Below are 113,806 nucleotides of genomic sequence, written 5' to 3'. Positions count from 1 at the left end.
GTTGCGCACCGCGTCGCGCTCGGCCAGCTGGTCCAGCACCTGGACGCGCTGGCGCGTCGGACCGTCGACGTACACCTTGGCGGTGTGGTCTCCGGTCAGCAGCTCGAGGGCGCTCTGCTCGCTCGACGTCGCGGAGGACGACGATCCGGTCATCCCCGAGATGTCGGGCAGCCCCAGCTCGGAACTCTGCGCGACCGTCCCGGAGAAGGTCTCCGTGTCGCTCGCGGCGACGAGGCGCACCACGTCCTCCGGCGAGCGCACCGGGAGGTCCGCCGCGCCGGCGGCGAGGGGCACGGCGATCGCCCCGGCGGCGATCGCCGCGGGAACGGCGACCGCGGGAACCCAGCGGATCCATCGGCGACTCATACCCTCAGGATACGCTCCGCCTCACCCGGCCACCCTGCGAGCTGACCGGGAAAAGCACGGCGCTGACAACCACCGCGGACGCGAGGAGGCCCCGCGTCCGATCGACGCGGGGCCTCCTCCATCCGTGATATCGGGTCGGCTCAGAGCACGTCGCCGACGCGGTGCACGCGGATGTCGTTGGTGGTTCCCGGGATCCCGGGAGGGGAACCGGAGATGATGATGACCTTGTCGCCGTTCTGGGCGCGGCCGGTCGACTTGAGCGCCTCGTCCACCTGGGCGACCATCTGGTCGGTGTGGGTCACACGGTCGACGACAAAGGACTCCACACCCCAGTAGAGCGCCATCTTGCGACGGGTCGACTCCTCGGGCGTGAAGGCCAGGATCGGGATCCTGCTCCGCAGGCGGGCCATGCGGCGGGCGGACTCGCCCGACTCGGTGAACACACAGAGGTACTTCGCCTCGACGAAGTCCGCGACCTCCACGGCCGCCAGGGTGATGGCACCGGACTGCGTGCGCGGCCGCGTGCCGAGCGGCGCGATGCGGTCGAGACCGTGCTCCTCGGTGGAGGTCACGATGCGGGCCATGGTCTGGACCGTCACGGTCGGGTACTCGCCGACGCTGGTCTCGCCGGAGAGCATGACCGCGTCCGCACCGTCCAGGACGGCGTTCGCGACGTCGGAGGTCTCGGCGCGGGTCGGGACCGGGCTCGAGATCATCGACTCGAGCATCTGCGTCGCGACGATGACCGGCTTGGCGGCGCGGCGGGCGAGCTCGACCGCGCGCTTCTGCACGATCGGGACGGCCTCCAGCGGCAGCTCCACGCCGAGGTCGCCACGGGCGACCATGATGGCGTCGAACGCCTCGATGATCCCTTCGAGCGCCTCGACGGCCTGCGGCTTCTCGATCTTGGCGACGACCGGGACGCGACGCCCCTCCTCCGCCATGATCTCGTGCACGCGCTCGATGTCGGCGGCGTTGCGCACGAACGAGAGCGCGATCAGGTCGGCGCCGAGCTTGAGGCCCCAGCGCAGGTCGGCCTCGTCCTTCTCGGACAGCGCGGGCACGTTGACCGCAACGCCCGGGAGGTTGATGCCCTTGTTGTTCGAGACCGGACCGGCGACCACGACACGCGTGGTGACGACGGTGCCGTCGGTCTCGAGGACCTCGACGCGCACCTTTCCGTCGTCGATCAGCAGGAAGTCGCCCGGCTTGACGTCCTGGGGCAGCCCCTTGAACGTGGTCGAGGAGATCTCCCGGGTGCCGATGATGTCCTCGGTGGTGATCTTGAAGATGTCGCCCTCGGCGAGCTCGTAGGGGCCCGCCTCGAACTTGCCGAGGCGGATCTTCGGGCCCTGCAGGTCGACCAGGACCGCGACGGGCTTCCCGGCGTCCGCGGCGGCCTTGCGCACGTTCGCGTAGACCCCCTCGTGGACGTCGTAGCTGCCGTGGCTCAGATTCATCCTGGCCACGTCGACACCCGCGTCGATGATCGCGCGGATGTTGTCGTAGCTGGACGTCGCCGGCCCGAGGGTCGAGACGATTTTCGCCCTTCTCATGCTTTCGTTGCTCCGATGTTCGTGCGCCCCTGACGGCGCGCGGTTCGTGGTGATGCCCGAAGAGGGCATCGGGTCAGACGAGGATTCCCCGGTCGGTCGGGCGGACCGGAGCCGGCAGCTGCGTCTCCCCCTCAAGATACCGGTCGACGGCCGCCGCCGCCGCCCGGCCCTCGGCGATCGCCCACACGATGAGCGACTGGCCGCGGCCCGCGTCGCCCGCGACGAAGACGCCCGGCTCGCTGGTCTGGTACTGCCCGTCGCGCTGGAGGTTGCCGCGCTGGTCGAAGGGGAGGTTGAGCTGGGCCGACAGGTCGTCCTGCTCCGGGCCGGTGAAGCCCAGGGCGAGCAGCACGAGGTCCGCGGGGATCTCGCGCTCGGTGCCCGCCTTCGGCACGCGGCGGCCGTCGAGGTACTCGGTCTCGGCGACACGCAGTGCGCGCACCTCGCCGAACTCGTTGGCGAGGAACTCGACGGTGGACGCGAGGAACTCGCGCTGGCCGCCCTCCTCGTGCGCCGACTGCACCTCGAAGAGCGTCGGAGTGGTCGGCCACGGCTGGTGCGCGGGGCGCTCCGACGGCGGCTGGACGCCGATCGCGAGGTTGGTGACGCTCGCCGCGCCCTGGCGGTGGGCGGTGCCGATGCAGTCCGCGCCGGTGTCGCCGCCGCCCAGGACGACGACGTGCTTGCCGTCGGCCGTGATCTGGCCGGAGACATCGTCTCCGGCGCCCGCCTTGTTCTGCTGGACCAGGTACTCCATCGCGAAGTGCACGCCGGCCAGGTCGCGGCCGGGGATGGGCAGATCGCGCGGGACCATCGCACCGGTGGCGACCACGACCGCGTCGTAACGGGTCCGCAGCTCGTCCCAGGTGATGTCCGTGCCGATGTCGACGCCCGCGCGGAAGCGGGTGCCCTCGGCCATCATCTGGTTCAGACGCGCCTCGAGGTGCTTCTTCTCCATCTTGAAGTCCGGGATGCCGTAGCGCAGAAGGCCGCCGATGCGGTCGTCGCGCTCGTACACGGCGACGGTGTGGCCGGCGCGCGTGAGCTGCTGCGCGGCGGCGAGGCCGGCGGGACCCGAGCCGACGACGGCGACCGTCTTGCCGGTCAGGCGCTCCGGCGGATGCGGCTGCACCCAGCCGTTCTGCCAGGCCTGGTCGATGATCGACACCTCGACCTGCTTGATCGTCACGGCGGGCTGGTTGATGCCGAGCACGCACGAGGACTCGCACGGGGCCGGGCAGAGACGGCCCGTGAACTCCGGGAAGTTGTTGGTCGCGTGCAAGCGCTCGATGGCCTGGCGGCCCTCCCCGCGCCACATCAGGTCGTTCCACTCCGGGATGAGGTTGCCCAGAGGGCAGCCCTGATGGCAGAACGGCACGCCGCAGTCCATGCAGCGGCCGGCCTGCCGGCGCAGCTGGGCCGGGTCGCCCGCCTCGTAGACCTCTTTCCAGTCCATGAGGCGTACCGAGACCGGTCGCCGCGCGGGGAGCTCCCGCTCCGTGGTCTTCAGAAAGCCCTTCGGGTCAGCCACCAGTGACCTCCAAAATCCGGTTCCACACGATGTCGCCGTCGGGGTCCAGACCCTCGTCGACGGCTTCTTGACGCATCTGCAGCACGGCCGCGTAATCCCGCGGCAGCACCTTCACGAACTTCCCGACGGTCGCGTCGAAGTCCTCGAGCAGACGGTCGGCCAGCGCCGAGCCCGTCTCCGCACGGTGCTTCTCGAGCAGGTCGCGCACGATCTCGACGTCCGCGCTGCCGAGCGGCAGCAGTTCCAGCTCGCCGCTCGCGAGGGAGTCGCGGTTCACCCGGTCCTCCTTGAGCTCGTACACGTACGCGGTGCCGCCCGACATGCCGGCGCCCAGGTTGCGCCCGGTGCCGCCCAGGATCACGGCGAGGCCACCGGTCATGTACTCGAGCGCGTGGTCGCCCACACCCTCGACGACCGCGGTCGCTCCCGAGTTGCGCACCAGGAACCGCTCGCCCACGATGCCGCGGATGAACATGCTCCCCTGGGTCGCGCCGTAGCCGATGACGTTGCCGGCGATCACGTTGCGTTCGGCCGGGAACACGGCGTCCTTCGAGGGGCGCACGACGATCTGGCCGCCCGAGAGCCCCTTGCCGACGTAGTCGTTCGAGTCGCCCTCCAGGCGCAGCGTGATGCCCGCCGGGAGGAACGCGCCGAGCGACTGGCCGGCCGAACCGGTCAGTGTGATGTCGATCGACCCGCTGGGCAGGCCGTTCTCACCGCGTGCCTTGGTCACCTCGTGCCCGAGCATCGTGCCGACGGCACGCTCCGTGTTGCGGATCGGAAGCGTCAGCGAGAGCGTGCCGCCGTTCGCGAGCACGTCGCGGGAGGCGTCGATCAGCTGGTTGTCGAAGTGCTCGTCCAGCTCGTGGTCCTGCGCGCGGCCGTTCTTGCGCGGCGCATCGGCCGGGAACGCCGGGCCGTGCAGGATCGGCGACAGGTCCATGCCCGACGCCTTCCAGTGGTTCACGGCGCGGTCCACGTCGAGCAGCTCCGCGTGGCCGATCGCCTCGTCCAGCGTGCGGAAACCGAGCTCCGCGAGGTACTCTCGCACCTCCTGGGCGATGAACTCGAAGAAGTTCACCACGAACTCGGGCTTGCCCGAGAAGCGCGAACGCAGCTCCGGGTTCTGGGTCGCGACGCCGACGGGGCACGTGTCCAGGTGGCACACGCGCATCATGATGCAGCCAGAGACCACCAGCGGCGCCGTCGCGAAGCCGAACTCCTCGGCGCCGAGCAGGGCGCCGACGATCACGTCGCGGCCGGTCTTCAGCTGGCCGTCGACCTGCACGACGACGCGCTCCCGCATGCCGTTGAGCATGAGGGTCTGCTGCGTCTCGGCGAGGCCGAGCTCCCACGGCGTGCCCGCGTGCTTGAGCGAGTTGACCGGGGAGGCTCCCGTGCCGCCGTCGTGGCCCGAGACCAGGATGACGTCGGCCAGCGCCTTCGCCGTCCCCGCGGCGACCGCGCCGATGCCCGACTCCGAGACGAGCTTGACGTGGATGCGCGCACCCGGGTTCGCCCGCTTGAGGTCGAAGATCAGCTGCTTGAGGTCCTCGATGGAGTAGATGTCGTGGTGCGGCGGCGGGGAGATCAGGCCGACTCCGGCCGTCGCGTGCCGTGTGCGGGCCACCCAGGGGTACACCTTGGTCGGCGGCAGCTGACCGCCCTCGCCCGGCTTCGCGCCCTGAGCGAGCTTGATCTGGATGTCGTCGGCGTGCGTCAGGTACATGCTCGTGACGCCGAAGCGGCCCGAGGCGACCTGCTTGATCGCGCTGCGGCGCTCCGGGTCGAGCAGGCGCTCGAGGTCCTCGCCGCCCTCACCGGTGTTCGACTTGGCGCCGAGCCGGTTCATGGCGATCGCCAGGGTCTCGTGCGCCTCCTTCGAGATGGAGCCGTAGCTCATCGCGCCGGTGGAGAACCGCTTGACGATCGACTCGATCGGCTCGACCTCGTCCAGCGGCACCGGCGTGCGCTCTCCCGATTTCAGGGCGAACATCCCGCGCAGGGTCATGAGCGACTCGGCCTGGTCGTCGACGAGCTTCGTGTACTCGCGGAAGATGTCGTACCGGCGCGTGCGCGTCGAGTGCTGGAGCCGGAAGACCGTCTCCGGGTTGAAGAGGTGCGGCGCGCCGTCGCGGCGCCACTGGTACTCGCCGCCGGTCGCCAGCCGCTCGTGCGCGACGATCGCGCTCTCGGCCGGGTAGGCGCTCTCGTGACGCGACAGGTTCTCGGCCGCGATGACCTCGATGCCGACGCCGCCGAGCTTGCTCGTGGTGCCGGTGAAGTAGCGGTCGACGAACTCCTGGCTGAGGCCGACGGCCTCGAACGCCTGCGCCGCCGCGTACGACGACACGGTGGAGATGCCCATCTTGGACATGATCTTGAGGACGCCCTTGCCGAGCGCCTTGATGACGTTCTTCACGGCCTTCTCCGGCGAGACGCCCGGGATCAGACCAGAACGGACCAACTCCTCGCAGGTCTCCATCGCCAGATACGGGTTGATCGCCGAGGCGCCGTAGCCGATCAGGAGCGCGACGTGGTGCACCTCGCGCACGTCGCCCGCCTCCACGATGAGCCCGACCTTCATGCGGTTCTCGGCGCGGATCAGGTGGTGGTGGACGGCCGCGAGCATGAGCAGCGACGGGATGGGGGCGAGATCCTTGTTGGAGTCGCGGTCGCTCAGCACGATGAACTGGGCGCCGGCCTCGATGGCCTCGTCGACCTCGTCGCACATCTCGGCGAGACGGCGCTCCATGGCGTCCGTGCCCGCGTCGAAGCGGTAGAGGCCGCGGATCGTCGTGGTCAGGCGGCTGCCCGGGCGCGGGTCCATGTGCTGGATCTTCGCGAGCTCGTCGTTGTCGATCACCGGGAAGTCGAGGACGACCTGGCGTGCGTGCTCCGGTCCGGCGGAGAGCAGGTTGCGCTCCGGGCCCAGACCGAGCTTCAGCGAGGTGACGACCTCTTCGCGGATCGAGTCCAGCGGCGGGTTGGTCACCTGGGCGAACTGCTGCGTGAAGTAGTCGAAGAGCAGCCGCGGACGGTCGGAGAGCACCGCCACGGGCGTGTCGGAGCCCATGGCGCCGAGCGGCTCCGCGCCGGTGGTCGCCATCGGCTTGAGGAGGATGCGCACCTCCTCCTCCGTGTACCCGAACGTGCGCTGACGGCGGGTGATGGAGGCCGGAGTGTGCACGATGTGCTCGCGCTCCGGGAGGTCCTTGAGGTTGATGCGGCCCTCGTCGAGCCACTCGCCGTACGGCGCGCCGTTGGCGAGCTCGGATTTGATCTCGTCGTCCTCGATCAGCCGGCCGGCGACGGTGTCCACGAGGAACATGCGACCCGGGCGCAGTCGGCCCTTGCGCACGACCCGGCTCGGCTCGATGTCGAGCACGCCGATCTCGGAGGCCAGCACGACGAGGCCGTCGTTGGTGACGACGTAGCGGCCCGGGCGCAGTCCGTTGCGGTCCAGCGTCGCGCCGACGAGCGAGCCGTCGGTGAAGACGATCGCGGCCGGGCCGTCCCACGGCTCCATGAGCATCGAGTGGTACTCGTAGAAGTCGCGGCGGACCGGGTCGATCTCGGTCTGGTTCTCCCACGCCTCCGGCACCATCATCATCACCGCGTGCGGCAGCGAGCGACCGGTGAGCGAGATGAGCTCCACGACCTCGTCGAACGACGCGGAGTCGCTCGCACCCGGCGTCACGATCGGGAAGACGGGCGAGAGATCGCCCAGCAGCTCGCTCTCGAGCTGCGACTGCCGGGCGCGCATCCAGTTGCGGTTGCCCTGCACCGTGTTGATCTCGCCGTTGTGCGCGATCATCCGGAACGGCTGCGCGAGAGGCCACGACGGGAACGTGTTCGTCGAGTAGCGCGAGTGCACGAGCGCGAGCTTCGAGGCGAAGCGCTGGTCGGACAGATCGGGATAGAACGGCTCGAGCTGGAGCGTCGTGACCATGCCCTTGTAGACGATGGTGCGGCTCGACAGCGACGAGAAGTACAGGTCGAGCTCGCGCTCGGCGCGCTTGCGGAGGAAGAACGTCTGCCGGTCGAGCGCGATGCCCGCGACGAGGTCGCCCTTCTCGTCCGTGCGCGTGCTGGCGACGTAGAGCTGCTCGATGACCGGCATCGCGTCGCGCGCCAGCGTGCCGAGCTCGCCGGGGCGGACGGGAACCTCGCGCCAGCCGAGGACGGTGAGGTCCTGCTCGACGGCGATGGCCTCGACGGCGGACTTGATCGCCGCACGCTCCTCCGCCCCCGTGGGCAGGAACGCGTTGCCGACCGCGTACCGTCCGGCCGCCGGGAGCTCGAGGCCCGAGACGGCGCGCAGGAAGGCGTCGGGCACCTGCGTGACGATGCCCGCCCCGTCGCCGGTTCCGGCGTCGGAGCCGACAGCGCCGCGGTGCTCGAGGTTGCGCAGCGCCTGCAGCGCGGCGTCGATGATGTCGTGCCCGGCGGTGCCGCGCAGGGTCGCGACCATCGCGAGACCGCAGGCGTCCTTCTCCTCGGCGGGGTCGTAGAGACCCTGCTTCGCAGGAAGGGTGCTGAACCGGGTGTGGGGAGGCGTGAACGCCATCTTTCGACCGTCCTCACAGTGTCGTGGATGTGGGGATGCTATGTGCGGGGACGCCATCGGCCCTGAGGAGGTGGTGGATCCGCCGCGCTCACCCGGCTGTGTGCGGCCGGTGGCTCGGTGCGGTCGGTGATGCTTTCGGGATTGCCTCGACAGACGTTACGGGTGGTGCGAGCCGGCGGCGTTTCAGCCGTTCGTGGGGCTTGTGGCCTTGGCTCCTGAGGATCCGGCGGGCACCCCGTCGTCCTCGTCGGGGACCTCGTCATCCGAGTCCGTGTCGTCCGAGTCTACCTCAGCATCCGGGCGGACCCATTCACGACCCGGCCGGTACACGCCCGGCTCGAGGCCGGGGTGGCGACGGGTCTGGACGATGAGGATCACGATTCCGAGCACGACGGCGAGGAACGCGGCCCACACGTTGGAGGGGATGCCGAGGATGTTGAACTCGCTCGGGTCGATGCGGATCGACTCCAGGTACGACCGTCCGAGGCCGTACCAGATCAGGTACAGGGCGAACGTCCTGCCCCAGCGCAGCTGGAACTTCCGCTCCAGGAAGAGGATGACGACGATGCCGATGACGTTCCAGATGATCTCGTAGAGGAACAGCGGCTGGAACAGGGTGCCGTCCGGCAGCCCGACCGGGATCGCCTTGTTGCCCGCGTCGATCTGCAGGCCCCACGGGAGGTTGGTCGGCAGCCCGAAGAGCTCCTGGTTGACATAGTTGCCGAGGCGGCCGATCGACTGCGCGAGCAGCAGCGCGGGAGCGAGCGCGTCGGCGAACGACCAGAAGCGCACGCCCGAGATCCTCGAGGCGATCGCGACGCCGACGGCACCGCCGATGAGCGAGCCGAAGATGGCGTTGCCGCCTTCCCAGATGGCCCAGATGCTGCCCGGCTCGAATGGGTTCCAGGGGTTCGATCCCGGGCCGAAGTAGTCGCCCGGGTGCGTGAACACGTGGTAGAGCCGCGCCCCGATGATGCCCAGCACGACAGCCCACAGGGTGAAGTCCAGCACCACGCCCGGCTCTCCGCCGCGCTTGCTCAGCCGGCGCGAGGTCCACAGCACCGCGACGACGATCCCGATCAGGATCATGATCGCGTACGTCTGGATGCGCCAGTGCCAGCCGAACAGGTCGATCGGGATGTTCTGCCACTCGGGCCCCGGGCTCGGGATGCTGGCGTACCAGCTGCTCATCGTCGCAAACACCCGAAGACTCACCTTTCGTTCCGGTCAGACCGTCGCGGTTCGCCGCGCGGCCTCCATAGTCTAAGACGACGGCGCTACCGCGCCGTGCCACCCGCCAGCTCGGCAGCCGTGCGGGCGACTGCGTCGACCCCGCCGTCTGCGAGGGCTTTCACGAGAGCGGAGCCGACGATCGCGCCGTCGGCGTATTCGAGGACTTCGCGCACCTGGGCTCCCGTGGAGATCCCGACCCCGACGCACGCGCTCGTCGAGCCGGCCTCGCGGAGGCGGCCGACGAGGGTGCGCGCGGCGGCATCCACGTCGGCGCGCGCGCCGGTGATGCCCATGGTCGAGACCGCGTACACGAACCCGCGGCTCGCCTCGACCGTGCGGCGCAGCCGCTCGTCGGTGGAGGTCGGCGCGGCCAGGAACACCCGGTCCAGGCCCGCGCGATCCGACGCAGCGAGCCACTCGGCGCCCTCGTCGGGGATCAGGTCGGGCGTGATGAGCCCGGCTCCCCCGGCCGCGGCCAGCTCGTCGGCGAAACGGTCCACGCCGTACTGCAGCACCGGGTTCCAGTAGGTCATGACGAGCACGGGGACGTCGGCGCGCGCCGTGATCTCGCGCACCGCCGTCATCCCGTCGCGCAGCCGGAAGCCGTTCGCGAGGGCCTGCTGAGTCGCGGCCTGGATGACCGTGCCGTCCATGACCGGGTCGGAGTACGGCAGCCCGAGCTCGATGATGTCCACGCCGTTCTCGGCGAGGGCGACGGCGGCGTCGATGCTGGTCTGCAGGTCGGGGAACCCGGCGGGCAGGTAGCCGATCAGCGCGCCGCCGGCCTCCCGGTTGCGCTGGGCGATGGTGTCGGCGACGCGGCTCACGACTGAACGGCTCCTTCGTCGATCAGGCCGAAGTAGCGTCCGGCGGTCTCCATGTCCTTGTCGCCGCGACCGCTGAGGTTGACCAGCACGATGCCGTCCGGCCCCAGCTCACGGCCGAGCGCCAACGCGCCGGCGAGCGCGTGGGACGACTCGATGGCCGGGATGATGCCCTCGGTCAGACTCAGCAGGCGCAGCGCGTCCATGGCCTCGGCGTCCGACACCGGGCGGTACTCCGCGCGGCCGATGGAGGCGAGCCAGGAGTGCTCCGGTCCGACCCCCGGGTAGTCCAGCCCGGCGGAGATCGAGTGGGACTCGATGGTCTGGCCGTCCTCGTCCTGCAGCAGCATGCTGCGCGCGCCGTGCAGCACACCGGGACGGCCCTTGGTGATGGTGGCGGCGTGGCGCGGCGTCTCCGCGCCCTCTCCCCCGGCCTCGAAGCCGACGAGGCGGACATCCTCGTCGTCGAGGAAGGCGTGGAAGATGCCGATCGCGTTGGACCCGCCGCCGACGCAGGCGGCCACCGCGTCGGGAAGCCTGCCGGTCAGCGCGAGCACCTGCTCGCGGGCCTCCTCGCCGATGATCTTCTGCAGGTCGCGGACCATCGCCGGGAACGGGTGCGGGCCGGCGACCGTGCCGAAGATGTAGTTGGTGGTCTCGACGTTGGTGACCCAGTCGCGCATGGCGTCGTTGATCGCGTCCTTGAGGGTGCGCGAACCGGTCTTCACCGCGATGACCTCGGCGCCCAGCAGGCGCATCCGGGCGACGTTGAGCGCCTGACGCTCCGTGTCGACCTCGCCCATGTAGATCGTGCACTCGAGGCCGAAGAGGGCGGCCGCCGTCGCCGTCGCGACGCCGTGCTGGCCCGCGCCGGTCTCGGCGATCACGCGCTTCTTGCCGATGCGCTTGGTCAGGATGGCCTGGCCGAGCACGTTGTTGATCTTGTGCGACCCCGTGTGGTTGAGGTCCTCGCGCTTGAGGATGATACGCGCGCCCCCCGCGTGCTCCGCGAAACGGGGCACCTCGGTGATGATCGACGGGCGCCCCGTGTAGCTGCGCTGCAGCTCGTCGAGTTCCGCGTGGAATGCGGGATCGGCTTTGGCGGCCTCCCAGGCCGCGGAGAGCTCGTCCAGGGCGGCGACGAGCGACTCGGGCACGAAGCGGCCGCCGAAGTCGCCGAAGTAGGGACCGGTCTCGGAACGGAGGGACATCAGACTCCCAGGAATTCGCCGAGCGTGGCGACGGGATCGCTCGTCACGAGCGCTTCGCCGACGAGCACGACGTCCGCGCCCCCCGCCCGGTAATGCGCGACGTCGGCCGCCGAGAGAACGGCGGACTCCGCGACGCGGATGGTGCCGGACGGATACCGGTCGGCCAGGCGGCCGAACAGATCGCGGTCCAGCTCGAACGTGGAGAGGTTGCGGGCGTTGACGCCCACGAGCTTCGCGCCGGTGTCGAACGCCCGGCTCAGCTCGTCCTCGGTGTGCGCCTCGACCAGCGGGGTCATGCCCAGCTCGACGATCAGGTCGTGCAGCGAGACCAGGGTCTTCTGGTCGAGCGCGGCGACGATGAGGAGCACGAGGTCGGCACCGGCGGCGCGCGCCTCCAGGATCTGGTACGGCTCGGCGACGAACTCCTTGCGGAGCACCGGGATCGACACGGCAGCGCGGACCGACTCGAGATCGGCGAGCGAGCCGCGGAAACGACGCTCCTCGGTCAGGACGCTGATCGCGCTGGCGCCGCCGGTCTCGTACGCGGACGCGAGTGCGGCCGGATCCGGGATGTCGGCGAGGGCACCGCGCGAGGGGCTCGCCCGCTTGACCTCGGCGATGACCTTGATGCGGTCGGCCGGGGCGAGGGCGGCGAGGGCGTCCAGCGCGGGGGCGCGATCGAGGGCGGCCGCCTCGACGACGGCGAGCGGACGCTCGACGCGCCGCCGTTCAGCATCCTCGAGCGCGCCGGCGACGAGGTCGGCGAGCACGCGTCAGTGGCCCTTCGGGGTGTACTTGGAGCCGCCGACGCCGTACCCGGCGCGCTTCATGATCCAGCCGACGATGAGTCCGACGACGGCGAGGCCGGCTGCGGCCCAGACGACGACGGGAGCCTCGAAGAAGAAGGCGACCGCGCCGATGGCGAAGGCGACCAGCATGATGATCACGGCCGTCCACGCCGCCGGCGAATGACCGTGGCCTGGCTCGACTGACTCGGTGCTCATGGGACTCCTGCACGTCTGGTGCGCGCCGATGGGCGCGCACGGGGTTGGGAACGGATCAAGTCTAGTGGCTCAGCGCGTGGGATCGTCGCCGCGGCTCAGCTCGTCCCAGCTGTCGATCGCGGTGTCCCGGTCGAGGGCGGCGGGCCCGGACGAGGCCTCCCCCTCCGCCACGGCGCGTGCTTCGTCGTCGTCCGTCTCCTCGGTCGCGGACAGTCCCAGAGCGGCGGCGGAGTCGACCCCGTCCTCACCGGCGAAGCGTGTCTGGTACTTGCGCGACGGTCCCGGCCAGAGGCGGGAGAGCACCACGACGGCCGCACTCGCCAACACGATGAGCGCACCGCCGACGACGGCGAGCCACGGCCAGAACTGCACGTCGACCTGGTCGACCAGGCGGCGCACGGACGCGGTGCCCGCGACCCCGGTCGCCGTCGTGATGGCCGAGGACGACGCACGCAGCGCGTCTCCCAGGGCGGTCCCCGCCGAGATGAGCACCGAGACGCCCAACAGCACACCGAGCAGCGCGAGGACGATCCGGAAGACCGGGCCGGCGATCGCGAGCGCCGCGGTGAGGGCGAGACCCGCCAGCGCGAGGGCGGTGAGGGCCGGCGCCGCCGTCGACCCGGGAACGCTCAGGACACTGACGTGACGTGCGACGTCTGTGAGGTGCACGCCGAACCAGGTCTGCGTCGCGGCCAGCAGCGCGAGCCCGCTCCCGGCGACGAGCGCCAGCAGGGTGACGTACTTGGACCGGCGGCTCACGCGGCGCTCGACCTCCCGGTCGATGTCACCGCCGTCGCCCTCGGTGGGGTCCACAGTCATGGCGTCAGCGTCCGCTCTCGTCACCGGTGACCCGGTGCAGCGCATTCGCCACCGCGACGGCGCGCAGCGGGGCGGCGGCCTTGTTCTGCGACTCCTGGAACTCGCTGCGCGGCACGGAGTCGGCCACGAGGCCGCCCCCGGCCTGCACCCGCGCCACGCCGTCCATGATGGTCGCGGTGCGGATGGCGATGGCGAGATCCGCGTCGCCGGCGAAGTCGAAGTAGCCGATCACGCCGCCGTACACCCCGCGCTGAGCGGGCTCCAGCTCGTCGATGATCCGCAGCGCCATCGGCTTCGGCGCGCCCGAGAGCGTTCCGGCGGGGAAGGTGGCGCGGAACACGTCGATCGCCGACGACTCCGGCAGCAGGTCGCCCTCCACCGACGAGACGATGTGCATGATGTGGCTGAAGCGCTCGACGCGCATGAACTCGGTCACCTCGACGGTGCCTGCGGCACAGACCTTGAGAAGGTCGTTGCGGGCGAGGTCGACGAGCATGAGATGCTCGGCACGCTCCTTGTCGTCCGCCAACAGCGACGCCTCGAGGTCGAGGTCCTCCTCCGGCGTCGCCCCGCGGGGACGCGAGCCGGCGATGGGGTGGGTGAAGGCGCGCCCCTCCTGCACCTTGACGAGGGCCTCCGGGGACGAGCCGACGATCTGGTAGGCGCCGCCGTCCGGCCGCTCGAGCGACAGGAGGTACATGTACGGGCTCGGGTTGAGCGCGCGCAGCACCCGGTAGACGTCGATCGCCGAGGCGGTGCACGCCAGCTCGAACCGCTGGGAGATCACGACCTGGAAGATGTCGCCGGCGACGATGCGCTCCTTGGCCGTCTCCACCGACGCGAGGAAGTCCTCCTCGCGGGTGCGCGACACGGGTTCGGCCGGGGTGTCGAGGTCGACCTCCGCCAGCCACGCCTCCGACGGCTGGGCCAGCTCGCGCTGCATCCGGTCGAGGCGCGCCTGCGCGTCCGCCCACAGGGCCTCGGCCGGCTCCTCACCGTCCGCCAGCGCGTTCGCGATGAGCTTGACCGTGCCCGACCGGTGGTCGACGACGACCAGGTCCGAGGCGAACGCGAGCGCCTGCCCGGGGATGTCGTAGTCGGCCGGAGGCTGCGCGGGCAGCCGTTCGATCTGGCGGATCGCCTCCCAGCCGATGAATCCGACGAGGCCGCCGGTCAGGGGCGGCAGCCCGGGGATGCGCGGCGTCTGCCAGCGCTGGTGCAGGGCGGCCAGCGCCTCGAGCGGGCGGAGCGCAGCCTGCGGGCCCAGGGCCCGCTCGGCCGAGAGACCGTAGTCCAGCCAGCGCACCTCGTCGCCGTCCTGCGTGAGCACGCCGAACGAGGCTGCGCCGACGAACGAGAACCGGGACCAGATGCCGCCCTGCTCGGCGGACTCCAGGAGGAAGGTGCCCGGACGTCCGGCGGCCAGCTTGCGGTAGATGCCGACCGGGGTCTCGCCGTCCGCGAAGAGCTCGCGTACGACGGGGACCACGCGGTGGCTGCCGACGAGCGCGTCGAAGTCCGCGCGTCGGGTGGTGGCTGCGGTGGTCGCGATCACAGGTCGGACCTCATCTCCTCGGAGAAGGCGACGCCTGCCGCGTCCCCGACGGCGGGGGCGAGCTGGTCGGCGTCGAAACAGGTGCGGGTGCCGGTGTGGCAGGCGGCGCCGATCTGATCGACCGTCACCAGGAGCGTGTCGCCGTCGCAGTCGAGCGCGGCCGACTTGACGTATTGCACGTGGCCGGAAGTGTCGCCCTTGCGCCAGTACTCCTGCCGGGAGCGCGACCAGAAGGTCACCCGCCCCTCGGTCATCGTGCGCCGGAACGCCTCCGCGTCCATCCAGCCCAGCATGAGCACCTCGCGGGTGTCCCACTGCTGGATGATCGCCGGGACGAGCCCGGTCTCCGTGAAGCGGATGCGTTCGAGCACCGCCGCCTGGTCGTCGCTCATGTGCGGACCTCCCGTCCTGCCCGGGCCAGGGCCTCCTTGACATCGCCGATCGTCAACTCGCGCGAGTGGAACACGCTCGCGGCGAGCACCGCGTCCGCGCCCGCGTCGATGGCGGGCGCGAAGTCGGCGACCTTCCCGGCGCCGCCCGAGGCGATCACCGGCACGCTGCTGATCGCGCGCATCTCGCGGATGAGCTCCAGGTCGAAGCCCTCCTTGGTGCCGTCGGCGTCGATCGAATTGACGAGCAGTTCGCCCGCACCCAGTTCGATCGCCCGGCGGGCCCAGGCGAGCGCGTCGAGATCGGTCTCGGTGCGGCCGCCGTGCGTCGTCACGACGAAGCCGGAGGGCGTCGCCGCCGAGCGCTTCACGTCGAGCGAGAGCACCAGCACCTGCGCGCCGAACCGGTCGGCGATCTCGGCGACGAGCTCCGGACGCGCGATCGCGGCCGAGTTGACGCCGATCTTGTCCGCTCCGCTGCCGAGGAGCCGCGCGACGTCCTCCGGGCTGCGCACGCCGCCGCCCACCGTGAGCGGGATGAAGACCTGCTCGGCGGTCGCCCGCACGACGTCGTACGTCGTCGAGCGGTCGTCGACCGTCGCCGTCACGTCCAGGAAGGTCAACTCGTCGGCCCCCTGCTCGAAGTACATCCCGGCCAGTTCGACCGGGTCGCCCTGGTCGCGCAGATTCTGGAAGTTGACCCCTTTGACGACGCGGCCGGCGGCCACGTCGAGGCACGGGATGACGCGGACCGCGACGGACATCAGATGCGCGCCGCGTGGATGGAGGTGACCAGGATGGCCCGCGCGCCCAGCTCGTAGAGATCGTCCATGACGCGGTTCGTCTGGTCCTGCTTGATCATCACGCGCACGGCGACCCAGTCGGGCTCGCCGAGCGGGGACACCGTCGGCGACTCGACGCCCGGCGTCAGCGCGACGGCACGGTCGAGCAGCACGGCGGGGAGGTTGTAGTCGACGAGCACGTACTGCCGGGCGACCATGACGCCCTGGAGGCGGCGCACCAGCGTCTCCACGCCCTCGGCCGGGGACGGGGACGAGATGAGCACGGCCTCCGACTCGAGGATCACGGGACCGAAGATCTCCAGACCCTGCTTGCGCAGGGTGGAGCCGGTCTCGACCACGTCGGCGACGGCGTCGGCGACGCCCAATCGCACGGCGGACTCCACCGCGCCGTCGAGCTTGATCAGGCTCGCCTCCACCCCGTGCTCGGCGAGGAAGGCGCCGACCAGCCCCGGGTAGCTCGTCGCGACGCGCTTGCCCTGCAGGTCGGCGAGCTCACGGAACCCGTCGGCGGGCGCGGCGAACCGGAAGGTGGACGCCGCGAAGTCGAGCGACGCGATCTCGCCGGCGGACGAGCCGGAGTCGAGCAGCAGATCGCGGCCGGTGACGCCGACGTCGAGTGCGCCGGAGCCGACGTAGGTGGCGATGTCGCGCGGGCGCAGGTAGAAGAACTCCACCCCGTTGCGCACATCGGTGACGATGAGCTCCTTGGGGTCGCGGCGGCCGACGTAGCCCGCCTCGTGGAGCATCTGCGCCGCGGTCTCGGAGAGGGAGCCCTTGTTGGGGACGGCGATCTTCAGCATGTGTTCGAAGTCTTTCGTGACGTGACGGATCAGGGTGCGCCCGGCGGCGCCTGCGGGATCGGGGTCACAGATGTCGGTAGACGTCGGCCGGCGTCAGGCCCTTGGCGAGCAGGAGCACCTGGAGGTGGTAGAGCAGCTGCGAGATCTCCTCGGCCGTCTCCTCGTCGGACTGGTACTCCGCGGCCATCCAGACCTCGGCGGCCTCCTCCACGATCTTCTTTCCGATGGCGTGCACGCCCGCATCCAGCTCGCGCACCGTTCCGGAACCCTCCGGACGGGTGGCGGCCTTCTCGCTGAGCTCGGCGAAGAGGTCGTCGAAGGTTTTCACCATTACAGCGTAGCGGTCGCGGGAGGGCCCGCGTGCCGCGGTCAGTGGAGGTGGGAGGCGACGGCCGCACGCAGGCCGGCGATGTTCGAGGCGGGGTCGCCACGGAAGACGCTTGACCCCGCCACGAACGTGTCCGCACCGTTCTCGGCCGCGACCACGATCGTCTCGGCCGTCACTCCGCCGTCCACCTGCAGCCAGACGTCGAGGCCGCGCGTCTCGACGGCCTCGCGCAGCGCGCGCAGCTTGGGCATCGTCTCCGGCATGAACGACTGGCCGCCGAACCCGGGCTCGACCGTCATGACCAGCACCTGGTCGAACTCGGGGAGCACGTCGAGGAACGGCGCGACGTCGGTCCCGGGCTTGAGGGCGACGCCGGCCCGGGCGCCGATCCCGCGCAGCCGCCGCGCGAGCGCCACCGGATCGGCTGCGGCTTCGGCGTGGAAGGTGACCGAGTACGCGCCGAGCTCGGCATACCCGGGCGCCCAGCGTTCCGGGTCGTCGATCATCAGGTGCACGTCGAGAGGGATGGCGCTGACGGCCTGGATCCGCTCCACCATCTGCGGGCCGAAGGTGAGGTTCGGCACGAAGTGGTTGTCCATCACGTCGACGTGCACGAGGTCGGCCGTCGCGATCCGGGCGAGGTCGCGCTCCATGTTCACGAAGTCGGCGGCGAGGATGCTGGGGTTGATGCGGGCCATGGTTCCAGCCTATGGGGCGGGCGTGGTGAGCAGCGCGATGAACATGGCGTCGGTGAGGTGACGATGCGGCCACAGCTGCACGACGTCCGGGTCGCCCGCGAGATCGAGGCGCTCCTCGGCCAGGCCCTGCACGACCTCCGCCGTGGCGACCTTCTGCAGTGTGGGGTGCCGCTCGAGCGCCGCCGCGACGACGCTGCGCGTCTCGGCGATGTGCGGCGAGCAGGTGACGTACGCGAGCAGCCCGCCGGGCGCGAGCGCGGCGACGGCGGAGTCGAGCAGCCGTGCCTGGAGCGCGCTCAGCTCGGCGACGTCCTTCGGGTCTTTGCGCCAGCGCGCCTCCGGACGGCGGCGGAGGGCGCCCAGGCCCGTGCACGGCGCGTCGAGCAGGATGCGGTCGAACTCCCCCGGATGGTCGCGGCCGACGTCGACGCCGTCCTGCTCCCAGACCGGGACGTCGAGCGGCACGGCCGCGAGAGCCTTTCGGACGAGCTCCGCCCGCGCCGGGACGAGTTCGTTGGCCACCAGCGCGGCGCCGCCCGCCAGCGCCTCCGCCGCGAGCAGCGCGGCTTTGCCGCCCGGGCCGGCGCACAGGTCGAGCCAGCGCTCGCCCTCGCGGACCGGGCGTGCGCGGGTGAGCGCGAGCGCCGCGAGCTGCGAACCCTCGTCCTGGACGCGCAGGCGCCCGTTCGACGACTGGACGAGCCGGAGCGGGTCTCCCCCGTCTCCCGAGAAGCCGACCGGCGAGTACCGGTCGGACCGCGCACCGGCCGGTGCGTCGGCGAGTCCCGGCAGCGCGATCAGGTTCACTTTCGGCGCCGCGTTGTCGGCGGCGAGCAGCGCCTCCAGCTCCCCGCCGTGCCCCTCGGCCTCCAGCGACCGCCGGAACGCACGGATCACCCAGGTGGGATGCGACGTGACGGCCGCCAGCGCATCGTCCGTGCTCTTCGCGCCCGCGACGACGCGGTCGCGCCACTCCTCGGGGGTGTGCCGGCCGATCTCGCGGAGGACGCCGTTCACGAACCCCGTCGCGGAACGGCTGCCCACCGCGCGCGCGAGCGCGACGGACTCGTTGACGGCGGCGTGCGGGGGGATGCGGGTGGAGAGCAGCTGGTGCGCTCCGAGCCGCAGCACGTCGAGGATGGGCGGGTCGATGCGGTCGACCGGGCGCCCGGCTGCGCGGGAGATCACGCGGTCGTAGTAGCCCTGCATCCGGAGCGTGCCGTAGGTCAGCTCGGTGGCCAGCGCCGCGTCGGCGGGCGACAGGTCGGCGCGGGCGATCCTGCTCGGCAGCAGGAGGTTGGCGTAAGCGTCCGAGTCGCGCACCGCCGAGATGACGTCGTAGGCGACGGTGCGTGCGGAGGCGGCGAGTGGCCGAGGGTCGCGGGAGTCGCGGGCACGGCGATCGTTCACGCGAGCACCGCCGTCCCACCGGCGCCCCGCCACCAGTCGGCGGCCGCCATGGCGCGCTTGCCCGCCGGCTGCACGACGAGGAGCTCGAGCGGCGACGTCCCGGTCCCCAGGAGGACCCGCGTGCCGTCCAGGACGACGTGCCCGCTCGCCACGCGGTCGGCGTCGTCGGCGCGTCGCGCCTCCGCGATCTTGAACCGCTCGCCGTCGAGGAGCGCGTACGCGCCTGGCTCCGGTGTCACGCCGCGCAGACGGGCGTAGACCTCATCGGCGGGACGGGCCAGGTCGAGACGCGCATCCTCGATCGAGAGCTTCGGTGCGACGGTGGGCTCGCCCTCCTGGGGACGGGCCGTCGCGGTGCCGGCCGCGAGCGCGTCGACGGTGTCGGCGAGCAGAGAGGCTCCCGACTCCGCCAAGTCTTCGAGGAGCTCACCGGCGGTCTCGTCGGCGCCGACCGGGCGGCGCAGCTCCGCGAACACGTCACCCGCGTCGAGCGCGGGCACGAGCTGGAACACGGCGGCGCCGGTCTCGGCGTCGCCTGCGATCACGGCGCGCTGGACGGGCGCGGCTCCGCGCCAGCGCGGCAGAAGGGAGAAATGCAGGTTCACCCAGCCGAGCCGGGGCGAGGACAGCAGCGGCTCGCGGACCAGCCCTCCGTACGCGACGATGACACCGAGATCCGCTTCCAGGGCGGCCACCGCCTCCGTGACCTCGTCGCCGAGACGGTTCGCTTTGATCACCGGGAAACCCAGCCGCTCGGCTTCGGCGGCCACCGGCGATGGCGTGAGGACGCGCTTGCGGCCGATCGGGGCGTCCTCCCGGGTGATGACGGCGGCCACGTCGTGCCGCGCGGCGACCGCGCGGAGGGACGGGAGGGCGACGGCGGGGGTGCCGGCGAAGACGAGACGCATACGAAGGTTCTTCCGGAGGGTCGGGCGCGCGGGAGAGCCGCGCGAGGGACCCGACGAGTCTACCCGCGCCCGTCAGAGGATCTCGGGGTCGTCGAAGCGCACCCGGAGCGCGGGGGCAGGCCGGAAGCCTCCGCGGCCCGCCGGTGCCTTGCGCCGCTTGGTCGCGTTGCGCACGACCGCCGCGCGGACCGCCGCGGCGACCTCCGGCCCCCGCGAGTACTCGAACCGGAGGATGCCGCGCACGAGCTGATCGTCGACCGGGGCGGGGCCGAGCACGTCGATGAGAAGCGCGGCGTCGACGGCGTCGATCGCGGCACGCACCGCCTGGTCCGTCCCGGTGATCGACGCCAACCGGACGGCGGGAGGGAACCGCAGCTCGCGCCGGTCGGCGAGCTCGGCGCGGGCGAAGTCGACCAGCCGTCCGGTGGCGAACGTCCGCGCGAGCGGGCCGGACACGCCGACGAGCACGGTGGGCGCGCCCGGTGCGGCGAGGGTCGCCGCGCTGGACCACCAGCGCAGGCAGTCCTCGGCGACGTGCAGGGTCTCGCGCGCGAGCATGCGCTCGCCGTCCAGCAGCAGCACCGCCTGGTAGCCGCCCTCGGCGATCGGCTCCGCCCCCCGCGTCGCGACCACGAGAGCCGGTGCCGCACCGACGCGCTGCACGGGGTGATCTCCGTCGGCGACGACGACGCGGATGCCGGGGAACGCCCTGCCCAGCTCCTCCGCGGTGCGGCCGGAGCCCAGGCTCACCATCCGGAAGCGGTGACCGTCGCAGCGCTCGCACGTCCATTCGGTGGCGAGGGCGCCGCACCAGCCGCAGGAGGGCGTCGCGCCCGCACGGACCTGGCCGAGGGGCCCTTCGCACGTGTTGCAGCGGGCGGCCTGCCCGCAGCTCACGCACGCCAGCTGCGGCACGTAGCCGGGGCGCGCCACTTGCACGAGGACCGGGCCCTTCGGGCGTCCGCCGTCGCCGCTCAGGGCCTCGCGCGCGGCGCGCCACGCGAGCGAGGGGATGCGGGCGGCGCGCGCCGCGTCCTCGGTCGCTTGCTGGTTGGCCGTCAGCACGACCCGGGGCGACACCGCCCGCGCCGGGCCCACGTCCCGCAGCCAGCCGAGCTCGACGAGCCGCTGCGCCTCCACGCTGCGCACGAGGCCGGACAGCACGAGCGCGCAGCCCGTGAGCTCCTGGCGCACCAGAGCCGCATCGCGGGTGTGGACATACGGGCTCAACGGCTCGGCGTGCAAGGGGTCGCTGTCCTCCCAGACGACGATCAGCCCGAGCCGCTCGGCGGGCGCGTACACCACGGAGCGGTTGCCGATGACGATCCGCGGACCGCTCAGCGCGGCGAGGAACGAGCGGTAGCGGTCGGCGTTCGCCTGTGAGGCGTCGGCGCGCACCACCGCCTCGGCGGGGGCGATCGCGGCGAGGGCCGCTCCGAGCTGGTCGAGGTCACGATGATCGGGGACCGCGATGATCGCCGTGCGCCCCTCCGCCCAGCAGGCGGCCGCGAGCGCGGCCAGGGTGACGGCCCACTCCCCGACCCAGGTGCCGTCCGGGAGCGCGCTGAGGCGTGGGATCGCCTGGAGCGCCAGGCGCTCACCCCGGGCCACCGCCTGCTCGAGGAGCCCGTCCCCGTAGCCGCGCACGGAGATCGCCGGCGGGCGGGGCCGCGGTGAACGCTCCTCCTCCGTCGACGCCAGCCAGGCCTTCTCGGCGCGAACCATGCGCCCGGGCACGGCGAGGCGCAGGATGTCGCTCGCGGTGCCCGCGCTGCGGTCGGCCAGCTTGCGCGCGAGCGTCCACACGCCCGCGGTGAGCACGGGAACGGGCGAGACGACCTCCTCCAGCGGGCTCAGCGACCCGTCGAAGCCCTCGCCCGCGTCGGCGAGTTCCACCAGGTAGCCGTCGGCGATCCGGCCGGCCGTGCGCAGCGGCACCCGCACACGCACACCCGGCACCGCCTGCTCGGCGAGCTCGTCCGGGACCGCGTAGTCGAAGAGGTGATCGAGCTGTGGGAGCGGCGAGTCGAGGACGACGCGGGCGACCCGGGCGGCCGCCGCCACTCCTAGAGCCCCGCGGCCGACCGCAGGTCGTCGACGCGGTCGAGCCGCTCCCAGGTGAAGTCGGGGAGCTCGCGGCCGAAGTGGCCGTACGTGGCGGTGCGCGCGTAGATCGGCCGCAGGAGGTCGAGGTCGCGGATGATGGCAGCGGGACGCAGGTCGAAGACGTCACGGATGGCGGCGATGATGCGCTCGTCGGGAAGCGTGCCGGTGCCGAAGGTCTCGACGTACAGCCCGACGGGAGCCGCCTTGCCGATCGCGTAGGCGACCTGCAGCTCGAGGCGCTCGGCGAGACCCGCCGCGACCGCGTTCTTCGCGACCCAGCGCATCGCGTAGGCGGCCGAGCGATCCACCTTCGACGGGTCCTTGCCCGAGAACGCGCCGCCGCCGTGACGGCTCGCGCCGCCGTAGGTGTCGACGATGATCTTGCGTCCGGTCAGGCCGGCGTCGCCCTTCGGGCCGCCGATCTCGAACCGGCCGGTCGGGTTGATGAGCGTGCGGATGTGGGACGTCTCGAGCCCGGCCCCGTGCAGCACGGGGGCGATGACCTCCTCGACGACCTCGGCCTGCAGCTGCTCGTTCGTCACCGTCGGCGCATGCTGGGTCGAGAGGACCACGGTCTGCACCGACTTCGGGACGATGCCCTCGTAGCCCACCGTGACCTGGGTCTTCCCGTCCGGGCGCAGGTAGTCGAGCGTGCCGTCCTTGCGGACCTCGGCGAGGCGCTCCGAGAGGCGGTGCGCCAGCCAGATCGGCAACGGCATGTACTGCGGGGTCTCGGTCGTGGCGTACCCGAACATGATGCCCTGATCGCCCGCGCCCTGCCGGTCGAGATCGTCGCCGCTCTGCTCCGCGCGCGCCTCGAGCGCGTTGTCGACGCCCTGCGCGATGTCGGGCGACTGCGCACCGATCGAGACCGAGACGCCGCACTGGGTACCGTCGAAGCTCACGTCGGACGAGTCGTAGCCGATCTCGACGAGCTTCTCCCGGACGAGCGCCGGGATCTCGACGTAACCGCGCGTGGAGACCTCGCCCGCGACATGCACGAGGCCCGTCGTGACGAGCGTCTCGACCGCGACGCGGCTGTGCGGGTCGACGGCCAGCAGTGCGTCGAGGATGCTGTCGGAGATCTGGTCGCAGATCTTGTCCGGGTGTCCCTCGGTGACCGACTCGGACGTGAAAAGGCGCAGATCTGCCATTGTTCTCCTTGGGTCGAACGAGAGGTGCGGCGCCGCCGTCAGGCGATGACGTCGAGGATACGGTCGGCCACCGACAGCTTGGTGCCCGAGGCCTCCATCACTATATCGCCGCCCTTTCGCAGGACCACGACCTCATTGCTCTCCGTTGCGAAGCCCTGCGACCAGCCGACCTGGTTGAGCACCAGGAAGTCGCAGCCCTTCGCCGCGAGCTTGCTGCGGCCGAGCTCGATGAGGGCGGACGGGTCGGGCTCGGTCTCCGCGGCGAAGCCGACGAGCACCTGCCCGTCGCGCTTGCCGGTCGCGAGGCCGGCGAGGATGTCGGGATTGGCGACGAGCTCGAGGGTGAGGGTCTCCCCCGCCTCGGACTTCTTGATCTTGGCGTCGCGGGTCTGCGCCGGCCGGTAGTCGGCGACCGCCGCCGTCATCACGACGATGTCGGCGGACCGTGCGGCCTCCGTCACCGCCTCGCGCAGCTCGAGCGCCGTCTGCACCTCGACCAGCTCGACGCCCTCGGGCGGCTCGACCTCCAGGTGGGCGGCGATCAGCACGACCTCGGCGCCGCGCGCCAACGCGGCGCTCGCGAGCGCGACGCCCTGGCGGCCGCTCGACCGGTTGCCGAGGAAGCGCACCGGGTCGAGGGGCTCGCGAGTGCCGCCGGCGGTGACGACGACGCGCCGGCCGGCGAGGTCGACCCCGCCACGCGGGAGGCGCGCCGCCTCGTTCGCCCGACGGCGCTCCGAGAGGACGACCACGTCGGCGGCGGGCTCAGGAGCCGCGGCGGCGACCGGGCGCGGCGACACACCGGCGGCGCGGAGCGCGGCCCGCGCGATGACCTCCGGCTCCTCCATACGCCCCGGGCCGGAGTCGGCCCCGGTGAGCTGCCCGCTTGCCGGCCCGACGATCGTGACGCCCCGACCGCGCAGGGTCGCGACGTTGGCCACCGTCGCGGCGTTGCGCCACATCTCGGTGTGCATCGCCGGGGCGATGACGAGCGGGGCCGTCGAGGCGAGGACCGTGTTGCCGAGCAGGTCGTCGGCGATGCCCGCGGCCAGCTTGGCGATCGTGTTGGCCGTCGCGGGCGCGATCACGATCAGGTCGGCCGACTGGCCGATGGCGACGTGCCTGACCTCCGCGACGCCCTCGTAGAGGTCGGTCGCGACCGGGTTGCGGCTGATGGCCTCCAGCGTCGGGCGCCCGACGAAGCGCAACGCGGCCTCCGTCGCCACGACGTGGACGGAGTGCCCGTCCAGCACGAGCGCGCGGATGACCCCCACCGCCTTGTACGCGGCGATGCCGCCGGTCACTCCGACGACGATGGTCAAACGTGCGCTCACGGCGCCACCCCCTCAACGGCAGAGTACTGCTGCAGCCGGGCGTGCCCGGCGGTGCCCGATCCGGCGATCGGCTCTACTCGACGATCGGCTTCAGGACGAGCTTGTCCTCGTTGATCTCGTGCATCGCCACGGAAAGCGGCTTGTCGTCGACGGACGAGTCGACCAGCGGGCCGACGTTGTCGAACAGGCTGCCCTCGTGCAGGTCCGCGTAGTAGTCGTTGATCTGGCGCGCACGCTTGGAGGCGAAGATCACCAGGGCGTACTTCGACTCGACCTTGGCGAGCAGGTCGTCGATGGGCGGGTCGATGATGCCGTTGTTGCTGGTTGCCATGCGGAGGGACTCCTTCAGCTGATTTCTGTGGAAGGCCGTGGTCGGCCCTGGTCGTTCTGGGCGGTCGACGTGCGGCGACCGGCGCCGGTTCCGGCGCGACGAGAGCGGTCTACGGACGCGACGGCGCCGCGCGGACCTTCATCAAGTCTACGACCTCGCGGGCGGCCTCGGCGACGTCGTGGTTCACGACGCGGTGATCGAACTCGTCCTGGGCCGCCAACTCGACCTTCGCGGTCTCCAGCCGGCGGGCCTGCTCGGCGGAGTCCTCGGTGCCGCGGCCGATGAGGCGGCGGACCAGCTCCTCCCACGTCGGCGGCAGCAGGAAGATGAGCCGGGCCTCCGGCATGCTCTCCCGCACGCTGCGCGCACCCTGCAGGTCGATCTCGAGCAGAACGCTGCGCCCCGCGTCGAGCGCCTTCTCGATCGGCGCGCGCGGCGTGCCGTAGCGGTACGCGTTGTGCACGGTCGCGTGCTCGAGCAGCTCGCCCTCCGCGATCATGCGGTCGAACTCGGCATCGTCCACGAAGTAATAGTTGACACCGTCGACCTCGCCCGGGCGCGGAGCGCGCGTGGTCGCCGAGACCGAGAGCAGCACGTCCGGGTAGTTCTTACGGATGTACGTGGAGACCGTGCCCTTGCCGACGGCCGTCGGCCCGGCGAGCACGACAAGCTGATTGCGCTGGCGGCCGGCCTTGTTCTCCCGGTCGATGAGGAAGTCGCGCAGGCGCAGCCGCTGGTGGCGGCCCAGGCCGCCCAGCCGCTTCGCGGGCGAGATGCCCAGCGTCGTCAGCGCTTCCTGCATCTTGGTGGTCCCGATCGCTGGGATGCTCAGCAGGAACTCGGTGACGCGCAACCGCCCCTCCACGCCGTCCGGTTGGGCGGTGGCGTGGTCGAGCACGGTGAGCGGCGACACGTCGCGGGAGGCGATGGACTTCTTCACGGCGGCACGAGCCCGGCGCGCCGCGACAGCGGCCCGGGAGGCGGCGCGACGGTCGACCTCCGGCGGGGCGGGGCGGCGGGAGACGGGCTCAGCCATGGCTGGCGCGCACCTCCTCGGCGCGGCGCGCGATCGCGTCCGCGAGGCCGTCGCGGCCGGCACCGAGCAGGCCGCGGGACTCGCTCACGATCACGCCCGGCGCGAGGCTTCCGAACAGGCGCGGGGCGTCCTCGACGCGCGCGCCCTGGTGGCCGAAGCCGGGAGCGAGCACGGGGAAGGCCGGCGAGAACACCGGACCGCGGGTGTCGATGCCGTAGGCCGTCAGGTCGACGGTCGCGCCGAGCACCAGGCCGACGGTGCCGAACGGATGCGGGGCCTGCTCGAGGTTGAACGCGTGCACGCCTTCGATGATCGCACGGGCGACGGTGGCTCCGGCATGGGGACCGGACGCGACGACGGCCTGCTGGATCGCGGCGGCCTCCGGATTGGAGGTCGCGGCGAGCACGAACAGGCCCTTGCCGTGCTCCTCGGCGAGGCGCATCGGCTCGGCGATCGAGCCGACGCCCTGGAACGCCGACACGGTCAGCGCATCCGCTTCGAGCGACGCGCCCGGCGTCAGCCACGACTCGGCGTAGGCCGTCACGCTCGTCCCGATGTCGCCGCGCTTGGCGTCGGCGATCACCAGAAGGCCCGCGGCACGCGCCGCTCCGATCACCTCCTCCAGTGCGGCGTATCCCGCGGAGCCGTAGCGCTCGAAGAACGCCACCTGCGGCTTGACCAGGCCGGCCCGGCCCGCCGCCGCCGCGACGGCGTGCAGGCCGAACTCCCGGGCCCCCGCCGCCGAAGCGGGCAGGCCCCACTCCGCCAGCAGATGCTCGTGAGGGTCGATGCCGACGCACAGCCGGCCGCGTTCGGCGAACGCCTCCGCGAGACGGTCGCCGAACGCCGTGCCGACTGCCGTCATGCGCGCGCGGCGCGCTGCAGCGCGTACTCCTGGAGCGACGTGACGTCGAAGCCCTCGCGCACCGCGTCGAGCGAGGCGACGGCCGCACTCAACTCGGCGATGGTCGTGAAGAGGGGCTTGTCCCCGGCCACCGCGGCGGCGCGGATCTCGTATCCGTCGGCGCGCGTGGTGCCGCCGCTCGGGGTGTTGATCACCACATCCACCGCGTTGCGGGTGATGAGGTCCACGATGGAGTCGTCCGGCGATTCGCTGTACTTACGCACCACACGCGCCTCGATGCCGTTGCGGTTCAGCACCTCGGCGGTGCCCTCCGTCGCCAGGATCTCGTAGCCCAGCTGCCGCAGACGCAGCACCGGCAGCACGATCGCGCGCTTGTCGCGGTCGGAGACCGAGACGAAGACCGTGCCGGTCAGCGGCATGCCGCCGTAGGCAGCGGACTGGCTCTTCGCGAACGCCGTCGGGAAGTCCTTGTCGATGCCCATGACCTCACCGGTCGAGCGCATCTCCGGGCCGAGCACGGAGTCCACGATCTTGCCGTCGCGGGTGCGGAACCGCTTGAACGGGAGAACCGCCTCCTTGACCGCCACCGGCGAGTCCATCGGGATGACCGATCCGTCGGCCTCCGGGAGCAGGCCCTCCTCGATGAGGCCGGCGACCGTCTCGCCCACCATGATGCGGGAGGCCGCCTTCGCCAGTGGGATGCCGAGCGCCTTCGAGACGAACGGGACCGTGCGCGACGCACGCGGGTTGGCCTCCAGCACGTAGAGGACGCCGGCGCCGATCGCGAACTGCACGTTCAGCAGCCCGCGGACGCCGATGCCCTCGGCGATCTTGCGCGTCGCCTCGCGCACCCGGTCGATCTCGCGCCGTCCGAGCGTGATCGGCGGGAGGGTGCAGCTCGAGTCGCCGGAGTGGACGCCGGCCTCCTCGATGTGCTCCATGACCCCGCCGATGTAGAGCTGCTCGCCGTCGAAGAGGGCATCGACGTCGATCTCGATGGCGTCGTCGAGGAACCGGTCCACCAGGAGCGGGTGCGCCGGGCCGACGATGCCCTGGCCCGCGACGCGCTCGAAGTAGTCGGCGAGGGACGGGGTGTCGTAGACGATCTCCATGCCGCGCCCGCCGAGCACGAAGCTCGGGCGCACGAGCACCGGGTAGCCGATCGTCTCCGCCGCATGCGCGGCGCTCGGGAAGTCGACCGCGGTGCCGTTGCGCGGCGCCAGGAGACCCGCGTTCTCGAGGATCTCGGCGAACAGGCCGCGCTCCTCCGCCAGGTCGATCGCCTCCGGGGTCGTGCCCAGGATGGGGACGCCCGCGGCCTCCAGCCCCTTGGCGAGGCCCAGGGCCGTCTGCCCGCCGAGCTGCACGACGACGCCGACGAGCTCGCCGGACTGCGACTCGGCGTGGATGACCTCGAGCACGTCCTCCAGCGTGAGCGGCTCGAAGTAGAGGCGGTCGCTGGTGTCGTAGTCGGTCGAGACCGTCTCGGGGTTGCAGTTGATCATGATCGTCTCGAACCCGGCGTCGTGCAGCGCGAACGATGCGTGCACACAGGAGTAGTCGAACTCGACGCCCTGTCCGATGCGGTTCGGGCCGGAGCCCAGGATGACGACCTTGCGCTTCTCGCTCGGGGCGACCTCGGTCTCCAGGTCGTAGCTGGAGTAGTGGTACGGGGTCAGTGCCGGGAACTCGCCCGCGCAGGTGTCGACCGTCTTGTAGACCGGGCGCACGCCGAGAATGTGCCGCACCTCCCGCACATCGGCTTCGCCGAAGCCGCGGAGCTCGCCGATCTGTGCGTCCGAGAAGCCGTGGTCCTTGGCGTAGCGCAGCGTGTCGGTGTCGAGGGTGTCGGCGTCGCGGATCTGCTCCGCGACCTCGTTGACGAGCACGATCTGGTCGATGAACCACGGGTCGATCTTGGTGGACTCGAAGACCTGCTCCGGCGTCGCGCCCAGGCGCAGGGCCTGCTGCACGTCGACGATCCGGCCGTCCGTGGGCGTGCGGATGGACTCGAGGAGCTCCTCGACGGTGCGCGTCTGCGGACCCCAGTGGAAGGACGAGCCGCGCTTCTCGAGCGAGCGGAGTGCCTTCTGCAGTGCCGACGAGAAGCTGCGGCCGATGGCCATCGCCTCGCCGACCGACTTCATGGTCGTCGTGAGCGTCGGGTCGGCGGCCGGGAACTTCTCGAACGCGAAGCGCGGGACCTTGACGACGACGTAGTCGAGCGTCGGCTCGAAGCTCGCCGGGGTGACGCGGGTGATGTCGTTCGGGATCTCGTCGAGGCGGTAGCCGATGGCCAGCTTGGCGGCGATCTTCGCGATCGGGAAGCCGGTCGCCTTCGACGCGAGCGCCGACGAGCGGGAGACGCGCGGGTTCATCTCGATGACGATGATGCGCCCGTTCTCGGGGTTGACGGCGAACTGGATGTTGCAGCCGCCGGTGTCGACGCCGACCGCGCGGATGATGTCGATGCCGATGTCGCGCAGCTTCTGGTACTCGCGGTCGGTCAAGGTGAGCGCCGGCGCGACCGTGATCGAGTCGCCCGTGTGGACGCCGACCGGGTCGACGTTCTCGATGGAGCAGACGACGACGGTGTTGTCGGACGTGTCGCGCATGAGCTCGAGCTCGTACTCCTTCCAGCCGAGGATGGACTCCTCGAGGAGCACCTCGCTGGTCGGGCTCTGGTGGATCCCGTCGCCGACGATGCGGCGCAGTTCCTCCGGCGTGTAGGCGAAGCCGGAGCCGAGGCCGCCCATGGTGAACGACGGGCGGACGACGAGCGGGTAGCCGAGGTCCTCGGCGAACTCGAGGGCCTCCTCGACGGTGTGCGCGATGTGCGAGCGCGCGACCTCGGCGCCGGCCTCGATGACCAGCTCCTTGAAGATCTGGCGGTCCTCGCCCTTCTGGATCGCCTCGAACTTCGCGCCGATGAGCTCGACGCCGTACTTCTCGAGGATCCCGTGCTCATGCAGCTGCATGGCCGCGTTGAGCGCGGTCTGGCCGCCGAGGGTCGGCAGGATGGCGTCCGGCTTCTCCTTGGCGATGATGGTCTCGATGACCTGCCAGGTGATCGGCTCCACATAGGTGGCGTCGGCGAAGTCCGGGTCCGTCATGATGGTGGCCGGGTTGGAGTTCACCAGGATGACGCGCACGCCCTCCTGCTTGAGCACGCGGCACGCCTGGGTGCCGGAGTAGTCGAACTCGCAGGCCTGGCCGATGACGATCGGACCGGATCCGATGACCAGGACGGATGAGATGTCGGTGCGCTTGGGCATCAGGCGCCGGCCTCCTTGGTGGGCTCAGCGTCGGCGGTCTCGCGACCGGTGATCATGCTGAGGAAGCGGTCGAAGAGGTAGTTGGCGTCGTGCGGTCCTGCCGCCGCCTCCGGGTGGTACTGCACGCTGAAGGCCTGCAGGTCGAGGCAGTTGAGGCCCTCGACGACGTTGTCGTTCAGGCTGAAGTGACTCACCTCGACACGACCGAAGCCGGCCGGCGAGTCGAACGTCGCGTCGAGGGGCGCCTGCACGGCGAAGCCGTGGTTCTGAGCCGTGATCTCGACCCGTCCGGTGCGCTTGTCGAGCACCGGCTGGTTGATGCCGCGGTGACCGAACGGGAGCTTGTAGGTCGAGAGTCCGAGCGCCCGCCCGAGCAGCTGGTTGCCGAAGCAGATGCCGAAGTACGGCAGCCCGGCCCGCAGCGTGTCCTGGAGGAGCGCCACGTGGCGGTCGGAGGCCTGCGGGTCGCCCGGTCCGTTCGAGAAGAACAGGGCGGAGACGCCGAGGTCGAGCACATCCTGCGCGGACACCTGCTGCGGGAGCACGTGCACGTCCAGTCCCCGGCCGGCCAGGTTCTCCAGCGTGGACTTCTTGACGCCGAGATCGAGCACCGCGACCGAGCCGACCTTCTCGCCGACGGCCGGGAGCGTGTACGGCTCCACGGTCGAGACCTCGGCGGACAGGTTGCGGCCGCTCATCGCCGCGCCGCTGCGGACCAGGTCGAGCTGCTCGCCGTCGGAGAGGTCGAAGTCCTCGCCGGAGAAGACGCCCGCGCGCATGGCGCCCGCCGAGCGGATGTGTCGGGTGACGGCACGGGTGTCGATCCCGCTGATGCCCACCACGCCCTGGGCCACCAGGTCGTCGTCGAGGCTCCGCTGCGCGCGGAAGTTCGACACGATGCGGCTGGGCTCGCGGACCACGTAGCCGGCGACCCAGATCTGCCGCGACTCCATGTCCTCGTCGTTGGTGCCGGTGTTTCCGATGTGCGGGGCCGTCATGAGGACGATCTGCCCGGCGTAGGACGGGTCGGTCAACGTCTCCTGGTATCCGGTCATGCCGGTCGAGAACACCGCTTCGCCGAGCGTCCGCCCGGTCGCGCCGTAGGCCCGGCCCACATAGCGCTTCCCGTCTTCGAGAACGAGCACTGCCCGTCCGGCTGTCACGTCACCTGCAGTCACGTCACACCTCCTGATCTTCCGGGCCGTTTCCGCCCGTCGTGCTCCCCGTCGGCGTCGCGCCGGGGAGGATGTCTTCGATGGCCGCTGTCACCGTGTCGCGGCCGGCCGGGTCGACGACCCGGAAGTAGCTGTCGGCGGGGATCCCGCCGCTGGTCGTCCATCCGAACCGGAGCAGGCCGTCCCGCTCCACCACCCGGTCGATGGTGAAGGTGGCCGCGCCGACGCCGGTGAGCGTCGAGGCCGGCACGAAGACGGGCTGCTCGCCCGCGACCCGGATCGCGACCCCCTCGGGCGAGACGCTCAGGGTCCCCTTCCCGCGGTAGGCCAGACCCGGGAGGGCGAGCCGCTCGAGCTGCTCCCCCGCCTTGGTGGTCGCGACGTAGAGCACATCGGCCGCGGCGGTCGGCGCACCGAGCTGGGCGGGGACCGGATGGCCGCCGCCCGCAGACGCGTCGCGCCGCACCCGTCGTCGCCAGCCCCAGAGCGCGAGCAGCAGGACGACGACCAGGACGAGCGCGACGCCCACGGTGGGAAGGAGCTTATCCACGGGTGGCCTCCAGATCGACTACGGTGCCGTCGAGCACGGTCGCATAGCCCCGGTGGAACGTCGCGACGACGCGGCCGGGGAGGGTCATCGACAGGTACGGCGAGTTGACGCCCTTGCCTGCGAGGTCGCCGGTCGCGAACGAGCGCGACGCGGCCGGGTCGTAGAGGAACAGCTCGGCGGGGGCGCCGGCCTCGATCGGGGTGCCGTGCCCCGCGAGCCGGCCGATGCGCGCCGGGACGCTCGAGAGCACCCGGGCGACGTCCGCCCAGCCGAGGAGTCCGTTGTCGACCACCGAGGCGTGGACGACCGAGAGCGCGGACTCCAGGCCGACCATGCCGAACGCGGCGGCGTCCCACTCGCAATCCTTCGACTCGACGGGGTGCGGCGCGTGGTCGGTGGCGACGATGTCGATGGTGCCGTCCGCGAGGCCCGCGCGGAGCGCCTCCACGTCCTCGGCGCGACGCAGCGGCGGGTTGACCTTGTAGCGCGCGTCATAGCCCGACGCGAGCTCCTCGGTCAGCAGGAGGTGGTGCGGCGTGACCTCGGCCGTGACGTCGATGCCGCGCGCCTTCGCCCAGCGGATCACGTCGACGGAGCCCGCGGTCGAGACGTGGCACACGTGCAGCCGCGAGCCGACGTGCTCGGCCAGGAGCACGTCGCGGGCGATGATCGACTCCTCGGCGACGGCGGGCCAGCCCGCCAGCCCGAGCTCGCCGGACAGGGCGCCCTCGTTCATCTGCGCGCCCACGGTGAGTCGGGGCTCCTGCGCGTGCTGCGCGATCACGCCGTCGAACGCCTTGACGTACTCCAGCGCACGCCGCATCAGGAGCGGGTCGGAGACGCACTTGCCGTCGTCGGAGAAGACACGGACCCGGGCGCGCGAGTCGGCCATCGCGCCGAGCTCGGCGAGACGCTCCCCCTCCAGGCCGACGGTCACCGCGCCGATCGGGCGGACCGTGGCGTAGCCGGCGGCCTCCCCGAGGCTCAGCACCTGCTCCACGACGCCGGCGGTGTCGGCGACGGGTGACGTGTTCGCCATCGCGAACACCGCCGTGAAGCCTCCCGCGGCCGCGGCACGCGTGCCGGTCAGCACCGTCTCGCTCTGCTCGTAGCCCGGCTCGCGCAGGTGGGTGTGCAGATCCACGAGGCCCGGCAGCGCCAGGAGCCCGTCGGCGTCGATCCGCGACGCCCCCGCGGCGGAGAGCCCGGAGCCCACCTCCGCGATGCGGCCGTGGTCGATCAGGAGGTCGGCACGCGTGCCGTCGGCGAGCGTCGCGCCCGCGATCACATACTTCTCGGCCAGTTTCTCGTCCATCGTCGTCTTATGCCTCACGCTCGCCACCGGACAGCAGGAGGTAGAGAGCCGCCATCCGAACGGACACGCCGTTCGCCACCTGCTCCCGTACCGTGGAGCGGGGCGAGTCCGCCGCTGCGGCGGAGATCTCCAGCCCGCGGTTCATCGGGCCCGGGTGCATCACAATGCTATCGGTGCCGAGCCGCCCGAGCCGCTCATCGTCCAGCCCCCAGCGCCGCGTGTACTCGCGCGGGTTGGGGAAGAACGCCGCGTTCATGCGCTCGCCCTGGATGCGCAGCATCATCACGACGTCCGGATCCGCATCGATCGCGGCGTCCAGGTCGTAGCCGATCGCGGCCGGCCAGCCGGACACGTCGACGGGCAGCAGGGTCGGCGGCGCGATCAAGGTCACCTGGGCTCCGAGCGTGCGCAGCAGCCAGACGTTGGACCGCGCGACGCGCGAGTGCAGGATGTCGCCGACGATCGTCACGGTCACGCCGTCGAGGTCGCGCCCGCGCGACGCCGCGCCGTGCAGCCTCCTGCGCATCGTGAACGCGTCCAGCAGGGCCTGCGTCGGGTGCTCGTGGGTGCCGTCCCCGGCGTTCACGATCCCCGCGTCGATCCAGCCGCTGGTCGCGAGGGTCTGCGGCGCGCCCGACGAGCCGTGTCGCACCACCACCGCATCCGCGCCCATCGCCGCGAGGGTCTGCGCGGTGTCCTTCAGGCTCTCGCCCTTGGAGACGCTGGAGCCCTTCGCGGAGAAGTTGATGACGTCCGCGGAGAGACGTTTCGCCGCCGCCTCAAACGAGATGCGCGTGCGGGTGGAGTCCTCGAAGAAGAGGTTGACCACGGTCTTGCCGCGGAGGGTCGGGAGCTTCTTGACCTCCCGCTCCTGGACGTCCGCCATGTCCTCGGCCACATCGAGAAGCCGGATGGCATCCTCGCGAGGGAGGCTCTTGGTCGACAGCAGGTGCCTCATGCGCCGGCCTCCGCACCCGCGCCGGCATCGGCGTCCGGCGACTCGATCGTCACCGACTCCTCGCCGTCGACCCCCGACAGGCGCACGAAGATGCGCTCCGAGGAGGCGGACGGGAGGTTCTTGCCGACGTAGTCCGCGCGGATCGGCAACTCGCGGTGGCCCCGGTCGACGAGCACGGCGAGCCGCACGGCGCGTGGCCGTCCGAGGTCATTGAGCGCGTCGAGCGCGGCGCGGATCGTGCGCCCCGAGAACAACACGTCGTCCACGAGCACGACGGTCTTGCCGTCGATCGGGCCGGGCAGCGACGTGGGCTGCGGCGTGCGGATCGGGTTGCGGGCGAGGTCGTCGCGGTACATCGTCACGTCGAGGGCGCCGACGATGTCGGCGGGCGACGCCACGGACTGCGGCTCGATGCGCTGGATGGTCTCGGCGATCCGCCGGGCCAGTTCGACGCCGCGCGTCGGGATGCCCAGGATCACCAGGTCGTTCGTTCCCCGGTTCGACTCGAGGATCTCGTGGGAGATCCGGGTCAGCGCCCGGGCGATGTCAGCCTGCTGCAGCACGGTGCGCGCTGTCATGCCGACCTCCTTCCCCGCCTCACAGGACGGCTCTTAAAGGATGTCTGTCGAGAGCCGAGCATAGCAGCCCGGCCCGGGTCACTTGTCGTTCAGGAAGGTGCGGAACGCGTCGGTGTCGCTGATGCTGCCGGTGAACTGCTTCCCATCGACGAGCACCGTCGGGGTCCCCTCGATCTTGTCGAGCACCTTCTTCCCGTCCACCTCGATCGGCCCGGTCTGCGAATGCGCGGTGTTGGCCTGCGCCCACGCCTGGTACGGGCCACTGCGATCGAGACAGCCGGAGATGTCGGCGATGCCGAGATCCGTCGCCCGCTTGGCGAGCTCCTTGTCGGTCAGGCCGTCGGAGTTCTCCTCCGGCTGGTCGGTGAAGAGCGCCTGATAGTACTCGAGCACGTGCGACGGGTCGTGGACGCCGACGCAGGTCAGCGCCGCGGCCGCGCGCGTCGAGTACCCGGTGCCGTTCGACAGGCGGTCGAGGAATGTCAGCGGGTGCAGCCGCAGCGTGATCGAACCGTCCTTGACGGCCGCGTCGAGCGTGTCGCCGTTGGCCTTCTCGAACGCACCGCACACCGGGCACATCGCGTCGAACCAGATGTCGACCTTCTTCGATCCGGTGCCGGCCGAGATGTAGCGCCCGTCGAAATTGACGGCGCCGTCGACGCCCGTCGGCGGCGTGTCCGTCGCGACCGGCGCCGAGGTGTCGGCGAACATCGAGCAGGCCGAAGCGCCGAGCGCGAGGGCTGCGGCGACAACGGTGGCGGCGAGGATGCGGCGGGTGCGCTTCACGTCGTCCCTTCGGTTGGTGGATCTGAGCGGTGCCTAGGCGGTCTTGTTGCTCTGGGCGATCTTGGCGAGCAGCCCGTTCACGAACCCGGCGGAGTCGTCGGTCGAGAGCACGGTGGCGGCCTCCACCGCCTCCGAGATCGCGACGCCCTCCGGGATCGTGTCGTTGAAGAGCAGCTCCCACACGCCGATACGGAGGATGGCGCGGTCGACGGCGGGCATGCGGGCGAGGGTCCAGCCCTGCGCGTACGTCTCGATCTGCTCGTCGATCTCGTCCTGGTGGTCGACGACGCCGTCCACGATCTCGCGCGCGTACAGCCAGGAGGCCTCACGGGCAGGCTCGTTCGCGGCGCGCTCCGCCTCCGTGGCGAGGGCCTGGCGGAGCGGCGTCTGACGCAGGTCGGCGCTGTAGAGCAGGTCGAGGGCGCGCTTGCGTGCCTTGGTCCGGGCGCTCACTAGTCGTTGACGCGGCCGAGGTAGTCGCCCGTGCGGGTGTCGACCTTGACCTTGGTTCCGGTCTCGAGGAAGAGCGGGACCTGGATCTGGTAGCCGGTCTCGACGGTGGCGGGCTTGGTGCCGCCCGTCGAACGGTCGCCCTGCAGGCCGGGCTCGGTGTAGGTGATCTCGAGGACGACGGAGGCGGGCAGCTCGACGTAGAGCGGCGATCCCTCGTGCAGCGCGACGGTCACGTTCTGGTTCTCGAGCATGAAGTTGGCGGCGTCGCCGACGATCGGGCCCGGAATGGTGATCTGGTCGTAGTCGCTGGTGTCCATGAAGACGAAGTCGGCGCCGTCCTGGTACAGATACTGGTAGTCGCGGCGGTCGACGTTGGTGATGTCGATCTTGGCGCCGGCGTTGTACGTGCGGTCGACCGTCTTGCCGGTCGTGACGTTCTTGAGCTTCGTGCGGACGAACGCGCCACCCTTGCCCGGCTTCACGTGCTGGAACTCGATCACGCTCCAGAGCTGTCCGTCGATGTTGAGGACGATGCCGTTCTTGATGTCAGCGGTCGATGCCATGCGCGAGATCCATTCAGTTTGCGAAAGAGTTCCGGGTGGGATCCGCGGGCGTCAGCGGTCCACATCGCCGCGCGCGATGCGGCGGCCCGCAGAAGATTCTAGACGTCAGAGGGCGTTTCGGCGAATGTACGCCAGCGCGAGGCGGTACGACTCGAAGCCGAATCCGGCGATCACGCCGGTCGCGACGGCCGAGATCACGCTCGTGTGGCGGAACTCCTCGCGCGCGTGCGGGTTCGACAGATGCACCTCGACCACGGTGCCGCCCGCCTTTGTCACCAGCGACACCGCGTCGCGCAGGGCGAACGAGTAGTGGGTCCAGGCCCCGGCGTTCAGGATGACCGGTGCGCCCGTGTCCGCCGCCTCGTGCAGCCAGCCGAGCAGGTCGCCCTCCGCGTCGGTCTGGCGGAGGTCGATCGTCGTCTCCGGCGCGTCGTCGCGCAGCACGCGCGCCAGGTCGTCGAGGGTGCCGGACCCGTAGACGTCGGGCTCGCGGGTGCCGAGGCGGCCGAGATTGGGGCCGTTCAAGACGAGGACACTGCTCATGCGGCTCACCCTACCGGGGCTCGGCGGCGGTCGACGGACGGACGCGCGCCGTCATCAGGAGGCGATCTCCTGGTAGGCCGCGAACAGCAGGCTCTGGTCGGGGCCCGCGAGCACCGTCGGGCGGCCGATGTCGTCGAGCACGATGAACCGGAGCAGGCTCCCGCGCGCCTTCTTGTCGCGCTGCATGGTGGCGAGCAGGGTCTGCCACCGGCCGAGCGGGTAGGTCGTCGGCAGCGTGAGGGACTCGAGGATGCGGCGGTGGCGGTCCACCGCCTCGTCGGAGAGCCGCCCGCTCAGGCGTCCGAGTTCCGCTGCGTAGACCATGCCGACGGCGACCGCGGCGCCATGACGCCACTGGTAGCGCTCGGCGTGCTCGATCGCGTGCCCGAGCGTGTGGCCGTAGTTGAGGATCTCGCGCAGCCCCTGCTCGGTGAAGTCCTCCCCCACCACCCGTGCCTTGATGCCGATCGACAGCTCGACCAGCCGGCGGAACTCCGGCGACCGCGGATCCGTGGCCACGTCGACATCGCGCTCGATGATGTCCAGGATGTCCGGCTCGGCGATGAAGCCGTACTTCACGACCTCCCCGAAGCCCGCGAGGATCTCGTTGCGCCCGAGCGAGGTGAGCGTGTCGAGGTCGCACACGACGGCCGCGGGCGCATAGAACGCGCCGACCAGGTTCTTGCCCTCCGCGGTGTTGATGCCGGTCTTGCCGCCGACCGCCGCGTCCACCATTCCGAGCAGCGTCGTCGGCACCTGCACGAGCTTCACGCCGCGCAGCCAGGTCGCCGCGGCGAAGCCGGCGAGGTCGGTGACCGCGCCGCCGCCGAAGCCCACCACCGCGTCCGAGCGCGTGAAGTCGGCCTGGCCCATGATCTGCCAGAGGAACGAGGCGACCTCGACGCGCTTGGCGGCCTCGGCGTCGGGCACCTCCGCGAGGAGCACTTCGTACCGGCCGAGCAACGACTCGCGCAGCTCCGCGGCGGCAGCGCCCAGCGTCGGCGGGTGCACGAGCAGCACCTTGTTGACGGAGGACCCGAGGTGGTCGGCCAGATCGAAGCGCAGACCACGGCCGACCACCACGGGGTACTGGTCCACCCCCGCGACGAGGATCTCGGTGGGGGCGTCGGCGTCGGTCATCGGTGTCCTTCCTCCTGCTCGACCCACTCGGCGATCTCTTCCACGATGGTGTCGATCGGGCGGGACGAGGTGTCCGCGGTGTAGTCCGCGAGCGATGCGTACAGTTCGGCGCGCTCGGCGACGAGGCGCTTCCACGACTCGATGTCGGTGATGAGCGGTCGCTTGCCTCCGGTGATCCGGTGCGCGATCGCCTCGGGCTGGACGGTGAGCAGCACCACGCGGCGCCCCGCGAGATCGGCGCGCGTCTCGAGATCGAGCACCGCGCCACCGCCCAGCGAGACGACGCCGCCCTCCGCGAGTGCGGAGACGACGGCAGCACGCTCGAGGGCGCGGAAATGGGATTCGCCGTGATCGGCGAAGATCTCGGAGATGGCGCCGTGCTCGGCGACCACGCGCGCGTCGGTGTCGACGAAGGCGAGGCCGAGCCGCTTGGCCAGGCGCTTGCCCAGCCGGGTCTTCCCCGCCGCCGGCGGGCCGATCAGGACGACCGTCACGGCACTCAGGCCGAGGGCGCGCCGACGCGCTCGGTCGCCAGGTTCGGGGGAATGGCGTCCAGGTAGCCGCGCAGGTTCCGAGCGGTCTCCGGGAGGGAGTCTCCTCCGAACTTCTCCAGGACCGAGTTCGCGAGCACGAGGGCGACCATCGCCTCCGCCACCACGCCGGCGGCGGGGACTGCGCAGACGTCGGACCGCTGGTGGTGCGCTGCGGCCTCCTCGCTGGTTGCGATGTCGACGGTGCGCAGAGCGTGCGGGACGGTCGCGATCGGCTTCATGCCCGCGCGAACGCGCAGGATGGTACCGGTGCTCATGCCGCCCTCGGTGCCGCCCGCCTTGTCGCTGGTCCGAGCGATGGCGCCGTCCTGGGCGACCAGCTCGTCATGCGCCTCCGATCCGCGGCGCGTCGTGGTCAGGAAGCCATCGCCGACCTCCACGCCCTTGATCGCCTGGATGCCCATGAGCGCGGCCGCCAGCTGCCCGTCGAGGCGACGGTCCCAGTGGACGTGCGAACCGAGGCCCGGCGGGACGCCGTAGGCGAGCACCTCGACGACGCCGCCGAGCGTGTCGCCGTCCTTGTGCGCGGCGTCGACCTCGGCGACCATCCGCGCGGAGGTAGCGGGGTCGAAGCAACGCAGCGGGTCGGCGTCCAGCGCATCGACATCGGCGGGCGTCGGGAGCGCGGAGCCCTCCGGCACGCGGACCGGTCCGATCGAGAGCGTGTGGCTGACGAGCGTGACCCCCAGCTCGGCCAGGAAGGACCGGGCGACGGCGCCGAGCGCGACGCGCGCGGCCGTCTCGCGGGCGCTCGCGCGCTCCAGCACGGGCCGCGCCTCGTCGAAGCCGTACTTCTGCATGCCGACGAGATCGGCGTGGCCGGGGCGCGGCCGGGTGAGGGCGGCGCCTCGGCCACCCGCGAGCTTCTCGGGCTCGACGGGCGCCGCGCTCATCACGTCGACCCACTTCGGCCACTCCGTGTTGCCGATGCGCAGCGCGATCGGGCTGCCGAGACTGGACCCGTGGCGGACACCGCCGGAGATCTCGAGCGCGTCCTGCTCGAACTTCATGCGCGCGCCTCGGCCGTAGCCGAGCTTGCGGCGGGCCAGATCGGCGCGGATGGCGTCGAGCGAGACCGGGACCCCGGCGGGGAGACCCTCCAGGACGGCGATGAGTTCGGGGCCGTGGGATTCCCCGGCCGTGAGCCAACGAAGCATGCTTCGATTCTGGCACAGCGGCCGAGGGCGTCCGCGCCCTGTGACGTCGCTCAGGCGTCGAGCGGGACGCCGGCCGCGTCGATCTCGACCGCGTCGAGCATGGCCGCGAGCACGGCCTCCTCATCGGCCAGCGGCTCGAGCGGATCCCCCGACACGAAGATACGCACCTGCAGGAGCGCCTGGTGGGCGAGCATCGACAGCCCGGACACGACGGTGCCGCCGACCTTCGCCCAGCTGCGCGCGAGGTCGCTCGGCCACGGCTCGTAGGCGACATCGAGCAGCACCGCGCGGCGCCGGGTCGAGTCGGTGTAGATCGCGTCGACCCTCGCCCCGCCCGGAAGCGTGCTGATGACGACCTCGGGGACGTCGAGCGACCGGTCCGCCTGAGGCAGCGAGCGGAGGCGGACCATGAGGCCGAGGTCGTGGGCGAGAGGCTCGAGCCACACGCTGCGGGTCAGGTCGCGCACGTGCACGTCCACCCGCTCGGCGCCGAGCTCGGCCGCGGCCACCAGCGCGGACGCCGCGGTCGCTCCCCCGCCCAGGATGTGCACGTACCGGGCCTCCGTCACGCCCGCTCCCGCGAGCGCACGGACGATCCCGGCCACGTCGGTGTTGAAACCGCGTACCGCTTCGCCGTCGAAGAGGACGGTGTTGGCCGCACCGGTCTGCTCCGCGACCCGGTCGACCTCTGTGAGCAGCGGGAGGACGGCCTTCTTCAGCGGCATCGTCAGCGAAAGTCCGCGCCACTCCGAGCCGAGTCCGTCGATGAAGCCCGCCAACGACTCCTCGGTGACCTCGACCGGCTCGTAGGACCAGTCGAGCCCGAGCACGCCGTAGGCGGCCTTCTGCAGAGCGGGCGACTGGGAGTGCGCGATCGGCGATCCGAGCACGGCGAGCGACAGCCGGCCGGGCGTCGGTTCCACGGGCGGGCGCTTCACCGCGGCGACCTTCACCGGGGCGGGCTTCGCGGGTGCCGTGGCCGGCGGCGCGGGGATAGGGTCCTCGACGGCGCCAGGCTCCTCGGCGGCGCCGGGCTCGTCGTCGGCCGGCTTCCCGGCCTTGTCTTCCGGCTCCTCCCGCTCCTCCGCCTCCTCGGCGTCGGCGACGGCGGCCTCCTCGGCCTCCGCCGCGCGCTCCGCCTCCACCAGCTTCGCGATCGACGCCTCGGCGGCGGCCTCCGAGACGCCGTCCTCGATGGACGCGGCATCGGCTTGCGGGGTCGTTGCCTCCGTGTCGGTCTCGGGTGGAGTCGTACGGGCGTCACTCATAGCCGGGGTTGTCCTTCATCCATTGCTGCCACTTGGCCACCGCGGCCTCGTGCTCGGCCTCCGTTGTCGAGAAGATCGTCTCGCCGGTCTGCAGGTTCCAGGTCACGAAGAACATCCACGGCCCGTCGGCCGGGTGCACGACGGCGTCGATCGCCAGGTCGCCCGGGTTCGAGATCGGACCGACCGGGAGCCCCGGGTGCACGTAGGTGTTGTAGGGGTTGCTGGCGTCCGCCCGCTCGGCGTCGGTCGTCTCGACGCGGTGGGTGTTCCCGGTCCCGTACGCGACCGTCGCGTCGGACTGCAGGTCCCAGCCCTGCGCGATCCGGTTCAGGAAGACCCGGGCGACCTTGGGGTAGTCGTCCTTGAGGCCCGCCTCCCGCTGCACGATCGAGGCCAGGACGACGGTGTTCCATCGGTTCTCCGGCGTCACACCGGCGGCGTCGAGCGATTGGAACATCCGGTCGACCATGGTCTTGATCGCATCGTGCGCCGTCGTCCCCGGCGTGAACGTGTACGTCGCGGGGAAGAGGAAGCCCTCCAGCGTCTTCGCCTCGGCGGGCAGTCCGTAGTCGGCCGGGTTGGCCGCCGCCGCCTTCAGGTCGGCGAGGGGGATCTTCGTCGCGTCGGCGACGGTCTGGAGCACGTCGACCTCGGCCGTTCCCTCCGGGATGACGGCGGTGTTCTCGACGCGGTTCGCCGGGTCCTGCAAGGCGATCAGCGCCGCGTTGGCGCTCATCTGCTTCTTGAGCTTGAACGCGCCGGGCTGGAACTCGGGCTCCGGCTTCTGCCGCAGCAGGAGCGTGTAGAACGCGTCGTACGATTTGGTGACACCGGCCTTGTGGAGGTTCGTCGCGATGTCCGAGCCCGTGTCACCGGAGACGATGGTGAACATCACCTCGCCGGTGCCGTCGCCGGGATAGTCGTCGTCCTTCGGGGTGAGGGCGTTGACGAGCTGGGCGACCTGCGGCTGGAAGATCGCGTACGCCGCACCCGCCATGCCGCCGAGCACCGCGAGGATGACGACGATCACGATCAACGGTTTGACCCATCGGCGTTTGCGCTTCGGCTCGGCGTGCGAGAGGTAGTTCTGCTGTCGCCAGGCGAGCGGGGACTCGCCGGTCGGCGGGCCTCCGCCTCCGGCGGGCTCGTCCTCGAGGGCGCCGAAGAGGGCGCGGGCCGGGTGATCGGCCGAGAGGTCGTCCGCCCCGTGACGGACCGCTGCGCCGACGGGTTCCGGTTCGGGCTGCTCGACTCGCGCGATCGGGCCGGTGATCACGGCATCGAAATCGAGACGGTCAAGCGCCTCGCGCTGTTCGGCCGACGGGGACGACGCGGCGGGAGCGGCCACGTCGTCCTGCAGTCCGGGCTGCACGCTCTGATCCCCAGCGGCCTCCCGAGCGGCCCGCGCTTCGCGACGGGTCATGGGCTGCTGCCGGTTGACGGCCGGGAACACAGGGGGTTCCGGCCGCTCCTCGGGGTTCTTCGACAAACTCAGGGTCCAATGCTCGTTTCGACGGGTTGGCCCGGCGGGCGACCGGAGGCGCGCTCCGCGTCGAGGGCGTGCTGCAAAATTATCGTGGCGGCCACCTGATCCACCACCGGACGCGCGCTTTTCGAATTCTTGCCGGACGCGCGCAAGGCCGAGTGGGCCGACACGGTCGACAGCCGCTCGTCGACGAGACGGACGGGGACGTCCAGCTCGGCGTCCAGCGCCTCCGCGAACGCCACCGCGTCCGCAGTGGACGGGGTGTGCGCGCCCGAGAGCGCCAACGGCAACCCGACGATAATCTCGAAAACTCCGAGTTCGGTCACAATCTCGCCGATTCTCCGCCGATCCGCAGTGTCCTCGGAGCGCGCGACCGTCTCGACCGGCGTCGCGATCATCCCGTGCGGATCGGAGCGGCTGACGCCGATCCGCACTTTGCCGACATCGATCCCGAGCCGGACACCGGTTCGCATAGGGGTCAGCCGATCGCCGCGACGACCGCGTTCAGTGCCGCGGGGATGGCCGCCGCGTCCGTGCCGCCGCCCTGTGCGAGGTCGGCCTTGCCACCGCCGCCGCCGCCGAGCACGCCCGCGGCGGTCTTCGCCAGCGCACCGGCGTTCGCGCCGGCGTCGCGCGCCGCCTGGTTGGTGGCGACGATCACCACCGGCTTGCCGCCGGCCTGCGCCGCCAGGGCGACCACCGCGGGATCCGAGCCGAGCCGCTCGCGCACCGTGGTGACGAGCAAGCGGAGGTCGTCGGCCGAGTTGAGCGAGCCCGCGTCCTGCGCGACGACGGTGAACGCACCGCGGTGGGCCGCCGTCTCGATCAGCGCCGGGACCTTGTCGAGAACCGCGCGCGCTTCGAACGCCTGGATGCGCTTCTCGGCCGCCTTGAGGCTGGCCAGGAGGTCGGCGATCTTCTCGGGGAGCTGCTCGCGCGGCGTCTTCAGGCTGCCGGAGAGCTGCGAGACGATCGTGCGCTCGACGGCGAGGTCGCGGAACGCCTCCAGACCGACGAGGGACTCCACGCGACGGTTCGTCGAACCGACCGAGGACTCGCTGACCAGGTTGATCATCCCGATCTCGGCGCTGCTCGCGACGTGAGTGCCCGCGCACAGCTCACGCGACCACGGCCCGCCGATGTCGACGACGCGCACCACGTCGCCGTACTTCTCGCCGAACAGGGCCATGGCTCCGAGAGCCTTCGCCTCGTCGATCGGGAGCTCGCGCGTGGTGACCTCGAGGTTCTGCCGGATCGCGTTGTTCGAGATCTCCTCGATCTCGCTGCGCGTCTCGGCCGAGAGCGCCTGGTTCCACGAGAAGTCGAGGCGCAGGTAGCCGGCCTTGTTGTACGAGCCGGACTGGTGCGCGTTCGAGCCGAGGACCTGGCGCAGAGCGGCGTGGATGATGTGAGTGCCCGAGTGCGCCTGACGCGCACCACGGCGGTAGTCGTGGTCGACCAGGCTCGTCGCCGGCGCGCCGACGCCGACTTCGCCGCTGCGCACCAGGACCTTGTGGCTGATGAGGCCCTTCACCGGCTTCTGCACGTCGAGCACGTCGAGCTCGTAGCCGGGGCCGACGATGGTGCCGGTGTCGGCGTCCTGACCACCGGACTCCGCGTAGAGAGCGGTCGCGCCGAGGATGATCTCGGCCACCTGCCCCTCCCGCGCCGCGTTCACGGACTGCCCGTCGACGATGAGGCCGAGCACGCTCGACTCCGTCTCGAGCTCGGTGTAGCCGGTGAAGACCGTCTCGCCCTGCGAGCGGAAGGCGCTGTAGACCGACAGGTCGGCCAGAGCCGTCTTCTTCGCCTTGGCGTCGGCCTTCGCGCGGGCGCGCTGGTCCGCCATGAGCGTGTCGAACGCGGCGCGGTCGACACTGAGGCCCGCCTCCTCCGCCATCTCGAGCGTGAGGTCGATCGGGAAGCCGTAGGTGTCGTGCAGTAGGAACGCTGTGTCACCGGCAAGCTGCTCGCTGCCGGACGTGCGGGTCTTCGACACCGCGGTGTCGAGGATGCTCGTGCCCGCGGCGAGCGTGCGGAGGAAGGTCTCCTCCTCCGCGTACGCGAGCTGCGAGATGCGGTCGAACTCGATCGCAACCTCCGGATAGGCCGCCTTCATCGCGTCGCGCGACGCCGGGAACAGCTCGGGGAAGGTCGCGCCCTCGACGCCCAGCAGGCGCATCGCCCGGACGGTGCGGCGGAGAAGGCGGCGCAGCACGTAACCGCGGCCCTCGTTCGACGGGGTCACCCCGTCGGTCATGAGCATCAGTGCGCTGCGGACGTGGTCGGCGACGACGCGCAGCCGCACGTCGTCCTCGTGCGCCTCGTTGCCGTAGGGCTTGTTCGCGAGCTCGGCTGCACGGTCGAGCACCGGGCGCACCTGGTCGATCTCGTACATGTTGTCGACACCCTGCTTGATGAACGCGACGCGCTCCAGGCCCAGGCCGGTGTCGATGTTCTTCTTGGGCAGGTCGCCCAGGATCTCGAAGTCCTTCTTGCCGTCGCCCTCGCCGCGGAGGTACTGCATGAAGACCAGGTTCCAGATCTCGACGTAGCGGTCGTCGTCCGTCGCCGGACCGCCGTCGATGCCGTACGCGGGACCACGGTCGAAGAAGATCTCCGAGCAGGGCCCGGCCGGACCGGGCTGCCCGGTCGACCAGTAGTTGGTGTCCTTGCCGAGCCCCTGGATGCGCTCCGGCGGCAGCGTCGAGACGCGACCCCAGATCTCGCGCGCCTCCTCGTCCTCCTCGTACACCGTGACCCACAGGTCGTCGGGCGAGAAGCCCAGGCCGCCTTCGTCCTCGGACGTGGTCAGCAGGTCCCAGGCGAACTGGATCGCCTGCTCTTTGAAGTAGTCGCCGAACGAGAAGTTGCCGCACATCTGGAAGAACGTGCCGTGACGAGGGGTCTTGCCGACCTCCTCGATGTCGAGCGTGCGGATGCACTTCTGCACGCTCGTCGCGCGCGGGTACGGCGCAGGAACGACCCCGGTGAGGTACGGCACGAAGGGCACCATCCCGGCCACCGTGAAGAGCAGCGACGGGTCGTCGCTGACGAGGGAGGCGGAGGGGACGACGGTGTGGCCGCGTTTCGCGAAGAAGTCGAGCCAGCGGCGGTGGATTTCAGCGGTCTGCATGGGTTCCGGTCGTTCGAAGCTGCGGGAGGGAGGAGGGGGTGCCGGTCAGTCGCCGTCGATCGCCGAGCGGATCTCGGCCTCGCGCTGGCGGTAGCCGTCCGAGACGGCCTCGCCGAAGTCGCGCGCCTTCTGGTCGAGGGAGCTGAAGAATTCGCGCCCCTTCGGAGTCTCGTTGACCTTGTGGGCGACGACGAAGCCGATCCCGACTCCGACGAGGAGCCACAGGAAACTCTTCATTGCTGTTCTTCCCTCCGTGTCCGGTGCGCGAGCACACCTGAACGAGTCTACTGTCTGCCGGCGGGTACCGGGGCGGGGCTACCGCGACCGCGAAGAGCGGCCACGGCGGGTGCCACGCGTGGCCGCGAAGGCGGCCTTGACCGCGGCGCTGAACCCGGCGAGCTTGATCAGCGGTCCACCGACCGTCGCGGCGAACAGCGACACGAGCGCCGAGACGTTGCCCGTCACGTCGGCGACGTTCTTGGTGATCACGTCGACGCGCGCCAGCTGCTTGTTCGTCTCTCTGAGCGTCGTCGCCGTCTCGTCCAGGATCGGTGTGATGCCGTCGCTGGCCTCCTTGATGGAGTCCCGGGTCTGGTCGAGCACCCGCCCGAACTTCAGGAGCGGGGCCGCGATGAAGCCGACGAGCACGGCGAACACGCCCGCCGCGATGAGTCCTGCGATGTCGCCACCAGACACGAGTCGTCCTTCCATTCCGCCACCGGCATACTCCCCCAGCGTAGCCCTGCCGTCGAGGGGGAACAGCGCCGGAGACGACGAAACGGGGCCGCGGCCGAAGCCACGACCCCGTTCCGGGAGTCTCGCGGAGCCTTAGCGGGCCGCGTAGTACTCGACGACCAGCTGGACCTCACAGGTGACGGGGACCTCGGCGCGCTTCGGGCGACGCTCGAGGCGGGCCTGCAGCTTGTCGATCTCGACGTCGAGGTAGGCCGGGACCTTGGGCAGGACGTCGACGTGACCGCCGGCGGCCGCGACCTGGAAGGGCTCGGTGCCCTCGGAGCGGGCCTTGACGTGGATGAGCTGACCCGGCTTCACGCGGAAGGAGGGGCGGTCCACGATCTTGCCGTCGACGAGGATGTGGCGGTGCACGACGAACTGGCGGGCCTGCGAGATGGTGCGGGCGAAGCCGGCGCGGAGCACGAGCGCGTCCAGACGCATCTCGAGGATCTCGACCAGGTTCTCACCGGTCAGGCCCTGGGTGCGGCGGGCCTCCTCGAAGGCGATGCGCAGCTGCTTCTCGCGGATGCCGTACTGGGCGCGCAGGCGCTGCTTCTCGCGCAGACGCACGGCGTAGTCGGAGTCGGCCTTGCGCTTGGTGCGGCCGTGCTCACCGGGGGCGTACGGGCGCTTCTCGAGGTAGCGCGCGGCCTTCGGGGTGAGCGCGATGCCGAGGGCACGCGACTCGCGGGTCTTGCTACGGGAACGTGAAGACACGGTTTCCTTTCAATGGTCTCTCTAGTACATGGACTGCGGAACGCGACACAGGCGTCCGCGCGCACGACGAGTGCGCTGAGAGAGGGATTCAGTGCCCGGGGCGTCCGGCTACAGGACCGTCCCCTTCGAGAGCGTGGTGAGCGCAGCCGCACGCCGCACACGCTTCTAGGCCCATCGAGTGTATCAGAACGAGGTCAGCGGCCGCGCACGATGCGGCGCAGCTTCGCCAGGCGTGCGGACACGTCGCGCTCGTTGCCGTGCTCCGTCGGCGCGTAGTAGGTCGTGTCCTTCAGCTCGTCGGGAAGGTACTGCTGCTCCAGCACGCCGAGCTCGGCGTCGTGCGGGTACTTGTACCCCTTGCCGTGCCCCAGGCGCTTGGCACCCGGATAGTGCGCGTCGCGCAGGTGCTTCGGCACGCGCCCGATCTTGCCGGCCCGCACATCCGCGATGGCGGCGTCGAGCGCCATGTACGCGGCGTTGGACTTCGGCGCCGTCGCCAGATGGACCACCGCCTGCGCCAGCGGGATGCGCCCCTCCGGCATCCCCACGAACTGCACGGCATCGGCGGCCGCGATGGCCACCACCAGCGCTTGCGGGTCGGCCATCCCGATGTCTTCCGACGCGGAGATGATGATCCGCCGCGCGATGAACCGCGGGTCCTCCCCCGCCTCGATCATCCGGGCCAGGTAGTGCAAGGCGGCGTCGACGTCCGAGCCGCGCACCGACTTGATGAACGCGCTGATGACGTCGTAGTGCTCGTCGCCGTTGCGGTCGTAACGCAGGAGCGCGCGGTCCACGGCCTGCGCGACGATCTCGGCCGTGATCACCGGCTTCTTCTTCGATGTCGCCGGCGTCGCCGACGCGGCCGACACCGAGGCCGCCTCCAGTGCAGTCAACGCGCGGCGCGCATCGCCGGAGGCCAGCCGGATGATCGCCGCGCGGGCGTCGTCGGCCAGCGCGTACTGTCCGCCGAGGCCGCGGTCGTCCGCGACGGCGCGGTCGACGACCACGCCGAGGTCATCGTCGCTCAGCGTCTCGAGCGTGAGCAGCAGCGAACGGGACAGGAGCGGCGAGATGACCGAGAACGACGGGTTCTCGGTGGTGGCGGCCACGAGGATGACCCAGCCGTTCTCCACACCGGGGAGCAGGGCGTCCTGCTGGGCCTTCGTGAAGCGGTGGATCTCGTCGAGGAAGAGCACGGTCGAGACACCGTAGAGATCACGCGTCGAGAGCGCCTCGTCCATGACCAGGCGAACGTCCTTGACTCCCGCCGTCACGGCCGAGAGCTCGACGAACCGACGGCCGGAGGAATGGGCGATCGCCTGGGCGAGCGTCGTCTTGCCCGTACCGGGCGGTCCCCACAGGATGACGGAGACGGAGCCGGTCTCCCCCGACTGGTCGGAGGCGAGGGCCACCAGCGGCGATCCCGGCCGCAGCAGGTGCCGTTGTCCCGCGACCTCGTCGAGCGAGGTCGGCCGCATGCGCACGGCGAGCGGCGTCGCTCCGGTGCGGAGCCCGGGTTGCACATCGACCATCCCCCCAGGCTACCGGCCGCCACCGACACCGCGGTCGAGCGCTTCGACCCGCTGCGCTCGTTGGTTTGTCGTCCATAGGTCCGCCGGATAGGGTTCTCCTGACCCGCGGACCGGTCTTCCTCGGGACACCGACTCCCCGCTCGACGGCGCCCCTCGGAGGACACACGTGGCACCCAGCAAGCAGAACGACCGCGACGCACGGCAGGCGCGCGAACGCCTGCGCGCCTACCAGGCGCGGCAGACCGTCCACGGCGAGAAGGTCAAGCGCCGCAAGCGCGACAACTGGATCGCCGGGATCGCGGTCGTCGTCATCGTCGGACTCGCCGTCGCGACGCAGCTCCTCTACTTCACGGGCGGCCCCGGAGCCCCGACCGCCTCCGCCTCGCCGTCCACGACGCCGACGCCCACTCCGGCCGCCACCGGCTCGAACACCGGCGACGTGCCCTCCGCGAGCATCGCCGAGGGCCGCGACTGGACGGGCTCGCTCGTCATCAACGGGATCGACCTGGGCGTCACCCTCGACGGCAAGCAGGCGCCTCAGGCCGTGTCGTCCACCATCTCCCTCGCGAAGAAGGGCTTCTACGACGGACTGAGCTGCCACCGCCTCACCACCTCGGGCATCTTCGTGCTCCAGTGCGGCGACCCGAAGGGCGATGGCAGCGGCGGTCCCGGCTACTCGTACGGCCCGGTGGAGAACGCCCCCGCCGACGGCACCTACCCGGCCGGCACCATCGCCATGGCCCGTCAGAGCGGCAACGGCTACAGCCAGGGCAGCCAGTTCTTCATCGTCTACAAGGACAGCCCGATCCCCTCGGACGCCGCCGGTGGATACACCGTGCTCGGCCGGATCACGAGCGGGCTCGACACCCTGACCTCCGACGTCGTGGCCAAGGGCGTCGAGGGCGGCGGGACCGACGGCAAGCCGTCGGTGGCGACGAAGATCGACAGCTTCACGCTGCAGTGATGCGGCGTGTGCAATAGGCTGATTCCACCGCGGGGCGGGTTCTCCGCCCTGACCGCACAGCAGCAAGGTGAGGCTCTTGGCTACTTCTGAACAGCACCCCTGGGGTCGCGTCGACGAGACCGGGACCGTGTACGTCCGCGAGGGCGACGGGGAACGCGTCGTCGGCCAGTATCCGGACGGCACGCCCGAGGAAGCGATCGGCTACTTCGAGCGCAAGTACACCGATCTCGCCGGGCAGGTCTCGCTGCTCGAGCAGCGCGCCCGCCGGGGCGCCCCCGCCGCCGACATCGCCAAGTCCGTCGCCAACCTCCGCTCCTCCGTCGAGGGCGCCAACGCCGTCGGCGACCTCGCCTCCCTGCTCACGCGTCTGGACGCCCTGGGCGGCACCGTCGAGGAGCTCACCGAGCAGCAGAGCGCCGAGGCCAAAGCGGCCGTGGAGTCCGCGATCGCCGAGCGGACGGCCATCGTCGAGGAGGCCGAAGCCCTCGCCGCGCAGGACCCGGAGCGCACCCAGTGGAAGCAGACCACCGCGAGCCTGGACGCTCTGTTCGCGCGGTGGCAGTCCCATCAGCACGACGGCCCGCGACTGCCGAAGAACGAGGCGAACGAGCTCTGGAAGCGTTTCCGGGCGGCACGCTCGACGATCGAGCACAACCGCAAGGCGTTCTTCGCCGAGCTGGACAACCAGCACCGCGATGTCCGCAGCCGCAAGAACGCGCTGATCGAGCAGGCCGAGAAGCTCATCCCGCTCGGCGCCGACGGCGTCCCGGAGTATCGCCGCCTGCTCGACCAGTGGAAGCTCGCGGGCCGCGCCGGCAAGAAGAACGACGACGCGCTGTGGGCCCGCTTCAAGGCGGCCGGTGACGCAATCTACTCCGCGAAGGCCGAGGTCGACGCCCGCGACAACGAGGAGTACGAGGCCAACCTCCAGCTCAAACTCGCGCTGCTCGACGAGGCGGAGCCGCTTCTCGGCGAGAAGGACCGCGAGGTCGCACGCAACGCCCTCCTCTCGATCCAGGAGCGCTGGGACGCCATCGGTCGCGTGCCGCGCGAACAGGTGCGCCCGATCGAAGACCGGCTGCGCAAGGTCGAGACGGCCGTCCGCCGTCTCGACGAAGAGCACTGGGAGCGCAACAACCCCGAGAAGAAGGCGCGGTCCGAAGGGCTTGCCAGTCAGCTCAACGCGGCGATCGCGAAGCTCGAGCAGGAGCTCGCCGAGGCGCAGGCCGGCGGCGACGCCGCCAAGGTCAAGGCGGCCCAGGAGGCCCTCGACGCCCGCAAGATCTGGCTCGACGCGCTCGGCTGATCCTCCCCAACCGGATCAGCTCGGCGGCTTCTCCACAGATTCCGCTCCCGGCCGTCTCCCCGGCGCCGCACCCGCCACGCTGGGGAGATGACCGAGACACTGTGTCCCACCCTCTTGGACCGCCGCGTCCTTCCCCTCGCCGAGCTCCTGGCCCTCGTTCTCGACGGCCAGGCGTACCGTGTCGGTGACGCGTTCGCCCCGATCGACACTCCTGACACCCCGGCGCTCCGCGCGAGCGCACTGAGGGCCGCCGTCCCACGGCGAGCGATCGCCGAGCGGGCGACGGCCGCCTGGGTCCACGGGGCGAGGAGCAGTCCGCCGGTCCGGCCGCAGGTGTGCCTCCGACCGCCCGATCGCGGTGCGCGCATCCCGGTGAGCGTGGACAGCAGGCAACGGCGACTCACCGCACACGAGACGACGATGGTCGGCCCGCTGGCGGTGACCACTCCCCTGCGCACCGCTGCTGATCTCGTCCTCACCGCCGCAGAGTTCTCCGAGCCCGACGCACTCGAGGTCCGGCATCTCCTGGCGATCGAATCGGCAGCGCCGTCGGCGCTGCTCGCGTTCGTCCCCCGGACACGCCGCGGCGGCGCCGTGCGCGTGATCCGGCGGCTCGCGCTTGTCGAGCGGAGTCCGCTGCCCGTGTCCGTGCCGGACGGGGCCGCCGGTGTCAGCCCGCGCTGACGCGATACACGTCGTAGACGCCGTCGATCCGGCGCACGGCGTTGAGCACGCGGTCGAGGTGGGTCGTGTCCCCCATCTCGAAGACGAAGCGGCTGAGCGCGAGACGATCGCTCGAGGTCGTCACCGTCGCGGAGAGGATGTTGACGTGGTGCTCCGAGAGCACCCTTGTGACGTCCGAGAGCAGACCGGAGCGGTCGAGCGCCTCGACCTGGATCTGCACCAGGAAGACGCTCTTCGAGCTCGGCGCCCACTCGACGTCGATCATCCGCTCTGGCTCTTGCAGCAGCGACTGCACGTTGTGGCAGTTCGCCTGGTGCACCGACACGCCCTGCCCGCGCGTGATGAACCCGACGATCGGGTCGCCCGGCACCGGTGTGCAGCACTTCGCCAACTTGACCAGGATGTCCGGCGCCCCGCGCACGAGCACGCCGGAGTCGCTGTTGCGCAGCGTGCGCCCGCGACCCTTGACGGGGATGTCGATCTCGCCGTCCGACTCGACCTCGCTCTGCAGCGACGCCACGACCTTCTCGATCACGGACTGGGTCGAGACGTGCCCCTCGCCGACCGCCGCATACAGCGTCGACACGTCCGCATACTTCAGCGACGATGCGACCTCCACGAGCGCGTCCTGCGTCATCAGCTTCTGGAGCGGGAGGTTCTGCTTGCGCATCGCGCGCGCGATCGCATCCTTGCCCTGCTCGATCGCCTCGTCGCGGCGCTCCTTCGTGAACCACTGGCGGATCTTGTTGCGCGCGCGGGGGCTCTTGACGAAGTTGAGCCAGTCCTGGCTGGGGCCGGAGTCGGGGTTCTTCGAGGTGAAGATCTCGACGACGTCACCCGTGGCCAGCGTGCTCTCCAACGGGACCAGCCTGCCGTTGACCTTCGCCCCCATGGTGCGGTGGCCGACCTCGGTGTGCACGGCGTACGCGAAGTCGACCGGCGTCGCGCCGGCGGGGAGGCCGATCACGCGGCCCTTCGGCGTGAAGACGTACACCTCCTTGGCGCCGATCTCGAAGCGCAGCGAGTCCAGGAACTCGCTCGGGTCGGCCGTCTCGGCCTGCCAGTCGGAGATGTGCGCCAGCCAGGCGAGATCGGTGTCGTTCGCGGACGGTCCGCCCGAGCTCTTTCCGGTGGTCTGCTCCTTGTACTTCCAGTGCGCGGCGACACCGAACTCCGCCCGCTGGTGCATCTCCTCCGTGCGGATCTGGATCTCGACGGGACGACCCAGAGGTCCGATGACGGTGGTGTGGAGCGACTGGTAGAGGTTGAACTTGGGAGTCGCGATGTAATCCTTGAAGCGGCCCGGCATCGGCGTCCAGCGGGCGTGGATCTGCCCGAGCACCGCGTAGCAGTCGCGCACCGTGTTCACCAGCACGCGGATGCCGACGAGGTCGTAGATATCGTCGAACTCCCGGCCGCGGACCACCATCTTCTGATAGATCGAATAGTACTGCTTGGGCCGACCGACGACCTTGCCGCGGATGCGGGCCGACTTGAGGTCGTCGTTGATCGCGTCGATCACCTGCTGGACGAGACGCTCGCGCTCGGGCGTGCGCTGCTTCACGAGGCTCTCGATCTCAGCGTAGAGCTTGGGGTAGAGCACCGCGAACGAGAGGTCCTCGAGCTCCCACTTGATCGCCTGAATGCCGAGCCGGTGGGCCAGCGGCGCATAGATCTCGAGCGTCTCCGTCGCCTTGCGAGTAGCATTCGCGGCGGGCACGAAGCCCCAGGTGCGCGCGTTGTGCAGGCGGTCGGCGAGCTTGATGATGAGCACGCGGATGTCCTTCGACATCGCCACGATCATCTTGCGGACCGTCTCGGCCTGCGCACTGTCGCCGTACTTGACCTTGTCGAGCTTCGTCACGCCGTCGACGAGCATCGCGATCTCGTCGCCGAACTGATCGCGCAGCTCGTCCAGTGTGTACTCCGTGTCCTCCACGGTGTCGTGCAGGAGGGCCGCGGCGATGGTCTTGGCGCCGATCCCGAGGTCCGCGATGATCTGCGCCACCGCGACCGGATGCGTGATGTACGGCTCACCCGAGCGGCGCTTCTGCCCGGTGTGTGCGCGCTCCGCGACGGCGTAGGCGCGCTCGATCAGCGAGAGATCGGCCTTCGGGTGGTGCATGCGCACCGTCCGGATCAGGGTGTCGACCGCTCCCGCCGGCTGTGCGCGCGAGAAGATGCGCGGCACCAGCCGGCGCAGGGAGGCGGACTGCGGTGTCGAAGTATCAACCATGTGCGCGCCTCCTGTCGTCCATTATCACCGCTCGGACGGGGCGCTCCGGCCGTCGTCCGCTCGCAGCGATCAGCTGACGGCTCCCGCGGGTCCGGCGCCCCGCTCAATCGGGGCCCCGACGGACTCCCAGGCGATCATCCCGCCTGCGACGTTCGCCGCTGGGAAGTCGGCGCGCACGAGCGCGTCCGTCACCATGCGCGAGCGGGCGCCGGAATGGCAGATCACCAGGATCTGGCGGTCCTCCGGCAACTCGTCATGGCGATCCTGCAACTGGGAGAGCGGGATGAGGTGCGCCTCCGGAGAGCGCACCTCCTCCCACTCGTACGCTTCGCGGACGTCGAGCAGCCAGGCCTCCCCCGCGGCAACGATCTCGTGGGCGCGGGCAGCGCTCACCTCGTCCTCGGAGAGATAGGGGCCGCCCATGCGCCGCTCCTACTCCGCCGCGATGGCGTCGGCCGGCTGGGGGGCCGCCGCCTTGGGGCGGATCGAGCGAACCTTCTGGTCGTGCTTCTTGATCCCCGCCTCGCCCTCGCGGAACTGCGAGTACATCGGCGCTGCCAGGAAGATCGTCGAGTACGTGCCGACGATGATGCCGATCAGGAGGGCCAGCGAGATATCGCGCAGCGTCGCCGCACCAAGCGCGTAGGCGCCGATGAAGAGGATCGACGCGACCGGGAGCACGGCGACGACGGCGGTGTTGATCGACCGCACGAGGGTCTGGTTGACGGCGAGGTTCACCGACTCCGCGAAGGTCCGCCGCGTCAGCTCCATCTCCTCGCGGGTGTTCTCCCGGACCTTGTCGAACACCACGACCGTGTCGTACAGCGAATAGCCGAGGATCGTCAGGAAGCCGATCATCGTGGCCGGCGAGACCTCGAACCCGACCAGAGCGTAGATGCCCGCGGTGATGATGAGGTCGTGGAACAGCGAGATGATCGCCGACGCCGACATCTTCCAGGTGCGGAAGTACAGCGCCATGGCGATGAACGCCAACAGCAGGAACACGACCAGGCCCTGGATGGACTGCTGCGTCACGTCCGCCCCCCAGGAGGGGCCGATGAAGGTCGACGCGACCTCGGAGTCCGGGACGCCGTAGGCCTTGGCGAGCGCGTCGGCGACGGCCTTGGTCTCGGTGTCGGACAGCTGGTCGGTCTGCACCTGGACGGCGTTGGAGCCGACCACGCTGACGTGGGAGACGGCGTTCGGCACGACGCTCGTGACGGCGTCCTGCGCCTTTGTGGTGTCGGTGCTCTCGACGTTCGTGATCTGGAACTGCGAACCGCCGCGGAACTCGATCGAGAAGTTGAAGCCGCCCTTGAGGACCGGGATCAGGATCGACGCGATGACCATGACGGCCGCGATCGCGTACCAGATCTTGCGCTTGCCGACGAAGTCGAACGAGCGAGCACCCGTGTAGAGGTCGTTGCCGAACTTGGTGAGACGGCTGGCCATCAGGAGTCCTTCCCGTCGGTCGATCGATCGGACGACGACGAGCTCGAAGCGCCGCTCAGCTCGGCGGCCTTGCGCTCGGCGATCGTCTGGCGGCGGGCCGCCTCCTTGCTGCTGCGCGCAGCGGTTCCGGCACCGACCTTCGCCGCGGACGGCGTGCGGAACTGCGCGGCGCCGCGGTACACGGCGCCCAGCGCCTGCGGGTCGAGACCGGACCACGCGTGGCCCTCGCTGAAGAACCGCGTACGGCCGAGCAGCTGCAGCGTCGGGTGCGTGAACAGGAGCACGACGATCACGTCGATGATCGTGGTCAGACCCAGCGTGAACGCGAAGCCGCGCACATTGGCGGCGGCCAGGATGTACAGCACGATCGCGGCGAGGAGGTTGGTGGCTTTCGACGCGTAGATCGTGCGACGGGCGCGCGCCCATCCGGCCTCCACCGCGGATTCGAGACTCCTCCCGTCTCGCAGCTCGTCACGTATTCGTTCGAAGTACACGATGAACGAGTCCGCTGTGAATCCGATCGCGACGATGAGACCGGCGACGCCCGCGAGCGACAGACGGTAACCGTAGTGCCACGACAGCAGCGAGATCGTCAGCCAGGTCAGCACGCCGGCCACGACGAGCGAGAAGATCGTGACGAAGCCGAGGAGACGGTACTGGAAGAAGGTGTAGATGCCGACGAGGATCAGACCGATCAGACCCGCGACGAGACCGCTGATGAGCTGCGAGGCGCCCAGCGTCGCCGAGATGGTGTCCTGGCTCTGAACCTTGAAGCTGAACGGCAGCGCACCGAACTTGAGCTGGTCGGCCAGTGCCTTGGCGGTCGACTCCGTGAAGTTGCCCGTGATCTGCGGCTTGCCATCGGTGATCGCGGCCTGCGTCGTCGGTGCGGAGATGACCTTGCCATCGAGGACGATCGCGAACTGGTTCTGCGCGCCGGTCAAGCCGACGAGGCGAGTGGTGACGTCCGCGAACTGCTTGGTCCCCGTGGAGTCGAACACGATGTTGACGGCCCACTGGCCGGTCGTGACGCCCTGCGAGCTCTGCACGAGCCCGGCGGAGGCGTCGCTGATGTTCTGACCCTTCACCTCGACAGGACCGAGCAGGTACTTGACCTGGTTCTGGTCGTCACAGGTGATGAGCGGCTGGTCGGTCGGCGCCGAGCTGGCGTCCGGATTGCTCTTCGACGAGCACGAGTACGCGTTGAAGTCGGCCTGCAGCTTGGGCGTCACCCAGGCGAGGTCGCTGCCGTTCGTCGGCGATGCCGACGGCGTCGACTGCAGGTCCGGGGCCGGAGTCGGAGTCGGGGTGGACTTGCCGTCAGCGCCGACGACCTCATTGGTCGGGCCGCCCGAGACCAGGACCGGGCGGAAATCGAGGCGAGCGCTCGACTTGACGCGGTTCAGGGTCTCCTCGTCGGGCTTGCCCGGCAGGGAGACGACGATGTTGCGCGAGCCCTCGGTGGAGATCTGCGCCTCGGAGATGCCCGAGGCGTCGATGCGCTGGCGGATGATCGACACGGCCTGGTCCAGCTGCTGCTGCTGGATCTGCTGCCCGTTCTCGACCTGTGGGGTCAGGATCACCTGGGTCCCGCCCTCGAGATCGAGGGCGAGCTTCGGCAGCCAGGTCGCGTTGCTGAACAGCACACCGGCGGTGAGAGTACCCAGGAGCACCACCACCAGCACACCGAGCCACGTCAGCGAACGCCAGGCTTTCTTGACCGGAGTCGACTTTGCCACCTAGGAACTCAGCTTTCTACGAGTGTTCCGCGCACGCCGAAGCGCCGCGGCCCACGGGTCGGGAGTTAGTCGTCGCTCTTCGCGCCGGGCTTCTTGGAGGTCTCGTCGATCCGCTCGCCGTACTCCGGCGTGTCGTGGCGGATGGCGTGGTCCTCGTTGAGCTCGGCGGAACCGGTCGTGAGTTCAGCATCGGCGTCGGCCTCGGCCGGCTCGGCGACGGTGGGCTCCACGACGCGGGCGAGCACCTGCCGGTGGACCTTGATGACGTGGCCGGGGCTGGTCTCGACGAGCGCGGTGTTGTCGTCCTCGTTGACGGACAGCAGCGTCCCGTAGAGGCCGAAGTTCGTCATGACCTCGGCGCCCGGCACCATCTTCGAACGCGTCTCGGCCTGCTCGCGCTGGCGCTTGCGGCTGTTGCGGAACATGAAGAAGATGAGGGCCGCCAGGATGACGACCATCACAATAGTCAGCGGATCAATGGCCATGGAATTCTGCCGAACCTTCCGGTGGGAGTCTGTGGGGGCCGAACGGCCACCTCACATCATAAGTCATCCATCAGGGATGGTTGCTCCGAACGGCCTTGGCGCGGGCCGGGAATACCGAAGTGACGCCACGCGGCGGGTGTCGCGACCCGCCCTCGGGGGGTCCGCGACAGCAGCCCGATGCGCACCAGGAACGGCTCGACGACCGATTCGATCGTCTCCGCCTCCTCGCCCACCGAGACCGCGAGCGTGTTCAGGCCGACCGGTCCTCCCTCGAAGCGTTCCAGGATGGCGTGCAGCACGGCGCGGTCGAGCCGGTCGAGGCCGAGCGGGTCGACATCGTACAGTTCGAGGGCTGCTCCGACGGCAGCGAGATCCGCGCTGCCGCCGTGCACGAGGGCGTAGTCCCGCACCCGCCGCAGCAGGCGGTTGGCGATACGCGGCGTTCCTCGGCAACGCCCGGCGATCTCGGCCAGCGCCTCCCGGTCGATCTCGAGCTCGAGCATGGTGGCCGCGCGTGAGAGCACCTGCGTCAACTCGCTCTCGTCGTAGAACTCGAGATGCGCCGTGAAGCCGAACCGGTCGCGCAGCGGGTTCGGGAGCAGGCCGGAGCGTGTCGTCGCGCCGACCAGGGTGAACGGGGCCAGGTCGAGCGGGATCGAGGTCGCCCCCGCCCCCTTGCCGACCATGATGTCGATGCGGAAGTCCTCCATCGCCAGGTACAGCATCTCCTCCGCGGAGCGCGCCATGCGGTGGATCTCGTCGATGAAGAGCACTTCGCCCGGCGTGAGCGACGACAGCAGAGCGGCGAGGTCTCCGGCGTGCTGAATCGCGGGGCCGCTCGACAGCCGCAGCGGACGCCCGCTCTCGTGCGCGACGATCATCGCGAGGGTCGTCTTGCCGAGACCGGGCGGCCCGGCCAGGAGGATGTGATCCGCCGTGCGATCCTGCATCTTCGCGGCGGTCAGGAGCAGCTGCAGCTGTCCCCTGACCTTCGCCTGGCCGACGAACTCGGCGAGCGATCGGGGGCGGAGGGCTCCTTCGAACGCGAGCTCGGACTCCGACTCGAGCTCCGGCGCGGTCAGGTCGTCGCTCATCGTGCGCCCTGCGCGGCCGGTCCGAGACGCGAGAGGGTGAGCCGCAGGAGGGCCGGCACCGTGTCGCGCAGGGGTTCGTCGGTCTCGGCGACGACGTCGGCGAGGGCTTCGGCGGCGACCTTCTCTGGCCAGCCCAGACCGACCAGAGCGATGAGGACGCTGTCGGAGACGGACGACGGCGTGCGCACGGACGCGACCGCGGGAACCGCTCGCCGTGTGGCGACGAGCTTGCCCGTCAGCGAGACGACGATCAGTTTGGCCGTCTTGGGCCCGATTCCGGAGACCTTGCGGAACGGGGCGTCGTCGTCGGCCGCGACCGCGTCGGCGATCTGGTCCGGCGAGAGCACGGACAGGACGCCGATCGCGGACTTCGGCCCGACACCGGTGACGCCCGTGAGCAGTTCGAAGACGTCCAGCTGCTCACGGTCGACGAAGCCGAAGAGCTGGAGGGAGTCCTCGCGCACCACCATCGACGTGTGGATGAAGGCCTCCTCGCCGATGCGCAGCGAGAGCACGTGGTCGGGGGTCAGCTGGACGGCGAAGCCGACACCGCCGACCTCGAGCACGGCGGTACCGCCGCTCGCGGAGAGGACGGTGCCGCGGAGAGAGGAGATCACCTGGCCAGCCTACGGGGAGCCGCCGACGCCCGGGCGGACCGCTCTGCGGCGAGCCACGCCGCCTGCGCCGGGGTCTGCGCCGCTCCCCCGCCGGAGGCTGATGCGGCCGCCGCCGGTGCACCACGCCAGGCATGGCAGATCGCGATCGCGAGCGCGTCCGCCGCGTCCGCGGGTTTGGGAGCCTCGGCGAGTCCGAGGATGCGCGCGACCATCGCCTGCACCTGCTTCTTGTCGGCCGAGCCGTACCCCGTGATCGCCGCCTTCACCTCGCTCGGCGTGTGCAGCGCGACGGGCAGGCTGCGCTTCGCCGCCGAGTGCAGTGCGACCCCGCTGACCTGGGCGATCCCCATGACGGTGCGCAGGTTGTGCTGCGCGAAGACACGCTCGATCGCGACGGCAGCGGGCCGGTGCTCGTCGAGGAGCCGCTCGATCCCGTCGCCCACGGCGAGCAATCGCTCTTCCAGCGGCATGCTGGGCGGGGTTCGGATGACCGTCACTTCCACGAGCGCGGCGCGGCGGTCGGGACGCACGTCCACGACGCCGACGCCACACCGCGTCAGACCGGGGTCGATGCCGAGCACCCGGAACGACATGACAGGCCGCTTACTCGTCGTCTTCGTCGAGCTGCGCCTGGACCTCGGCGGTCAGATCGAGGTTCGTGTAGACGTTCTGCACGTCGTCCGAGTCCTCGAGCGCGTCGATGAGACGGAAGACCTTGCGGGCGACCTCGGCGTCGGCCTCGACGTTCACGGTCGCGACGAACTCGGCATCGGCGGAGTCGTAGTCGATGCCGGCCTCCTGCAGCGCGGTGCGCGCGGCCACGAGATCGGTGGCCTCGGTGATGACCTCGAACGTCTCACCGCGGTCGGTGACCTCTTCCGCGCCCGCGTCGAGCACGGCGCCGAGGACCGAGTCCTCGTCGACGCCGTCCGCGTGCGGCACCACGATGACGCCCTTGCGGTGGAAATTGTAGGCGACGCTGCCCGGGTCGGCCATCGTGCCGCCGTTGCGCGTCATGGCCGTGCGCACCTCGGCAGCGGCGCGGTTCTTGTTCTCGGTGAGGCACTCGATCAGCAGGGCGACGCCGCCCGGACCGTAGCCCTCGTACATGATCGTCGTGTAGTCGATGGTCTCACCGGTCAGGCCGGCACCGCGCTTGATCGCGCGATCGATGTTGTCGTTCGGGACCGACGTCTTCTTCGCCTTCTGCACGGCGTCGACGAGGGTCGGATTGCCGGAGAGGTCGGCACCGCCGGTCTTGGCCGCGACCTCGATGTTCTTGATGAGCTTGGCGAACGACTTGGCACGGCGTGCGTCGATGACCGCCTTCTTGTGCTTGGTCGTGGCCCACTTGGAATGCCCGGACACTGGTGCTCCCTCGAGTTACGTTCTGAACCTGTCCATAGTAATCGACGGTGTTCCCTCAGCGGCGCAAGCGGATGCCGCGCCCCGCGTGAAACCGCTCGAAGACCGCCGGCTCGGCGACCGCGCCGGCCGCCGTCCGGCCGATCCCGGACGGGTTGTGGAAGATCAGCCTCCCGTCCGCGTCGCGCGCGTGCACGAGCACGAGGTGGCCGCCACGCCGGTGGTTCGGGCGGTCCGGCCAGCGGATCTCGGGAGAGACGGACGCGAGCACCACCGCGCCGTCGCCGATCTCCGGCGCCCAGTCGGCGACGCGCGCGTGCTCGAAGACGTCGCCGTCGATGCCGAAGTCGCGCGCGATCCAGGCGAGGAACGGCCGGTAGTAGAGGCCGTCGACCGTGTCGTCGCGCGGGACCAGCGCGCCGGCCTCGACGGCGCCCGCGATCAGCTGCCGCATCGGCACGACCCGCGCCTCCGGACGCCAGGCGCGCAGCACGGAGCGGAACCCGGCCAGCCCGCAGACGTGCGCGGCCCAGTACTCGTACTCCTCCTCGGTGGCGTACCCGTCCGTGGCCCAGTCGTGGAACCGGCCCGGCCGTTCGCCGCGCACGATCACCGGCTCGTTGCACCGCAGATCGCCCCACTGCGACTCGTAGGGGTACACGGCGGTCGTCGACGGCGCTCCGGTCATCCCCGTACCGTAGCCGAGGCGCGCACCTTGTCGAGGAAGTAGGCGTGGAACCGCGTGTCCCCCGTGATCTCGGGATGGAACGACGTGCCCACCAGGTTCCCCTGCTCCACGGCGACCACACGCCCGTCGGCGACGCGGGCGAGCGCCGTGGCCTTCTCCCCCACCGACTCGACGATCGGCGCGCGGATGAAGACCGCGTGCAACGGTTCGTCACCGATGACGGGAATGTCGAGGTCGGTCTCGAAGGAGTCGACCTGCGAACCGAACGCGTTCCGGCGTACGGCGACGTCGAGACCGCCCAGACTCTGCTGACCGGCGATGCCGTCGACGATCGTGTCGGCGAGCATGATGAGCCCGGCGCACGTCCCGTAGACCGGCAGGCCGCCCGCGATCGCCGCGCGCAGCGGCCCTGCGAGTCCGAACGCGCGAGACAGCTTGTCCATCACGCTGGACTCGCCCCCGGGAATGACGAGGCCGTCCACCGCCGCCAGCTCCTCCTCGCGGCGCACCGGAACCGCCTCGGCGCCCAGCCCTCGGAGGACCGCGATGTGCTCGCGGAAGTCCCCCTGCAGGGCGAGGACGCCGACGCGCGGTGCGCGCTGGTCGCTCAGCACTTACCAGCCACGCTCGGCGAGGCGGTGCGGCGCGGCGAGGTCCGACACGTTGATGCCGACCATGGCCTCGCCGAGGCCGCGCGACACCTCGGCGATGACCTTCGGGTCGTCGTAGAACGTGGTGGCCTTGACGATCGCGGCCGCACGCTGCTCGGGGTTGCCCGACTTGAAGATGCCCGAGCCGACGAACACGCCGTCCGCGCCGAGCTGCATCATCATCGCCGTGTCGGCCGGAGTGGCGACGCCGCCGGCGGTGAACAGCACCACGGGGAGCGTGCCGGTCTCCGCGACCTCGGCGACCAGCTCGTACGGCGCCTGCAGTTCCTTGGCCGCGACGTAGAGCTCGTCCCGCGACATCGATGTCAGCGCGTTGATCTCGGACGTGATCTTGCGGATGTGCTTCGTCGCCTCCGAGACATCGCCGGTGCCGGCCTCGCCCTTCGAGCGGATCATGGCCGCGCCCTCGTTGATGCGCCGGAGCGCCTCGCCGAGGTTGGTGGCGCCGCAGACGAACGGCACGGTGAACTTCCACTTGTCGATGTGGTTGACGTAGTCGGCGGGCGACAGCACCTCGGACTCGTCGATGTAGTCGACATCGAGCGCCTCGAGCACCTGTGCCTCGACGAAGTGGCCGATGCGGGCCTTCGCCATGACCGGGATCGACACCTCCGCGATGATCGCCTCGATGAGGTCGGGGTCGCTCATGCGGGCGACGCCGCCCTGGGCCCGGATGTCGGCCGGCACGCGCTCCAACGCCATCACGGCGACGGCTCCGGCGTCCTCGGCGATGCGCGCCTGCTCCGGCGTGACGACGTCCATGATGACGCCGCCCTTCAGCATCTCCGCCAGTCCGCGCTTGACGCGGCTCGATCCCGTCGCGGTGCCCTGCACTGTGTCTGTCATCATCGCCCTCTCGTGTGGAACACAATCCTGTTTGGCCTATGCCGAACGATAGCATCCTCACCGCGCCTCACTAGACTCGAATCCGAGATGGACGAACAGAGCATCACGGGGACCACGGCGGCCGAGATCGCGGCGAGCGTCCGCGCCCTCCATGAGCGCGGGGAGCTGCGCCGCGGCGACGCCCTTCCCCCCGTGCGCGAACTCGCAGGACGGCTCGGCGTCAACCGCAACACGGCCGTCGCGGCCTACCGTCTGCTCGCCCAGGCCGGCGTCGTCGTCGCCCGGGGGCGCGCCGGGACCGTGATCGCCGGCGTGGAGGCCGTCGCCCAGGAGGGCTACGCGCCCGACAGTGTGCTCCGCGACGTCGGCACCGGCAACCCCGACCCGCGCCGCATCCCCGACCCGTCGCGCGCGCTCGCCGGCGCCATCGGCCGGCCGGTGCTCTACGGCGAGCCGGTCATCGACCCGGGACTGGAGGCCTGGGCGCGCGCGTGGGTCCGACGCGACCTCCCCGATCCGGAGGTTCGGATCACGGTCACGAGCGGGGCGGTCGACGCGGTGGAGCGCCTGCTCGCCCAGGCCCTCCTCCGGGACGACGCGATCGCCCTGGAGGATCCCTGCTTCCTGGCGAGCATCCACACCGTCCGGCACGGCGGCTACCGGGCCGTCCCCGTCCCCGTCGACGACGAGGGGATGACGGTGGAGGGCCTGCGGGCGGCGCTCGACGCCGGGGTGCGCGCGATCATCTGCACGCCGCGGGCGCAGAACCCGACGGGGGCCACCCTCTCCCCCGCCCGCGCAGGCGCGCTGCGCGCTCTGCTCGCGGACCACCCCTACGTGCTCGTCATCGAGGACGACCACTTCTCGATGCTCTCGCAGCGCCCGTACGAGACGCTCATCGGCCCGGGCCACCGCCGCTACGCCCTGGTGCGCTCGGTGTCGAAGTTCCTGGGCCCGGACATGTGCGTCGCGCTGGCGGCCACCGATCCCGAGACGGCCGAGCGGCTCGCGTTCCGGCTGAGCCCGGGGACGACCTGGGTGAGCCACATCCTCCAGCGGCTCGTGCACACCCAGCTGACGGACGCGGCGACGCTGGAGGCGATCTCCGACTCCGGCGCCCACTACGCCGAACGCAACGCCGATTTCGCCGCGCGCCTCGCCGAGCGCGGCCTCCCCGCCACGGCCGCGGACGGCCTCAACCTCTGGCTGGAGCTGCCCGTCGAGGCGCGTGCCGTCGCCGACCGGCTGATGCGCCGCGGCTGGCTGGCGCGCACCGGCGACGAGTTCCTCCTCGCCGACGCCGCCCCATCGCATCACCTGCGCCTCACCGTGCACGATCTCACGGCCGACGAGGCGGAGCGACTGGCGGACGACCTCGCGGACGCGGCCACGGGCGTGCGACGGCACCCCGTGCGCAATGAGAGGATCGAGGGATGAAGATCCTCTCGATCCAGTCGGCGGTCGCCTACGGTCACGTCGGCAACTCCGCCGCCGTCTTCCCGCTCCAGCGCATCGGCGTGGAGGTGCTCCCCGTCTACACGGTGAACTTCTCGAACCACACCGGCTACGGCGCCTGGCGCGGACCGCTGATCGCGCCGGACGACGTGCGCGAGGTCATCACCGGCATCGAGGAGCGCGGGGTGCTCGGGCAGGTCGACGCCGTCCTCTCCGGCTACCAGGGCGGCGAGGGCATCGGCGACGTGATCATCGACGCCGTCGCGCGCGTCAAGGCCGCCAACCCGAGCGCCGTCTACGCCTGCGACCCGGTCATGGGCAACGCGAAGTCCGGCTGCTTCGTCGCGCCGGCCATCCCGGACCTCCTGCGCGACCGCGTCGTCCCCGTCGCCGACATCATCACCCCGAACCAGTTCGAGCTCGGCTACCTGACCGGGACCACCCCGGACACACTGGAGTCGACGCTGGAGTCGGTCGACGCCGCCCGTGCGATGGGACCGCGGACCGTGCTCGTGACGAGCGTCGAGCGCCCCGACCAGCCCGCCGACACCATCGAGATGCTCGCCGTCGACGACGCGGGCGCCTGGATCGTGCAGACTCCGCGGCTCCCGATGAAGGCGAACGGCTCGGGCGACGTCACCGCCGCGCTGTTCACCGCGCACTATGTCCGCACCGGCAGCGCAGAGACCGCCCTCCGGATGACGGTGTCGAGCGTGTTCGACCTGCTCACCCGCACGCTCGAGTCGGGCGAGCGGGAGCTGCAGCTCGTCGAGGCGCAGGAGTTCTACGCGCACCCGCGCGAGCAGTTCCCCGTTCGTCAGGTTCGCTGACCTCCCGCGCACTCGTGACGGATGCCGGCTCCGCCGATGCGAGAGTCGACATCCGTCACGAATATCGAAGGATCAGGACACGGGCCAGGCCCCCGCGATGGCTGCGCGCACGTCGCCGAGCAGCTGCGGCAGCGCCTTCGTCTTCGCGATGATCGGCAGGAAGTTCGCATCCTGCGCCCACCGGGGCACGATGTGCTGGTGCAGGTGGGCGGCGATCCCGGCACCCGCGACCGCGCCCTGGTTCATGCCGATGTTGAACCCGTCGTTCTTGGAGACCTGGCTGATGACGCGCATGGCCGTCTGGGTCAGCGAACCGATCTCGGCGACCTCGTCGGGCGTCGCCTTGTCGTAGGTCGCGATGTGGCGGTACGGGCAGACCAGGAGATGGCCGCTGTTGTACGGGAACAGGTTGAGCAGCGCGTACGCATGCTCGCCGCGCGCGACGATCAGCGCATCCTCATCGCTCATGCTGGGGGCGACGCAGAACGGGCAGTCGTCCGTGCCGGGCTGCTGGCCGTGCTGGATGTAGACCATCCGGTGCGGCGTCCAGAGCCGCTGGAACTCGTCGGGCACACCGACGAGGGTCGACGGGTCGTCGACGCGGATCCCCTGCGCGCCGACACCGTCGTTCCCCTCGCCGCCGGCCGGGTCGGCGTAATCGTCCAGACTCAGGCGGGCCATGCGGTGTCGACCAGCTCGTGGCTGCGGATGCTCGCGACGATGCGCTCGATCGCCTCATCGACGGCGACGCCGTTCAGCTGGCTGCCGTCGCGGAAACGGAAGCTCACCGTGCCGGCCCCGGCGTCCTCCTCGCCCACGATGAGCTGGAAGGGCACCTTGGCCTTCGTGTGCGTGCGGATCTTCTTCTGCATCCGGTCGTCGGAGTGGTCCACCTCGGCGCGCACGCCCTGGGCGCGGAGCCGGGCGATCACGTCGTCGAGGAAGGGACCGTAGGCGTCGGCGACGGGGATGCCCACCACCTGGACCGGCGACAGCCAGACCGGGAAGGCGCCCGCGTAGTGCTCCAGCAGGATGGCGAAGAAGCGCTCGATCGAGCCGAGCAGAGCGCGGTGGATCATCGCCGGCTGCTTGCGCGTGCCGTCCGCCGCGTTGTACTCCAACTCGAACAGCTCCGGCTGGTTGAAGTCCAGCTGGACCGTCGACAGCTGCCAGGTGCGGCCGATGGCGTCGCGCGCCTGCACCGAGATCTTCGGACCGTAGAAGGCGGCCCCGGCCGGGTCGTCCACGAGCTCGAGGCCGGACTCGATCGCCACTTCCCGCAGGGTCTCGGTCGCGGTCTCCCAGCTCTCGTCCGAGCCGACGTACTTCTCCGGGTCCTTCGTGGAGAGCTCGAGGTAGAAGTCGGTCAGGCCGTACCCGCGGAGGGTCTCCAGTACGAACTCGAGCTGTCGCGCGACCTCGTCCTTGATCTGGTCGTCCGTCACATAGATGTGGGCGTCATCCTGGGTGAGGCCGCGCACGCGGGTGAGGCCGGACAGCGTGCCCGACTTCTCGTACCGGTACACGGTCCCGAACTCGGCCAGACGCAGCGGGAGCTCGCGGTAGCTGCGGCCGCGCGCCCGGAAGATCAGGTTGTGCATCGGGCAGTTCATCGGCTTGAGGTAGTAGTCCTGCCCCTGCCGGGTGATGTTGCCCTCCGCGTCGTGCTCCTCGTCGAGGTGCATGGGCGGGAACATGCCGTCCTTGTACCAGTTGAGGTGCTGGCTGGTCTCGAACAGGTGCGCCTTGGTGATGTGCGGCGTGTTCACGACCTCGTACCCGTTGGCGATGAGGCGCTCGCGCATGTAGTCCTCGATCTCCTTGCGGATGATCCCACCGCGCGGGTGGAAGACCGCGAGACCGGAGCCGATCTCCTCCGGGAACGAGAACAGGTCCAGCTCCGCACCGAGCTTGCGGTGGTCGCGCTTGGCGGCCTCCTCCATGCGGGACTGGTACGCGCGCAGTTCGTCCTTCGTCGGCCACGCGGTCCCGTAGACACGCTGCAGCTGCGGGTTCTTCTCGGAGCCGCGCCAGTAGGCGGCGGCCACCCGGGTGAGCGCCCAGCCGTTGCCGATCATGCGCGTGCTCGGCACGTGCGGCCCGCGGCAGAGATCCTTCCAGACGGTCTCGCCCCTCTTCGGGTCGACGTTGTCGTAGATGGTCAGCTCGCCGCCGCCCACCTCGACGTTCTCGCCAGAGTCTGATGCAACCGTGCCGCCCGCGGAAGCCGACCCCTTGAGACCGATCAGCTCGAGCTTGTACGGCTCGGACGCCAGCTCGGCGCGCGCCTCGTCGTCGGTGACGACCCGGCGCACGAACCGCTGGCCCGCGCGCACGATGCGCGCCATCTCCTTGTCGAGCGCCTTCAGGTCCTCGGGGGTGAACGGCTCGGCGACATCGAAGTCGTAGTAGAAGCCGTCGGTGATGGGCGGCCCGATGCCGAGCTTCGCCTCCGGGTTGACCGCCTGGACCGCCTGCGCGAGCACGTGGGCCGTGGAGTGGCGCAGGATGTTGAGGCCGTCGGGCGAGTCGATCGTGACCGGCTCGACGACGTCGGTCGTAGTGACGGTCGTCGCGAGGTCCTTCAGCTCGCCGTTGACGCGCATCGCGACAACGGAACGGTCGGTGAAGAGCTCGAAGCCGTCGGCCACCTGTCCACTCCTTGAGTTGTAGTTGTTGGGACGGAACAACTCTACTGGTGCCGCGGAGCGCCGTCGTCCGGCCCTACACCAGTTCCCGCGTCATGTAGACGCTGTTCGGGTCGAGCCGGTACGACCCGAACGGCCCGCAGACGGCGAAACCGTGCCGCTCGTACAGCCGGCGCGCGGGAGCGAAGAACTCCGTCGACCCGGTCTCGAGGGACACCCGCTGCGCGCCGCGAAGCCAGGCGTCGTCGAGTGCGTGCGCGAGCAGACGGGCCGCGATCCCCTCCCCGCGCCGTCCGGGGTCGGTGCGCATGCTCTTGAGCTCTTCCCACCCGTCCGAGAGCGGGGCGAGAGCCGCCGTCCCGATGACCGCGCCACCGTCCTCCGCGACCCACAGCCGAACCCCCGGACGCTGCAGCCCGGCCAGGTCGAGCGCGTGCCGACTCTCGGGGGGCGCCGTGTGCTCCATGTCATCGAGGTGCGCTTGGAGGAACGAGCGGAGCGCCGGCTGGGAGAAGTCGGCGCGGGCGATGCGGAACGTCATGCGCCGATGGTAGAGCGGGCATGTGTCGGCGGTGTTACCGCAGGGGCTTGCCCTGTGCTCACCGCCTTCGCCATGGCACGTCACGCCAGGTCAGCGATAGCGGCGGTTCGCGCCTCGGTGGCGATGGGGACGGCCCGTCATCCGGCGCCGAACAGATTCATCACCGACTGTGTCGCGACGACGATCCCGATCACGACGACACCGCCGGCGACCGATGCGACGACGGCGACGAGCCCGCGGCGGGTGCGACGGCCGGCAACCGTCCGGCGGTCGAACGACACGGCGGAGACCTTGTCGATGTTCGGAGCGACGATCGCCACGAACGGTTCCTGCGGATCTTCGGGCAGCCCGTATGGAAGCGGCCTCCCCGGGCCGGTGGGGCGAGCGATTCCGGCGTCGTCTTCGCGGAACTCCGTCATGATTCCCCCTTCGCTTCGATACCCGGAGCATACCGACACCTTCGCGTTGGTTCCATGACGCTGCGCGAAGCATCCAGGGCACGGGAACCGCCGCGAGGCGAAACCCGCGTCCGAGAAGGGCGTCCTCAGCAGAACTCTGTGAGCGCGGCTCGGTACCGCGCCGGATCTCCACGGGTCTCCGCGGTGACGAGGATGGCGTGCGGCCCGATGCGTCTGGTGAACGTGCCGCCGCGCGGGATCTCCACGATCTTCCTCAGACGGCATGCCGCAGTTCCACCACCGGCTGCAGATCGTCCTCGACGGTTATCACGATGTCGTGCGGCCAGGGGGCACCCGGCATCGGCTCGGGTTGTGACTCCTTGACGCCGTGATGCTCGAGGTCGGTCTTCTCGACGACTGGGTCGTCATCGCATCGACGGAGACGGGAGGACCGTCGATCACCGTCGACGAGTGCTCGTGGCGCCGGATCGTCGCTGCGGCTGAGAGCCTGCTCGCCTCACGGTGAAGCCACAAGTTGTGATTCTGCGTCATGAAACGGGTCCCCACTGTCTCTATGAGAGAGGGTCGGTTTCGGGCATCGGGGGTTCTTGGTCGCTCAGGGACTTTTCGATACCGTGACAGTGTCGTAAGCAGGATGGGGGGGTACGCGTGATCGCTGCTGTCAGAGGTTCAGGGGGCAAGCCGACGAGGCTGGGTCGCCTTGTGCTGGCTGCCGGTGCGTCGGTGCTTCTTGTGTCGTCGTTGGCCGGATGCTCGACCCTTGGAATCCTCTCCGATGGAGGGGCCTCTGCCTCTCGTCCGTCAGAGACCTCGGACGGGTTCGAGGCTGTCTATGCCGCGGTCGCGAGTGCGGATCCGCGGGTGGAGCGGGCCAGCACCGTCGAGACGAGTCTTTCCGGTGCTTCACGCCAGCTCGCGGTCGTCATTCGTGTCACGGGAACCGAACCGGTGTCCACGCACACACTGACAGCGGTGCTCGCCGCGATCCGCGACTCCGCGAAGGGAGACGCGGAGATGCTCGACCTCGTCGCTCGGGACGCAGCCGACCCGAAACAGATCCTCGACCTGTCCGCGGCGATCGCGGGGCTGCCCTCAGATATCTCCACGCTGTGGATCGATGGGGGCCTGGTGGTCTCGTTCGAGGATCTCGAGAAGCTGGACGCGGGAGGGTCACAGTGATGAGCGAGTCGACGACTCTGCGTCGAGTGGTGGGTGCTGTGGCGTCGGTGCTTCTCGTGTCGTCGCTGGCCGGATGCTCGATCCCGGGAATCCTCTCCGGCGGAGGGGGTTCTTCGTCCCGTTCGGCAGCCAGCTCGGACGACCTTCAGAGCGTCACGAGCGCTGTGCTCGCCGCGGATTCCCGCGTGACGGACGCGTCCGGCACGGTGAGCTACTCCGGTGCCGCCCGCACGCTCACCGTGGCGGTGATCATGAGCGGTGAGGACCCGGTGACCACCTCGACGCTCACGGCGGTGCTGATCGCCGTGCGTGATGCGACCCCTGCCGACATCCAGACAGTCACGGTGATCGCCCGCGAGGCGGCCGATGAGGAGAAGATCCTCGATCTGAGCGGTGCGATCGCGGGACTCCCGAAAGATGTGACCCCCCTCTGGGACGGTGGGGCCACCCTGAGCCGTGTGGATCTCGAGAAGCTGAAACCAGCGCAATGAGGATCCTCAACCGGGTTCTCCGGATCGGGGTGCTGCTCACCGCTCTCGCGGCCGTGGCGGTGCTCCTTCTCGCAGCCGGCGGGAGTGCCGCGCTGACGGTCGACACGGTCATCCCCGTGATCGCTGCGACCGGAGCAGCGGGCGGGCTGGTCTCGAGCGTCCGATACGGCAGGGTGCGGCTGGCCGTCGGCAGAGACAGCGCTGCGGCGACGTCCATCGATGCAGCCACCACGACATGGGGGAAGCTGAGCGGTATGACCGCCGACGCCGCCTGGTCGGTGCTGGTGGGCGTGATCGGATGGATCATCGCGTCGATCTTCAGCGGGGACGCTCTGGGGTTTTTCGTGCTCGGATCGATGTGGCTGGTGGGGTTCCTCGCGGTGGTCGTCGCCGTGTTCCTGGTGTGGATGCCCGTGGCGGTCTTCGTCGCGGCAGTGAGGGCGAAGGGAGCGGGCAGGAAAGCCCGCGGCAGCTGGCTGGCTCTGGCGTGGTGCCTGGTGGGCCTCGACCTGTTCGTGATCCTGATGGTCGCCGACGCTGTCCTCGTTCCCCGCGGCGCGGACGGCCAGTCCCACCCGGAGAATCTGTGGCAGACGATCTTGTTCGTGGGGGTCAGCGGGCTGTTGGTCCTTCTGTCCATCGCGTGGGTCGTCTTCCGGGTCGGCTCCTGGAACCACCATGTGAGACGGCGGCGTTCCGCTGAGCCGTCCCGATCGGATACCCAGACACGGAGTCGGCGATGAACAGCAGGACGAACACCCCACGACGTACCCGGAGCTTTCTGGGAGCGTCGATTCTGCTCGTCGTCGTCGGATCGGCGACGTCAGGGCGCGCGGTGCTGCCCCCGTCGCAGGACGCAGACCTCGACATGCTCACGCATCGAGAAGGGAGCATGTCATGACGAACACACCTGCAGGCTGGTACCCGAACCCCGACCCGGCACGGCCGGGATCTCTCCGCTACTGGGATGGCACCCGATGGACGGAGCACGTTCACCCGCCGGCTGGGTCTCCGGCGCAGGTCCCTCCGCGACGGAGCACGGGCAAGCTCGTCGCGAAGATCGTGGTGCCCATCGCCATCTTCTTCGCGCTGGGTATCGGCTTGATCGTCTACCTCGGCGTAGCGATCGTCTGCGGCGAAGCACCCCACTACTGCTCGTAGTCGTCGCCGGACAACGGTAGAGACGCTCGCGTGGCGGCTGTTGTCAGTGCGATGGAAGCGGCAGACACCCTGGTCGTGAGCGCAACCTTCGAGGGAGGCGTGAGCGGCACCGGATACGGCTGGAGCGTCGATGTCGTCTTGTCCGGCGATGAGCCCGTCACCCCTGAAGAACTCTCTGCACTGCTGCTGGCTGCGCGCCACGCGGGCGACCGCGACCCCACGTTCATCGATCTTTTCGCCATGAGCCCATCCGGCGCCTCGCTAGACCTCACCAGCCCGGCAGACGACCTCGGCGTGCGCTACACCGAGGTCGGCGCCCGAATCGGCGTCGTTCGCAGCGCGATCGATGACGCTCTCGGCGCGCGCGGCGCTGCACGGTGGTGCTGGACACGGGGATCTCCTGGTGGCAGCGGCACCCCACCGTGCGAACACGTAAAGGCACCTCGTGGAGGAGATGTCTGCCGGGTGTCGGGTGCAGGCGGTGCCGTCGCGGAGAGTGTCGAGGCCGTGCGCGAGATCCTGCGTCGCTATCCAGCCTACGGCGCTACGTCTGATTCGTGGTGATAGTCGCCACATAGGCTCGCTGGCTCTGTACCACGGGCGTACCACGCGACGCCACAGACTGGTGCGGAGAAACAAAAACCCCCGGAAATCCGGGGGTTTTTCTCTGTGGGCGATACTGGGATCGAACCAGTGACCTCTTCCGTGTCAGGGAAGCGCGCTACCGCTGCGCCAATCGCCCAGAGCCTGAAGCGGGTTCAGGATCGAGGTGGATACGGGATTCGAACCCGTGTATACGGCTTTGCAGGCCGCTGCCTCGCCTCTCGGCCAATCCACCGAAGCCACAACACGGATTTCAACCGTACCGTATCGAGAAGCCCGGAATCCGAAGAAACCGGGCCGACTCGAGCGGATGACGAGACTCGAACTCGCGACCCTCACCTTGGCAAGGTGATGCGCTACCAACTGCGCTACATCCGCATTTCGTTCCGCGGTTCCCCGCGGCACTTGAATGACTTTAGCCGATCCTCTCACCGAATCCAAAACCAGACCCGCCACCCGGGTGTGTCGCCGCGCCCGGCCGCCACCGATGTGCATTCGCGGCCCTGCGTCGGCTAGTATCGAATCTCGCAGCCGGGCGACCGGATGCGATCCCCACGGGCGATTGGCGCAGTTGGTAGCGCGCTTCCTTCACACGGAAGAGGTCATCAGTTCGAGTCTGGTATCGCCCACCAGAGTGAAGGCCCCCGGTTCGCCGGGGGCCTTTCTACGTGACGCGGCGGTCGATGCCGCTGTCGGCGGCGTCATCCTGCCCGCCGACATCCCCACCACGCCGACCGTTATCGTCGCCGCCGGTGCGGGAGCCTCCGCCGCCTGCTCGCTGAGCGGCGGCCCCTGAGCCTCCGTCGGGCCTTTGCTACGCCCCGTGACGTCTCCGCTCGCGCGTCGCGGGCGCGTGAGGCACCCTGAACTGCATGAGCTTCAGACCGGCACGCCCCCTGGAGCAGCTCTTCGCGACCAGGTCGAGTATCAAGTGGCGCCGCTACCCGGCGGACGTCCTCCCTGTCTTCGTCGCGGAGATGGATTTCGACGTGGAGCAGGCGGTGCTCGACCGTGTGGCGGAGACGTTGCGCAACTCGGACACGGGATACCTGGACTCGGCGGGCCCGCTTGCCCCGGCGTTCGCGCGCTTCGCGGAGGAGTCGTGGGGGTGGCGGGTCGACACCGAACGGGTGCACCTGGCGACGGACGTGACCGTCGGTGTCGTGGAGGCGCTCCGGCTGGCGCTGCCGGAGTCGGGCGGACACGTCGTGCTCACTCCCCCGGTCTACCCGCCGTTCTTCGAGATAGTCGAGGAGGCGGACGCGGCGGCCGTGACGGTCCCGCTGCTCGAGGGGAAGGACTGGTCGCTCGACCTGATCGGCATCGAGCGCGCGTTCGCCGCCGGTGCGGACGCGCTGCTGCTGTGCAATCCGCAGAACCCGACCGGTCGATGTCATAGCCGCACCGTGCTCGAGTCCCTCGCCCGCCTCGCCGCCGCCTACGACGTCTTCGTCGTCAGCGACGAAGTGCACGCTCCGCTCGCCCATCCGGGCACCCGGTTCACCCCCTTCGCCCCCCTCGCCGCAGCAGCCGGGGCGCGCTCCGTCACCGTGACCTCGGCCAGCAAGGCCTGGAATCTGGCCGGCCTCAAGTGCGCCGTTGTCGTCGCCGCGGAAGAGCGCTCCGCCGCCCTCCTGCGCGGGCTCCCCGATGAGCTCGCCGCCCGCACCAGCATCCTGGGCCTGCACGCCAACGTCGCGGCCCTCTCGTGCCTCGAATGGCGGGATGCGCTGCTCGACCGCCTGGTCGACAACCTGCACGTGCTGGAGACCGAGCTGGCCAGGCGGGCGCCCTCGGTCCGACTCGTGCGGCCGGACGCCGGCTACCTGGTGTGGCTCGACTTCCGGGCGACGGGGCTCGGCGACGATCCCGCGCGCGTGCTCATCGACGAAGGCCGTGTCGCCCTGAACTCCGGCCTGGCGTTCGGCGAGCCCGGCCGTGGCTTCGCCCGCCTCAACCTGGCGTGCGACCCCTCCACCGTCGTCGAGGCGGTGCGCCGCATCGCCGCCACGCTCGACGCGCGAGGCCCGCGACGCCACTCCCCCGCACCGACCCTCGCCCGCGCCGTGTAAAGAGCATCCAGGGGTCGCGAAACGCCGTTCCGGGTGTTCCGGAACGGCGTTTCGCGACCCCTGCGTGCGCGAGCCAGGTGTTACACGCCGGCGGCGTCGAGTGCGGCCGCGAGGTCGGCGGCGAGATCGCGTGGGCTCTCCAGGCCGATCGAGAGGCGGATGAGACCGGGGGTGATGCCGGCGTCGGCGCGCTCCTCAGGCGTCAACTTCGCGTGGATGGTGCTGGCGAGGTGGATGGCGAGGCTCCGGACATCCCCGATGTGCGTCATCGGCGTGATGAGGCGCAGCGCGTCGATGAAGCGGCGCGCGGCCTCCCAGCCGCCGGCCAGCTCGAACGACACGATGGAGCCGGCCCCCGAGGGAAGGTACCGCTGCGCGAGGGCATGGTTCGCATCCGACGGCAGGCCGGGGTAGAAGACGCGCGCGACCTCGGGCCGGGCGGCGAGCAACTCGGCGACGGCCTGGGCGTTCGAGACGTGGCGGTCCATCCGCACCGAGAGAGTCTCGATGCCGTGCAGCAGGAGGAACGTGCTCGACGGAGGGACGGTCGGTCCGTACTCCAGCACGATCACCGAGCGCAGGTACGCCAGGTAGGCGCCGGCGCCGTACCGCTCGACGAACGACGGAACACCCGCGCGCGGCGGCTCCGTCAGCTGCGGGAACCGGTCGGCGTGGGCGGCCCAGTCGAAGCGGCCGCCGTCGACCACCGCGCCGCCGAGGACGGCCCCGTGCCCGGCGAGCCACTTGGAGGTCGAGTGGATGACGATGTCGGCACCGTCCGCGATGGGGCGCCACAGGTACGGGGTCGGGACCGTGTTGTCCACCACGAGCGGGACGCCGGCCGTGTGCGCGATCGCCGCGAGCCGTTGGATGTCGACCACCTGGTTCAACGGGTTCGGCAGCGTTTCCGTGTACACCGCGCGCGTGGTCGGGCGCACGCGCGACGCCCATTCGTCGTCGGAGGCGTCGTCCGCCACGTACTCGAAGTCGATCCCCTGGCGGGCGAGCACGCCGCGGAACATCTCCCGCGTCCCTTCGTAGAGCGAGCGGGTGACCAGGACATGGTCGCCGGAGGCGGCCAACGCCGTCAGCGCCGCGGCGATCGCGGCCTGGCCACTGGCGACCACGATGCCGTCGACGCCGCCCTCCAGGTCGGCGATACGGCGCCCGGCGACAGCGTTGGTGGGGTTCTCATTGCGGGAGTAGGCGCGGTACGCGCTGCGGCCCGCGAACCGCGCCTCCCCGTCGTCGAAATCGTCGAAGACGTAGCCGGCCGTCTGATAGATCGGCGTGACACGCGAGCGGGTCTCGGCGTCGATCACCGCGCCGGCATGGATCTGGCGCGTCTCGAAGTCCCAGGTACAGTCCTCTGGCATGCGGCCACCCTAGTGTCCGCCTCCGGCCCTGGCATCTCCGCGTTGCGCTGTGCGACGCACGATGACGAACGGTGTCTCACCCCCACCCGTAGCGCTGCCGCAGCGACGCGCGCACCGCGTCGAACGCGCGGCGGTCGAGCGCGGCGGCCTCGCGCCGCATGCCGCCCTGGTGCAGGCGGTACACCCGGTCGACCCGGGCATAGCTGGGCCGGTGCCTGCCGTCCCACGACCCGGCGCCCACCGGGACGTACTCGGGTCGGCCCGGATGCTCCTGGCTCGTCAGAGCCACCGCCAGGACGGTTCCTGCGGACTCGGAGGCGACGACGAGCACCGGCCTGTCCTTGCCGCGCCCGTCCGCCTCCTCGAAGGGCACCCAGGTCCACACGATCTCCCCCGGGTCGGCGTCGCCGTCCGTGCTCGGAACGTAGGACGTGCGGATCGCGCCCAACCGCCGCGGGTCGACCTGCTCGGTCGCCGTCGCCCCCGAGCGGCCCGGCTCAGCGCCGGGGCGGGCGGGGGTCGGTGCGGACGGGGTCGGAGCCGCGCTCGGACGGAACAGCCGGCCGATCGCGCTCAGGATTCGTCGAGGGGATGCCACGCTCCGCACCATAGCGGACGCGCGTGAGACCGACGGTGAACCGGAGCAGCAAGGCGATGAGCAGCGCGATCACGAAAGCGTAGACGAGCACGGCGACCGCGGCGACGCCCTGCGCGATGAAGAGATCGAAGTTGCCGCTCTCGACCATCCCGCCACCCGCTCCGAAGAGTCCGACGAACAGGAGTCCGACCGCGCTGCCGACGATCATGATGACGCACAGCGCCAGCGCCGGCCCGAACCGCGCGCGGGCCGCGAGGTCCACCATCGTCGCGCAGGCCAGCGCGGCGAGCGCGCCCAGGAGGAGGGACCAGCCGAGGGTCAGCACGCCCGACGCGGGCGTGATCGCCACCAGTCCGGACGCCGCGCCGCAGAAGACGCTGACGAGGGTGGGCCGCCGCAGGAGCACCCGATCGACGAGCATCCACATCAGGCAGCCCGCCGCGGAGGCCAGGAACGCGTTGATGGCGATCGGGGCCGTGTACTGGTCGACCGCGCCCTCCGACCCCGTCACGAGTCCGAGCCAGCCGACCCAGACCAGCGTGCCACCGATCGCGACGACGGGGAGGCTGCGCCCGCTCTCGGCCGGGTGCTCCCCTCGTCCGCACGCGACGATCACTCCGACGGCGGAGGCGCCCGCGGCGAGTCCGACGGGGAGCGCTCCCCCGTAGTCCACGACGCCGAGCAGAGAGACCGCCCAGCCGTCGCTCAGCGCGAAGACGGCATACCCCGCCGGGAACAGCACGAAGACGCTCCACGCCGCGCAGAACAGGAGCCACGCACCCAGCGTGATGCGCGAGGCGACTGCGGCACCGACGACGGCGATCGCGACCGCGCAGACGGCGATCAGGGATCCGGCCCTGGCGAGCGCGTACACACCCCGCTGGCCGGCGAGCGCGACGTCCGGCGCACCGACGATGTGCGGGAGGAGCGGCTCCCCCGCGAGCATCCCGTAGCCGCCCAGGACGGCGAGCACGACGACCACCGCCGTCCCCGTGAGGACGAACAGCAGGGCGCGCCGTGCCCGGGCGCGCCCGGCGAGACCCCCGACGAGGAACGCGAGGCCGGGCACGACCAGGAGGGTCAGAGCGCCGCAGAAGAACAGCAGCAGCGCATCCACCTGATCGCTCGTCGCCATCCCGCCCCTTCGCTCGAGAATGCCAGCATCACCCTACCGAGCCGCGGCGGCATCCGGCACGGCCCGCTCACACGGCGGACGGGGCGCCGCCCGAAGGCGGCACCCCGTCCGGCGTGCTGTGTGCGGAGGACCGAGAGGCTCAGACCGTCTCGAGGGCGTAGCCCTCTTCACCGTGGACCACGGTGTCGACGCCGGCCAGCTCGTCCTCGTTCTTGATGCGGAACCCGATGGTCTTCTGGATCGCCCAGCCGATGACGTAGGCAAGGACGAAGGAGTAGATCAGCACCGCGAAGGCACCGAGCGCTTGGACGCCCAGCTGCTGGAAGCTGCCGCCGTAGAGGAGGCTCGAGAAGGGCTTGCTGGCGTCGCCGTCCACGTGGGTGAAGCCGAAGAAGCCGATCCACAGGGTACCGATGATGCCGCCGACGAGGTGGATGCCCACGACGTCGAGCGAGTCGTCGAAGCCGAGCTTGAACTTCAGGTCGACCGCGAGGGCGCAGACCGCACCGGCGACGACACCGAGGAGGATCGCCCATCCCGGGGTGAGGATGTTACAGGCCGGGGTGATCGCGACGAGGCCCGCGACGGCGCCGGATGCCGCTCCGATGGAGGTCGGCTTGCCGTCCTTCAGCTTCTCGACGATCAGCCAGCCGATGGTCGCGGCGGCCGGGGCGGCGAGGGTGTTGACCCAGGCGAGCGCTGCGACACCGTCGACCGCGGCCTCCGAACCGGCGTTGAAGCCGAACCAGCCGAACCACAGGAGGGCGGCGCCGAGAAGGGTCAGCGGCACGTTGTGCGGCTTGCTCATGCCCTTCTGGAAGCCGACGCGCTTGCCGAGGACGAGCGCGAGGGCGAGGCCCGCCGCACCGGCGTTGATGTGCACCGCCGTGCCGCCGGCGAAGTCGTTCACGTGCAGGCCGGCCGCGATCCAGCCGTTCGAGAGGTTGAACACCCAGTACGCGACCGGGAAGTAGACGACCGTGACCCAGATGCCGGCGAAGATCATCCACGAGCCGAACTTGGCGCGGTCGGCGATCGCACCGGAGATGAGGGCGACGGTGATGATGGCGAAGGTCGCCTGGAACCCGGCGAAGGCGAGCCCGCCGAGGTCGGGGGTGAGCCCGTCCTTGCCCATGAGGCTGCTCAGGAACCAGTCCGGCGTGCCGAGGACACCCTTGATGGACTCGGGCCCGAACGACAGGCCGTAGCCGTAGACGACCCAGAGGACGCCGACGAGGGCCATCGCGCCGAAGCTCATCATCATCATGCTGACGACGCTCTTGGCTCGGACCATGCCGCCGTAGAAGAAGGCGACACCGGGGGTCATCAGCAGAACGAGGGCTGCGGCGACCAGAAGCCACAGGGCGTTGACCGTCCCGGCTTCTGCGTAGTCCGCTGCTGTGTGGAGCACCATGCGAATTGTCTACCTCTCTGTGCGTGCCCCGGCTCACGTGCGCTCCCATTCGGGGCGGGAGCGGTTCGGGGTGGAGCCAGTCTGAACGCGAGAGGTTTCGGTCGGAGACAGCGCGTGTTTCGCGGGTGTTACGCGTGGGGCCCGCGTGTAAACACTGTGTTTCCGCAGGCTTTCGATGTGCCGGGCGCTCGGTGCGAGTCCACCTAGGCGTCGTGGGGAGGCAGTTCGCCCGCGGTCAGCGCGATCATGCGCGAGACGGAGCGGAGGTACTTCTTGCGGTAGCCGCCGCCGAGCATGTCGTCGTCGAACACCTCGTTCAGCGGCACACCGGTCTGCACGATCGGGATCTCGGCGTCGTAGACGCGGTCGATAAAGGCGACGAGGCGCAGGGCGGCCATCTGGTCGTGGAGCACGTGGACGCCGTCGAGGCCGATGACGTCGACGCCGTCGATGATCTTGATGTAGCGGGAGGGGTGCACGGTCGCCAGGTGGGCGATGAGGTCGTCGAACCCGTCCGAGGTCGTGGTCTCGCCGCGTTCGGCGAGCGCTCCCAGCACCCGCGCGTACTCGTCGGGCTGCACCGTGACGGCATTGCCGGTGGTGTCGCGGCGGCGGTAGTCGAGGCCGTCGATGCGGAGGGTCTCGAAGTTGGCGGAGAGGGACTGGATCTCGCGGAGGAAGTCGCTCGCGGCGAACCGGCCCTCGCCCAGCGCGTTCGGCGGGGTGTTGCTGGTGGCGGCGATGCGGGTGCCGGAGGCGACGAGCTCGCCGAGCATCCGGGTCATCATCATGGTGTCGCCCGGGTCGTCGAGCTCGAACTCGTCGATGCAGATGAGCGTGGAGCCGCGGAGGAGGTCGACCGCTCCCGCATAGCCGAGCGCGCCGACCAGCGCGGTGTACTCGATGAACGTGCCGAAGTACTTCGGTCCCGGCGCCTCGTGCCAGAGGGAGGCGAGGAGGTGGGTCTTGCCGACGCCGAAGCCGCCGTCGAGGTAGACGCCCGGCTTCATCGCGGCGACCTTCTTGCGGCTGCGGCTGAACAGGCCGGCCGGGCGCTGCGGCTCCCACGCCTTCGCGAAGAGCTTGAGGGTGGCGACCGCCTCCGCCTGCGAGGGGTAGTCGTGGTCGGGGCGGTAGGTCTCGAAGGACGCGCGCTCGAACTGCGACGGCGGGACCAGGCTGGCGGCGATCTCGGCCCCGGTGATCTGGGGCGAGCGGTCGGCGAGGCGCGGGAGGGCGCCGAGCTGGTCGAGGGTCATGGCGGGAGGGCACCTTCGTGGTCGGGAGCGGGCGCGTGGATGTCGCTGTGTTTCGCTGTGCGGGCGGCCGCCTGTCGCAGGCGGTCCGCGGCCGCGTAGCCTGAGACGGCGTCCCCTGCTTTCGCAGAGTCCCAGCCTATCCCGGAGGAAGAACAGCATGGCCATCGAGACCGACCCGTCCACCGACTTCGCCGACTACGCCCACCCGGAGCGCCTCGTGAGCACCGCGTGGCTGGCGGAGCACCTGGGCGAACCGGGGCTCGTCGTGGTGGAGTCCGACGAGGACGTCCTCCTGTACGACACCGGGCACATCCCGGGCGCCGTCAAGATCGACTGGCACACGGACCTCAACGATCCGGTCGTGCGCGACTACGTGAGCGGGGAGCGGTTCGCCGAGCTGCTGGGCTCCAAGGGGATCGCGCGCGACTCGACCGTCGTGTTCTACGGCGACAAGAACAACTGGTGGGCGGCGTACGCGCTGTGGGTCTTCACCCTGTTCGGCCACGAGGACGTCCGCCTGCTCGACGGCGGCCGCGACAAGTGGATCGCCGAGGGCCGGGAGATCACGCGCGACGTCCCCGCGCCCACCCCGGTCGAGTACCCCGTGGTCGAGCGCGACGACACGCGCGTGCGCGCGTTCAAGGACGACGTGCTCGACCACCTCGGACGGGTGCGTGCGGGTCGAGGGGCCCTCATCGACGTGCGCTCCCCCGAGGAGTACAGCGGCGAGCGCACCGAGATCCCGGGGTACCCGACCGAGGGCGCGCTCCGTGCCGGACACATCCCGTCGGCGGCCTCGGTGCCGTGGGCGCGGGCGGCCGCGCCGGACGCGACGTTCAAGCGCCGCGCCGACCTGGAGGCGATCTACCTGGGTGACGCCGGACTGGAGCCGGGAGACGACGTGATCGCCTACTGCCGTATCGGCGAGCGCTCCAGCCACACGTGGTTCGTGCTGACGCACCTGCTCGGCTTCGAGAACGTGCGGAACTACGACGGCTCGTGGACGGAGTGGGGTTCCGCGGTGCGCGTGCCGATCGCGACGGGCTCCGAGCCCGGTGAGGTCCCGGCGAAGTAGCCTGGAGACATGACCGACCTGACCGGCGCCCTGGCCGAGATCCGCGACGACTTCCTCGCGTTGGAGCAGCCCGACCGACTGCAGCTGCTGCTGGAGTTCTCCGACGAGCTGCCCCCGCTCCCGGAGCGCTACGCGGATCACCCCGACCTGCTGGAGCGCGTGGAGGAGTGCCAGGCGCCGGTCTTCATCTTCGTGGAGGTCGACGAGGCGAACGTGGTGCGCCTGTTCGCCACGGCGCCGCCCGAGGCTCCGACGACGCGCGGATTCGCGTCCATCCTGGTCCAGGGCCTCGCCGGGCTGACCGCCGACGAAGTGCTCGCGGTTCCGGACGACTTTCCGCAGACCCTGGGTCTGACCCAGGCGGTGTCCCCGCTCCGCATCCGCGGCATGTCGGCGCTCCTGGGGCGCGCGAAGCGCCAGGTGCGGCAGAAGCTCGCGGCCTGAGGCGAGGCGGGTCGGGCGGTCCGATCGCGCGGAGGATCACTCCCCGGGCGCGTGGATGGTGCCGTCGAGCCACTCCGTGATCGACGTGCTCCACTTCGTCTCGTCGTAGTTCCACAGTTTGGTGTGGAGGGCGACCGTGAACGGCACGAATGTGACGATGTCGCTCCGCGCCTCCGCCAGCGCACGGGACGACGTCGAGGGCACGAAGCCGTCGTCGTCGCTGTGCAGGATGAGGGTCGGCAGCGTGAGGTCGGCAGCGCGCGCGACGAAGTCCATGCTCGCCAGGTCGATCGGGGCGTCCTGTCCGGTGATCGGACCGCTCCACGTGGACTCGATGAGCCGGATGGCGCCCCGCGAGATCGGCTCGGGCAGGCGGAGCAGATGCGCCTGATACTCGAGGGTGTCGACCCAGTCGACGACCGGGGACTCCAGGATGATGCCCGCGACCCGTCCCAGGTTCTCGGAGCGGGTGACCGTCTGCAGCACGACGGCTCCACCCATCGACCAGCCCATGAGCACGATCGACTTCGCCCCTTCGGCGATGGCGTAGCGGATGGCCGCGTCGATGTCGTGCCATTCCGTCCCGCCGAGACCGTACCGCCGGTCGGCGCTGTCGGGGGCGTCGCCATCGTTGCGGTATGAGGCCAGGAGGCAGGTGTAGCCGGCGTCATGGAAGGTACGGACCGCCCGGAGGCCCTCCTGGCGGGTGGCGCCCCAGCCGTGCACCTGGATCACCCAGCGGCCCTCGTCGGCCCGGGAGGCGTCGGCCGGGAACACCCACGCGGGCGCCTGCCCGAGCTCCGCCGGGATCTCGACACTGCGCACCGGGAATCCGGGCTCCTCCGGCTGCAGGTAGTAATAGCCGCTGATCCGCGCGCGGCCCGGCCGCAGGTCGCCGTACTCGATGCGCTCGAGCTCGCGGGTGACCGTCGACTCGTCCATCGCGAGCAGGCCGCCCACCTTGGCGTGCCCGGAGTCGCCGTCGAAGAAGACGCCGAACCGGCCCGGCATCCGGCTGTCCGGCGTGGAGGCGAGGGTGATCGTGCCGCGGGCGGTGTCGACGGCGCGCACGCTCTGGTTCTGCGGGCGGCGGCGCACCGGCGTGATCACCGTGCGGGCGACCCGGCTGATCGCGTACGCGGCGCCCGCGGCGGTGGCGAGCGCCAGCCCGCCGGCTGCGATCGCCGTCACGGCGAGCGCCTTGGTGAATCCACCCGTCCTGTTCCCACTCGCCATGCGGTCAGCGTACCGGCGCGGCCCGGCGCCCACCCTCAGGAGTTCTTCAGGCGGCGTGCCTTACCGTCGGCGACCCGCAAAGGCTTCTAGTGTTCAAGACGTGTCGACTCCTCCCGCCACCCCGCACGTGCCGGCCGCGTTCGCCGCGGCCCTCGCGTCCGTCCGTGCCGCCCCGTCCCGCGAGGAGCTCACGGTCACCGAGATCCCCGCGCCCGCCCAGCTCGCCCCGTACGCGGTGGCCCTGGCCGCAGACGTGCGACCCGCTCGGCACGGCGACGACTCCGAGCTCGGCACGGGCCGGTTCATCCTGCTCTACGACCCGGACGAGCCGGAGGCCTGGGGCGGCCCGTTCCGCATCGTCTGCTTCGCGCAGGCGCCGCTGGAGACCGACATCGGCCTCGACCCCTTCCTCGCGGATGTGACGTGGTCGTGGCTGGTCGACGCCCTCGACGCCCGCCACGCCCGGTACACCGCCGCGAGCGGCACCGCGACCAAGATCATCAGCACCGGGTTCGGCGAGCTGGCGGCGCAGGGCGATGGCTCGCAGATCGAGCTGCGCGCGTCGTGGAGCCCGCAGGAGACCGACATCACCGCGCACGTCGAGGGCTGGGGCGAGCTGCTCTGCATGCTCGCCGGGCTTCCGCCGACGAGCGAAGGTGTCAGCGTCCTCGCCACGAGACGGGGTCCGCGTGCCTGACCACTCCGTGATCGACTCGCGTGAGGGCTATCTCGCTGCGGTCGACGCCATCGTCGCCGGCTCCGGCCCGATCGCCGTGGACGCCGAGCGGGCCAGCGGCTTCCGATACTCTCAGCGCGCGTACCTCATCCAGATCTTCCGTCGCGGCGCAGGGACCTTCCTCTTCGATCCGCCCGCGATCGGCCGCTTCGACGAGCTGAACACCGCGATTGCGGACGAGGAGTGGGTGCTGCACGCGGCCACCCAGGACCTCACCTGTTTGCGCGAGGTCGGCCTCGACCCGTCGCGCATCTTCGACACGGAGCTCGCCGCCCGCCTGCTCGGGATGCCGCGTGTCGGCCTGGGGACGGTCGTGGAGGAGCTTCTGGGCGTCCACCTGGCGAAGGAGCACAGCGCCGCCGACTGGTCGACGCGTCCGCTGCCCGAGCCGTGGCTGGTCTACGCGGCGCTCGACGTCGAGCTGCTCCCCGATCTGCGCGACGCCATCGCCGGCCTGCTCGACGAGGCCGGCAAGACGGACATCGCGCAGCAGGAGTTCGCCGACGAGCTGACCCGGGAGCTGACCGTGGTGCGCAGCGAGCCCTGGCGGCGCCTGTCGGGCATCCACTCCATCCGCGGGATCCGCAATCTCGCCGTCGCGCGCGAGCTGTGGCTCAGCCGGGACGCCCTGGCGCGCGAGATCGACACTGCACCGGGCCGCCTCGTGCCCGACGCCGCCCTCACGGCCGCGGCGAAGGCCCTTCCGGACAGCAAGCGCGCCCTCGCCGCGATGCGCGAGTTCACCGGACGGGCGAGCCGGACGGAGCTCGACCGCTGGTGGGAGGCCGTGGAGACCGGCCGCACCACGAACGACCTGCCGGTGCTCCGGGGCAACGGTGACTCCCTCCCGCCGCCGCGCGCCTGGTCCGATCGCAACCCGGAGGCCGACGGACGCCTGAAGGCCGCGCGCGCCGCGCTCACCGCGTTGTCGGAGGAGCGCAACATCCCCCTCGAGAATCTCCTCACCCCCGAGACACTGCGCCGCATCGCCTGGACGCCGCCCGAGGAGGTCACCGACGCCTCGATCGCCGACGCGCTCGCCGCACATGGCGCCCGCCCCTGGCAGATTGAGGCAACCTCACAGATCATCGCCCGCGCGTTTGTGGAAAGCATGCAAACGCCCGCCGAGTCGCCCGAGACGGATTCGTAGAAAGAATCAAACGATTCCCGTGGCCCGCGACGGCCTCCCTAGGATCGACACGGACCTGATTTGGGAGGCACTGTGGCCGAAAGAACCGATGTCGTGTTCGTCGACGGAGTCCGGACTCCGTTCGGACGGGCCGGCGAAAAAGGGCAGTACTGGAACACCCGGGCGGACGACCTGGTCGTGAAGGCGATCATCGGGCTGCTCGAGCGCAATCCGAACGTGCCCAAGGACCGCATCGACGACGTGGCCATCGCGGCGACGACGCAGCAGGGCGACCAGGGTCTGACCCTGGGCCGCACGGCGGCGCTCCTCGCCGGCCTGCCGAAGTCGGTCCCCGGGTTCGCGATCGACCGGATGTGCGCCGGCGCGATGACGAGCGTCACCACCCTCGGCTCCGGCATCGCCTTCGGCGCCTACGACCTCGCGATCGCGGGCGGTGTCGAGCACATGGGCCGGCACCCGATGGGCTTCGGAGCGGACCCCAACCCGCGCTTCCTCTCGGAGCGCCTGGTGGGCGAAGACGCCCTGAACATGGGCATGACCGCCGAGCGCATCCACGACCGCTTCCCCGCGCTGACCAAGGAGCGCTCGGACCGGTTCGCGATGCGCAGCCAGCAGAAGACGGCCGCCGCCTACGAGAACGGCAAGCTGCAGCCCGACCTGGTGCCGGTCGCGATCCGCTCCGAGGCCGGCTGGGGCCTGGCCACCCGCGACGAGGGGATGCGCCCCGAGACCAACATGGAGTCGCTGGCGACCCTGCGCACCCCGTTCCGCCCGCACGGCCGCGTGAGCGCCGGCAACTCGTCCCCGCTGACCGACGGCGCGACGGCGAGCCTGCTCGCGTCCAGCGACGCCGTCACGGAGTTCGGCCTCACCCCGAAGATGCGCATGGTCAGCTTCGGCTTCGCCGGCGTCGAGCCGGAGATCATGGGCATCGGCCCGGTCCCCTCGACCGAGAAGGCGCTCCGCAAGGCGGGCCTGTCGATCGATGACATCGGCCTGTTCGAGCTCAACGAGGCGTTCGCCATCCAGGTGCTCTCGTTCCTCGACCACTTCGGCATCGACGACGACGACCCCCGCGTCAACAAGTGGGGCGGCGCCATCGCCATCGGCCACCCGCTCGCCGCCAGCGGCGTGCGCCTGATGATCCAGCTCGCCCGTCAGTTCGAGGAGCACCCGGAGGTCCGCTACGGCGTGACCGCGATGTGCGTCGGCCTGGGCCAGGGCGGCACTGTCATCTGGGAGAACCCCCACTTCACTGGAAAAGCACGGCACGACAAGCGCGCTGCACGGAAGGCCTGAGACCGAGTGACCGACTACACCACGATCGACTTCTCCCCCCTCGTCGCCCTCACCTCCGACGAGGTCGTCACCCACTCCTTCGTGAAGGACATCCCGCTGCCGAGCGGCAAGACCCTCGCGCTGGTGACCCTCGACAACGGGCGCGACCACACGCGCCCCAACACGATGGGCCCGGCCACCCTCCTCGAGCTCGGGAAGACCTTCGACGAGCTCACCGAGCGGGCCGGCCGCGGCGAGATCGACGCCGTCGCCGTCACCGGCAAGCCCTTCATCCTCGCGGCGGGGGCCGACCTCAGCCGCGTGAGCGACATCCCGAGCGTGGAGGTCGCCAAGCTGCTCCCCCAGCTGGGCCACTTCGTGCTCGGCAAGCAGGCGACCTTCGGCGTGCCCTCGTTCGTCTTCACGAACGGCCTCGCACTGGGCGGCGGTGTGGAGATCGGCCTCAACGCCGACTACCGCACCATCGACCGCAACGCGGCCGCGTTCGCACTGCCGGAGGTGTTCCTCGGCCTGATCCCCGGCTGGGGAGGCGCGACGATCCTGCCGAACCTCATCGGCATCGAGAACGCCCTCAAGGTCGTCATCGAGAACCCGCTCAAGCAGAATCGGATGCTGAAGCCGCAGGAGGTCTTCGACCTCGGCATCGCGGACGCCATCTTCGACTCGGCGAACTTCCTCGAGGAGTCCCTGGTCTGGGCCGACAAGGTGCTCACCGGGCAGGTCGAGGTCAAGCGGCCCAACGTCCCCGGCAAGGTCGAGCGCATGGTCAAGTGGGACGCCGCCATCGGCATCGCCCGCAAGATGCTGGAGAGCCGCATCGGCACGGTCCCGAAGTCGCCGTACAAGGCGCTGGAGCTGCTCAAGGCCGCCAAGTCGAACGACCGCGCCGCCGGCTTCGAACTCGAGGACGAGGCACTGGCGGAGCTGATCTCGGGCGACCAGTTCCAGGCGAGCATCTACGCTTTCAACCTGGTGCAGAAGCGCGCGAAGCGTCCGGCCGGCGCCCCCGACAAGAAGCTGGCGAAGAAGGTCACGAAGATCGGCGTGATCGGCGCGGGCTACATGGCCAGCCAGTTCGCGCTCCTGTTCGTGCGCCGGCTGCGCGTGCCCGTCGTGATCACTGACCTCGACCAGGCGCACGTCGACAAGGGTGTGGCATACATCCACGACGAGATCGGGAAGCTGCAGGAGAAGGGCCGGATCTCCCCCGACGAGGCGAACCGTCTGCGCGCCCTGGTCACCGGCACGACCGACAAGGCCGACTTCGCGGACTGCGACTGGGTCATCGAGGCCGTTTTCGAGGAGCTCACGGTCAAGCAGAACGTCTTCGAGGAGGTCGAGCAGTACCTCTCCGACGAGGCGGTCATCGCGACCAACACGTCCTCGCTGTCCGTCGAGCAGATCGGCGCCAAGCTGAAGCACCCGGAGCGCCTGGTCGGCTTCCACTTCTTCACCCCGGTCGCGGTCATGCCCCTGATCGAGGTCGTCAAGACGCCGCACACGGACGAGGCGACGCTCTCGACGGCGATGGTCACGGCCGCGGCGCTGAAGAAGAACGCGGTGATCACCGCCGACACCCCCGGCTTCGTGGTCAACCGTGTGCTGGCGAAGGTGCTCGGCGAGGCGATGCACGCCGTCGACGACGGCACCTCCTTCGAGACCGTCGACGAGGCGTTCGCCCCGCTCGGCCTGCCGATGCCGCCGTCGCGTCTGCTCGACCTGGTCGGTCTGAAGGTGGGCGCACACGTGCTGGACACGCACCACGCCGCGTTCCCGGACCGGTTCTACCGCAGCGAGAACCTCCACAAGCTCGCCGAGTACGGGACGCTGCTGGAGAAGGACGGCAAGGGCAAGGTCAAGGGCGTCGACAAGGGCGCGGCGAAGATCATCGCCGGCGGCACGAAGCCGTGGACGAAGGAGGAGATCCTCCGTCGCCTGGAGGACGGCCTCGCCGACGAGATCCACCGCATGCTGATCGACGACCACGTGGTCGAGGCGCCGGAGGACATCGACCTCTGCATGATCCTCGGCGCGGGCTTCCCGTTCCAGATGGGCGGCATCACGCCGTACCTCGACCGCGTCGGAGCGTCGCAGCGTGTCTTCGGAGACACGTTCCAGCACCCGCCGGTGAAGGGCGTCGCGTAACCGTACGCGCTTCCCGCACGACGGACGCCCCGCTCACGACGAGCGGGGCGTCCGTCATGTCAGGACGAGGTCGAAGTAGCCGCGCAGCGCCGCCACGGCGTCGATCGCGTCGGGCGCGTACAGCCATTGCAGCTGGATGCCCTCCCAGAGGGCGACCACCGTGGCCGCGGCGAGCGCCGGGTCCACGCCCGCGCGCAGACGGCCGGCCGCGCGCATCGCCTCGAACTCGCGGGTGTACGCGGAGCGGAGGTCGTCGTAGCGCGCGGCGAAGAACGGGCGGCCCGGGTGTTCGTCGGTGACGGCCTCCGCCGCGAGCACGCTGTAGAGCGCGATCAGCCCCGGGAGGCTCTCGTTGGTGCGGGCGCGGTCGAGGATGCGGTCGACGAACGGCTCCGGGCTGCCGGCGAGGGTCGCGTCGAGTGCGTCCCCCTCCTGGTCGCGGCGGGCGAGGACGGCGAGGAGCAGCTCCTCTTTGTCGGCGAAGTGGTGCTGGAGGGTGCTGAGACCGACCCCGGCGGCGGCGGCGATCTCCCGCAGGGAGCTGCCGTGGTATCCGCGCGTGGCGAAGGCCCGGTAAGCCTCGTCGACGATCTGGGCGCGCCGTGCGGCCGTCTTCGCGTAGGGCCCGCGTGCGCCCGCGCTCTGCTCTGCCATGCTGCTCCTCGAAATTAGGTCACGTGCCCGATTTTCGGCTAACGTCGATGCTAGTCCACACCGAAGGAGCCGAGACCCCGTGCTGAGCCCGTCCTACCTCTCCGACACCGCACCCGGCCGGGGCGCACGGCGCGCACCCCGCTCGTGGCTCGCGAGCGACGCCCCCACCCTCTCGCTGAACGGCACCTGGCGCTTCCGCCTCTCCCCCACGGCCGGCCTGGACGACGCGATCGCCGCGCCGGACTTCGACGACGGCGGCTGGGGCACGATCCCCGTTCCCTCCCACTGGGTGCTCGAGGGGGACGGCGCCCACGGCCTCCCGATCTACACGAACGTGCAGTACCCGTTCCCGCTCGACCCTCCGCACGTTCCGGACGAGAACCCGACCGGCGACTACCGGCGCACGTTCGTCCTCCCCTCCGACTGGCCCGCCGACGCCGCCCTGCTGCTGCGGTTCGACGGCGTCGAGTCGATGTACCGCGTGTGGCTCAACGGTGCCGAGGTCGGGATCGGCACCGGCAGCCGGCTCGCGCAGGAGTTCGAGGTCACCGACCTCGTGCGGACCGGCGAGAACGTCCTCGTCGTGCGCGTGCACCAGTGGTCGGCCGCCAGCTATCTCGAGGATCAGGACCAGTGGTGGCTGCCGGGCATCTTCCGCGACGTCACACTGGCGGCCCGGCCGGCGGACGGTCTCGACGACGTCTGGCTGCGGACCGGATGGGCGGAGGGCGCGGGCTGGATCGACGCCGAGATCACCGCGGGCGCCGCGGCGTTCCCCGTGACCCTGCGCATCCCGGAGCTCGGCGTCGAGACGGTGTGGGCCGAGCCGGACGACGTCGCACGGGTCGAGCTCGCCGCGGTCGATCCGTGGACGGCCGAGACCCCGCGTCTCTACGCCGTGTCGGTGGAAGCCGCAGGCGAGACCGCCATCCTGCGCACTGGATTCCGCACCGTCGAGATCCGCGGCGACCGCTTCCTCGTCAACGGGGAACGCGTCGTCTTCCACGGGATGAACCGGCACGAGGCGCATCCCGAGCGCGGCCGCGTCTTCGACGAGGAGCACGCCCGCGAGGATCTGGCCCGCATGAAGCGGTTCAACGTCAACGCCATCCGCACCAGCCATTACCCGCCGCATCCCCGCCTGCTCGATCTGGCCGACGAGCTCGGGTTCTGGGTGATCCTCGAGTGCGACCTCGAGACCCACGGATTCGAGGTCGCGGGCTGGGTGGGCAACCCGAGCGACGACCCCGCGTGGCGCGACGCCTATCTCGACCGGATCGAACGGACGGTCGAACGCGACAAGAACCACCCGAGCATCGTGATGTGGTCGCTCGGCAACGAGTCGGGCACGGGAGCGAACCTCGCCGCGATGTCGGCGTGGGTGCACGCCCGCGACACCGGCCGTCCGGTGCACTACGAGGGCGACTACACCGGCGAGTACACCGACGTCTACTCGCGCATGTACTCCACCGTGCCCGAGACCGAGCAGATCGGCACGGACGGATCGACCGCTCCGCTGCTCGGCTGCACACCCGCGCAGGGCGCGCGCCAGCGCACCAAGCCGTTCATCCTCTGCGAGTACGTCCACGCGATGGGCAACGGCCCGGGTGCCATCGACCAGTACGAGGCCCTGGTGGATGCGCATCCGCGCCTGCACGGCGGCTTCGTGTGGGAGTGGCGCGACCACGGCATCCTGACGCGCACGGCGGACGGCACGCCGTTCTACGCGTACGGCGGCGACTTCGGGGAGGTCGTGCACGACGGCAACTTCGTCATGGACGGCATGATCCTGAGCGACGACACCCCGACCCCGGGCCTGCACGAATACGCGGCCGTGGTCGCGCCCGTGCGCTTCGCGTTCGACGCCGACGGCTCCGGCGTCACCATCGAGAACCGCCGGCACACCGCCTCCACCGCGGATCTGCGGTTCACCTGGCGGCTGGAGGCCGACGGGCGTGCTGTGGACGGCGGCGCCCTGTCCGTTCCGGAGATCGCCGCGGGCTCCTCCGTCCGCGTCGCCCTCCCGGAGCTCACCCCGCGCGTCGGCGTGGAGAACTGGCTGACGGTGGAGGCGGTGCTCGCCGCCGCGACCGCCTGGGCGCCCGAGGGGCACATCGTCGCATCCGCCCAGTCCGATCGGACACCCGCCGCACTGCCGGCGCCGACCGCACCGCGGATCACCGGCTGGCGCGACGCCGAGGGGACGCTCTCCCTCGGCCCCGCGGCCTTCGAGTCCGGTCGCCTGGTGCGCCTCGCCGGTCGCCGCGTGGACGGACCGCGGCTCGAGCTGTTCCGCGCCCCCACAGACAACGACGAAGGCGGCGCCTTCAGCGACCCGACCGGGAGCGACGGGAGCGTCCCCGGCGTCTCCAGCGCCTCGCTGTGGCGCTCGCAGGGCCTCGACCGGCTCGTCCACCGGCTCGTCGCGGTCCAGGAGGCTCCGGGAGCGCTGCGGACCGTCACCCGGGTCTCCGCCGCGAATGCGGCGCTCTCGGTCAGCGTGGAGACGGTGTGGGCGCTCGTCGGGGCGAGCCTCGAGCTCCGCGTCGAGATCGAGCCGTCCGCCGGCTGGTCCACGGTGTGGCCGCGCATCGGCGTCCGCTTCGACCTGCCCGACGACGACGCGCCCGTCACCGACGCCGAGTGGTTCGGGCTCGGACCGCTCGAGTCGTACCCGGACAGCCTCCGGGCGGCCCGGGTCGGGCGGTACACGGCGACGATCGACGGGTTGTCGGTCCCGTACGCCCGCCCGCAGGAGACCGGTCACCGCTCGGCCGTGCGCGAGCTGGTGCTCGGCGCCCTCCGGCTCCACGCCCTCCCGGACACCCGCGGCCGTCTCCCGGGCTTCGTGCTCACCCGCCACACTCCCCAGGAGATCGCCGCGGCCGGGCACCCGCACGAGCTTCCGGTCTCCCGCACGACGCACCTGTTCCTCGACGCCGCCCAGCACGGCCTGGGCTCGCGCGCCTGCGGGCCCGACGTGTGGCCCGCGTTCTCCCTCCGCCCCGAGGCGCGCACCCTCCGGGTCCGCTTCAGCACGCTGGCCTGACGACAGCGGGGTCGCGAAACGCCGCTTCGAGCGTCTCGAAGCGGCGTTTCGCGACCCCTGGTTGCGCGGAGGGATTCAGCGGTTGAGCGGCGTCATGTCCGCGTAGCGGTCGCCGACCGGAGCGGCGACAGCGTCGAGTCGCTCGATCTGCTCCGGGCTGAGTTGCACCGTGGTCGCCTCGACGTTCTGCTCCAGGTTCTCCACCCGACGCGTTCCGGGGATCGGGACGATGTCGTCGCCCTTCGCGAGCAGCCACGCGAGCGCGACCTGCCCGGCCGTCGCGCCGACCTCGCGCGCGACGGCGTCAACCTGCTCGACGATCCGGATGTTCGCCTCCAGGTTGTCACCCTCGAAACGCGGGTTGACTCGGCGGAAGTCGTCCTCGGAGAGTTCGTCGAGCGAACGGATGGTGCCCGTCAGGAAGCCGCGGCCGAGAGGCGAGTACGGCACGAATCCGATGCCGAGCTCACGCACGGTCGGCAGCACCGCCTCCTCCGGGTCGCGCGTCCAGAGCGAGTACTCGGTCTGGACCGCCGTCACGGGATGCACGGCGTTCGCGCGCCGGATGGTCTCCGGGGCTGCCTCGGAAAGTCCGTAGTGGAGGATCTTGCCCTCCTCGATGAGCTCCTTGAGCGCGCCGACGGTCTCCTCGATCGGAGTCCCCGGGTCCATCCGGTGCTGATAGTAGAGATCGATGCGGTCGGTGCCCAGTCGCTTCAGCGACCCCTCGACGGAGAGCCGCACGTTCTCGGCCGAGCCGTCGAGTCCGCGCTCGTCCTTCTGCCGGTGCAGGATGGTGCCGAACTTGGTGGCGATGACGACCTGATCGCGCCGGCCGTCGGCGAAGGCGCGCGCCAGGAGCTCCTCGTTCGCGTAGGGCCCGTAGATCTCGGCTGTGTCGAAGAACGTCACGCCGAGATCGATCGCCCGGTGGAGGGTGCGGATCGAGCCCGCGTCGTCCTGTCCAGCGCCGGTGTAGAACGCGGACATCCCCATGCAGCCGAGGCCCAGCTGCGAGACCTCGAGCCGCTCGGTTCCGAGAGTGGTCTTCTTCATGCGTTCGTTCCTGCTTTCTTCTCGTAGAGACCGATCTTGTAGTCGATGGCCGCGAGACTCGCCGCCATCTCCTCGAGCTGCTGCGCCACCCCCATGCGGTGCAGGAGCAGCAGCTCCAGCCGTTCCGCGGTGGTGTCGTCGCCGCGCCGGGCGAGCTCCACGTACCGGCGCACGGTAGCGATCGGCATCGCGGTCGACCGCAGCTTCGTGAGGAACACGACCCAGGCGAGGTCGGCTTCCGAATAACGGCGGTGCGAGGACGGGGCACGCTCGACGGGACTCAGCATGAGACCTTCGCGCTCGTAATAGCGGAGGGTGTGCGTGGAGAGCCCGGTGCGCTCGGCGACGTCGGAGATGGACATCGCCGTGATGCTGTCGGTCATACCGCCACGATAAGACTTAGAGCGCGCTCCAAGTCAACCCGGCGATCTACCCGTCCGCGTTGCGCCGGGTCAGCTCCTGCTCGGGCAACGGGCGTGCGATCGGGACGCGGCTGCCGAGCACCTGAGCCACGAGGTCGCGGGCGATCTTCTGGGCGGTCAGCCCGGCCTCGTCGAGGATCTCGTCACGGGTCGCGTGGTCGATGAACTCGTCGGGGAGGCCGAGCTCGTCGACCGCCGTGTCGATGCCGGCCTCGCGGAGGTCCTGGCGCACGCGGGTGCCGATGCCACCGACGCGGATGCCGTCCTCGATCGTGACGACGATGCGGTGCTCCGCGGCCAGCCCGAGCACGCTCTTCGGGACCGGGACGACCCAGCGCGGGTCGACGACCGTCGCGCCGATGCCCTGAGCGGCGAGGCCATCGGCGACCTTGAGTGCGAGATCCGCCATCGGGCCCACGGCGACCAGCAGGACGTCCTTGCGGTCGTCGTCGCGCAGGACGTCGACGCCGTCCTCCAGGCGGTGGACGGCCGGGATGTCGGCCTGAACGCTGCCCTTCGGGAACCGCAGCACCGTGGGGCCGTCGTCCACGGCCACCGCCTCGGCGAGCTCCTCGCGGAAGCGGGTGGCATCGCGCGGGGCGGCGAGGCGGATGCCGGGGACGACCTGCAGGATCGCGAGATCCCAGATTCCGTGGTGGCTCGGCCCGTCCGGACCGGTGACTCCGGCGCGGTCGAGCACGAACGTGACACCGGCCTTGTGCAGGGCGACGTCCATCAGCACCTGGTCGAAGGCACGGTTGATGAACGTCGCGTAGATCGCGACGACCGGGTGCAGGCCGCCGAAGGCGAGGCCCGCGGCGCTGGTGGCGGCGTGCTGCTCCGCGATGCCCACGTCGTGTACGCGGTCGGGGAAGCGCTCAGCGAATTTGTGCAGGCCCGTGGGCCGGAGCATGGCCGCGGTGATGCCGACGAGCTTCGGGTCCTTCTCGGCGAGCCGGACGATCTCGTCCGCGAAGACGCCCGTCCAGCTCGGCTTGCTGGAACTGTCGATCGGCTCCCCGGTCTCCGGATCGATCTGACCGACGGCGTGGAACTGGTCTGCGGCGTCGCGCAGAGCCGGCTCGTAGCCGCGCCCCTTCTGCGTGATCGCGTGCACGATGACGGGCGCGCCGTAGTTCTTCGCCTGCAGGAGGGCCTCCTGCATCGCCTGGATGTCGTGGCCGTGCACCGGTCCGATGTACTTGATGTCGAGGTTCGAGTAGAGCGCCTCGTTGTTCGAGAACCGGCTGAGGAAGCCGTGCAGGCCGCCGCGCACGCCGCGGTAGAACGAGCGGCCCGGGGCGCCGAGCTTGTCGAACGCGCGCTGGCTGGTCAGGTAGAGGCTCCGGTAGGCGCGCCGCGTGCGCACGGTGTTGAGGAACCGGGCCATGCCGCCGATCGTCGGCGCGTAGGAGCGGCCGTTGTCGTTGACGACGATGATCAGCTTGCGGCTGTTGTCGTCGGAGATGTTGTTGAGGGCCTCCCACGTCATCCCGCCGGTGAGGGCGCCGTCGCCGACGACGGCGATGACGTGCCGGTCGGTCTGCCCGGTCATCTCGAAGGCGCGCGAGATGCCGTCCGCCCAGGAGAGCGACGACGACGCGTGCGAGCTCTCGACGATGTCGTGCTCGGACTCCGACCGCTGCGGGTAGCCCGCGAGGCCGCCCTTCTGGCGCAGCTGGGAGAAGTCCTGACGACCGGTCAGGAGCTTGTGCACGTACGACTGGTGCCCGGTGTCGAAGACGATGGCGTCGCGCGGCGAGTCGAAGACGCGGTGGATCGCGATCGTGGTCTCGACCACGCCGAGATTGGGGCCGAGGTGCCCGCCTGTCTTCGCCACGTTCGCGACCAGGAAGGCCCGCACTTCAGCGGCCAGCTGGTCGAGCTCCCGGTCCGTGAGCCGATCGAGATCGCGCGGCTCGTGGATCGTTTCGAGGATGCTCATGGATTCGAGTGTAGGGCCGTGGAATCGAGAGGAGGCTCGGAACCGGCGATTCCGAGCCTCCCCTTGACAACGGTCTGGTTACACCAGGCTCCGGAGCACATACTGCAGGATGCCGCCGTTGCGGTAGTAGTCGGCCTCACCCGGGGTGTCGATGCGGACGACCGCGTCGAACTCGACCGTCTGCTTGCCCGCGGGCGATTCGGAGCTCGGCTCGGCCACGACGCGGACGGTCTTCGGGGTGCGGCCCTCGTTGAGCTCCTCCAGGCCCGAGATGGAGACGACCTCGGTGCCGTCGAGGCCGAGCGACGCCCAGCTCTCGCCGGCCGGGAACTGCAGCGGGACGACACCCATGCCGATGAGGTTCGAGCGGTGGATGCGCTCGAAGCTCTCGGTGATGACCGCGCGGACGCCCAGAAGGCTGGTGCCCTTCGCCGCCCAGTCGCGGGACGAGCCGGAGCCGTACTCCTTGCCGCCGAAGATCACGAGCGGGGTGCCCTGCGCCTGGTAGTTCTGCGACGCGTCATAGATGAACGACTGCGGGCCGCCCTCCTGGGTGAAGTCGCGGGTGTAGCCGCCCTCCACGCCGTCGAGGAGCTGGTTCTTCAGGCGGATGTTCGCGAACGTTCCGCGGATCATGACCTCGTGGTTGCCGCGGCGCGAGCCGTAGGAGTTGAAGTCCTTGCGGTCGATGCCGTGCTCGTCCAGGTAGCGGCCGGCCGGGCTGTCGGCCTTGATGTTGCCGGCGGGGCTGATGTGGTCGGTGGTGACCGAGTCGCCCAGCTTCGCGAGCACCCGGGCGCCGGAGATGTCCGACACCGGCGTGGTCTCGAGCGTCATGCCGTCGAAGTACGGGGGCTTGCGCACGTAGGTCGACTTCTCGTCCCACTCGAAGACCGAGCCGGTCGGAGTCGGGAGCGACTTCCAGCGCTCGTCGCCCTCGAACACGCTCGCGTACTCGTGGGTGAACATGCCCTCGTTGATGGAGGAGTCGATCGTCTCCTGCACCTCGGCGGCGTCCGGCCAGATGTCCTTGAGGAAGACGTCGTTGCCGTCCGCATCCTTGCCGAGGGCGTCGGTCTCGAAGTCGAAGTTCATCGACCCGGCGAGAGCGTACGCGATGACCAGCGGCGGGCTCGCCAGGTAGTTCATCTTGACGTCGGGGTTGATGCGGCCCTCGAAGTTGCGGTTGCCCGAGAGGACGGCGGTGACCGCGAGGTCGCTGTCGTTCACGGCCTGCGAGATCTCGTCGAGCAGCGGGCCCGAGTTGCCGATGCAGGTGGTGCAGCCGTAGCCGACCGTGTAGAAGCCGAGGGCCTCGAGGTCCTTGGTGAGACCGGCCTTCTCGTAGTAGTCGGTGACGACCTTCGATCCCGGTGCGAGCGTGGTCTTGACCCACGGCTTCGACTTCAAGCCCTTCTTCGCCGCGTTGCGGGCGAGGAGTCCGGCCGCGAGCATGACCGACGGGTTCGAGGTGTTGGTGCACGAGGTGATCGCCGCGATCGCGACCGCGCCGTGGTCGATCACGAAGCTGTCGCCGCCCTCGGCCAGCGTGACGGGCGTCGGGTTCGACGCCGTCTTCGGCGCGTGGCTGTGGTGCGAGTGCGAGTGGATGCTCTGGGCATCCTCCGGCTGCAGCTCTCCGGGGTCGGAGGCCGGGAACGACTCCGAGATCGTCAGGTCGACCAGATCGTGCGAGACGTCCGCGTAGTTGGTCAGGTCCTTCTCGAACTGGTCCTTCGCGTCGCTGAGCTCGATGCGGTCCTGCGGGCGCTTCGGGCCGGCGATCGAGGGGACGACCGTGGAGAGGTCGAGCTCGAGGTACTCGCTGAAGACCGGCTCGGTCTCCGGATCGTGCCACAGGCTCTGCGCCTTGGAGTACTCCTCGACGAGCTTCACCTGCTCCTCGCTGCGGCCGGTGAGGCGCAGGTAGTCGAGGGTCACATCGTCGATCGGGAACATGGCGGCGGTCGAGCCGAACTCGGGGCTCATGTTGCCGATGGTGGCGCGGTTCGCGAGGGGCACCTCGGCGACGCCCGCTCCGTAGAACTCGACGAACTTGCCGACGACACCGTGCTTGCGGAGCATCTCGGTGATCGTGAGCACGACGTCGGTCGCGGTCACGCCGGTCGGGATGGCGCCGCTCAGCTTGAAGCCGACCACCTTGGGGATGAGCATGGAGACGGGCTGGCCGAGCATCGCCGCCTCCGCCTCGATTCCGCCGACGCCCCAGCCGAGCACGCCCAGGCCGTTGACCATCGTGGTGTGCGAGTCGGTGCCGACGCAGGTGTCCGGGTAGGCGAGCAGCTCGCCGCCGACCTCGCGGGTCATGGTGACGCGGGCCAGGTACTCGATGTTCACCTGGTGCACGATGCCGGTTCCCGGCGGCACGACCTTGAAATCGTCGAACGCGGTCTGGCCCCAGCGGAGGAACTGGTAGCGTTCCCCGTTGCGCTCGTATTCGATGTCCGTGTTGCGCTCGAGCGCGTCCGCCTGCCCGAAGAGGTCGGCGATGACGGAGTGGTCGATGACCATCTCGGCCGGCGCGAGCGGGTTGATCTTCTTCGGGTCGCCGCCCAGCGCCGAGACGGCCTCGCGCATCGTGGCGAGGTCGACGATGCAGGGCACGCCGGTGAAGTCCTGCATGATGACGCGGGCCGGGGTGAACTGGATCTCCGTGTCCGGCTCGGCCGTGGGGTCCCACGAGCCGAGGGCGCGGATGTGGTCGGCGGTGATGTTGGCGCCGTCCTCGGTGCGGAGGAGGTTCTCCAGCAGCACCTTGAGGCTGAACGGCAGCTTCTCGTAGCCGTCGACGGTGTCGATCCGGAAGATCGTGTAGTCCTTGTCGCCGACGCTCAGGGTGCTCTTCGCACCGAAGCTGCCGAACGCGGAACCTGTAGTGGCTGACACGTTGCCCTCTCCTTCATCGGCAGGCGCTGTCACGCGAGCCGCATCCATCTTGGTTGTCCGTCGAAGCGTGTTTCCAGCAAGGTAAGCCTAAGTCGTCGGCGACCGGATTTATCTTGACGTCAAGATAAATCTACCACGTTCACTGCCGGTCGAAGACCAGGCCGCGCCCCCTGGCGAACCGGTAGAACAGCTCGATCCCCGCCGCTCCGACGGCACCGACCGCGATGCCCCACGCCAGTCCCCACGACAGGCTCAGGTGCATCTGGAAGAACTCGGCGGTGAACGGGATCGCGCACACCAGGACGAACGCTCCGGCGACCGCTCCGAGGAGCGCCCAGCGTGGGCCGCTCAAGGGCCGGGTGAGCACGCACAGGATCCAGAGCGACACGCAGAAGAGCGTGACCGTCGCGATGCTGCGCGCCTCGTGCAGCGGCAGCGTCCGATGGATGGGGGCGTACGCGACCACGGCCGCGAGTCCCGCGATCACGCCGGTCGGCACCGAGTACTTCAGTATGCGCGGCAGCACGCCGGGCGTGTAGATGCGCCGGTTGGGCGCCAGCGCAAGGAAGAACGACGGTATCCCGATCGCCAGCGACGACACCAGCGTCATCTGCCGCGGAAGGAACGGGAACGGCCACAGCAGCACCGCGCTGACGAGGGCGAGCAGGATGCCGTAGACGGTCTTCGCGAGGAAGATGTTCGACACCCGCTCGACGTTCGCGATGACACGGCGCCCGGAGGCCAGCACGCCCGGGAGACGGTCGAAGCGGTTGTCGAGGAGCACGAGTCGCGAAACAGCCTTCGTCGCGGCGGTCGCCGAGCCCATCGCGATCCCGAGGTTCGCGTCCTTGATCGCCATCGCGTCGTTCACACCGTCGCCCGTCATCGCGACCGTCCGCCCCTGCGCCCGCAGCAGGCCGACCGCGGTGCGCTTCTGCTCGGGGCTGACCCGCCCGAGCACGTTCGCGGTGCGCAGGGCGGTCTCCAGCTCCTCGTCCGTCGTGAGAGCGGACGCGTCCACTGCGGCGCCGTCGAGGCGCAGCTCACGTGCGATGGCGCCCACCGTCACCGGGTTGTCCCCCGACATCACGACCACGCGGACATCCTGCTCGGCGAAGTAGCCCAGCGTGTCGCGAGCCTCCGGCCGCAGCGTCTCCCCCAGGATCACCAGGCTCGCGGGCACGAGTGCGAGACCGGTGAGCGCGATCTGCGCGCCCTCGGGCAGCGCCGACGACGCCCGGGCGAGCGCCAGCGTCCGCCGACCGGTCGCGGCGATCTCCGTCGCGCGGGCGAGCTCGGCCGGGTGGTCCGCGAGGACGCGTTCCGGGGCGCCGAGCACCCAGGAGGTCTCCTCGCCGGCGATGCGGAGGACCACTCCGCTGTACTTGGTCGCCGAGCTGAACGGGACGCGCCGCACGACCGAGTAGGCGTCGCTCCGGAACCGGTCGGCGAGGATCCCCGCCGTCGCGTTCCCCGCGTCGTCGGCGCCGAACGCCGCGAGGGCGATCTCCGACTGCTCGTGGGGGACGATGTCGCCGAGGTGTATGGTCCCCTCGAGCTCCAGCTCGCCGCTCGTCAGGGTGCCCGTCTTGTCGAGGCAGAGCACGTCGACACGGGCGAGCACCTCCACGGCCGCCAGCTCCTGCACCAGCACCTTGCGGGAGGCGAGCTGGATGGCCGCCACGCCGAACGCGAGGCTGGTGAGGAGGACGAGCCCTTCCGGGATCATGCCGACCACGGCCGCGACCGCGTCGATCAGCGCCCGCCGCCAGCGCGCGTCGACGAACAGCTCGCCGAAGCCGCCGTACGCGAGAACACGACCGACGAGCGTGATGAGGATGATCGGGCCGAGGATCCACGACAGGTAGACCAGGATGCGGTTCGTCGCGTCGCGCAGCTCGGAGTGCACCAGCGAATGCCGCTTGATCTCGCTCGTGAGCTTGCTCGCGTACGAGTCGGCGCCTACGGCCGTGACGAGGGCGTAGCCGGTGCCGGTGACGACGTGCGAGCCCGACAGGAGCTGCGCGCCGTCGTCCTTGAACACGGGATCGGACTCGCCCGTCAGCAACGACTCGTCGAGCGCGAGGCCCGTGCTCTCCACCACGACGGCGTCCGCCGGGATCTGATCGCCTGGGCGCAGCACGAGCAGATCGTCGAGCACGACGTCCTCGAGGGGGACGGCGACCACCGCGCCGTCCCGGCGCACCCGGCTCTCCGGAGCGGCGAGCAGGGCGGCGCGGTCGAGCACGAGCTTGGCGCGCACCTCCTGCACGATCCCGATGAGGGCGTTGGCGACGACCACGCCGTAGAAGAAGCCGTCCCGCAGGTCGCCGAGCAGCAGCACCGCCACGAAGCAGACCGTGAGGATCCCGTTGAAGAGCGTGACGATGTTCTCGCGCAGGATGTCGCCGATCGAGCGGGAGCTCGTCTGACGCTGCGCGTTGTGTCGGCCGTCCGCGCGCCGTTCCGCCACCTGGGCCGCGCTCAGGCCGTCTCCCACGCGCGCGTCGGTCATGCGTCCCCCGGGGTGCCTCTGCCTAGGTGTCCGCCGGTGTGGGCGGGTTCTCCCGCGGCGGGTTCTTCTGCGAGGGGGTCGTGCCCTGCCGGGTCTGCTGCGGGAACTGCCCACGCACGACGAAGTAGGTCACCAGCAGGAGCGGCGCGTACAGCGGCACGCCCATCAGCAGCTTGGTGAGCGCCAGTGCGCTCGTCGCCTCCGGCGTGTGTGCCAGATAGAGCGGGACCTGCACCAGCAGCCGGGCTGCGAAGAGCAGGAACCAGAGGAAGGTGAGCGCCTGCATCACCCGGAACTTCGACTTCACCCCGCGCCACGCGAGGCCGTCGCCCATGAGGTACCCCGCCGCGAGGCCGATGAGCGGCCACCGCACCAGGATCGAGATCAGCAGCGCGGCGCCGTATGCGGCATTGGTCCAGATGCCGAGCAGGAAGTTGTCCTCGCCGCGACCGGTGATCAGCGCGAGGATCGCCGAGACGCCGACGCCGATCAGGCCGGCGATCGCCTGCGTGACGGGCGTCTTGCCGGCGATGCGGACGATGGTGAAGACGACCGCGACCAGCACGGAGGCGCCGATCGAGAGCGGCACGTTCTCGGTGAACGTGAAGAGGATGAGGAACACGAGCCCCGGCAGGATGGTCTCCGCCAGTCCGCGCACCCCGCCCAGCGCGCCGAGCAGCGCGGCGCCGGTGGGGGCCTCCCCTTCGGCGAGCTGGCCGAGACCCGACGTGCGCGCCGCGCGCGCGAGGCTCTCGCCGACGCTCGCCGCCACCTCGTCGCGCTGCGTCGCGTCGCCCGGCGTCGTCTCGTCGTTCGGGGTCTCGTCACGCGGGGTCCCCCGCGGGTCGTGCTCTGCCATGCGTTCCTAAAGAGAGGTGTAGCTGTTGTCCGTGCCGCCGGCCGACGGCGCGGCCGGCATCCGCAGCGGGATGAGGTCGCGCGGGGGCATCGGCACCGAGCCGCGGACGACCACGATGCTACGGAAGAGATCTTCGACGAGCGCGGCCGCCTCGGGCTGGATGGCCGCGTCCCCGGCGATCACACCGCGCAGGAACCAGCGGGGCCCGTCGACGCCGACGAAGCGCGCGACCCGGGTCTCGCCCGGCTTGCCCTGCGGGGCGGCAACCGGGATCTCGGCGATCAGCTCGGGCCCGAACACGCCGTCCCGCTCACTGATCCGGCCGCCCTGGCGCTGCACCTGATCCGCGATCTGGCCTCGGATCTCGTGCCAGAGCCCGCTGGAGCGGGGGGCGGCGAACGGCTGCACCTGGAGCGTCGATCCCGCGTAGTCCAAGCCGACCGCGACGACGCGCTGCGACTCCTCCTCCACCTCGAGACGCAGATGCAGTCCCTCGCGGGGCAGGATCTTCACGCCGCCCAGATCGACGTAGGGGCGGACCGGGTTGGCCTCGCTCTCGTCGAGCGGGCCCTCGGTCTCGCGGTCCTCCGGCGCCGACTTGGCGTCGTCGAGTGGCGCCTCCGGGGCGAGCTCGTCGGCGCCGGTCCCGGCCGACTCGTTCTTCTCCGGGGTGCCGCTGGTGTCGCTCAAGCGTGTTCTCCTGACTGGGTCACGGTGTATCCGGACGAGCCGAAGCCCGCGGTGCCGCGGTGGCTCTCCGGAAGGGTGTCGACGGGGATGAACCGGGCACGCGTGACCGGCATGACGATCAGCTGGGCGATCCGGTCGCCGACGGCGATATCGTACGGCATCGACCTGTCCGTATTGAGGACGGTCACCCGGATCTCGCCGCGGTACCCCGCGTCGACGGTGCCCGGGGAGTTGACGATCGTGATGCCGTGCTTCATGGCGAGCCCGCTCCGCGGCACCACGAAGGCCGCGTATCCGTCGGGGAGGGCGATCGAGACGCCGGTCGCGACCGTGTGCCGCTGCCCGGGTGCCAGCGTCACCGCCTCCGCCGCGCACAGGTCGGCTCCGGCGTCGCCCGGGTGGGCGTAGGCAGGGAGGGTCGCGGCGATGATCGGAACGTCGACGGATTCGGTCACGTGTCGAGGGTAGTGCAGAAGTCTGATCGAATAGAGACCATGGACCTCTACCGTGAGCGGCTCTGGGCGACCCCCTGGCTCTTCGTCTCCACCCTGCTGATCATCCCCGCGGTGATGCTCGTGTTCGCCCCGATCAACTTCACGGTCGGGGTCGTGCTGGCGATCGTGTTCTATGTCGCGATCGTCGTGGCTCTGCTCGTCTCCGCACCGACGCTGCGCGTGACGAAGGAGGAGCTGATCGCCGGACACGCGCGCATCCCACTGTCGCTCACGGGCGATCCGGTCGCCTTCACCGGCGACGCCGCCACGCTCGAGCGCGGCCAGCGGCTCGACGCGCGCGCCTGGCTGCTCATCCGCGGCTGGATCAAGCCGGTCGTCAAGGTCCCGGTCGCCGACCTCGACGACCCGACGCCGTACTGGCTCCTCTCAACAAGAAACCCGGACCAGCTGGTCCGGGTTCTCGAGGAGGCTCGACCCACGTCGTGAGTCGCGGGGCGCGTCGCTCAGGCGGCGCACTCCACGCAGATCGGCCCGAGCTTGCTCTCGTGGTCGATCTGCGAGCGATGCTTCACCAGGAAGCAGTTCACGCAGGTGAACTCGTCGGCCTGCGGAGGGAGCACCACGACATCGAGGTCGAGGTCCGACAGGTCGGCACCGGGGAGCTCGTAGCCGCCGGGGTTGTCGGCGTCCTCGACGTCGACAACGCCGGACATCTTGTCCGGAACTCGCTCCTTGAGGGCCTCGATCGACTCGGAGTCGTCCTCGGTCTTCCGCGGTGCGTCGTAATCCGTTGCCATGCCCATCCACTTCTCGTACGTAACGGCCGATTCTCGCAATCGGCGGCCATAGTTTGCATCAATCGCCAGGGAATAGCAAAACCACTCGGAAGCCTCTCAGCGATTGCGCAGGAGTCAACTTCCGGCACGCCCGGCGTATTCCCCGGATCACCCCCGTTCCCGTGCCATCCTGGCCCGGTACGCACGCGAGTTCGGAAGGCATCCACATGCAGGATTTGAAGGTCATCGGGGTCGAGAACGGTGCGATCGTCGCCGTCGGCGACGACGGTGAGCGATTCCGCATCGCCGTCGACGACGCCCTGCAGTCGAAGATCCGCCAGGTGCGGCAGCAGGCGTCCGCAGAGAACGTCAAGCTGTCGCCGCGCGAGGTCCAGGCCCACATCCGCTCCGGCATGTCCGCGGAGGACGTCTCCGCCGTGACGGGCGCCCCGCTGGAGTACGTGCAGCGTTTCGAGGGCCCGATCGTCGCGGAACGGGAGCACATCGTGGCGAGCGCTCTCAGCGTGCCCGTGCGGACCGCCGTCGAGGTCGATCCTCTGGGCGACCCCGACACGTTCGGCTCCGTCATCCGCGATCGTCTCGCCTCGCTGGGCGTCACGGGTGAGCGCTGGGCGAGCTGGAAGGACTCCGAGACCGGCTGGATCGTCAAGCTCGAGTTCACCGCCGACGAGATCGACCACGACGCGCGCTGGTCGTACGACGCGCGCAAGCACGGCCTCTCCCCCCTCAACTCGGAGGCGACGACGCTCTCCCAGGCCGGCGAGCTGCGCGGCGGCGCGCTGATCCCGCGGCTGCGGGCGGTACTGCCCGACGAGGGGGAGCCGGACACCTCGCGCTTCGACAGCGGCGCCTTCACCTTCCCGGAGCCCGTCGCCGACCTCCTCGGGCCGGAGATCACCACGCCGATCGAGCCCTTGACCACGGCGCGTGCCGGCGCCAGCAACTCCATCTCCGTCTCCGCCATCAACCGGGCCGACGACGAGACCCCGCGCGACCTGCACCAGACCGCCGACCTGCTGGAGGCGCTGCGCCGCCGCCGCGGTGAGCGCGAGGCCGCGACCTACGACGAGAAGCCGGAGACTCCCGCCTCCCCCGCCCCGCGACCGGAGGACGCCGCCCTGGTGTCGGCGCCCACGCCGTTCCGCATCGTGGACGAGGCGATCGGCGCGGTCGACCCCGCCTCCCCGATCGAGGAGTCCGCTCCGGTCGTGACCTCCACGGAGCAGAGCCCCGCCGGGGGCGGACGGCGCAAGGGCCGCGCCTCGATGCCGAGCTGGGACGAGATCGTCTTCGGCGCGCGCACGGACGACGACCTGGCCTGACCGGCCGACCACCCCGACGGCAGCGCTACCCGGCCGCTCCGAACCGCAGCAGCGGCACGCGGGTCTCGTCCGCGGTGAGCGAGCCGTGCTGGCCGACCATCCCACGGCCGGTGCGTGCCGTGTCGCGCGAGTCGTAGTAGGCGATGTGCTTGCGGGCGCCCACCAGGACGTCCCCGATGCGCGGGGCCACCGCGTCGTCGACGTGCGGGCCGAACCAGCCAGCTGCGACGGCTTCCGCGCGTGTCGCCACCCACGACCGCTCCCCCTCGACGGCGCGCCATCGCGCGGCGACGGCCGCAGCGTCCTCGCCTGATTCCGCGTAAAGGTGGAGGAACCGCGGCTCGCCGGCGACGGCCGCCACTCCCTCCAGCAGTTCGGGAGCGGTGTCGAACAGCACGTGACCGCTCTCGGGCACGTCGAGCACCCCGTGGTCGGCCGTCAGCAGGGCCGCGCTCCGCGGGCCGAGGCGGCGGGCGAATGCGGCCACCAGCGCGTCCAGCGTCTCCAGCGCCGCCGTCCAGTCCGGCGACTCCCATCCCTTCGCGTGCGCGAGCTGGTCGAGCTCGGCCACGTACAGATAGGTGATGCCCGGACCGGCGCCCGCGACCACCGACTCGGCGATCTCGAACCGGTCGGCCATGGTGCGGCCGCCGACGAACTCGGCTCCGCGCAGCACGGCAGCGGTGAAGCCCGAGTCGGCGTACTTGGGCAGGCCGATGGCACGGGCGGCGACGCCCTCCTCCGCCGCCCGCTCGAAGACGGTGCGTGAGCGCTGCCAGGTCGCGGGGTCCATCCGGTCGTCCCAGCCGCTCAGCTGGTTGGTGAGCCGGCCGGCATCGTCGCGCACCCGGTAGCCGACCATGCCGTGCTCCCCCGGCAGCGTTCCGGTCGTGAGCGTGGTGAGCGCGGCCGCGGTCGTGGTCGGGAAGCCGGCGTCGATCGTGGTCGTCCTGCCGAGCAGCGGGGCGACGGTACGGGCGTGCCCGGCGCGCGCACGCAGCGAGGAGGCGCCGAGGCCGTCGACGACGATCACCACGACGTGGTCCACGGCGGGGAGTCCCAGCTCGTTCTCCTCCCCCCGCACGGCGGCGAGCGAACTCGGGAGAACCGCGGCCAGGCTCGTCCTGGTGGTGAACGCGGCCGGTAGCATGGGGGACGACATCCGGCCCAGTCTGGCACACGCGGGCAGGACCCCTCCGCCCTTCCCGAGATTGCACGAATGACACCAGCAGACGACCAGGCTCCGGCCGGCATCACCGAACGCATCGAAGACGTCGACGTCACGACCGAGATGCAGGGCTCCTTCCTCGAGTACGCCTATTCGGTGATCTACTCCCGCGCTCTCCCTGACGCGCGCGACGGCCTCAAGCCGGTGCAGCGCCGCATCCTCTACATGATGACCGAGATGGGTCTGCGGCCCGACCGCGGTCACGTCAAGTCGGCGCGCGTGACCGGTGAGGTGATGGGGAAGCTGCACCCGCACGGCGACAGCGCCATCTACGACGCCCTCGTCCGCATGGCGCAGGACTTCACGCTGCGGGTGCCCCTCGTCGACGGGCACGGCAACTTCGGCTCCCTCGACGACGGACCCGCGGCCGCCCGGTACACCGAGGCGCGCCTCGCGGCCGCCGCCCTCGCACTCGCGGAGGACCTCGACGAGGACGTCGTCGACTTCGTGCCCAACTACGACGCGCAGCTCATGCAGCCGGACGTGCTGCCCGCCGCGTTCCCGAACCTCCTCGTGAACGGCGCCAGCGGCATCGCGGTCGGCATGGCGACCAACATGGCCCCGCACAACCTCATCGAGGTGGTCGGCGCCGCCCGTCACCTGCTCGACAACCCCGAGGCCACCCTCGACGACCTGATGGCCTACGTGCCCGGCCCCGACCTCCCGTGCGGCGGCACCATCGCCGGCCTCGCCGGTGTGCGCGACGCCTACGCGACCGGGCGCGGCAGCTTCCGGATGCGCGCCAAGGTCGCCGTCGAAGCGATCACCGCGCGCAAGAGCGGCCTCGTCGTCACCGAGCTCCCCTACATGGTGGGGCCGGAGAAGGTGATCGAGAAGATCAAGGACGGCGTCAACGCGAAGAAGCTGAACGGCATCTCGGACGTCACCGACCTCAGCGACCGCCAGAACGGCCTCCGCCTGGTCATCGGCATCAAGACCGGGTTCAGCCCGGACGCCGTGCTCGAGCAGCTCTACCGGCACACTCCGCTCGAAGAGGGCTTCTCGATCAACAACGTCGCGCTCGTCGAAGGCGGCCCGCAGACGCTCGGCCTCCGGGACCTGCTCTCCGTCTATCTGGACCACCGTGTGCGTGTCGTCACACGCCGCTCCGAGTTCCGGCTCGCGCGCCGCAAGGAGCGTCTGCACCTCGTCGAGGGCCTCCTCATCGCGATCCTCGACATCGACGAGGTCATCCAGGTCATCCGCACGTCGGACGACACCGAACAGGCCCGCACGCGCCTCATGCAGGTGTTCGACCTCAGCACGCTCCAGGCCGACTACATCCTCGAGCTGCGGCTGCGACGCCTCACCCGCTTCTCGCGCATCGAGCTCGAGACCGAGCGCGACCAGCTGCGCGCCGAGATCGCCGAGCTGGAGGAGATCCTCGCCAGCCGAGCGCGCATCAACGCCCTGGTCTCCGACGAGCTGGAGCAGGTCGCGGCGAAGTTCGGAACGCCGCGCCGCACTCTCCTCACCGAGGCCAAGCCGTCCATCGCCGGCGTCTCCGGGCGCGGCAAGGCCGGCCAGGTGCAGCTCGAGGTCGCCGACGTGCCGTGCCGTGTGTTCCTGTCGACGACCGGACGCATCCTGCGGGTGGACGAACCGCCCGCGACCGACGGCGTCGAGCCCGGGGCGCTGGGCCGCATCCAGGCGCCCGCGCGCCGCAGCAAGCACGACGCGATCCTCTCGCAGCTGGACACCACGAGTCGCTCCGAGGTCGGGGCCGTCACGAACACCGGCCGGCTCATCCGCTTCTCCCCCGTCGATCTGCCCGCGGCGCCGCTCAACTCGATCCAGCTCGGCGCCGGCGTCAAGGTCGGCGACTACCTCGCGCTCGCCGACAAGAAAGAGCGCATCCTCGCGATCGTCTCGCTGGACGCGCCGCGCACCATCGCGCTCGGCACCCGCCAGGGCGTCGTGAAGCGTGTCGTCGCGGGCGACTGGGCCAACAAGCCAGAGTTCGAGATCATCGCGCTCAAACCCGGTGACGAAGTCGTCGGCGCCCTGCAGGTCGACGACTCGGACGAGCTCGTCTTCGTGACGAGCGACGCACAGCTCCTGCGCTTCCCGGCCTCCTCGGTGCGCCCCCAGGGCCGCGCAGCAGGCGGCATGGCCGGCATCAACCTCGGCGACGGCGCCCGCGTCCTCTCCTTCGGCGCCGTCCCGGCGGACGAGAAGGAGGCCGCCGTGGTCGTCACGATCGCGACCGGGGCGCAGACGCTCCCCGGCACGGACCCGGGCAGCGGCAAGGTGAGCGATCTGGCCGAGTTCCCGGCGAAAGGCCGGGCCACCGGCGGCGTGCGCGCCCAGCGCTTCCTCAAGGGCGAGAGCGAGCTCGCGGTGGCCTGGGTCGGCCGAGGGCCCGCCCTCGCGGTCGCCCCGGACGGCGTCGCACGCGCACTGCCGGAGGGCGGCTCGCGCCGCGACGCATCGGGTACGCCCCTCGACATGGTCGTCGGCTCGATCGGCCGCCAGATCGGCTGAGCGGGCCGCACAGACACCGCAGCGGGGTCGCATCCTGCCGCTTCCGGCCTCCCGGAACGGCGGACTGCGACCCCGCTGTCGTGCGCGCGGCCGACGGATCGGCTAGGCGTCGATGCGCGCGCGGCTGAGGTCGTCGGCCCCTGCGATGATGAACTCCTTGCGCGGAGCCACCTCGTTGCCCATGAGCAGCTCGAAGACGCGCGACGCGGCCTCCGCGTCGGGGACGCGCACGCGACGCAGGGTGCGGTGGGTCCGGTCCATCGTCGTCGTCGCCAGCTGGTCGGCATCCATCTCGCCCAGACCCTTGTAGCGCTGGATGGGCTCCTGGTGCTTCTTGCCGCGCTTCGCCAGGTCGGCGAGGACCGCGTTCAGCTCCGCCTCCGAGTAGGTGTAGATCGTCTCGTTCGGCTTGGACCCGGGGTTCTGCACGATCACCCGATGCAGAGGAGGCACGGCGGCGAACACGCGCCCCTCCTCGATCATCGGCCGCATGTACCGGAAGAACAGCGTCAGCAGCAGGGTGCGGATGTGCGCACCGTCGACATCCGCGTCGCTCATGATGATGACCTTGCCGTAGCGGGCGGACGGCAGGTCGAAGCTGCGACCGGAGCCCGCGCCGATGACCTGGATGATCGCGGCGCACTCGGCGTTCGAGAGCATGTCGGACACGGAGGCCTTCTGCACGTTCAGGATCTTGCCGCGGATCGGCAGCAGCGCCTGGTACTCGCTGTCGCGCGCGCGCCGCGCCGTCCCGAGGGCCGAGTCGCCCTCCACGATGAAGAGCTCGCTGTTGGCGACATCGCTCGATCGGCAGTCGACCAGCTTGGCCGGCAGCGACGAGGTCTCCAGCGCGTTCTTGCGGCGCTGCGTCTCCTTGTGGGCGCGTGCCGAGATCCGCGACTTCATCTCGGCGACGACCTTGTCGAGCACGAGGGCCGCCTGCGCCTTGTCGTCCCGCTTGGTGGACGTGAACCGCTCGGTCAGGGTCTTCTGCACCACCTGGGCCACGATGTTGCGCACAGCCGGCGTGCCGAGCACCTCTTTGGTCTGCCCCTCGAACTGCGGTTCGGGCAGTCGGACGGTGAGCACAGCGGTCAGACCGGCGAGCACGTCGTCCTTGTCGAGCTTGTCGGTGCCGACCTTGAGGCGGCGGGCGTTCTGCTCGACCTGCGCGCGGAGGAACTTGAGGAGCCCCTGGTCGAAGCCGGTCTGGTGGCTGCCGCCCTTGGGCGTCGCGATGATGTTGACGAAGCTGCGCATGACGGTCTCGTAGCCGGTGCCCCAGCGGAGCGCGATGTCGACCTCGCAGCTGCGGGTCAGCTCGGTGGGGACCATCGCCCCGCTCTCCGAGAGCACGGGGACCGTCTCGGTGAAGCTGCCCTCGCCGGTGAGCCGCCAGGTGTCGGTGATCGGTGAGTCCGGGGAGAGGAAGTCCACGAACTCCGAGATGCCGCCCTCGTACTGGAAGGTGGTGCGCTCGCCCTCGGGGCTGCGCTTGTCGTCGATGGTGATCGCGAGTCCCGGCACGAGGAACGCGGTCTGGCGTGCGCGCCCGACCAGATCCTCCACCGAGAACGTCGCGCCCTTCGTGAAGATCTGCCGATCGGCCCAGTAGCGGATGCGGGTGCCGGTCTTCGCCTTGGCGACCTTGCCGACGACGCGCAGTTCGCTGCCGCTGACGAACGGCGAGAACGCCGCGTCCGGACTGGCGCCGTCCTTCCCGTCGGCGAACACACCCGGCTCGCCGCGGTGGAACGACATGGCCCAGGTCTTGCCGTCGCGGTCGACCTCCACATCGAGCCGCTCGGACAGCGCGTTGACGACCGACGCGCCGACGCCGTGCAGCCCGCCCGACGCGGCGTACGATCCGGTGCCGAACTTGCCGCCGGCGTGCAGCTTGGTGAAGACGACCTCCACGCCGGTCAGGCCCGTCTTGGGCTCGACGTCGACAGGGATGCCGCGCGCCGTGTCGCGCACCTCCACGCTGCCGTCCGGGTGCAGCACGACGTCGATGGCGCTGCCGTGCCCCGCCAGCGCCTCGTCGACGGAGTTGTCGATGATCTCCCAGAGGCAGTGCATGAGCCCGCGCGAATCGGTCGAGCCGATGTACATGCCGGGACGCTTCCGGACGGCCTCCAGCCCCTCCAGCACCGAGAGATGCCTGGCCGAATAGTCTGAGCTCGCCACGAGTGCTCCTTGCGTTCCGGGTCCGCCCGGAGGATGCGGGCGTGCTGCATCCCCAGCGTAGACAACGCCGCGGACACCCTCCGCCACCGACACCCGACGGCGCGGATGCTTCGCGTTGAGCGAAATAGCAGCCAATGCGCGACGGATTGGCGCCCGGGCGTGGTTCTATAGAGGTACCGAGTTCACCGGTTGCGACTGAAAGGAGCATCACATGTCGACGATCACTTCGGAGAATGATGCGGTTGACGAGCTCGCTTCGGGTCCGCAACTGACTGCTGCGGACCGTTGCGACAGCTGCGGAGCACAGGCCTATATCCGCGTCGTCGTGAACAACGGGGAGCTCCTCTTCTGCGCCCACCACGGCAAGAAGCACCAGGAGAAGCTGTCCGAGATCGCGCACAGCTGGCACGACGAGAGCGCCCGCCTGTTCGAAGAGCAGCGCGCGTAACGCGATCGCGTCGCGACCCGCGAGGCTGACCGGACGATGACCGCAGGGCACGGCGTGCACAGGCGCGCCACCATCGACCTGTCCGTCGTCCGCTCGACCGCAGCGGGCCTCACCGCATCGCTCCACGACTCCACCGCCGATCTCCGCGCCGACGCGTACGGACACGGGCTCATCCCCGTCGCCCGTGCGCTGTCGGAGGCGGGGGTCGGCGGTTTCGTCGTCTCCCGCGTCGAGGATGCGGCGGCTCTGGCCGACGATGGCGTCGCGGCGCGCGTCACCGTCGGCGGACCGCCACCGGACGCGCCGTCGCTGCTCGGTCCCGAGCTCTTCGGCCTCGAGCCCCGCATCCCTGCGCCGCCGGCCATGCGTCTCGAGGGAGAGATCATCGCCGTGAAGCGCGTCGCGGCCGACCGGGGCGTCTCCTACGGCTACACCTACCGGACCTCCCGCCCCTCGACGCTCGTGTTGGTGGCCCTCGGCTACGCGGACGGCGTCCTCCGCCTCGCCTCGAACAAGGCGCCGGTCCAGGTCGGTGCCACACGCGGCCGGGTGACCGGCCGGATCGCGATGGACCAGTTCGTCGTCGACATCGGCGATGGCGCCGCTTCCCCCGGTGACCCTGTCGTGCTCTTCGGCGATCCGGCGGCCGGCGAACCGGGCGTTCTCGACTGGTCCGACGCGATCGGCGTGTCCGCCGCCGTGATCACAAGCCGGCTGGGCCGGCGTATCGAGAGGCTCTACCGCGCATGACGATCGTCGACGCCATCGCCGAGCCGTTGCCACGCGCGGTCATCGATCTCGCGGCCCTCCGGCGCAACGTCTCCCACCTGGCATCCATCGCCGCTCCGGCGGAGGTCATGCTCGCCGTCAAGGCCGACGCGTACGGACACGGCTTGCTGCCGATCGCGGAGGCGGGACTCGAGGCCGGGGCCACCTCACTCGCCGTTCTCGAGGTCCCCGCCGGGCTGGTCCTCCGGCGGGCGGGAGTCACCGCTCCCCTGCTCGCCTGGCTGCACGGCCAGGACACGGACTGGCGCGCGGCGATCGAGAACGACATCGAGCTGGGGGTCTCCGCGGTCTGGCAGCTCGAAGGGATCGCCGCCGCGGGCGCCGACCGGCCGGCCGTCGTCCATCTCAAGGTCGACACCGGCCTGAGCCGCAACGGCGCGACGCGCGAGGACTGGCCGGCGCTCGTCGACACCGCGCTCGCGCTGCAGGACCGCGGCTTCCTGCGCGTCCGCGCCGCGTGGTCGCACCTCGCGGACGCCTCCCTCGAAGAGGACCGGCGGGCGCTCGGAGAGTTCCACGAGGCCGTCGCCGAGGCGGAGGCGCGCGGTGCCGTGTTCGAGATCCTCCACCTGGCTGCGAGCTCCGCGGGAATCCGGATGCCGGAAGCACGCTTCGACCTCGTGCGGTTCGGTATCGCCGCCTACGGATTCTCCCCCTTCGATGACGCCACCGGCGCCGAGCTCGGGCTCGTCCCCGTGATGCGCCTCGAGGCCCCCGTCACCGACATCCACGTCGGCGGCACCACACGAGTACGCATCGGCATCGGCTTCGGCGACGGTGTCCCGACGCTGGGGATCGCAAAGTCGTCCGTGCAGCTGGCCGGCCGCCGATGCCCGGTGATCGAGGTCGCCGCGGACTCGATGCTGGTCGACGCGGGCGACGCGCGCGTGTGCGTCGGCGACACCGCCGTCCTGTTCGGGCCCGGCGACCACGGCGAGGCCACCGCGGAGACCTGGGCCGACTGGGCCGAGACGATCGCCGACGAGATGATCACGGGAGTCGCCGCGCGCGTCCCCCGGGTGTACGTCGGCTAGAGCGAGACGCCCAGCCGCTCGGCGATGGCGCGCCGCGCGTTCGTCGCGTAGCGGTCCACCCGCTCCGTCTGCGGGACCGGTGGCAGTTCGCCCCGCAGTGCCGTCGCGAGCAGGAGATCCGCCAGCGCGGGGTTCATCGGGAGGACCGGACCGTGCAGGTGCGTGCCGATCGCCGCGCCGACGGTCACGCCTTCGAGGGAACCGTCGTTCCCCGTCCCACTGAGCACGCGGCCCAGCGGTTCGCCGCCCTCGAGCTCGGTCCGCGCCGAGTGGTTCTCGAATCCGGCCAGCGTCCCGGTCTCCGCCGTGCGCACGACGATCTCGCCGACGTGGCGGGCACTGCCGAGCACGGCGCGGCTCGGGAACACTCCGGCGCCGGCGAGCGTCTCGCCGTCCGGAGTGACCAGCTCGCGGCCGAGCAGCTGCCAACCGCCGGACACGGCGAGGATCGGCACGCCGGCATCGCGCCAGTCGCGCAGGCGGCCCGCGATGTTCACCACGTCCGCGTGGACCGCGCGCTGTGCGGAGAGCGGTCCGGAGCCGATGTGCACGATGTCCACGCTCGCGGGCAGATCGGCTCCGGGCGCGTGCGTGACGACCTCGGTCTCGACGCCGCGCCAGCGGGCGCGTTCGGCGAGGGCGAGCACATTGCCGGCGTCGCCGTTGATCCCCAGCTCGCGCGGGTACAGGTGCAGGATGCGCAGCACGCTCACCGCTCGCCGCCTTCCAGGTCGAGGAATCCGAGCTGCTTGCGGATCAGCATCATCTGCTCGTAGTTGACGATCATGGTCTTGGTGCCG

General features: G+C 70.5%; 107 protein-coding genes and 4 tRNA genes (2 of these 111 only partly in view). 27 read left to right on the top strand and 84 right to left on the bottom strand.

The window, feature by feature from the left end; translation table 11 throughout:
* The 45 genes from LLS1_RS10015 to LLS1_RS09795 all read right to left on the bottom strand — a co-directional run.
* Nucleotides 1-366 carry the beginning of a DUF2092 domain-containing protein gene (locus LLS1_RS10015; RefSeq protein WP_226655189.1) on the bottom strand. It extends 696 nt beyond the left edge of the window, so the window shows 366 of its 1,062 coding nt (coding positions 1-366); the start codon lies at nt 364-366; the stop codon falls past the left edge of the window.
* Nucleotides 367-506: 140 nt separating this feature from the next.
* A complete protein-coding gene (pyk, locus tag LLS1_RS10010) occupies nt 507-1,922 on the bottom strand; it encodes a pyruvate kinase (protein ID WP_226655187.1) in 1,416 nt (471 codons plus the stop codon).
* Between the two features lie 73 nt (nt 1,923-1,995).
* Nucleotides 1,996-3,453, bottom strand: a complete 1,458-nt coding sequence (locus tag LLS1_RS10005; RefSeq protein ID WP_223356681.1) for a glutamate synthase subunit beta — start codon at nt 3,451-3,453, stop codon at nt 1,996-1,998.
* On the bottom strand, nt 3,446-8,023 hold the full coding sequence (gene gltB / locus LLS1_RS10000; protein WP_226655185.1) for a glutamate synthase large subunit: 4,578 nt from the start codon (nt 8,021-8,023) through the stop codon (nt 3,446-3,448). The genes LLS1_RS10005 and gltB overlap by 8 nt, the downstream gene beginning before the upstream one ends.
* A gap of 183 nt (nt 8,024-8,206) precedes the next feature.
* Entirely contained in the window at nt 8,207-9,214 is a 1,008-nt protein-coding gene (gene lgt, locus LLS1_RS09995; protein ID WP_226655177.1) for a prolipoprotein diacylglyceryl transferase, read from the bottom strand.
* Nucleotides 9,215-9,300: 86 nt separating this feature from the next.
* Entirely contained in the window at nt 9,301-10,083 is a 783-nt protein-coding gene (trpA, locus tag LLS1_RS09990) for a tryptophan synthase subunit alpha (RefSeq protein WP_226655176.1), read from the bottom strand.
* Nucleotides 10,080-11,291, bottom strand: a complete 1,212-nt coding sequence (trpB, locus tag LLS1_RS09985) for a tryptophan synthase subunit beta (protein WP_223356700.1) — start codon at nt 11,289-11,291, stop codon at nt 10,080-10,082. Before trpB ends, trpA begins: the two co-directional genes overlap by 4 nt.
* Nucleotides 11,291-12,061 carry an indole-3-glycerol phosphate synthase TrpC gene (gene trpC, locus LLS1_RS09980; protein ID WP_223356703.1) on the bottom strand — a complete coding sequence of 257 codons (771 nt, stop codon included), beginning with the start codon at nt 12,059-12,061 and terminating at the stop codon, nt 11,291-11,293. Before trpC ends, trpB begins: the two co-directional genes overlap by 1 nt.
* A 3-nt stretch (nt 12,062-12,064) precedes the next feature.
* Nucleotides 12,065-12,295 (bottom strand): DUF6704 family protein, encoded by a 231-nt coding sequence (locus tag LLS1_RS09975; RefSeq protein ID WP_223356706.1) that lies wholly within the window; start codon nt 12,293-12,295, stop codon nt 12,065-12,067.
* A gap of 69 nt (nt 12,296-12,364) precedes the next feature.
* Complete coding sequence (locus LLS1_RS09970) at nt 12,365-13,114, bottom strand: Trp biosynthesis-associated membrane protein (protein ID WP_226655174.1); 750 nt, start codon at nt 13,112-13,114, stop codon at nt 12,365-12,367.
* Between the two features lie 4 nt (nt 13,115-13,118).
* Nucleotides 13,119-14,669, bottom strand: a complete 1,551-nt coding sequence (locus tag LLS1_RS09965) for an anthranilate synthase component I (protein WP_226655172.1) — start codon at nt 14,667-14,669, stop codon at nt 13,119-13,121.
* Nucleotides 14,666-15,061, bottom strand: coding sequence for a phosphoribosyl-AMP cyclohydrolase (gene hisI, locus LLS1_RS09960; protein ID WP_226655170.1), 396 nt, complete (start codon nt 15,059-15,061; stop codon nt 14,666-14,668). Before hisI ends, LLS1_RS09965 begins: the two co-directional genes overlap by 4 nt.
* Complete coding sequence (gene hisF, locus LLS1_RS09955) at nt 15,058-15,822, bottom strand: imidazole glycerol phosphate synthase subunit HisF (RefSeq protein ID WP_226655163.1); 765 nt, start codon at nt 15,820-15,822, stop codon at nt 15,058-15,060. The genes hisI and hisF overlap by 4 nt, the downstream gene beginning before the upstream one ends.
* Nucleotides 15,822-16,661 carry an ATP phosphoribosyltransferase gene (gene hisG, locus LLS1_RS09950; RefSeq protein WP_223356718.1) on the bottom strand — a complete coding sequence of 280 codons (840 nt, stop codon included), beginning with the start codon at nt 16,659-16,661 and terminating at the stop codon, nt 15,822-15,824. The genes hisF and hisG overlap by 1 nt, the downstream gene beginning before the upstream one ends.
* Before the next feature lie 64 nt (nt 16,662-16,725).
* Nucleotides 16,726-16,989: a phosphoribosyl-ATP diphosphatase gene (locus LLS1_RS09945; RefSeq protein WP_039921834.1), complete on the bottom strand. Its 264-nt coding sequence runs from the start codon at nt 16,987-16,989 to the stop codon at nt 16,726-16,728.
* 41 nt (nt 16,990-17,030) lie between these two features.
* On the bottom strand, nt 17,031-17,687 hold the full coding sequence (rpe, locus tag LLS1_RS09940) for a ribulose-phosphate 3-epimerase (protein ID WP_223356721.1): 657 nt from the start codon (nt 17,685-17,687) through the stop codon (nt 17,031-17,033).
* A 9-nt stretch (nt 17,688-17,696) separates the two neighbouring features.
* Nucleotides 17,697-19,097: an RsmB/NOP family class I SAM-dependent RNA methyltransferase gene (locus LLS1_RS09935; protein ID WP_226655161.1), complete on the bottom strand. Its 1,401-nt coding sequence runs from the start codon at nt 19,095-19,097 to the stop codon at nt 17,697-17,699.
* Nucleotides 19,094-20,005, bottom strand: a complete 912-nt coding sequence (fmt, locus tag LLS1_RS09930) for a methionyl-tRNA formyltransferase (protein WP_226655159.1) — start codon at nt 20,003-20,005, stop codon at nt 19,094-19,096. Before fmt ends, LLS1_RS09935 begins: the two co-directional genes overlap by 4 nt.
* 72 nt (nt 20,006-20,077) lie before the next feature.
* Entirely contained in the window at nt 20,078-22,069 is a 1,992-nt protein-coding gene (locus LLS1_RS09925; RefSeq protein ID WP_226655157.1) for a primosomal protein N', read from the bottom strand.
* Nucleotides 22,070-22,071: 2 nt separating this feature from the next.
* Nucleotides 22,072-23,265, bottom strand: a complete 1,194-nt coding sequence (gene metK, locus LLS1_RS09920; RefSeq protein ID WP_226655150.1) for a methionine adenosyltransferase — start codon at nt 23,263-23,265, stop codon at nt 22,072-22,074.
* A 38-nt stretch (nt 23,266-23,303) separates the two neighbouring features.
* Nucleotides 23,304-24,587 carry a phosphopantothenate--cysteine ligase family flavoprotein gene (locus tag LLS1_RS09915; RefSeq protein WP_223360963.1) on the bottom strand — a complete coding sequence of 428 codons (1,284 nt, stop codon included), beginning with the start codon at nt 24,585-24,587 and terminating at the stop codon, nt 23,304-23,306.
* Nucleotides 24,588-24,672: 85 nt separating this feature from the next.
* Complete coding sequence (gene rpoZ / locus LLS1_RS09910) at nt 24,673-24,930, bottom strand: DNA-directed RNA polymerase subunit omega (protein WP_021757903.1); 258 nt, start codon at nt 24,928-24,930, stop codon at nt 24,673-24,675.
* A gap of 109 nt (nt 24,931-25,039) precedes the next feature.
* A complete protein-coding gene (gmk, locus tag LLS1_RS09905; protein WP_226655148.1) occupies nt 25,040-25,966 on the bottom strand; it encodes a guanylate kinase in 927 nt (308 codons plus the stop codon).
* A complete protein-coding gene (gene pyrF / locus LLS1_RS09900) occupies nt 25,959-26,831 on the bottom strand; it encodes an orotidine-5'-phosphate decarboxylase (protein ID WP_226655146.1) in 873 nt (290 codons plus the stop codon). Before pyrF ends, gmk begins: the two co-directional genes overlap by 8 nt.
* The gene (carB, locus tag LLS1_RS09895; protein ID WP_226655144.1) at nt 26,828-30,106 is read right to left on the bottom strand and encodes a carbamoyl-phosphate synthase large subunit; all 3,279 of its coding nucleotides are present in this window, start codon (nt 30,104-30,106) and stop codon (nt 26,828-26,830) included. The genes pyrF and carB overlap by 4 nt, the downstream gene beginning before the upstream one ends.
* Nucleotides 30,106-31,284, bottom strand: coding sequence for a glutamine-hydrolyzing carbamoyl-phosphate synthase small subunit (gene carA, locus LLS1_RS09890; protein ID WP_223356763.1), 1,179 nt, complete (start codon nt 31,282-31,284; stop codon nt 30,106-30,108). Before carA ends, carB begins: the two co-directional genes overlap by 1 nt.
* Nucleotide 31,285: 1 nt before the next feature.
* Complete coding sequence (locus LLS1_RS09885) at nt 31,286-31,831, bottom strand: hypothetical protein (protein ID WP_226655136.1); 546 nt, start codon at nt 31,829-31,831, stop codon at nt 31,286-31,288.
* A complete protein-coding gene (locus tag LLS1_RS09880; RefSeq protein ID WP_226655134.1) occupies nt 31,824-33,146 on the bottom strand; it encodes a dihydroorotase in 1,323 nt (440 codons plus the stop codon). Before LLS1_RS09880 ends, LLS1_RS09885 begins: the two co-directional genes overlap by 8 nt.
* A 7-nt stretch (nt 33,147-33,153) precedes the next feature.
* Entirely contained in the window at nt 33,154-34,104 is a 951-nt protein-coding gene (locus LLS1_RS09875; protein WP_226655132.1) for an aspartate carbamoyltransferase catalytic subunit, read from the bottom strand.
* The gene (gene pyrR, locus LLS1_RS09870; protein WP_223356773.1) at nt 34,101-34,682 is read right to left on the bottom strand and encodes a bifunctional pyr operon transcriptional regulator/uracil phosphoribosyltransferase PyrR; all 582 of its coding nucleotides are present in this window, start codon (nt 34,680-34,682) and stop codon (nt 34,101-34,103) included. The genes LLS1_RS09875 and pyrR overlap by 4 nt, the downstream gene beginning before the upstream one ends.
* Nucleotides 34,683-34,760: 78 nt before the next feature.
* Nucleotides 34,761-35,468, bottom strand: coding sequence for a thioredoxin domain-containing protein (locus LLS1_RS09865; RefSeq protein ID WP_223356776.1), 708 nt, complete (start codon nt 35,466-35,468; stop codon nt 34,761-34,763).
* A 33-nt stretch (nt 35,469-35,501) separates the two neighbouring features.
* Nucleotides 35,502-35,921, bottom strand: coding sequence for a transcription antitermination factor NusB (gene nusB, locus LLS1_RS09860; protein ID WP_223356779.1), 420 nt, complete (start codon nt 35,919-35,921; stop codon nt 35,502-35,504).
* Complete coding sequence (gene efp / locus LLS1_RS09855) at nt 35,921-36,484, bottom strand: elongation factor P (protein WP_223356782.1); 564 nt, start codon at nt 36,482-36,484, stop codon at nt 35,921-35,923. The genes nusB and efp overlap by 1 nt, the downstream gene beginning before the upstream one ends.
* Before the next feature lie 105 nt (nt 36,485-36,589).
* Nucleotides 36,590-37,027, bottom strand: coding sequence for a type II 3-dehydroquinate dehydratase (locus tag LLS1_RS09850; RefSeq protein WP_226655130.1), 438 nt, complete (start codon nt 37,025-37,027; stop codon nt 36,590-36,592).
* A 54-nt stretch (nt 37,028-37,081) separates the two neighbouring features.
* Nucleotides 37,082-38,167: a 3-dehydroquinate synthase gene (aroB, locus tag LLS1_RS09845; protein ID WP_226655128.1), complete on the bottom strand. Its 1,086-nt coding sequence runs from the start codon at nt 38,165-38,167 to the stop codon at nt 37,082-37,084.
* On the bottom strand, nt 38,164-38,661 hold the full coding sequence (locus tag LLS1_RS09840) for a shikimate kinase (protein ID WP_226655127.1): 498 nt from the start codon (nt 38,659-38,661) through the stop codon (nt 38,164-38,166). Before LLS1_RS09840 ends, aroB begins: the two co-directional genes overlap by 4 nt.
* A 5-nt stretch (nt 38,662-38,666) precedes the next feature.
* Nucleotides 38,667-39,875: a chorismate synthase gene (aroC, locus tag LLS1_RS09835; protein WP_226655125.1), complete on the bottom strand. Its 1,209-nt coding sequence runs from the start codon at nt 39,873-39,875 to the stop codon at nt 38,667-38,669.
* 50 nt (nt 39,876-39,925) lie between these two features.
* Entirely contained in the window at nt 39,926-41,143 is a 1,218-nt protein-coding gene (locus LLS1_RS09830) for a shikimate dehydrogenase (protein WP_226655123.1), read from the bottom strand.
* Nucleotides 41,136-42,515, bottom strand: a complete 1,380-nt coding sequence (gene mltG, locus LLS1_RS09825) for an endolytic transglycosylase MltG (protein ID WP_226655121.1) — start codon at nt 42,513-42,515, stop codon at nt 41,136-41,138. The genes LLS1_RS09830 and mltG overlap by 8 nt, the downstream gene beginning before the upstream one ends.
* A 119-nt stretch (nt 42,516-42,634) precedes the next feature.
* On the bottom strand, nt 42,635-43,102 hold the full coding sequence (ruvX, locus tag LLS1_RS09820; RefSeq protein WP_223356804.1) for a Holliday junction resolvase RuvX: 468 nt from the start codon (nt 43,100-43,102) through the stop codon (nt 42,635-42,637).
* A gap of 5 nt (nt 43,103-43,107) precedes the next feature.
* Nucleotides 43,108-45,765 (bottom strand): alanine--tRNA ligase, encoded by a 2,658-nt coding sequence (gene alaS / locus LLS1_RS09815; RefSeq protein WP_226655120.1) that lies wholly within the window; start codon nt 45,763-45,765, stop codon nt 43,108-43,110.
* A gap of 45 nt (nt 45,766-45,810) precedes the next feature.
* Nucleotides 45,811-46,002 carry a hypothetical protein gene (locus tag LLS1_RS09810; RefSeq protein ID WP_223356811.1) on the bottom strand — a complete coding sequence of 64 codons (192 nt, stop codon included), beginning with the start codon at nt 46,000-46,002 and terminating at the stop codon, nt 45,811-45,813.
* Nucleotides 46,003-46,080: 78 nt separating this feature from the next.
* Entirely contained in the window at nt 46,081-46,461 is a 381-nt protein-coding gene (locus LLS1_RS09805) for a DUF948 domain-containing protein (RefSeq protein ID WP_226655118.1), read from the bottom strand.
* Between the two features lie 132 nt (nt 46,462-46,593).
* Nucleotides 46,594-47,217 carry a 30S ribosomal protein S4 gene (rpsD, locus tag LLS1_RS09800; RefSeq protein ID WP_025155698.1) on the bottom strand — a complete coding sequence of 208 codons (624 nt, stop codon included), beginning with the start codon at nt 47,215-47,217 and terminating at the stop codon, nt 46,594-46,596.
* 194 nt (nt 47,218-47,411) lie between these two features.
* Nucleotides 47,412-48,752, bottom strand: a complete 1,341-nt coding sequence (locus LLS1_RS09795; RefSeq protein ID WP_226655116.1) for a replication-associated recombination protein A — start codon at nt 48,750-48,752, stop codon at nt 47,412-47,414.
* 166 nt (nt 48,753-48,918) lie between these two features.
* Here LLS1_RS09795 and LLS1_RS09790 point away from each other — a divergent pair, with 166 nt between their 5' ends.
* The 3 genes from LLS1_RS09790 (at nt 48,919) to LLS1_RS09780 (ending at nt 51,706) form a co-directional block, all read left to right on the top strand.
* Complete coding sequence (locus LLS1_RS09790) at nt 48,919-49,716, top strand: peptidylprolyl isomerase (RefSeq protein WP_226655114.1); 798 nt, start codon at nt 48,919-48,921, stop codon at nt 49,714-49,716.
* A 76-nt stretch (nt 49,717-49,792) separates the two neighbouring features.
* Nucleotides 49,793-51,022: a DUF349 domain-containing protein gene (locus LLS1_RS09785; RefSeq protein ID WP_223356817.1), complete on the top strand. Its 1,230-nt coding sequence runs from the start codon at nt 49,793-49,795 to the stop codon at nt 51,020-51,022.
* Nucleotides 51,023-51,109: 87 nt separating this feature from the next.
* On the top strand, nt 51,110-51,706 hold the full coding sequence (locus tag LLS1_RS09780; RefSeq protein ID WP_226655113.1) for a hypothetical protein: 597 nt from the start codon (nt 51,110-51,112) through the stop codon (nt 51,704-51,706).
* On the opposite strand, the gene LLS1_RS09775 is transcribed toward LLS1_RS09780, so the two are convergent.
* The 12 genes from LLS1_RS09775 to pdxS all read right to left on the bottom strand — a co-directional run bounded on the left by LLS1_RS09775 (nt 51,693) and on the right by pdxS (nt 62,902).
* Complete coding sequence (locus LLS1_RS09775) at nt 51,693-53,942, bottom strand: bifunctional (p)ppGpp synthetase/guanosine-3',5'-bis(diphosphate) 3'-pyrophosphohydrolase (protein ID WP_226655111.1); 2,250 nt, start codon at nt 53,940-53,942, stop codon at nt 51,693-51,695. The genes LLS1_RS09780 and LLS1_RS09775 overlap by 14 nt on opposite strands.
* 69 nt (nt 53,943-54,011) lie before the next feature.
* The gene (locus LLS1_RS09770) at nt 54,012-54,365 is read right to left on the bottom strand and encodes a rhodanese-like domain-containing protein (protein WP_226655109.1); all 354 of its coding nucleotides are present in this window, start codon (nt 54,363-54,365) and stop codon (nt 54,012-54,014) included.
* Nucleotides 54,366-54,374: 9 nt separating this feature from the next.
* On the bottom strand, nt 54,375-55,394 hold the full coding sequence (secF, locus tag LLS1_RS09765) for a protein translocase subunit SecF (RefSeq protein WP_226655107.1): 1,020 nt from the start codon (nt 55,392-55,394) through the stop codon (nt 54,375-54,377).
* Complete coding sequence (gene secD / locus LLS1_RS09760) at nt 55,394-57,133, bottom strand: protein translocase subunit SecD (RefSeq protein ID WP_226655106.1); 1,740 nt, start codon at nt 57,131-57,133, stop codon at nt 55,394-55,396. Before secD ends, secF begins: the two co-directional genes overlap by 1 nt.
* 65 nt (nt 57,134-57,198) lie before the next feature.
* The gene (gene yajC, locus LLS1_RS09755; protein WP_226655104.1) at nt 57,199-57,618 is read right to left on the bottom strand and encodes a preprotein translocase subunit YajC; all 420 of its coding nucleotides are present in this window, start codon (nt 57,616-57,618) and stop codon (nt 57,199-57,201) included.
* 56 nt (nt 57,619-57,674) lie between these two features.
* A complete protein-coding gene (ruvB, locus tag LLS1_RS09750) occupies nt 57,675-58,712 on the bottom strand; it encodes a Holliday junction branch migration DNA helicase RuvB (protein WP_226655103.1) in 1,038 nt (345 codons plus the stop codon).
* Nucleotides 58,709-59,329, bottom strand: coding sequence for a Holliday junction branch migration protein RuvA (gene ruvA, locus LLS1_RS09745; protein ID WP_226655101.1), 621 nt, complete (start codon nt 59,327-59,329; stop codon nt 58,709-58,711). The genes ruvB and ruvA overlap by 4 nt, the downstream gene beginning before the upstream one ends.
* Nucleotides 59,326-59,922: a crossover junction endodeoxyribonuclease RuvC gene (gene ruvC, locus LLS1_RS09740; RefSeq protein WP_223356838.1), complete on the bottom strand. Its 597-nt coding sequence runs from the start codon at nt 59,920-59,922 to the stop codon at nt 59,326-59,328. The genes ruvA and ruvC overlap by 4 nt, the downstream gene beginning before the upstream one ends.
* Nucleotides 59,923-59,932: 10 nt before the next feature.
* Nucleotides 59,933-60,697 carry a YebC/PmpR family DNA-binding transcriptional regulator gene (locus LLS1_RS09735; RefSeq protein ID WP_223356840.1) on the bottom strand — a complete coding sequence of 255 codons (765 nt, stop codon included), beginning with the start codon at nt 60,695-60,697 and terminating at the stop codon, nt 59,933-59,935.
* A 55-nt stretch (nt 60,698-60,752) separates the two neighbouring features.
* The gene (locus LLS1_RS09730) at nt 60,753-61,382 is read right to left on the bottom strand and encodes a hypothetical protein (protein ID WP_226655100.1); all 630 of its coding nucleotides are present in this window, start codon (nt 61,380-61,382) and stop codon (nt 60,753-60,755) included.
* Complete coding sequence (pdxT, locus tag LLS1_RS09725) at nt 61,379-61,996, bottom strand: pyridoxal 5'-phosphate synthase glutaminase subunit PdxT (RefSeq protein ID WP_226655098.1); 618 nt, start codon at nt 61,994-61,996, stop codon at nt 61,379-61,381. Before pdxT ends, LLS1_RS09730 begins: the two co-directional genes overlap by 4 nt.
* Entirely contained in the window at nt 61,997-62,902 is a 906-nt protein-coding gene (gene pdxS / locus LLS1_RS09720) for a pyridoxal 5'-phosphate synthase lyase subunit PdxS (RefSeq protein WP_308443807.1), read from the bottom strand.
* A gap of 84 nt (nt 62,903-62,986) precedes the next feature.
* Between pdxS and LLS1_RS09715 the strand changes: the two genes are divergently transcribed.
* Together LLS1_RS09715 and pdxY are read left to right on the top strand one after the other, a co-directional pair.
* Nucleotides 62,987-64,336 (top strand): aminotransferase class I/II-fold pyridoxal phosphate-dependent enzyme, encoded by a 1,350-nt coding sequence (locus LLS1_RS09715; protein ID WP_226655095.1) that lies wholly within the window; start codon nt 62,987-62,989, stop codon nt 64,334-64,336.
* A complete protein-coding gene (gene pdxY, locus LLS1_RS09710) occupies nt 64,333-65,184 on the top strand; it encodes a pyridoxal kinase PdxY (protein WP_223356849.1) in 852 nt (283 codons plus the stop codon). Before LLS1_RS09715 ends, pdxY begins: the two co-directional genes overlap by 4 nt.
* Before the next feature lie 72 nt (nt 65,185-65,256).
* On the opposite strand, the gene LLS1_RS09705 is transcribed toward pdxY, so the two are convergent.
* From LLS1_RS09705 to LLS1_RS09690, 4 genes are all read right to left on the bottom strand, one after another.
* Nucleotides 65,257-65,865, bottom strand: coding sequence for an HIT domain-containing protein (locus LLS1_RS09705; RefSeq protein WP_226655093.1), 609 nt, complete (start codon nt 65,863-65,865; stop codon nt 65,257-65,259).
* The gene (thrS, locus tag LLS1_RS09700; protein ID WP_226655091.1) at nt 65,853-67,835 is read right to left on the bottom strand and encodes a threonine--tRNA ligase; all 1,983 of its coding nucleotides are present in this window, start codon (nt 67,833-67,835) and stop codon (nt 65,853-65,855) included. The genes LLS1_RS09705 and thrS overlap by 13 nt, the downstream gene beginning before the upstream one ends.
* A gap of 73 nt (nt 67,836-67,908) precedes the next feature.
* On the bottom strand, nt 67,909-68,373 hold the full coding sequence (locus LLS1_RS09695; RefSeq protein ID WP_226655089.1) for a GNAT family N-acetyltransferase: 465 nt from the start codon (nt 68,371-68,373) through the stop codon (nt 67,909-67,911).
* Between the two features lie 137 nt (nt 68,374-68,510).
* Nucleotides 68,511-68,792 carry a hypothetical protein gene (locus LLS1_RS09690; protein ID WP_226655087.1) on the bottom strand — a complete coding sequence of 94 codons (282 nt, stop codon included), beginning with the start codon at nt 68,790-68,792 and terminating at the stop codon, nt 68,511-68,513.
* Between the two features lie 367 nt (nt 68,793-69,159).
* On the opposite strand from LLS1_RS09690, the gene LLS1_RS09685 reads away from it, so the two are divergent.
* From LLS1_RS09685 to LLS1_RS09660, 6 genes are all read left to right on the top strand, one after another.
* The gene (locus LLS1_RS09685) at nt 69,160-69,297 is read left to right on the top strand and encodes a hypothetical protein (RefSeq protein WP_226655085.1); all 138 of its coding nucleotides are present in this window, start codon (nt 69,160-69,162) and stop codon (nt 69,295-69,297) included.
* Between the two features lie 143 nt (nt 69,298-69,440).
* Nucleotides 69,441-69,971: a hypothetical protein gene (locus LLS1_RS09680; RefSeq protein ID WP_226655083.1), complete on the top strand. Its 531-nt coding sequence runs from the start codon at nt 69,441-69,443 to the stop codon at nt 69,969-69,971.
* Nucleotides 69,971-70,462 carry a hypothetical protein gene (locus tag LLS1_RS09675; protein ID WP_226655082.1) on the top strand — a complete coding sequence of 164 codons (492 nt, stop codon included), beginning with the start codon at nt 69,971-69,973 and terminating at the stop codon, nt 70,460-70,462. Before LLS1_RS09680 ends, LLS1_RS09675 begins: the two co-directional genes overlap by 1 nt.
* Nucleotides 70,459-71,205 (top strand): hypothetical protein, encoded by a 747-nt coding sequence (locus LLS1_RS09670; protein ID WP_226655080.1) that lies wholly within the window; start codon nt 70,459-70,461, stop codon nt 71,203-71,205. Before LLS1_RS09675 ends, LLS1_RS09670 begins: the two co-directional genes overlap by 4 nt.
* Before the next feature lie 154 nt (nt 71,206-71,359).
* Nucleotides 71,360-71,623 carry a DUF2510 domain-containing protein gene (locus LLS1_RS09665; protein ID WP_226655078.1) on the top strand — a complete coding sequence of 88 codons (264 nt, stop codon included), beginning with the start codon at nt 71,360-71,362 and terminating at the stop codon, nt 71,621-71,623.
* 30 nt (nt 71,624-71,653) lie between these two features.
* Nucleotides 71,654-72,187: a hypothetical protein gene (locus tag LLS1_RS09660; protein ID WP_226655077.1), complete on the top strand. Its 534-nt coding sequence runs from the start codon at nt 71,654-71,656 to the stop codon at nt 72,185-72,187.
* A gap of 106 nt (nt 72,188-72,293) precedes the next feature.
* On the opposite strand, the gene LLS1_RS09655 is transcribed toward LLS1_RS09660, so the two are convergent.
* From LLS1_RS09655 to LLS1_RS09645, 3 genes are all read right to left on the bottom strand, one after another.
* Nucleotides 72,294-72,365, bottom strand: a tRNA-Val gene (locus LLS1_RS09655).
* A 25-nt stretch (nt 72,366-72,390) separates the two neighbouring features.
* Nucleotides 72,391-72,461: transfer RNA gene (locus LLS1_RS09650), tRNA-Cys, on the bottom strand.
* 70 nt (nt 72,462-72,531) lie between these two features.
* A tRNA-Gly gene (locus tag LLS1_RS09645) sits at nt 72,532-72,604 on the bottom strand.
* A gap of 178 nt (nt 72,605-72,782) precedes the next feature.
* Here LLS1_RS09645 and LLS1_RS09640 point away from each other — a divergent pair.
* The 3 genes from LLS1_RS09640 (at nt 72,783) to LLS1_RS09630 (ending at nt 74,298) form a co-directional block, all read left to right on the top strand.
* Nucleotides 72,783-72,858: transfer RNA gene (locus tag LLS1_RS09640), tRNA-Val, on the top strand.
* A 2-nt stretch (nt 72,859-72,860) separates the two neighbouring features.
* Entirely contained in the window at nt 72,861-73,022 is a 162-nt protein-coding gene (locus tag LLS1_RS09635) for a hypothetical protein (protein WP_226655075.1), read from the top strand.
* 76 nt (nt 73,023-73,098) lie between these two features.
* On the top strand, nt 73,099-74,298 hold the full coding sequence (locus LLS1_RS09630; protein WP_226655073.1) for a MalY/PatB family protein: 1,200 nt from the start codon (nt 73,099-73,101) through the stop codon (nt 74,296-74,298).
* Nucleotides 74,299-74,378: 80 nt separating this feature from the next.
* Here the strand turns inward: LLS1_RS09630 and LLS1_RS09625 are convergent, their stop codons facing one another.
* The 5 genes from LLS1_RS09625 to zapE form a co-directional block, all read right to left on the bottom strand.
* The gene (locus tag LLS1_RS09625) at nt 74,379-75,674 is read right to left on the bottom strand and encodes an O-acetylhomoserine aminocarboxypropyltransferase/cysteine synthase family protein (RefSeq protein ID WP_226655071.1); all 1,296 of its coding nucleotides are present in this window, start codon (nt 75,672-75,674) and stop codon (nt 74,379-74,381) included.
* Nucleotides 75,675-75,750: 76 nt separating this feature from the next.
* Entirely contained in the window at nt 75,751-76,272 is a 522-nt protein-coding gene (locus tag LLS1_RS09620; protein WP_226655069.1) for a type II toxin-antitoxin system PemK/MazF family toxin, read from the bottom strand.
* A complete protein-coding gene (locus LLS1_RS09615) occupies nt 76,172-77,407 on the bottom strand; it encodes an ammonium transporter (protein WP_226655067.1) in 1,236 nt (411 codons plus the stop codon). The genes LLS1_RS09620 and LLS1_RS09615 overlap by 101 nt, the downstream gene beginning before the upstream one ends.
* 139 nt (nt 77,408-77,546) lie before the next feature.
* Entirely contained in the window at nt 77,547-78,821 is a 1,275-nt protein-coding gene (locus tag LLS1_RS09610) for an ammonium transporter (RefSeq protein WP_226655065.1), read from the bottom strand.
* A 203-nt stretch (nt 78,822-79,024) separates the two neighbouring features.
* On the bottom strand, nt 79,025-80,080 hold the full coding sequence (gene zapE, locus LLS1_RS09605; RefSeq protein WP_226655063.1) for a cell division protein ZapE: 1,056 nt from the start codon (nt 80,078-80,080) through the stop codon (nt 79,025-79,027).
* 157 nt (nt 80,081-80,237) lie between these two features.
* Between zapE and LLS1_RS09600 the strand changes: the two genes are divergently transcribed.
* Both LLS1_RS09600 and LLS1_RS09595 read left to right on the top strand, forming a co-directional pair.
* Entirely contained in the window at nt 80,238-81,155 is a 918-nt protein-coding gene (locus tag LLS1_RS09600; RefSeq protein ID WP_223356876.1) for a sulfurtransferase, read from the top strand.
* A gap of 9 nt (nt 81,156-81,164) precedes the next feature.
* On the top strand, nt 81,165-81,599 hold the full coding sequence (locus LLS1_RS09595; protein ID WP_226655061.1) for a SufE family protein: 435 nt from the start codon (nt 81,165-81,167) through the stop codon (nt 81,597-81,599).
* A gap of 36 nt (nt 81,600-81,635) precedes the next feature.
* Here LLS1_RS09595 and LLS1_RS09590 read toward each other — a convergent pair whose 3' ends face one another.
* The gene (locus LLS1_RS09590; protein WP_226655059.1) at nt 81,636-82,835 is read right to left on the bottom strand and encodes a S9 family peptidase; all 1,200 of its coding nucleotides are present in this window, start codon (nt 82,833-82,835) and stop codon (nt 81,636-81,638) included.
* 100 nt (nt 82,836-82,935) lie between these two features.
* Between LLS1_RS09590 and LLS1_RS09585 the strand changes: the two genes are divergently transcribed.
* From LLS1_RS09585 to LLS1_RS09570, 4 genes are all read left to right on the top strand, one after another.
* Nucleotides 82,936-83,532 (top strand): DUF3000 domain-containing protein, encoded by a 597-nt coding sequence (locus LLS1_RS09585; protein WP_223356880.1) that lies wholly within the window; start codon nt 82,936-82,938, stop codon nt 83,530-83,532.
* The gene (locus tag LLS1_RS09580; RefSeq protein WP_226655057.1) at nt 83,525-84,721 is read left to right on the top strand and encodes an HRDC domain-containing protein; all 1,197 of its coding nucleotides are present in this window, start codon (nt 83,525-83,527) and stop codon (nt 84,719-84,721) included. Before LLS1_RS09585 ends, LLS1_RS09580 begins: the two co-directional genes overlap by 8 nt.
* 72 nt (nt 84,722-84,793) lie before the next feature.
* Nucleotides 84,794-86,020, top strand: coding sequence for a thiolase family protein (locus LLS1_RS09575; protein ID WP_223356890.1), 1,227 nt, complete (start codon nt 84,794-84,796; stop codon nt 86,018-86,020).
* A gap of 6 nt (nt 86,021-86,026) precedes the next feature.
* Nucleotides 86,027-88,165, top strand: a complete 2,139-nt coding sequence (locus tag LLS1_RS09570; protein ID WP_226655056.1) for a 3-hydroxyacyl-CoA dehydrogenase NAD-binding domain-containing protein — start codon at nt 86,027-86,029, stop codon at nt 88,163-88,165.
* Between the two features lie 54 nt (nt 88,166-88,219).
* Here the strand turns inward: LLS1_RS09570 and LLS1_RS09565 are convergent, their stop codons facing one another.
* Complete coding sequence (locus LLS1_RS09565) at nt 88,220-88,819, bottom strand: TetR/AcrR family transcriptional regulator (protein WP_226655054.1); 600 nt, start codon at nt 88,817-88,819, stop codon at nt 88,220-88,222.
* Between the two features lie 79 nt (nt 88,820-88,898).
* Here LLS1_RS09565 and LLS1_RS09560 point away from each other — a divergent pair, with 79 nt between their 5' ends.
* Nucleotides 88,899-91,868 carry a glycoside hydrolase family 2 TIM barrel-domain containing protein gene (locus LLS1_RS09560; protein WP_226655053.1) on the top strand — a complete coding sequence of 990 codons (2,970 nt, stop codon included), beginning with the start codon at nt 88,899-88,901 and terminating at the stop codon, nt 91,866-91,868.
* Nucleotides 91,869-91,943: 75 nt separating this feature from the next.
* On the opposite strand, the gene LLS1_RS09555 is transcribed toward LLS1_RS09560, so the two are convergent.
* The 8 genes from LLS1_RS09555 to dut all read right to left on the bottom strand — a co-directional run bounded on the left by LLS1_RS09555 (nt 91,944) and on the right by dut (nt 102,717).
* The gene (locus tag LLS1_RS09555; protein ID WP_226655051.1) at nt 91,944-92,924 is read right to left on the bottom strand and encodes an aldo/keto reductase; all 981 of its coding nucleotides are present in this window, start codon (nt 92,922-92,924) and stop codon (nt 91,944-91,946) included.
* On the bottom strand, nt 92,921-93,307 hold the full coding sequence (locus LLS1_RS09550; protein WP_226655049.1) for a MerR family transcriptional regulator: 387 nt from the start codon (nt 93,305-93,307) through the stop codon (nt 92,921-92,923). The genes LLS1_RS09555 and LLS1_RS09550 overlap by 4 nt, the downstream gene beginning before the upstream one ends.
* Before the next feature lie 46 nt (nt 93,308-93,353).
* Entirely contained in the window at nt 93,354-95,291 is a 1,938-nt protein-coding gene (gene dxs, locus LLS1_RS09545; protein ID WP_223356907.1) for a 1-deoxy-D-xylulose-5-phosphate synthase, read from the bottom strand.
* Nucleotides 95,292-95,369: 78 nt separating this feature from the next.
* A complete protein-coding gene (gene acnA / locus LLS1_RS09540) occupies nt 95,370-98,246 on the bottom strand; it encodes an aconitate hydratase AcnA (RefSeq protein ID WP_374758258.1) in 2,877 nt (958 codons plus the stop codon).
* Nucleotides 98,247-98,337: 91 nt separating this feature from the next.
* Complete coding sequence (locus LLS1_RS09535) at nt 98,338-100,713, bottom strand: HAD-IC family P-type ATPase (protein ID WP_226655046.1); 2,376 nt, start codon at nt 100,711-100,713, stop codon at nt 98,338-98,340.
* 22 nt (nt 100,714-100,735) lie between these two features.
* Complete coding sequence (locus tag LLS1_RS09530; RefSeq protein WP_226655044.1) at nt 100,736-101,572, bottom strand: DUF3159 domain-containing protein; 837 nt, start codon at nt 101,570-101,572, stop codon at nt 100,736-100,738.
* 6 nt (nt 101,573-101,578) lie between these two features.
* Nucleotides 101,579-102,262: a DUF3710 domain-containing protein gene (locus LLS1_RS09525; protein WP_226655043.1), complete on the bottom strand. Its 684-nt coding sequence runs from the start codon at nt 102,260-102,262 to the stop codon at nt 101,579-101,581.
* Nucleotides 102,259-102,717 (bottom strand): dUTP diphosphatase, encoded by a 459-nt coding sequence (gene dut, locus LLS1_RS09520; protein WP_223356917.1) that lies wholly within the window; start codon nt 102,715-102,717, stop codon nt 102,259-102,261. The genes LLS1_RS09525 and dut overlap by 4 nt, the downstream gene beginning before the upstream one ends.
* A gap of 39 nt (nt 102,718-102,756) precedes the next feature.
* Here dut and LLS1_RS09515 point away from each other — a divergent pair, with 39 nt between their 5' ends.
* Entirely contained in the window at nt 102,757-103,203 is a 447-nt protein-coding gene (locus LLS1_RS09515) for a DUF3093 domain-containing protein (protein ID WP_226655041.1), read from the top strand.
* Nucleotides 103,204-103,220: 17 nt separating this feature from the next.
* Here LLS1_RS09515 and LLS1_RS09510 read toward each other — a convergent pair whose 3' ends face one another.
* Nucleotides 103,221-103,514 carry a DUF4193 domain-containing protein gene (locus LLS1_RS09510; protein WP_039920738.1) on the bottom strand — a complete coding sequence of 98 codons (294 nt, stop codon included), beginning with the start codon at nt 103,512-103,514 and terminating at the stop codon, nt 103,221-103,223.
* A 206-nt stretch (nt 103,515-103,720) separates the two neighbouring features.
* On the opposite strand from LLS1_RS09510, the gene sepH reads away from it, so the two are divergent.
* Nucleotides 103,721-104,836, top strand: a complete 1,116-nt coding sequence (sepH, locus tag LLS1_RS09505) for a septation protein SepH (RefSeq protein ID WP_226655039.1) — start codon at nt 103,721-103,723, stop codon at nt 104,834-104,836.
* Nucleotides 104,837-104,861: 25 nt separating this feature from the next.
* Here the strand turns inward: sepH and LLS1_RS09500 are convergent, their stop codons facing one another.
* Nucleotides 104,862-105,986, bottom strand: coding sequence for an alkaline phosphatase family protein (locus tag LLS1_RS09500; protein WP_226655241.1), 1,125 nt, complete (start codon nt 105,984-105,986; stop codon nt 104,862-104,864).
* Between the two features lie 69 nt (nt 105,987-106,055).
* Between LLS1_RS09500 and LLS1_RS09495 the strand changes: the two genes are divergently transcribed.
* Nucleotides 106,056-108,548: a DNA topoisomerase (ATP-hydrolyzing) subunit A gene (locus LLS1_RS09495; RefSeq protein ID WP_226655037.1), complete on the top strand. Its 2,493-nt coding sequence runs from the start codon at nt 106,056-106,058 to the stop codon at nt 108,546-108,548.
* A 102-nt stretch (nt 108,549-108,650) separates the two neighbouring features.
* On the opposite strand, the gene LLS1_RS09490 is transcribed toward LLS1_RS09495, so the two are convergent.
* Nucleotides 108,651-110,735, bottom strand: a complete 2,085-nt coding sequence (locus LLS1_RS09490) for a type IIA DNA topoisomerase subunit B (protein WP_223356925.1) — start codon at nt 110,733-110,735, stop codon at nt 108,651-108,653.
* 211 nt (nt 110,736-110,946) lie between these two features.
* Between LLS1_RS09490 and LLS1_RS09485 the strand changes: the two genes are divergently transcribed.
* From LLS1_RS09485 to alr, 3 genes are read left to right on the top strand one after another with little or no spacing between them, the layout of a single operon-like run.
* A complete protein-coding gene (locus tag LLS1_RS09485; protein WP_025155638.1) occupies nt 110,947-111,183 on the top strand; it encodes a hypothetical protein in 237 nt (78 codons plus the stop codon).
* Between the two features lie 36 nt (nt 111,184-111,219).
* A complete protein-coding gene (locus LLS1_RS09480) occupies nt 111,220-111,933 on the top strand; it encodes an alanine racemase (protein WP_226655035.1) in 714 nt (237 codons plus the stop codon).
* Complete coding sequence (gene alr / locus LLS1_RS09475; protein WP_226655033.1) at nt 111,930-113,006, top strand: alanine racemase; 1,077 nt, start codon at nt 111,930-111,932, stop codon at nt 113,004-113,006. The genes LLS1_RS09480 and alr overlap by 4 nt, the downstream gene beginning before the upstream one ends.
* On the opposite strand, the gene LLS1_RS09470 is transcribed toward alr, so the two are convergent.
* A complete protein-coding gene (locus tag LLS1_RS09470; RefSeq protein WP_226655031.1) occupies nt 113,003-113,719 on the bottom strand; it encodes a type 1 glutamine amidotransferase in 717 nt (238 codons plus the stop codon). The genes alr and LLS1_RS09470 overlap by 4 nt on opposite strands.
* Nucleotides 113,716-113,806 carry the final stretch of a MurT ligase domain-containing protein gene (locus LLS1_RS09465; protein WP_226655029.1) on the bottom strand. It continues 1,184 nt past the right edge of the window, so 91 of the gene's 1,275 nt are visible here — the last part of the coding sequence; the start codon falls outside the window, past its right edge; it ends in the stop codon at nt 113,716-113,718. Before LLS1_RS09465 ends, LLS1_RS09470 begins: the two co-directional genes overlap by 4 nt.

Origin of the sequence: Leifsonia sp. LS1 (assembly GCF_020521355.1) — a bacterium.
GTDB lineage: Bacteria > Actinomycetota > Actinomycetes > Actinomycetales > Microbacteriaceae > Leifsonia.
The sequence above is the reverse complement of the archived record's forward strand: the minus strand, read 5'-3'. Positions and strand labels throughout refer to the sequence as shown.

Excerpts from the sequence above, each read along its gene's own strand:
- pyk (WP_226655187.1), bottom strand. The coding sequence starts at position 1,922 with ATGAGAAGGGCGAAAATCGTCTCGACCCTCGGGCCGGCGACGTCCAGC.
- gltB (WP_226655185.1), bottom strand. The coding sequence starts at position 8,023 with ATGGCGTTCACGCCTCCCCACACCCGGTTCAGCACCCTTCCTGCGAAG.
- lgt (WP_226655177.1), bottom strand. The coding sequence starts at position 9,214 with ATGAGCAGCTGGTACGCCAGCATCCCGAGCCCGGGGCCCGAGTGGCAG.
- trpB (WP_223356700.1), bottom strand. The coding sequence starts at position 11,291 with ATGTCCCTCCGTTCCGAGACCGGTCCCTACTTCGGCGACTTCGGCGGC.
- LLS1_RS09975 (WP_223356706.1), bottom strand. The coding sequence starts at position 12,295 with ATGAGCACCGAGTCAGTCGAGCCAGGCCACGGTCATTCGCCGGCGGCG.
- LLS1_RS09970 (WP_226655174.1), bottom strand. The coding sequence starts at position 13,114 with ATGACTGTGGACCCCACCGAGGGCGACGGCGGTGACATCGACCGGGAG.
- hisI (WP_226655170.1), bottom strand. The coding sequence starts at position 15,061 with ATGAGCGACGACCAGGCGGCGGTGCTCGAACGCATCCGCTTCACGGAG.
- hisF (WP_226655163.1), bottom strand. The coding sequence starts at position 15,822 with ATGTCCGTCGCGGTCCGCGTCATCCCGTGCCTCGACGTGGCCGCCGGC.
- hisG (WP_223356718.1), bottom strand. The coding sequence starts at position 16,661 with ATGCTGAAGATCGCCGTCCCCAACAAGGGCTCCCTCTCCGAGACCGCG.
- rpe (WP_223356721.1), bottom strand. The coding sequence starts at position 17,687 with ATGGCCCGCATCAACCCCAGCATCCTCGCCGCCGACTTCGTGAACATG.
- fmt (WP_226655159.1), bottom strand. The coding sequence starts at position 20,005 with ATGCGTCTCGTCTTCGCCGGCACCCCCGCCGTCGCCCTCCCGTCCCTC.
- metK (WP_226655150.1), bottom strand. The coding sequence starts at position 23,265 with ATGGCAGATCTGCGCCTTTTCACGTCCGAGTCGGTCACCGAGGGACAC.
- rpoZ (WP_021757903.1), bottom strand. The coding sequence starts at position 24,930 with ATGGCAACCAGCAACAACGGCATCATCGACCCGCCCATCGACGACCTG.
- gmk (WP_226655148.1), bottom strand. The coding sequence starts at position 25,966 with ATGGCTGAGCCCGTCTCCCGCCGCCCCGCCCCGCCGGAGGTCGACCGT.
- pyrF (WP_226655146.1), bottom strand. The coding sequence starts at position 26,831 with ATGACGGCAGTCGGCACGGCGTTCGGCGACCGTCTCGCGGAGGCGTTC.
- carB (WP_226655144.1), bottom strand. The coding sequence starts at position 30,106 with ATGCCCAAGCGCACCGACATCTCATCCGTCCTGGTCATCGGATCCGGT.
- LLS1_RS09880 (WP_226655134.1), bottom strand. The coding sequence starts at position 33,146 with ATGGACGAGAAACTGGCCGAGAAGTATGTGATCGCGGGCGCGACGCTC.
- LLS1_RS09875 (WP_226655132.1), bottom strand. The coding sequence starts at position 34,104 with ATGAGGCACCTGCTGTCGACCAAGAGCCTCCCTCGCGAGGATGCCATC.
- pyrR (WP_223356773.1), bottom strand. The coding sequence starts at position 34,682 with ATGACAGCGCGCACCGTGCTGCAGCAGGCTGACATCGCCCGGGCGCTG.
- efp (WP_223356782.1), bottom strand. The coding sequence starts at position 36,484 with ATGGCATCGACCGCTGACATCAAGAACGGCATCGTCCTCAACATCGAC.
- LLS1_RS09850 (WP_226655130.1), bottom strand. The coding sequence starts at position 37,027 with ATGAGCAGTGTCCTCGTCTTGAACGGCCCCAATCTCGGCCGCCTCGGC.
- aroB (WP_226655128.1), bottom strand. The coding sequence starts at position 38,167 with ATGACCGACGCCGACGCCCCCACCGAGATCCTCGTCGCGGGGGTGGAC.
- aroC (WP_226655125.1), bottom strand. The coding sequence starts at position 39,875 with ATGCTTCGTTGGCTCACGGCCGGGGAATCCCACGGCCCCGAACTCATC.
- LLS1_RS09830 (WP_226655123.1), bottom strand. The coding sequence starts at position 41,143 with ATGAGTGACGCCCGTACGACTCCACCCGAGACCGACACGGAGGCAACG.
- ruvX (WP_223356804.1), bottom strand. The coding sequence starts at position 43,102 with ATGCGAACCGGTGTCCGGCTCGGGATCGATGTCGGCAAAGTGCGGATC.
- alaS (WP_226655120.1), bottom strand. The coding sequence starts at position 45,765 with ATGCAGACCGCTGAAATCCACCGCCGCTGGCTCGACTTCTTCGCGAAA.
- LLS1_RS09810 (WP_223356811.1), bottom strand. The coding sequence starts at position 46,002 with ATGAAGAGTTTCCTGTGGCTCCTCGTCGGAGTCGGGATCGGCTTCGTC.
- LLS1_RS09795 (WP_226655116.1), bottom strand. The coding sequence starts at position 48,752 with ATGGTCGATGTGCAACCCGGGCTCCGCACCGGAGCGACGCCGCTCGCC.
- LLS1_RS09780 (WP_226655113.1), top strand. The coding sequence starts at position 51,110 with ATGACCGAGACACTGTGTCCCACCCTCTTGGACCGCCGCGTCCTTCCC.
- LLS1_RS09775 (WP_226655111.1), bottom strand. The coding sequence starts at position 53,942 with ATGGTTGATACTTCGACACCGCAGTCCGCCTCCCTGCGCCGGCTGGTG.
- LLS1_RS09770 (WP_226655109.1), bottom strand. The coding sequence starts at position 54,365 with ATGGGCGGCCCCTATCTCTCCGAGGACGAGGTGAGCGCTGCCCGCGCC.
- secF (WP_226655107.1), bottom strand. The coding sequence starts at position 55,394 with ATGGCCAGCCGTCTCACCAAGTTCGGCAACGACCTCTACACGGGTGCT.
- yajC (WP_226655104.1), bottom strand. The coding sequence starts at position 57,618 with ATGGCCATTGATCCGCTGACTATTGTGATGGTCGTCATCCTGGCGGCC.
- ruvB (WP_226655103.1), bottom strand. The coding sequence starts at position 58,712 with ATGAGCGACGACCTGACCGCGCCGGAGCTCGAGTCGGAGTCCGAGCTC.
- ruvC (WP_223356838.1), bottom strand. The coding sequence starts at position 59,922 with ATGTCGTTCCGGGTGCTCGGCATCGACCCCGGTCTGACGCGGTGTGGC.
- LLS1_RS09730 (WP_226655100.1), bottom strand. The coding sequence starts at position 61,382 with ATGACCGGAGCGCCGTCGACGACCGCCGTGTACCCCTACGAGTCGCAG.
- pdxS (WP_308443807.1), bottom strand. The coding sequence starts at position 62,902 with ATGATGACAGACACAGTGCAGGGCACCGCGACGGGATCGAGCCGCGTC.
- LLS1_RS09715 (WP_226655095.1), top strand. The coding sequence starts at position 62,987 with ATGGACGAACAGAGCATCACGGGGACCACGGCGGCCGAGATCGCGGCG.
- pdxY (WP_223356849.1), top strand. The coding sequence starts at position 64,333 with ATGAAGATCCTCTCGATCCAGTCGGCGGTCGCCTACGGTCACGTCGGC.
- LLS1_RS09705 (WP_226655093.1), bottom strand. The coding sequence starts at position 65,865 with ATGGCCCGCCTGAGTCTGGACGATTACGCCGACCCGGCCGGCGGCGAG.
- LLS1_RS09695 (WP_226655089.1), bottom strand. The coding sequence starts at position 68,373 with ATGACGTTCCGCATCGCCCGCGCCGACTTCTCCCAGCCGGCGCTCCGC.
- LLS1_RS09690 (WP_226655087.1), bottom strand. The coding sequence starts at position 68,792 with ATGACGGAGTTCCGCGAAGACGACGCCGGAATCGCTCGCCCCACCGGC.
- LLS1_RS09675 (WP_226655082.1), top strand. The coding sequence starts at position 69,971 with ATGAGCGAGTCGACGACTCTGCGTCGAGTGGTGGGTGCTGTGGCGTCG.
- LLS1_RS09670 (WP_226655080.1), top strand. The coding sequence starts at position 70,459 with ATGAGGATCCTCAACCGGGTTCTCCGGATCGGGGTGCTGCTCACCGCT.
- LLS1_RS09665 (WP_226655078.1), top strand. The coding sequence starts at position 71,360 with ATGACGAACACACCTGCAGGCTGGTACCCGAACCCCGACCCGGCACGG.
- LLS1_RS09630 (WP_226655073.1), top strand. The coding sequence starts at position 73,099 with ATGAGCTTCAGACCGGCACGCCCCCTGGAGCAGCTCTTCGCGACCAGG.
- LLS1_RS09625 (WP_226655071.1), bottom strand. The coding sequence starts at position 75,674 with ATGCCAGAGGACTGTACCTGGGACTTCGAGACGCGCCAGATCCATGCC.
- LLS1_RS09615 (WP_226655067.1), bottom strand. The coding sequence starts at position 77,407 with ATGGCGACGAGCGATCAGGTGGATGCGCTGCTGCTGTTCTTCTGCGGC.
- LLS1_RS09610 (WP_226655065.1), bottom strand. The coding sequence starts at position 78,821 with ATGGTGCTCCACACAGCAGCGGACTACGCAGAAGCCGGGACGGTCAAC.
- zapE (WP_226655063.1), bottom strand. The coding sequence starts at position 80,080 with ATGACCCTCGACCAGCTCGGCGCCCTCCCGCGCCTCGCCGACCGCTCG.
- LLS1_RS09600 (WP_223356876.1), top strand. The coding sequence starts at position 80,238 with ATGGCCATCGAGACCGACCCGTCCACCGACTTCGCCGACTACGCCCAC.
- LLS1_RS09595 (WP_226655061.1), top strand. The coding sequence starts at position 81,165 with ATGACCGACCTGACCGGCGCCCTGGCCGAGATCCGCGACGACTTCCTC.
- LLS1_RS09590 (WP_226655059.1), bottom strand. The coding sequence starts at position 82,835 with ATGGCGAGTGGGAACAGGACGGGTGGATTCACCAAGGCGCTCGCCGTG.
- LLS1_RS09565 (WP_226655054.1), bottom strand. The coding sequence starts at position 88,819 with ATGGCAGAGCAGAGCGCGGGCGCACGCGGGCCCTACGCGAAGACGGCC.
- LLS1_RS09555 (WP_226655051.1), bottom strand. The coding sequence starts at position 92,924 with ATGAAGAAGACCACTCTCGGAACCGAGCGGCTCGAGGTCTCGCAGCTG.
- LLS1_RS09550 (WP_226655049.1), bottom strand. The coding sequence starts at position 93,307 with ATGACCGACAGCATCACGGCGATGTCCATCTCCGACGTCGCCGAGCGC.
- dxs (WP_223356907.1), bottom strand. The coding sequence starts at position 95,291 with ATGAGCATCCTCGAAACGATCCACGAGCCGCGCGATCTCGATCGGCTC.
- acnA (WP_374758258.1), bottom strand. The coding sequence starts at position 98,246 with ATGGATGCGGCTCGCGTGACAGCGCCTGCCGATGAAGGAGAGGGCAAC.
- LLS1_RS09535 (WP_226655046.1), bottom strand. The coding sequence starts at position 100,713 with ATGACCGACGCGCGCGTGGGAGACGGCCTGAGCGCGGCCCAGGTGGCG.
- LLS1_RS09530 (WP_226655044.1), bottom strand. The coding sequence starts at position 101,572 with ATGGCAGAGCACGACCCGCGGGGGACCCCGCGTGACGAGACCCCGAAC.
- LLS1_RS09515 (WP_226655041.1), top strand. The coding sequence starts at position 102,757 with ATGGACCTCTACCGTGAGCGGCTCTGGGCGACCCCCTGGCTCTTCGTC.
- LLS1_RS09510 (WP_039920738.1), bottom strand. The coding sequence starts at position 103,514 with ATGGCAACGGATTACGACGCACCGCGGAAGACCGAGGACGACTCCGAG.
- sepH (WP_226655039.1), top strand. The coding sequence starts at position 103,721 with ATGCAGGATTTGAAGGTCATCGGGGTCGAGAACGGTGCGATCGTCGCC.
- LLS1_RS09500 (WP_226655241.1), bottom strand. The coding sequence starts at position 105,986 with ATGCTACCGGCCGCGTTCACCACCAGGACGAGCCTGGCCGCGGTTCTC.
- LLS1_RS09495 (WP_226655037.1), top strand. The coding sequence starts at position 106,056 with ATGACACCAGCAGACGACCAGGCTCCGGCCGGCATCACCGAACGCATC.
- LLS1_RS09485 (WP_025155638.1), top strand. The coding sequence starts at position 110,947 with ATGTCGACGATCACTTCGGAGAATGATGCGGTTGACGAGCTCGCTTCG.
- LLS1_RS09480 (WP_226655035.1), top strand. The coding sequence starts at position 111,220 with ATGACCGCAGGGCACGGCGTGCACAGGCGCGCCACCATCGACCTGTCC.
- alr (WP_226655033.1), top strand. The coding sequence starts at position 111,930 with ATGACGATCGTCGACGCCATCGCCGAGCCGTTGCCACGCGCGGTCATC.